This is a genomic window from Myroides marinus (assembly GCF_900109075.1).
Taxonomy (GTDB): domain Bacteria; phylum Bacteroidota; class Bacteroidia; order Flavobacteriales; family Flavobacteriaceae; genus Flavobacterium; species Flavobacterium marinum_A.
Window position 1 is genome coordinate 173,015 of the sequence record NZ_FNYS01000003.1, and the last position, 115,343, is coordinate 288,357.

General features: G+C 32.7%; 99 protein-coding genes and 1 pseudogene (2 of these 100 running past the window's edge). 67 read left to right on the forward strand and 33 right to left on the reverse strand.

Annotation, left to right across the window (positions count from 1 at the left end):
- Positions 1-180, reverse strand: the 5' end (the start) of a protein-coding gene (locus BMX53_RS05260) for a GNAT family N-acetyltransferase (protein WP_038987325.1). 315 nt of this gene lie to the left of the window's left edge; only the first 180 of its 495 coding nucleotides appear in the window; the start codon lies at positions 178-180; its stop codon lies beyond the left edge, outside the window.
- 176 nt (positions 181-356) lie between these two features.
- Here BMX53_RS05260 and aroC point away from each other — a divergent pair, with 176 nt between their 5' ends.
- Entirely contained in the window at positions 357-1,421 is a 1,065-nt protein-coding gene (aroC, locus tag BMX53_RS05265; protein ID WP_038987326.1) for a chorismate synthase, read from the forward strand.
- Positions 1,422-1,428: 7 nt separating this feature from the next.
- Here the strand turns inward: aroC and BMX53_RS05270 are convergent, their stop codons facing one another.
- Genes BMX53_RS05270 through hutI form a run of 4 tightly spaced genes read right to left on the reverse strand, consistent with a single transcriptional unit; the run spans position 1,429 to position 5,774 of the window.
- Positions 1,429-2,778: a sensor histidine kinase gene (locus BMX53_RS05270; RefSeq protein ID WP_038987327.1), complete on the reverse strand. Its 1,350-nt coding sequence runs from the start codon at positions 2,776-2,778 to the stop codon at positions 1,429-1,431.
- A gap of 3 nt (positions 2,779-2,781) precedes the next feature.
- A complete protein-coding gene (locus BMX53_RS05275; RefSeq protein WP_038987328.1) occupies positions 2,782-3,456 on the reverse strand; it encodes a response regulator transcription factor in 675 nt (224 codons plus the stop codon).
- 2 nt (positions 3,457-3,458) lie between these two features.
- On the reverse strand, positions 3,459-4,502 hold the full coding sequence (locus BMX53_RS05280; protein WP_038987329.1) for a formimidoylglutamase: 1,044 nt from the start codon (positions 4,500-4,502) through the stop codon (positions 3,459-3,461).
- 30 nt (positions 4,503-4,532) lie between these two features.
- Positions 4,533-5,774, reverse strand: coding sequence for an imidazolonepropionase (hutI, locus tag BMX53_RS05285; RefSeq protein ID WP_038987330.1), 1,242 nt, complete (start codon positions 5,772-5,774; stop codon positions 4,533-4,535).
- Between the two features lie 79 nt (positions 5,775-5,853).
- Here hutI and corA point away from each other — a divergent pair, with 79 nt between their 5' ends.
- The gene (gene corA, locus BMX53_RS05290; RefSeq protein ID WP_038987331.1) at positions 5,854-6,939 is read left to right on the forward strand and encodes a magnesium/cobalt transporter CorA; all 1,086 of its coding nucleotides are present in this window, start codon (positions 5,854-5,856) and stop codon (positions 6,937-6,939) included.
- Between the two features lie 1,006 nt (positions 6,940-7,945).
- The gene (locus BMX53_RS05295) at positions 7,946-8,980 is read left to right on the forward strand and encodes an LLM class flavin-dependent oxidoreductase (protein WP_074744978.1); all 1,035 of its coding nucleotides are present in this window, start codon (positions 7,946-7,948) and stop codon (positions 8,978-8,980) included.
- A 73-nt stretch (positions 8,981-9,053) separates the two neighbouring features.
- Here BMX53_RS05295 and pdxR read toward each other — a convergent pair whose 3' ends face one another.
- From pdxR to BMX53_RS05310, 3 genes are all read right to left on the reverse strand, one after another.
- Complete coding sequence (gene pdxR, locus BMX53_RS05300) at positions 9,054-10,466, reverse strand: MocR-like pyridoxine biosynthesis transcription factor PdxR (protein ID WP_074744980.1); 1,413 nt, start codon at positions 10,464-10,466, stop codon at positions 9,054-9,056.
- Between the two features lie 75 nt (positions 10,467-10,541).
- Complete coding sequence (locus BMX53_RS05305) at positions 10,542-11,015, reverse strand: hypothetical protein (RefSeq protein ID WP_074744982.1); 474 nt, start codon at positions 11,013-11,015, stop codon at positions 10,542-10,544.
- A 93-nt stretch (positions 11,016-11,108) separates the two neighbouring features.
- On the reverse strand, positions 11,109-11,351 hold the full coding sequence (locus BMX53_RS05310; RefSeq protein ID WP_038987335.1) for a hypothetical protein: 243 nt from the start codon (positions 11,349-11,351) through the stop codon (positions 11,109-11,111).
- Between the two features lie 423 nt (positions 11,352-11,774).
- On the opposite strand from BMX53_RS05310, the gene BMX53_RS05315 reads away from it, so the two are divergent.
- Together BMX53_RS05315 and BMX53_RS05320 are read left to right on the forward strand one after the other, a co-directional pair.
- Entirely contained in the window at positions 11,775-12,509 is a 735-nt protein-coding gene (locus tag BMX53_RS05315) for an OmpA family protein (protein ID WP_038987336.1), read from the forward strand.
- Positions 12,510-12,657: 148 nt separating this feature from the next.
- Positions 12,658-13,341, forward strand: coding sequence for a phosphoribosylaminoimidazolesuccinocarboxamide synthase (locus BMX53_RS05320; protein WP_038987337.1), 684 nt, complete (start codon positions 12,658-12,660; stop codon positions 13,339-13,341).
- Positions 13,342-13,400: 59 nt separating this feature from the next.
- Here BMX53_RS05320 and BMX53_RS05325 read toward each other — a convergent pair whose 3' ends face one another.
- The 6 genes from BMX53_RS05325 to BMX53_RS05350 all read right to left on the reverse strand — a co-directional run bounded on the left by BMX53_RS05325 (position 13,401) and on the right by BMX53_RS05350 (position 18,121).
- The gene (locus BMX53_RS05325; protein WP_038987338.1) at positions 13,401-13,640 is read right to left on the reverse strand and encodes a Sec-independent protein translocase subunit TatA/TatB; all 240 of its coding nucleotides are present in this window, start codon (positions 13,638-13,640) and stop codon (positions 13,401-13,403) included.
- 104 nt (positions 13,641-13,744) lie between these two features.
- Positions 13,745-14,815: an alanine racemase gene (locus tag BMX53_RS05330; protein ID WP_038987339.1), complete on the reverse strand. Its 1,071-nt coding sequence runs from the start codon at positions 14,813-14,815 to the stop codon at positions 13,745-13,747.
- 3 nt (positions 14,816-14,818) lie between these two features.
- A complete protein-coding gene (locus BMX53_RS05335; RefSeq protein WP_038987340.1) occupies positions 14,819-15,265 on the reverse strand; it encodes a GNAT family N-acetyltransferase in 447 nt (148 codons plus the stop codon).
- Between the two features lie 345 nt (positions 15,266-15,610).
- On the reverse strand, positions 15,611-16,726 hold the full coding sequence (locus tag BMX53_RS05340; protein WP_038987341.1) for a GNAT family N-acetyltransferase: 1,116 nt from the start codon (positions 16,724-16,726) through the stop codon (positions 15,611-15,613).
- Positions 16,727-16,814: 88 nt separating this feature from the next.
- Entirely contained in the window at positions 16,815-17,483 is a 669-nt protein-coding gene (locus BMX53_RS05345) for a spermidine synthase (RefSeq protein WP_074744984.1), read from the reverse strand.
- Between the two features lie 125 nt (positions 17,484-17,608).
- A complete protein-coding gene (locus tag BMX53_RS05350) occupies positions 17,609-18,121 on the reverse strand; it encodes a helix-turn-helix domain-containing protein (RefSeq protein ID WP_074744986.1) in 513 nt (170 codons plus the stop codon).
- A gap of 268 nt (positions 18,122-18,389) precedes the next feature.
- Here BMX53_RS05350 and BMX53_RS05355 point away from each other — a divergent pair, with 268 nt between their 5' ends.
- From BMX53_RS05355 to BMX53_RS05410, 12 genes are all read left to right on the forward strand, one after another.
- Positions 18,390-19,577: a M14 family metallopeptidase gene (locus BMX53_RS05355; RefSeq protein WP_244154472.1), complete on the forward strand. Its 1,188-nt coding sequence runs from the start codon at positions 18,390-18,392 to the stop codon at positions 19,575-19,577.
- A gap of 88 nt (positions 19,578-19,665) precedes the next feature.
- Positions 19,666-20,145 carry an Lrp/AsnC family transcriptional regulator gene (locus BMX53_RS05360; RefSeq protein WP_006258948.1) on the forward strand — a complete coding sequence of 160 codons (480 nt, stop codon included), beginning with the start codon at positions 19,666-19,668 and terminating at the stop codon, positions 20,143-20,145.
- Between the two features lie 458 nt (positions 20,146-20,603).
- Positions 20,604-21,608 carry a metal-dependent hydrolase gene (locus BMX53_RS05365; protein ID WP_074744990.1) on the forward strand — a complete coding sequence of 335 codons (1,005 nt, stop codon included), beginning with the start codon at positions 20,604-20,606 and terminating at the stop codon, positions 21,606-21,608.
- A 52-nt stretch (positions 21,609-21,660) separates the two neighbouring features.
- Positions 21,661-22,620 (forward strand): hypothetical protein, encoded by a 960-nt coding sequence (locus BMX53_RS05370; RefSeq protein ID WP_074744992.1) that lies wholly within the window; start codon positions 21,661-21,663, stop codon positions 22,618-22,620.
- Positions 22,621-22,791: 171 nt separating this feature from the next.
- Positions 22,792-24,081 (forward strand): kynureninase, encoded by a 1,290-nt coding sequence (gene kynU, locus BMX53_RS05375; RefSeq protein WP_074744994.1) that lies wholly within the window; start codon positions 22,792-22,794, stop codon positions 24,079-24,081.
- Positions 24,082-24,214: 133 nt separating this feature from the next.
- Positions 24,215-24,778, forward strand: a complete 564-nt coding sequence (locus tag BMX53_RS05380) for an LURP-one-related family protein (protein ID WP_038987347.1) — start codon at positions 24,215-24,217, stop codon at positions 24,776-24,778.
- 107 nt (positions 24,779-24,885) lie between these two features.
- Positions 24,886-25,533 carry a DUF4240 domain-containing protein gene (locus BMX53_RS05385; RefSeq protein ID WP_038987348.1) on the forward strand — a complete coding sequence of 216 codons (648 nt, stop codon included), beginning with the start codon at positions 24,886-24,888 and terminating at the stop codon, positions 25,531-25,533.
- Between the two features lie 100 nt (positions 25,534-25,633).
- Positions 25,634-26,311 (forward strand): hypothetical protein, encoded by a 678-nt coding sequence (locus BMX53_RS05390; RefSeq protein WP_052243584.1) that lies wholly within the window; start codon positions 25,634-25,636, stop codon positions 26,309-26,311.
- Positions 26,312-26,366: 55 nt separating this feature from the next.
- Positions 26,367-26,999, forward strand: coding sequence for a hypothetical protein (locus BMX53_RS05395; protein WP_038987349.1), 633 nt, complete (start codon positions 26,367-26,369; stop codon positions 26,997-26,999).
- 1 nt (position 27,000) lies between these two features.
- Positions 27,001-27,615 (forward strand): SMI1/KNR4 family protein, encoded by a 615-nt coding sequence (locus tag BMX53_RS05400; protein WP_038987360.1) that lies wholly within the window; start codon positions 27,001-27,003, stop codon positions 27,613-27,615.
- 16 nt (positions 27,616-27,631) lie between these two features.
- Positions 27,632-28,144, forward strand: a complete 513-nt coding sequence (locus tag BMX53_RS05405) for a hypothetical protein (protein ID WP_038987350.1) — start codon at positions 27,632-27,634, stop codon at positions 28,142-28,144.
- Positions 28,145-28,214: 70 nt separating this feature from the next.
- On the forward strand, positions 28,215-28,484 hold the full coding sequence (locus tag BMX53_RS05410) for a SemiSWEET family transporter (protein ID WP_038987351.1): 270 nt from the start codon (positions 28,215-28,217) through the stop codon (positions 28,482-28,484).
- A gap of 39 nt (positions 28,485-28,523) precedes the next feature.
- Here the strand turns inward: BMX53_RS05410 and BMX53_RS05415 are convergent, their stop codons facing one another.
- Positions 28,524-29,753 (reverse strand): MFS transporter, encoded by a 1,230-nt coding sequence (locus BMX53_RS05415; RefSeq protein WP_038987679.1) that lies wholly within the window; start codon positions 29,751-29,753, stop codon positions 28,524-28,526.
- Positions 29,754-30,187: 434 nt separating this feature from the next.
- Here BMX53_RS05415 and BMX53_RS05420 point away from each other — a divergent pair, with 434 nt between their 5' ends.
- Positions 30,188-30,943 (forward strand): hypothetical protein, encoded by a 756-nt coding sequence (locus tag BMX53_RS05420; protein ID WP_038987678.1) that lies wholly within the window; start codon positions 30,188-30,190, stop codon positions 30,941-30,943.
- A gap of 287 nt (positions 30,944-31,230) precedes the next feature.
- Here the strand turns inward: BMX53_RS05420 and BMX53_RS05425 are convergent, their stop codons facing one another.
- Positions 31,231-32,001 (reverse strand): glutamine amidotransferase-related protein, encoded by a 771-nt coding sequence (locus tag BMX53_RS05425; protein ID WP_240485516.1) that lies wholly within the window; start codon positions 31,999-32,001, stop codon positions 31,231-31,233.
- A 279-nt stretch (positions 32,002-32,280) separates the two neighbouring features.
- Between BMX53_RS05425 and BMX53_RS05430 the strand changes: the two genes are divergently transcribed.
- Positions 32,281-34,254: an OmpA family protein gene (locus tag BMX53_RS05430; RefSeq protein WP_038987676.1), complete on the forward strand. Its 1,974-nt coding sequence runs from the start codon at positions 32,281-32,283 to the stop codon at positions 34,252-34,254.
- A gap of 436 nt (positions 34,255-34,690) precedes the next feature.
- On the opposite strand, the gene BMX53_RS05435 is transcribed toward BMX53_RS05430, so the two are convergent.
- Entirely contained in the window at positions 34,691-35,680 is a 990-nt protein-coding gene (locus BMX53_RS05435) for a diaminopimelate dehydrogenase (RefSeq protein WP_038987675.1), read from the reverse strand.
- A 508-nt stretch (positions 35,681-36,188) separates the two neighbouring features.
- Between BMX53_RS05435 and BMX53_RS05440 the strand changes: the two genes are divergently transcribed.
- From BMX53_RS05440 to sucD, 13 genes are all read left to right on the forward strand, one after another.
- Complete coding sequence (locus BMX53_RS05440) at positions 36,189-37,112, forward strand: DUF6985 domain-containing protein (protein WP_038987674.1); 924 nt, start codon at positions 36,189-36,191, stop codon at positions 37,110-37,112.
- A 192-nt stretch (positions 37,113-37,304) separates the two neighbouring features.
- Positions 37,305-38,795, forward strand: coding sequence for a PhoX family protein (locus BMX53_RS05445; RefSeq protein WP_038987673.1), 1,491 nt, complete (start codon positions 37,305-37,307; stop codon positions 38,793-38,795).
- Between the two features lie 71 nt (positions 38,796-38,866).
- On the forward strand, positions 38,867-40,666 hold the full coding sequence (locus tag BMX53_RS05450; protein ID WP_074744996.1) for a cytochrome-c peroxidase: 1,800 nt from the start codon (positions 38,867-38,869) through the stop codon (positions 40,664-40,666).
- A 98-nt stretch (positions 40,667-40,764) separates the two neighbouring features.
- On the forward strand, positions 40,765-41,865 hold the full coding sequence (locus BMX53_RS05455; protein ID WP_038987681.1) for a DUF695 domain-containing protein: 1,101 nt from the start codon (positions 40,765-40,767) through the stop codon (positions 41,863-41,865).
- Positions 41,866-42,136: 271 nt separating this feature from the next.
- On the forward strand, positions 42,137-42,904 hold the full coding sequence (gene yaaA, locus BMX53_RS05460; protein ID WP_074744998.1) for a peroxide stress protein YaaA: 768 nt from the start codon (positions 42,137-42,139) through the stop codon (positions 42,902-42,904).
- 27 nt (positions 42,905-42,931) lie between these two features.
- A complete protein-coding gene (gene hutH / locus BMX53_RS05465) occupies positions 42,932-44,434 on the forward strand; it encodes a histidine ammonia-lyase (protein WP_038987670.1) in 1,503 nt (500 codons plus the stop codon).
- A 112-nt stretch (positions 44,435-44,546) separates the two neighbouring features.
- Positions 44,547-45,785 (forward strand): HD domain-containing protein, encoded by a 1,239-nt coding sequence (locus tag BMX53_RS05470; protein ID WP_074745000.1) that lies wholly within the window; start codon positions 44,547-44,549, stop codon positions 45,783-45,785.
- 30 nt (positions 45,786-45,815) lie between these two features.
- A complete protein-coding gene (gene lpxD / locus BMX53_RS05475; protein ID WP_074745002.1) occupies positions 45,816-46,838 on the forward strand; it encodes a UDP-3-O-(3-hydroxymyristoyl)glucosamine N-acyltransferase in 1,023 nt (340 codons plus the stop codon).
- 29 nt (positions 46,839-46,867) lie between these two features.
- Positions 46,868-48,262: a bifunctional UDP-3-O-[3-hydroxymyristoyl] N-acetylglucosamine deacetylase/3-hydroxyacyl-ACP dehydratase gene (locus BMX53_RS05480; RefSeq protein WP_063175705.1), complete on the forward strand. Its 1,395-nt coding sequence runs from the start codon at positions 46,868-46,870 to the stop codon at positions 48,260-48,262.
- A 4-nt stretch (positions 48,263-48,266) separates the two neighbouring features.
- The gene (lpxA, locus tag BMX53_RS05485; RefSeq protein WP_038987665.1) at positions 48,267-49,052 is read left to right on the forward strand and encodes an acyl-ACP--UDP-N-acetylglucosamine O-acyltransferase; all 786 of its coding nucleotides are present in this window, start codon (positions 48,267-48,269) and stop codon (positions 49,050-49,052) included.
- 22 nt (positions 49,053-49,074) lie between these two features.
- A complete protein-coding gene (efp, locus tag BMX53_RS05490; RefSeq protein WP_038987664.1) occupies positions 49,075-49,641 on the forward strand; it encodes an elongation factor P in 567 nt (188 codons plus the stop codon).
- Positions 49,642-49,662: 21 nt separating this feature from the next.
- Positions 49,663-50,598, forward strand: coding sequence for a UDP-3-O-(3-hydroxymyristoyl)glucosamine N-acyltransferase (locus BMX53_RS05495; RefSeq protein ID WP_038987663.1), 936 nt, complete (start codon positions 49,663-49,665; stop codon positions 50,596-50,598).
- A 163-nt stretch (positions 50,599-50,761) separates the two neighbouring features.
- Positions 50,762-51,634, forward strand: coding sequence for a succinate--CoA ligase subunit alpha (gene sucD / locus BMX53_RS05500; RefSeq protein ID WP_074745004.1), 873 nt, complete (start codon positions 50,762-50,764; stop codon positions 51,632-51,634).
- Positions 51,635-52,129: 495 nt separating this feature from the next.
- Here sucD and BMX53_RS05505 read toward each other — a convergent pair whose 3' ends face one another.
- Entirely contained in the window at positions 52,130-53,221 is a 1,092-nt protein-coding gene (locus tag BMX53_RS05505; protein WP_074745006.1) for a lipase family protein, read from the reverse strand.
- A gap of 118 nt (positions 53,222-53,339) precedes the next feature.
- On the opposite strand from BMX53_RS05505, the gene BMX53_RS05510 reads away from it, so the two are divergent.
- The 5 genes from BMX53_RS05510 (at position 53,340) to bcp (ending at position 63,601) form a co-directional block, all read left to right on the forward strand.
- Positions 53,340-53,981, forward strand: a complete 642-nt coding sequence (locus BMX53_RS05510) for an HdeD family acid-resistance protein (RefSeq protein WP_074745008.1) — start codon at positions 53,340-53,342, stop codon at positions 53,979-53,981.
- A gap of 72 nt (positions 53,982-54,053) precedes the next feature.
- A complete protein-coding gene (locus BMX53_RS05515; RefSeq protein WP_074745010.1) occupies positions 54,054-54,647 on the forward strand; it encodes a hypothetical protein in 594 nt (197 codons plus the stop codon).
- A 210-nt stretch (positions 54,648-54,857) separates the two neighbouring features.
- Positions 54,858-57,044 carry a glutamine synthetase III family protein gene (locus BMX53_RS05520; protein ID WP_038987658.1) on the forward strand — a complete coding sequence of 729 codons (2,187 nt, stop codon included), beginning with the start codon at positions 54,858-54,860 and terminating at the stop codon, positions 57,042-57,044.
- Positions 57,045-57,327: 283 nt separating this feature from the next.
- Positions 57,328-63,051: a DUF4011 domain-containing protein gene (locus tag BMX53_RS05525; protein ID WP_074745012.1), complete on the forward strand. Its 5,724-nt coding sequence runs from the start codon at positions 57,328-57,330 to the stop codon at positions 63,049-63,051.
- Positions 63,052-63,142: 91 nt separating this feature from the next.
- Positions 63,143-63,601 (forward strand): thioredoxin-dependent thiol peroxidase, encoded by a 459-nt coding sequence (gene bcp / locus BMX53_RS05530; RefSeq protein ID WP_038987656.1) that lies wholly within the window; start codon positions 63,143-63,145, stop codon positions 63,599-63,601.
- Between the two features lie 61 nt (positions 63,602-63,662).
- Here the strand turns inward: bcp and bla are convergent, their stop codons facing one another.
- Positions 63,663-64,544 carry a class A beta-lactamase, subclass A2 gene (bla, locus tag BMX53_RS05535; protein ID WP_074745014.1) on the reverse strand — a complete coding sequence of 294 codons (882 nt, stop codon included), beginning with the start codon at positions 64,542-64,544 and terminating at the stop codon, positions 63,663-63,665.
- Between the two features lie 139 nt (positions 64,545-64,683).
- Between bla and BMX53_RS05540 the strand changes: the two genes are divergently transcribed.
- Genes BMX53_RS05540 through BMX53_RS05550 form a run of 3 tightly spaced genes read left to right on the forward strand, consistent with a single transcriptional unit; the run spans position 64,684 to position 67,271 of the window.
- Positions 64,684-65,664 carry a DUF2157 domain-containing protein gene (locus BMX53_RS05540; RefSeq protein ID WP_038987654.1) on the forward strand — a complete coding sequence of 327 codons (981 nt, stop codon included), beginning with the start codon at positions 64,684-64,686 and terminating at the stop codon, positions 65,662-65,664.
- Positions 65,654-66,724, forward strand: coding sequence for a DUF4401 domain-containing protein (locus tag BMX53_RS05545; RefSeq protein WP_038987653.1), 1,071 nt, complete (start codon positions 65,654-65,656; stop codon positions 66,722-66,724). Before BMX53_RS05540 ends, BMX53_RS05545 begins: the two co-directional genes overlap by 11 nt.
- Positions 66,714-67,271 carry a GDYXXLXY domain-containing protein gene (locus BMX53_RS05550; RefSeq protein WP_074745077.1) on the forward strand — a complete coding sequence of 186 codons (558 nt, stop codon included), beginning with the start codon at positions 66,714-66,716 and terminating at the stop codon, positions 67,269-67,271. The genes BMX53_RS05545 and BMX53_RS05550 overlap by 11 nt, the downstream gene beginning before the upstream one ends.
- Before the next feature lie 45 nt (positions 67,272-67,316).
- On the opposite strand, the gene BMX53_RS05555 is transcribed toward BMX53_RS05550, so the two are convergent.
- Positions 67,317-68,084, reverse strand: a complete 768-nt coding sequence (locus BMX53_RS05555) for a class I SAM-dependent methyltransferase (RefSeq protein WP_038987651.1) — start codon at positions 68,082-68,084, stop codon at positions 67,317-67,319.
- 334 nt (positions 68,085-68,418) lie between these two features.
- Between BMX53_RS05555 and BMX53_RS05560 the strand changes: the two genes are divergently transcribed.
- From BMX53_RS05560 to BMX53_RS05575, 4 genes are all read left to right on the forward strand, one after another.
- Entirely contained in the window at positions 68,419-70,017 is a 1,599-nt protein-coding gene (locus BMX53_RS05560) for an ABC-F family ATP-binding cassette domain-containing protein (protein WP_074745016.1), read from the forward strand.
- A 132-nt stretch (positions 70,018-70,149) separates the two neighbouring features.
- Complete coding sequence (gene rocD, locus BMX53_RS05565; RefSeq protein WP_063175694.1) at positions 70,150-71,391, forward strand: ornithine--oxo-acid transaminase; 1,242 nt, start codon at positions 70,150-70,152, stop codon at positions 71,389-71,391.
- 738 nt (positions 71,392-72,129) lie between these two features.
- Positions 72,130-72,900, forward strand: a complete 771-nt coding sequence (locus BMX53_RS05570) for a hypothetical protein (RefSeq protein ID WP_074745018.1) — start codon at positions 72,130-72,132, stop codon at positions 72,898-72,900.
- 12 nt (positions 72,901-72,912) lie between these two features.
- Positions 72,913-73,674, forward strand: coding sequence for a hypothetical protein (locus tag BMX53_RS05575; RefSeq protein WP_074745020.1), 762 nt, complete (start codon positions 72,913-72,915; stop codon positions 73,672-73,674).
- A gap of 29 nt (positions 73,675-73,703) precedes the next feature.
- Here BMX53_RS05575 and BMX53_RS05580 read toward each other — a convergent pair whose 3' ends face one another.
- Positions 73,704-73,991: a hypothetical protein gene (locus BMX53_RS05580; RefSeq protein WP_074745022.1), complete on the reverse strand. Its 288-nt coding sequence runs from the start codon at positions 73,989-73,991 to the stop codon at positions 73,704-73,706.
- A complete protein-coding gene (locus BMX53_RS05585; RefSeq protein ID WP_074745024.1) occupies positions 73,988-75,010 on the reverse strand; it encodes a M28 family metallopeptidase in 1,023 nt (340 codons plus the stop codon). Before BMX53_RS05585 ends, BMX53_RS05580 begins: the two co-directional genes overlap by 4 nt.
- Positions 75,011-75,426: 416 nt before the next feature.
- On the opposite strand from BMX53_RS05585, the gene BMX53_RS05590 reads away from it, so the two are divergent.
- The 3 genes from BMX53_RS05590 to BMX53_RS05600 all read left to right on the forward strand — a co-directional run bounded on the left by BMX53_RS05590 (position 75,427) and on the right by BMX53_RS05600 (position 77,648).
- Positions 75,427-76,236, forward strand: a complete 810-nt coding sequence (locus BMX53_RS05590) for an SDR family oxidoreductase (protein WP_063175689.1) — start codon at positions 75,427-75,429, stop codon at positions 76,234-76,236.
- A gap of 148 nt (positions 76,237-76,384) precedes the next feature.
- The gene (fsa, locus tag BMX53_RS05595) at positions 76,385-77,041 is read left to right on the forward strand and encodes a fructose-6-phosphate aldolase (RefSeq protein ID WP_006261176.1); all 657 of its coding nucleotides are present in this window, start codon (positions 76,385-76,387) and stop codon (positions 77,039-77,041) included.
- 325 nt (positions 77,042-77,366) lie between these two features.
- Positions 77,367-77,648: a hypothetical protein gene (locus BMX53_RS05600; protein WP_244154474.1), complete on the forward strand. Its 282-nt coding sequence runs from the start codon at positions 77,367-77,369 to the stop codon at positions 77,646-77,648.
- A gap of 64 nt (positions 77,649-77,712) precedes the next feature.
- Here BMX53_RS05600 and BMX53_RS05605 read toward each other — a convergent pair whose 3' ends face one another.
- On the reverse strand, positions 77,713-79,905 hold the full coding sequence (locus BMX53_RS05605; RefSeq protein ID WP_074745026.1) for a S9 family peptidase: 2,193 nt from the start codon (positions 79,903-79,905) through the stop codon (positions 77,713-77,715).
- Between the two features lie 159 nt (positions 79,906-80,064).
- Between BMX53_RS05605 and BMX53_RS05610 the strand changes: the two genes are divergently transcribed.
- From BMX53_RS05610 to BMX53_RS05620, 3 genes are all read left to right on the forward strand, one after another.
- Positions 80,065-80,760, forward strand: coding sequence for an SDR family oxidoreductase (locus BMX53_RS05610; protein ID WP_074745028.1), 696 nt, complete (start codon positions 80,065-80,067; stop codon positions 80,758-80,760).
- Between the two features lie 231 nt (positions 80,761-80,991).
- Positions 80,992-81,396 carry a DoxX family protein gene (locus BMX53_RS05615; protein ID WP_038987450.1) on the forward strand — a complete coding sequence of 135 codons (405 nt, stop codon included), beginning with the start codon at positions 80,992-80,994 and terminating at the stop codon, positions 81,394-81,396.
- Between the two features lie 169 nt (positions 81,397-81,565).
- Positions 81,566-81,949 (forward strand): HAD family hydrolase, encoded by a 384-nt coding sequence (locus BMX53_RS05620; RefSeq protein WP_074745079.1) that lies wholly within the window; start codon positions 81,566-81,568, stop codon positions 81,947-81,949.
- A gap of 4 nt (positions 81,950-81,953) precedes the next feature.
- Here BMX53_RS05620 and BMX53_RS05625 read toward each other — a convergent pair whose 3' ends face one another.
- Positions 81,954-82,574 (reverse strand): class I SAM-dependent methyltransferase, encoded by a 621-nt coding sequence (locus BMX53_RS05625; RefSeq protein WP_074745030.1) that lies wholly within the window; start codon positions 82,572-82,574, stop codon positions 81,954-81,956.
- Positions 82,575-82,770: 196 nt separating this feature from the next.
- Between BMX53_RS05625 and BMX53_RS05630 the strand changes: the two genes are divergently transcribed.
- The 3 genes from BMX53_RS05630 (at position 82,771) to BMX53_RS05640 (ending at position 84,686) form a co-directional block, all read left to right on the forward strand.
- Positions 82,771-83,310 (forward strand): YfiT family bacillithiol transferase, encoded by a 540-nt coding sequence (locus tag BMX53_RS05630; RefSeq protein ID WP_074745032.1) that lies wholly within the window; start codon positions 82,771-82,773, stop codon positions 83,308-83,310.
- Positions 83,303-83,899 (forward strand): GNAT family N-acetyltransferase, encoded by a 597-nt coding sequence (locus tag BMX53_RS05635; protein WP_074745034.1) that lies wholly within the window; start codon positions 83,303-83,305, stop codon positions 83,897-83,899. The genes BMX53_RS05630 and BMX53_RS05635 overlap by 8 nt, the downstream gene beginning before the upstream one ends.
- 187 nt (positions 83,900-84,086) lie before the next feature.
- Positions 84,087-84,686, forward strand: a complete 600-nt coding sequence (locus BMX53_RS05640) for a Crp/Fnr family transcriptional regulator (RefSeq protein WP_074745036.1) — start codon at positions 84,087-84,089, stop codon at positions 84,684-84,686.
- 43 nt (positions 84,687-84,729) lie between these two features.
- Here the strand turns inward: BMX53_RS05640 and BMX53_RS05645 are convergent, their stop codons facing one another.
- The 3 genes from BMX53_RS05645 to BMX53_RS05655 form a co-directional block, all read right to left on the reverse strand.
- On the reverse strand, positions 84,730-85,080 hold the full coding sequence (locus BMX53_RS05645) for a DUF2200 domain-containing protein (protein ID WP_074745038.1): 351 nt from the start codon (positions 85,078-85,080) through the stop codon (positions 84,730-84,732).
- A 22-nt stretch (positions 85,081-85,102) separates the two neighbouring features.
- Positions 85,103-85,471, reverse strand: coding sequence for a hypothetical protein (locus tag BMX53_RS05650; RefSeq protein ID WP_074745040.1), 369 nt, complete (start codon positions 85,469-85,471; stop codon positions 85,103-85,105).
- Between the two features lie 109 nt (positions 85,472-85,580).
- On the reverse strand, positions 85,581-86,747 hold the full coding sequence (locus BMX53_RS05655) for an MFS transporter (protein WP_074745042.1): 1,167 nt from the start codon (positions 86,745-86,747) through the stop codon (positions 85,581-85,583).
- A gap of 97 nt (positions 86,748-86,844) precedes the next feature.
- On the opposite strand from BMX53_RS05655, the gene BMX53_RS05660 reads away from it, so the two are divergent.
- Positions 86,845-87,723, forward strand: a complete 879-nt coding sequence (locus tag BMX53_RS05660; protein WP_074745044.1) for an AraC family transcriptional regulator — start codon at positions 86,845-86,847, stop codon at positions 87,721-87,723.
- Positions 87,724-87,813: 90 nt separating this feature from the next.
- Here the strand turns inward: BMX53_RS05660 and BMX53_RS05665 are convergent, their stop codons facing one another.
- From BMX53_RS05665 to BMX53_RS05675, 3 genes are read right to left on the reverse strand one after another with little or no spacing between them, the layout of a single operon-like run.
- A complete protein-coding gene (locus BMX53_RS05665) occupies positions 87,814-90,900 on the reverse strand; it encodes an efflux RND transporter permease subunit (RefSeq protein WP_074745046.1) in 3,087 nt (1,028 codons plus the stop codon).
- A 19-nt stretch (positions 90,901-90,919) separates the two neighbouring features.
- Entirely contained in the window at positions 90,920-92,020 is a 1,101-nt protein-coding gene (locus tag BMX53_RS05670) for an efflux RND transporter periplasmic adaptor subunit (RefSeq protein ID WP_074745048.1), read from the reverse strand.
- Positions 92,021-92,039: 19 nt separating this feature from the next.
- The gene (locus BMX53_RS05675; protein ID WP_074745050.1) at positions 92,040-93,320 is read right to left on the reverse strand and encodes a TolC family protein; all 1,281 of its coding nucleotides are present in this window, start codon (positions 93,318-93,320) and stop codon (positions 92,040-92,042) included.
- A 771-nt stretch (positions 93,321-94,091) separates the two neighbouring features.
- Here BMX53_RS05675 and BMX53_RS05680 point away from each other — a divergent pair.
- The 3 genes from BMX53_RS05680 (at position 94,092) to BMX53_RS05690 (ending at position 96,355) form a co-directional block, all read left to right on the forward strand.
- Complete coding sequence (locus tag BMX53_RS05680; protein ID WP_038987430.1) at positions 94,092-94,730, forward strand: LexA family transcriptional regulator; 639 nt, start codon at positions 94,092-94,094, stop codon at positions 94,728-94,730.
- Positions 94,731-94,877: 147 nt separating this feature from the next.
- Positions 94,878-95,540 (forward strand): uracil-DNA glycosylase, encoded by a 663-nt coding sequence (gene ung, locus BMX53_RS05685; protein ID WP_063175678.1) that lies wholly within the window; start codon positions 94,878-94,880, stop codon positions 95,538-95,540.
- A 224-nt stretch (positions 95,541-95,764) separates the two neighbouring features.
- Positions 95,765-96,355 (forward strand): hypothetical protein, encoded by a 591-nt coding sequence (locus BMX53_RS05690; RefSeq protein WP_063175677.1) that lies wholly within the window; start codon positions 95,765-95,767, stop codon positions 96,353-96,355.
- Between the two features lie 191 nt (positions 96,356-96,546).
- Here BMX53_RS05690 and BMX53_RS05695 read toward each other — a convergent pair whose 3' ends face one another.
- From BMX53_RS05695 to BMX53_RS05705, 3 genes are all read right to left on the reverse strand, one after another.
- Positions 96,547-97,719, reverse strand: a complete 1,173-nt coding sequence (locus BMX53_RS05695) for a proline dehydrogenase family protein (protein WP_038987425.1) — start codon at positions 97,717-97,719, stop codon at positions 96,547-96,549.
- Positions 97,720-97,974: 255 nt separating this feature from the next.
- Positions 97,975-99,006, reverse strand: coding sequence for a LuxR C-terminal-related transcriptional regulator (locus BMX53_RS05700; protein WP_063175676.1), 1,032 nt, complete (start codon positions 99,004-99,006; stop codon positions 97,975-97,977).
- Between the two features lie 462 nt (positions 99,007-99,468).
- Positions 99,469-101,253: a hypothetical protein gene (locus tag BMX53_RS05705; RefSeq protein ID WP_063175675.1), complete on the reverse strand. Its 1,785-nt coding sequence runs from the start codon at positions 101,251-101,253 to the stop codon at positions 99,469-99,471.
- A 1,115-nt stretch (positions 101,254-102,368) separates the two neighbouring features.
- Here BMX53_RS05705 and BMX53_RS05710 point away from each other — a divergent pair.
- From BMX53_RS05710 to BMX53_RS05755, 10 genes and pseudogenes are all read left to right on the forward strand, one after another.
- Complete coding sequence (locus tag BMX53_RS05710) at positions 102,369-103,604, forward strand: flavin monoamine oxidase family protein (protein WP_074745052.1); 1,236 nt, start codon at positions 102,369-102,371, stop codon at positions 103,602-103,604.
- A 34-nt stretch (positions 103,605-103,638) separates the two neighbouring features.
- On the forward strand, positions 103,639-104,535 hold the full coding sequence (locus BMX53_RS05715) for an arginase family protein (protein ID WP_074745054.1): 897 nt from the start codon (positions 103,639-103,641) through the stop codon (positions 104,533-104,535).
- Between the two features lie 180 nt (positions 104,536-104,715).
- Positions 104,716-105,783, forward strand: coding sequence for a 3-dehydroquinate synthase (aroB, locus tag BMX53_RS05720; protein ID WP_074745056.1), 1,068 nt, complete (start codon positions 104,716-104,718; stop codon positions 105,781-105,783).
- Between the two features lie 369 nt (positions 105,784-106,152).
- Positions 106,153-107,550: a type III PLP-dependent enzyme domain-containing protein gene (locus BMX53_RS05725; protein WP_038985176.1), complete on the forward strand. Its 1,398-nt coding sequence runs from the start codon at positions 106,153-106,155 to the stop codon at positions 107,548-107,550.
- A 37-nt stretch (positions 107,551-107,587) separates the two neighbouring features.
- Positions 107,588-108,562, forward strand: coding sequence for a deoxyhypusine synthase family protein (locus BMX53_RS05730; protein WP_038985177.1), 975 nt, complete (start codon positions 107,588-107,590; stop codon positions 108,560-108,562).
- 94 nt (positions 108,563-108,656) lie between these two features.
- Positions 108,657-108,950: pseudogene (locus BMX53_RS05735) on the forward strand (hypothetical protein); the annotation flags it as partial.
- A 371-nt stretch (positions 108,951-109,321) separates the two neighbouring features.
- Complete coding sequence (ychF, locus tag BMX53_RS05740; RefSeq protein WP_074745058.1) at positions 109,322-110,416, forward strand: redox-regulated ATPase YchF; 1,095 nt, start codon at positions 109,322-109,324, stop codon at positions 110,414-110,416.
- 217 nt (positions 110,417-110,633) lie between these two features.
- Positions 110,634-111,554: a YihY/virulence factor BrkB family protein gene (locus BMX53_RS05745; protein ID WP_038985182.1), complete on the forward strand. Its 921-nt coding sequence runs from the start codon at positions 110,634-110,636 to the stop codon at positions 111,552-111,554.
- Positions 111,555-111,629: 75 nt separating this feature from the next.
- The gene (locus BMX53_RS05750; RefSeq protein WP_038985184.1) at positions 111,630-113,483 is read left to right on the forward strand and encodes a DNA topoisomerase IV subunit B; all 1,854 of its coding nucleotides are present in this window, start codon (positions 111,630-111,632) and stop codon (positions 113,481-113,483) included.
- A gap of 2 nt (positions 113,484-113,485) precedes the next feature.
- Positions 113,486-115,343: the 5' portion of a DNA gyrase/topoisomerase IV subunit A gene (locus tag BMX53_RS05755; RefSeq protein WP_074745060.1), read on the forward strand. Its footprint extends 788 nt past the window's final position; 1,858 of the gene's 2,646 nt are visible here — the first part of the coding sequence; its start codon is at positions 113,486-113,488; the stop codon falls past the right edge of the window.

Here is a 115,343-nt window from a genome sequence, read left to right on the forward strand (position 1 = left end):
CTCAGTATCGATTGCCTTAAAGAACATAGAGTTCTCAGTCTTTAGAAAGTCGACAATTTGTTCTTCTTGTAAAGGATGTGTGAATGCGTCTCCTCCAAACTGAAATAATTCATCAGCTGAGAAGTTCCAGTTAATCATTACTGGAGTGTCATTGGTTGTAAAAGTTTCTAGTTTTATCATGTAATTATTTTAATAAAACAAAGATAGAGATAAAGTAAATAAAGAATAGACGTGGAATGTAAATAACAACATAATTAGGGATAAATGCAGTAAATATCGCTTTTAAGGCAAAAAATAACTTAATTAACAACAAGGATAATTTAGAAAAGTGGTAAACTTGTATAAAATACAATAATATGGCAGGTAATACTTATGGCAATAGATTTAGAGTAACTACATTCGGAGAATCACACGGTGTAGCGATAGGAGGTATTATAGATGGATGTCCAGCAGGTATAACGTTAGATTTAGAAGCTATCCAGCAAGAATTAGACAGACGTAAACCAGGACAATCAAAAATAGTAACTCAACGTAAAGAAGCTGATGAAGTAAAGTTTCTTTCAGGAATATTTGAAGGTAAAACTACAGGTACTCCAATTGGTTTTATGATAGAGAATACTAATTCGAAATCTAAGGATTACGACCATATTAAAGATATTTATCGCCCTAGCCATGCAGATTATGTATATGATGAGAAGTATGGTCATAGAGACCATAGAGGAGGAGGACGTAGTTCTGCTCGTGAGACTGCCAGTAGAGTAGTGGCAGGTGCGATCGCTAAACAAGTATTAAAGAATATCAAGATAACAGCTTATGTAGCCTCTGTAGGTGATATCGCTGTAGAAAAACCTTACCAAGAACTAGATTTTAAACATATAGAAGAGAATCCAGTTCGCTGTGCTGACCCAATTAAAGCAGCTCAAATGGAGGAACTGATTAAAGAGGTAAAGAAAGATGGAGACTCTATAGGAGGAACTATTATCTGTGTGATACAGAATGTGCCTGTAGGATTAGGAGAACCTGTATTTGATCGCCTAGATGCTGATTTAGCTAAGGCTATGTTGGGGATTAATGCTGTAAAAGGTGTTGAGTTTGGAAGAGGATTTGAAGGAACAAAGATGAGAGGAAGCCAACACAATGATCCTATACTACCAGATGGTACTACAACAACTAATAATGCAGGTGGTATCGTAGGTGGTATCAGTAATGGAATGGATATCTACTTTAAAGTGGCCTTTAAACCAACAGCTACATTAATGAAAGATCAACAATCTATTAATACTTCACATGAAGTAGTAACTGTACAAGGTAAAGGAAGACATGATGCTTGTGTATTACCACGTGCTGTGCCTATAGTAGAGGCGATGACAGCAGTTACTATTCTTGATTTTTATATAGAACAATTTGGTTCTAAGTTTTAAGTATTGCTTAGAACGTTAATGTAATAACTGTCCCTTGCTGTAAATCAGATGCGATATCAAAACCAATGTGATGTTGTTCAAAGATGATTGTAGCAAGGGATAGTCCTATACCACTTCCTTTAATTGTACCTACATTCTTACCGCGGTAAAAAGTCTGCTTAATAAAGGCTAATTCATCTTCTGCAATACCTTTTCCTTGATCTTTTACAATTACTTGTAAGTGATTATTTACCACACTTAGTTTTATGCTAATAGGATTGTTATTAGAGTACTTTATAGCATTTTCTATAATATTATATAGTGCTAGGTGAATTAAGGTCTCATTACCTTTATATTCAAGTTTAGAAAAATCTTCAACTTCAATATCAATGTGAATCATTGTTTTAAACTCGATTAGTTTCTCTTGTAAAGCTTCATAAATATCCCATATTAATTCATCTATACGAATTAAACCTCTATCGCATTCTGTGTGTTTTAGACCAGAGAGCAAAAGTAGATTGCTCAAGATATTTTCGATTTTATAGATGTTCTCTAAAGCATCATGTGCTACTTGTTGATATTCTGCTGGAGTTCTTTCTTTCTGTGCAAATACTTCTAGATTACCACTAATTGCAGTTAGTGGAGTCTTGAATTCATGAGACACATAATTGATAAAGTTTTTTTGTATTAAAAAAGTCTCTGATAGCCTAGTTAAAAGGTTGTTATACGTGGAGATAAGTTCTTCCAGTTCATCATTTGATTTAGGTACTTCTATACCGTGTTCTAGATTGGAATAGTTTACTTCATTTACTTGTTTAACTATGTTTTTGATAGGTTTATAAGCAATGTTAGAGATGTATCGACTTAAGAAGTAGATAGCTGCCAATCCACCTATTAGTACTAGAGATAAAATGAATACAAGGTTCTGCATTTGACCTATAAAGTCTGTAGTTGATTCTCTAGTGAAGACTACGAAATCACCTTGGTTATCGGGATAGTAAATACCGTAATAGAAGTAGTTTTTATTTTTAAAATGATGAGATTTCTCTGTACGTACAATGTTTAATTCCTCTAGGGTAAGGATAGGATCGTCTAGAAGAGAACCATATGATAATTCATTCGCTTCATCAAATACAGCTACGTTTTTAGACTGTATAGCAGCTCTAAACTCTTCTTTTATTACAGAGTGTTCACTTTGTGAGAGTTCATCCTGTTCTAAGTAATAGATAGCAGAGAGTAGGGTAGTGTTTTTAAGCGCGCGATATATTGAATCTTGAGTCTTAGAAAAATAGGCTAAGAAGATTAATAAAGAGGCAGCTAAAAAGACAATACCAAAGGCAATAGTACTATATGTAGTAAGACGAGTTCTTAGATTCATAATTTATTCTTGAAGCATATATCCAGTCCCTTTAATGGTATGAATTATTTTGCCTTCAGATTCATCTATCTTATTTCTTAGATAAGAAATGTAGACATCTACTACATTAGTATTAGTGTCAAACTGAATACCCCATACGCGTTCTAATATCTGCATACGAGAGACTACCTTATCTTTATTCTCAAGTAAAAACAGAAGTAGCTTATACTCACGAGGAGATAGATCTATTTGTTTGTTATTTTGGGTAACTAAGTGCTTTTCGGGATCTATCTTTAGATTTCTACAGATATAAAAGTGTTCTTTTTTCTCGTAGTTAAACTTAGTTCTTCTTGTTAAAGCATTTATCCTAGACAATAGTTCGCTGAAGTGAAACGGCTTAGTTAGATAATCATCTGCACCGCTATCCAGTGCAGATATTTTATCTGTAGTTTCGCTTAGAGCACTTAACATTAATATAGGGGTGTAGTTCTTCTTAAAACGGATCATTTTAGTCAACTGAATACCATCTATTCCTGGAAGCATAACATCCATAAGAATAAGATCCCAGTCAGCTCCTAAGATTAAATCTCTGGCTTGTTCACCAGAAGCTGCAAGTTCTACTTGCATACCATTTTCTTCTAAACCTTTGACGATGAAATCACTGATTCGTGTATCGTCTTCCACAAGTAGTATATTCAAGGCTAAATTCGTTCTGTATTAGATTTGATAAAATCAGTTACCAAATATGCTATTAGTTTACCTACTAAATGATTATTTTGTTCATAATCTAGAGATGGCGCTCCTTCACATAAGTGAATATAACCAACATTTCTAGACTTAGCAAAATAATGGATAAATTGTCTTAGTCTCTCAGCAGAGAAACCTGTAGGTGTGATAGCACTACTAGCTACCATAGGTACTGCATCTAGATCTATTTCAATTCCGTATGTGTTGTTGTCTATATGTTTTTGAGCAGTTAATAGTTCAGTATCAAAAGACTTTTCTTTTCTAATTCTGATCTGCTCATATGTATTGTATTTAACTCTATCCGCATGGAGTTTTATATCATTAAACACTGTTTTAGAAGTATAATTCTCATGTAAACCAAAGATGAAGTAATTCTTTAAAAACCCTTCTTCAAAAGCATAAGAGAAACCATTACCACTATGACGTCCTTCTAAAGGTCTAAAATCTGTATGCGCATCAAAGTTAACTACATTGATAGGTTTACCTTTTGCTAATGCAGTTCCTTTAATATTACCGTAAGAGTTATTGTGGCCACCACCGATTACAATTGGAATCTTTCCTGCTTTTACAATATTAGCAATAGTATGAGACACTTCTTTATCTATAAGAGAAACTAGTTCGAAAAGTCTTTTTCTATCTTCTCTATTGTTTGGATCTAATTTATTAGCTTCTTCTTGTTCCTCAGCGAAGTCAAGATGTCCGATTAAAGTTACCCAACTTCCTTTGCAGAAGCGATTGTGTTGAATATTTAAAAAGCTATTTAAAAAAGATTGCCAAGCAGTAGAAGTTCCAGAACGACCTAGATTAGCTTTTACACCAATATCTTCAGGCAACCCAATCACAGCATAACGAGCATCCAGAGCTGCAAGTTCATTGTGCCAACTATCAGGGGATTCTAATGTGTGTATTCTCTCACCAAACTTAATTTCACCACTTCTGAATTTAGTTAATGAAGCCAAGTCGCTTTTTTTGAATAATTTTAGCCTTTGTTTATTCATAATTAGTAAGTTGTCGAGCTGTTATATCTATTATTTTTGTATTTGTCCATTAAGGATTACCTGATCTATATGGTTAGTACCAAATGCATAAGGTAACTCATAGAACGAATGTAATGGTTTTGTAATAATTAAACTTGCTTTTTTACCTTTTGTTATACTTCCATATTCTTTTTCTACTCCCATAGCATAGGCTCCATTAATAGTTGCAGCATTAATAGCTTCCTCTGGTGTCATCTTCATCTTAATACATGCAGTTGCTACTACGAAGTTCATATTTCCAGATGGAGTTGTACCAGGATTAGAATCAGAAGCTAAAGCTAATGGCAGTCCAGCCTCTATCATTTTACGAGCAGGTGTATAAGGAATAGAGATAAAGAAAGAACAAGTAGGAAGCGCTACAGGCATTGTCTTACTTCCTTTTAATATCTCGATATCTTCATCAGTCACTATTTCTAGGTGATCTACTGATAACGCACCATTCTTAACGCAAGTTTCTATACCTCCGATAGCCGTGAACTGATTTACGTGTACTTTAGCAATAAGCCCGTATTGTTGGCCTGCTTTCATAATACGTTCCGTTTCTTCACAAGAGAAATATCCCGTCTCTAAGAATGCATCGACATACTCTGCTAGATTTTCTTTAGCGATAGCAGGTATCATCTCATTTACAATTAAATCTATATATCCTTCGTGATTATCTTTAAACTCAGTAGGGAAAGCGTGTGCACCTAAGAATGTTGACTTAATAGCGATAGGGTAAGTATCTTTAAGTTTTTTAATCACTCTTAGCATTTTAAGTTCTGCTTCTAGTGTTAGGCCGTATCCTGACTTGATTTCTACTGCACCAGTACCTTGACTGATTACTTCTTCTAATCTTTTACGCGATTGTTCATATAAGTCCTCTTCTGATGTTTCTTGAAGTTTTTTAGCAGAATTAAGGATACCACCGCCTCTGTTAAAAATCTCTTCATAACTAAGCCCGTTGATTCTATCTACGAACTCTAGTTCTCTGTTACCAGCATATACTAGGTGTGTATGGCTATCTACCCAAGTCGGTAACACAGTTTTTCCAGTAGCGTCAATGATTTGATCTACAGTACTATCTGTAGGACAATTATCCATAGTACCATAATCTGCTATAAGGTCATTCTCTATAAGTATATATGCATTGTCTAGTTTAGGAAGTACTTTCATCTCATTACCAGCTACCATTGAGATAGCGATCTCTCTTACTTGAAGTATTTCTTTAATATTTTTAATCAGCAGTTTCATAGTTGTTATCGTTGTTTTTTTAGTTTTAAATATCGATTAAAAGTCTAAAAACTTTTATCTTTAAGCAAATTTACAAAATGTGAGACGAGTTAAATATAAGAAAACTAGAAAACTTCAGCCCAATTCTCTTGAATATTCAGGTTCTTTTCCTGAAGTTCCTATATCTATGCAGTTATTTATATACGATGAGGGAACTTTTGAAGAATATAATGATTTAAGTCTGAAAGAGATAGAGCAAATTATGTTGACAGCGTCTCCCTCTGCTGTAAAATGGTTTAATCTACACGGATTACACGATATAGCTTTACTTAAGGAAGTAGGAAACTTCTTTAAAATAGAAGCATATATCATGGCGGAGATACTTAACTTCTCTAGGAGGACTAGGGTAGAAGAACTTGACAATACTTTATTCTTTAGTGTTAAAGCTATCTTACCTTATCAAGATGATGAGGCTACATTAGATATAGAACAAATCAGTTTCATACTACAAGATAATGTTCTGTTATCTTTTCAAGAGAAAAGAGGAGCATTTTTTAATTTAATAAGAGAGCGTATCCGCACTAAAACGGGACAAATCAGAAAGAAAGATGCTGGGTATTTGTTATATGGCTTATTAGATTCATTGATGGAAAGTTATTTTGTTGCTTTAGATTTAATCGAGGATAATGTAGAGCATGTACTTATAGAGGCAAGAACCAAGTATCACAAAGATATATTAGTACGAATAGAAGAGTATACACAACAATTGCAAGAAGTAAAACGAGCGATTATTCCGCTTAGAGAGGTACTCTATAACTTAAAGTCTCAACATGATAAAAAGAACACTGACTGTGTTATTAGTAAAGCAAGTATAGCCTTCTTTGATAGATTACAGTACAAGAGTTATGAAATGTTAGATCAGATAGATTACAACTTAAACAAACTAGATAGTGCTACTAATTATTTCTTTTCATCTCAGAGTAATAGGATGAATGAAATTATGAAAGTATTGACTATAGTATCTGTTATCTTTATTCCCCTAACTTTTATAGTAGGGGTATACGGAATGAACTTTGAGAACATGCCAGAGCTAAAGACAGAGAATGGATATTTTTATACAATAGGAGTGATGATAACTCTGGTTATTGTGATGATCAGTTACTTTAAATGGCGTAAGTGGTTTTAATCTTGTTTAGAAATAATTGAGTTAGAATGTAACTACTACAATAAAATGGACTGAACAGCTAAAAAAGATATAGTTATTTTAATAGTGTTTTGTTTATTACTTCCACTTAGTTCCATTTTTCACCCTTATTATCTCAATACTTCTACTTTTTTCCATTTTATTCCATTCTGAATGGTGGGGTATTTTTTTGATAATCAGCATTTTGTTGTTTTTTTTTGTAAATACGTTTGTTCGGAAAGCCTGCGGAAGAGTTCAGTATTTCTTCGGAAAGAGGGCTTGTTTTTCGAAGAACTCCCAAAGACTGCCCAATGAAGTTCCGAACAAAACTTATTTTAGCAAAAAGTTTCCTGTTTAATGAACTACCTTATTCAAGGAAAATTTATAATTCTTACAGTTTTCGAAAGCTTGTGATGAAAATATAATAAATAAAAAAAAGCTCTATCAACAACAATAGAGCTTTAATAATAGGAAACAACATTATAACTTAAATAGAACAAAGTTCTATGATAGTTCTTTTTTAAATAATTCCTTTTTTCTGAATAGAAAAAGAAATGTATGCATTCACAATTTACAATATATTATTGAAAATCAATTATTAATTTGTTCAAATTGTGAACATTAGTTTTAATCAGGATTATTATGTTTTCTAATTAACTCCCTAAAACTTACTATACAAAAGTATAAAAAAGGCTTTGTATAAAATCCTAAACAGACGCTAAAACTTGGTAAAATAGTGCTTTTTGCGAAATACAATTGAGGATTGTTAATCTGTATGGTTTATGATTTCAAATTATATTAAAAAACGAGAGGTTTTCTAATTAAATAATAAATATTCTAACTGATAAAAGCATCTTTATGTCTCTTTCTTTAACGAAAAAGAGGAGAATGTAGATTTTATTAGAGAATATTTAATATTTAGAAGAAAAACGAGTAGTAAAGTAGTTAATCTAGATTAAGTAGATTCTGTTTTTATTGATGTAATTTTATACTAATAAAAAGCAACATTATGGAAATAGGAATAAGTATGTTTGGAGATCTAAGATTTGACAAACAAAACAATAGTTATCAATTAGCAGGACAACGTATAAATGAGATTATAGAAGAAGTTAAGTTGATGGATGAAGTAGGGCTAGATGTTTTCGGAATTGGAGAGCATCACCGCGCGGACTATGCTGTATCTGCTCCAGATATTATTTTAGCAGGGGCCGCTACTGTAACCAAAAATATTAAACTTACTAGCGCAGTAACAGTATTGAGCTCAGATGACCCAGTGAGAGTATATGAGGCTTTCTCTACTGTGAATGCAATGTCTAACGGAAGAGCTGAAATTACAGTAGGACGAGGTAGTTTTATAGAATCATTCCCTCTGTTTGGATATGATTTGAATGACTATAATGAGTTATTTACAGAAAAACTGAACCTACTTTTAAATATCAATTGGGCAGATGGACCACTGACATGGACAGGAAAACACAGACCTTCATTAAAAGATCAAGAAGTCTTTCCTAAAAGTGAGATCCCAATGGATGTTTGGATTGCAGCAGGTGGTACACCAGAGTCTGTATTAAGAGCTGCTAAATTAGGTTTGCCTTTAGTATTCGCTATTATAGGAGGTATGCCAGAACAATATAAACCATTTTTTGAATACTATAAACAGGAATATATCAAAGCAGGTCATGATATTAATAAGATGCAGATAGCAACTCACTCTCACGGCTTAGTAGGTGCTGATGGAAATGCTCTAGCCAGAGAATACTTCGCTACTTATAAAGATCAGATGGATAGAATAGGTGCTTCTAGAGGATGGCAACCCTATACGTATGAGCAGTATGAAGGAGGTAGAAGTAGAGATGGTGCTCTGTTTATCGGAGATGCTAACCAAGTAGTAGATAAGATATTATATCACCAAGAGATGTTCGGTCTGACGAGATGGTTAATGCACAGTGATTTAGGAGCTCCTGATCATTTGACCCAAATGAAATCAATCGAACTATTAGGAACTAAAATTGCTCCTGAAGTGAAAAAAGCGTTGGCAAAATAATTGCTAAGAATCCAATATATCAATAAACCCCTCTTATAGCGCTTAATATGGCGACTATAAGAGGGGTGTTTTGTTATAAGTATTTTTTCAGAATGAGTATAGCTTCTTCTATCTGCTGTTCTGTCAGAGAACCAAAGCTAAAACGTATCCCTTGTAAATCGGGAAGGTATGAAAATCGCTCTGGTCCCATAAATTTAATCTTTTCCTTATCTAATTTAGATTTTAGTATTTGCCATTCGATTTGTTTTAAAGGAATTAACCAAATAGCCAAACCTCCATCTGCTATAGTGTAATCAACTTGTCCTTTTAGGTGTGTATTTAATAGATCGGCTGTTAAGTCTCTTTTATTTTTATAAAAACTATGTGCTTTTTTGAGATGTTTTCTGATAGTACCATCCTCCATAAGTTGTAATACAGCTTGCTCCATAATATTATCTCCCTGTACATCAATGATATTTCGTAGTTCACCAATCTTAGTAATTAGATTACTATCTGTAGCAATATATCCTATACGCAGTGAGGGAGCCACTACTTTACTTAACGTTCCAATATAGGCGTAGTGATTAATATTCGGTAAGCTACTGATAGGCATAATGGGTCTATGACCATAGTGAAATTCATAGTCATAGTCATCTTCAATAATGGTGAAGTTATATTGATTAGATAATTCTATCAGTTTATATCTTCTCTGTAGGCTTAATGTAGCAGTAGTAGGGTACTGATGGTGAGGTGTGACATAGATTGCCTTAATATTTTTATGTGTTTTTAGGTAATCTTCTACTTGATCAATATCAATACCATTACTATCAACGTTAGCATATAGAAGATTTGCTCCAGCGTGTTCGAAGGTATTCCAGGCTTTTTTATACCCTGGATGTTCCACTATGACATAGTCATTTGGTTTTAAAAGTACTTGAGCTATCAGATACATCGCCATCTGACTACCTCTAGTGATACATATCTCATCAGCTGAAACCTGCATTCCTCTTAAATGATTAAGCATCTTACTGATATGCTCTCTAAAGTCGAGTAAACCAAGAGAAGAGGAGTACCCCATCATTTGCCATTTACCTTTTCGCTTAAATATTTGACGATAAGCTCTAGCTAGCTCCTCTACAGGAGCTATAGAAGTGTCAGGATTTCCATCATCTACTTTTATAGTATAATTTATAATAGTGCTCTGTTCTGATGCTATTGGCTTGTTTTTAGATTGACTTACCTCATTTTTAGAAAGTTTAGATACAAATGTCCCACTACGAGAGCGTGACTCAATCCAGCCCTCACTAAGTAGTACATCATAAGCTTCTATAACTGTATTTCTATTTACCCCTATTATTTCAGCTAGCTTGCGGCTGCCAGGTAAGGCTTCTTCTTCTCTTAGTTGCCCAAGCTTAATTGCCTCTATGATAGCATCAGCTATCTGTAGATAAATAGCTTTTTTATCAGAATTATTTAATTGGATTTGGAGGGGCCAAGGTCTTAACATTGTGGACTAGTATTTTTGATAATAGTATGCTTAATTACTAGTCCAAATATACAAGTAAAAAGAATAAAAAGATTGTTATTTCTTAGTATTGATTTTGGCACAATTTAATTGTCGATCTATACAATTAACTCCATCATTTTTAGGATAACATAGTGTAGAGTTACTAGGAGTCACACAGTGATTATTACTGATAATTAAGAACTCTACATTAATTCTAGGGATATATACTAGATGTGCTAAGGAAACAATATTGTAAGAAGGAGTTTTAAAGAGGAAGTAATACTCGTGATTATACTCGGTTATTTCTATTATATCTTTAGAAAGAGAGGAAATCATAAGGTGAGGAGCAAAGAACTTTATTATATCTTGCTTTAATTCTTTCTCTTTGATGAGTAACTGATAAGATTTGTTGTTACTAGTATCATAGTTGATTCTTATTATATTTCTTTCATTAAGTGTCCTTTTTTTATAAGCTAAGTTTGTATCTACTTTAGTCTGAGCAGAGAGAGTTAGAGAAGTTAGAAGCAGAAGAAAGAGAAATGCTCTCATAGTCAAGTTTATTGATATGATAAATGAGCACAAATTCTATTCCATAAATGAGATGAAAAGTTAGTAAGGTAAAAAAGTAATCTTATGTAAGTCTTAAAATTGAATCATATAGTACTTAATTTTTCTCTTTCTAAAAAAGAAGGAGTACTTATACTTAAACACGGGTATGATTATAAATCCTTTTTGCTTTAATTTTTTGGCTAATGAGACAGGAAGATTACTTATTATACAAGAGTTTTTCCCTTTTATGGCACAATCTTTTAGCTTGTTTATAATTATTTTGTATTGATCATTAAGCGCATTTTCTGCTATATTATTTAATTCTGCTGCAGTCATGATTTTCTTAATTACATAGATGTTGTTGATACAAAATTAAATAAATGAGAAAAAAATCAGCTGTTTGTGTTTTATTTTTAAATGATACTTAAATAGTTAACATGATTTAATGATTGATTATTATGTTAGAAGTATAACTACTAAAACGCTCCCTTTTAGTTCGTTGAAAGTAATGAACATATCTCTATAAATTAACAATGGAAGGAAAAATAAATAGTTAATATGATTTATTGTTTGTTTTTATTCATTTGAATATCTAGTTGTGTTGTTATAATCTTATATATAACATTGATATGTTGTATTAATTGTAAAAGATTAATTCAAGATTTAAATAAAAACCTAAGAGTGTTAAAAATTATAAAATAATGTCTATTTTTGTAATAGTGTAACTAACAATATTGTTTTGTGTTTACAATAAAGGATATGAAGAAATTACAATTTATTGCTTTAGGAGCAGCCTTATTAAGTTTTGTGTCTGTATCAGCTCAAAAGATAGAGGGAAGAGTTTTTGATAAGAAAACCAATAACCCTATTACAGAAGGTGAAGTGACATTCTATAATAATAGTGGAGAGAGAATAGCTACAGTATATACAACAAGTGAAGGGACTTATTCTTTTGAGCCTAAAAATGTTAAAGAGGTACATAAAGTATCAACTGCTGCTAAAAACTATAGTAAAGCTGAAGTCCTAATCAATCAGATGGAGAAAGGAGTTATTGCTAATTTTGGATTAACATCTAGTACTGGAGAACCGACTAAAGCGTATGCTAATGTAACTGAAAATATAAGTGCTTCAGGAACTTATACAGGTAAATATGACAATAGTACATTACCTTCTTTTTACTATGATTTTAATAGTTCTTACTTAAATCAAGATAATAAGAATACAGTAGACGAAATCGTGTCTTATATGTATAATAATCGAGATGCTAAGGTAAGAGTTCATGTTTACTTTGATACTAGAGGGAATGCTAAGTATGACGAATGGTTATCTGAGCGTAGAGCTGATAGAGTTATCAACTATCTTGTTATGAAAGGAATAAATCCATCTAGATTAATGAAATGGGTTGAAACTGTAAATTCTAATATTCCTCCTAAAGGACCTAATCCTAAAGGTGGTGGATGGGAAAGTAGAAGATGTGATTTCGATATAATTTAATAGTTATTATAAATTAGTGAAGCTCTGAAACAGTAATGTTTCGGAGCTTTTTTATTACGATAAGATGGAGTAAATAAATTGTTTATAAATAATGAAGAGTTGGGACATTTGTCTTATTTTTGAGCTTTAATAACAACACTAACAAAAAATGACACTAAAGTATCAAGGGAAGACTAAAGATGTATATAGTCTACCAAACAATCAGGTTCTTTTAAAATTTAAAGATGATGTAACAGGAGAGAATGGAGTATTTGATCCAGGAGCTAACACAGTTGGATTAACAATTGATGGAGCTGGTAAAAGTGGATTAAAGATGACCAAACACTTCTTCGAAGTATTAGCTGCTAAAAATGTAGTAACTCACTATGTTTCTGCTGATATTGAGGATGTATCAATGATAGTAAAAGAAGCAACTCCGTTCGGAAAAGGACTAGAAGTAATCTGTAGATATAGAGCAGTGGGTAGTTTCTTTAGAAGATATGGTGCTTACTGTACTGAAGGACAACCTCTAGATAGCTTTGTAGAAGTTACGATTAAAGATGATGAAAGAGCTGATCCAACAATCTCTGATGATGCATTAGAAATGTTAGGTATCTTATCTAAAGAGGAGTATGCTGTCCTGAAAGAACGTACAAAACAAATTTGTCAAATCATTAAAGATGAATTAGCTACTAAGAATTTAGAGTTATACGATATTAAGTTAGAGTTTGGTAGAGATAAGGCTACGAATGAAATTATCTTAATAGATGAAATTTCTGGAGGGAATATGAGAGTGTATAAAGAAGGTGTTTATATCGCTCCTCTGGATTTAGAGAAAGATTTCTTGAAATAATAGATATAAATAAAAAAGGGATATTACTAAGTAATATCCCTTTTATTTTGCTTAAATCCCTATTTTACAGACTCGTTTTCTGTGTCTATAGTGCTTTTAGACTCTGTAACTGCTTCTTTAGCCATTGCAGAGTTTGTATTAGTTTCTCTAGTAGCTTGTTTGAATTCTTTAATTCCTGTTCCAAGTCCTTTCATTAATTCTGGAATTTTTTTACCTCCAAAAAGTAATAAAGCTATTGCAACAACAACTATTAATTCTGAAGGAGCTACTCCTCCTAAAGGGATGATTGTTGAAATCATATTGCAAAGTTATTTTGATTGAGAGAAACAAATGTAATTAAGAGATTTATTACATAAATATTTTTTAACATGATTTTAATTGTGATTTATTCAATCAAAAGCTCTTATGTTACAACTTTGGTAATATAATTCGAGTTCATAATTCTTAATATTCCCATATAATTCATGTGAAATGAAATAGTATCTCCAACTTTCAGACTGTTAGGGTTGTCCTGTAAGTCTATCACCATCATATCTGAGCTAGAACCTACAAATGTAATAGCGGTATTAATAGGGGTGATGTGAGCCTCTTCAATATCTAATAAGCCTAAATCTATAATAGCTCTATAGTTAACGCTATTTTCCCACGCAGGGTCTAGTTCTACTTTCTCACCTGTCATTTTTAGACCTATTTCTCCATCTGGCATCATTGGCTTTTCATGAAGTTCGATGATTTCAGCATGTAAGGTAAAGACATTTTGTTTGAAGTCTTCATACTCTGTATTATCATAAGCATTGGTTCCCATAAATAAGGTTTCACCAATTCGGAAGTGATTGATATCGGCTGGTAATGTTTTATTTAGAACAAGTGGAATAGTTACTGATGCTCCACCTGATAAATAAGGTATCTTACGATTAAACTTAAGCTCTAGAAGTTCTTTATATAGGCTTAACTGGATAAGCTTATCCTGATTAGGTAGAACACCATACATACAGGTTAGATTAGTTCCTAAACCAATAACTTCAATATTTGGCAGTGTAAATACCTGTTTGTAAAAGTCAATTAGCTCTTCTCTTAACACTCCTTCTCTAAGTTCTCCAAGCTCTACCATAATGACTATCTTATGTGTTTTATTCTGCTTAGTCGCTTCTTCTGATAGAAGTTTTATAGTTTCTAATTCTGTATTGAAACTAATATCTGCATATTCTATTATCTCATCAATACTTCCATTAGGAGCAGGTTTGATGTAAATAGTTTCAATAGACTGGTTTAGTTTCTTTATCATTTTTAGATTAGAAACTCTAGAATCGCATATTTGTTTAGGATTAAGCGCTAATACTTCCTTTAAGAATGTCTCATTACCACACAGTAGTTTCCCTACAACAGCCCAGTCAATTCCTTTATGCTTAAATAGTGTATCAAGATTGTTGAAGTTGTGTTTTAATTTTTCGGTATCTAATGTTATAAAAGCCATCTATTACTCTCTAGTTAATCTCATTTCGATATATTTCTTCTCAAATCCTTTTCTTTCATAAAGGTTTTGAGCAGGATTATCTCTGTCAACGTGTAAGGCAATAGACCCTTTAGCTTCTGTTTTTACTCTATCTAGTAATTGCCCCCCTAAACCTTGTCCTCGTACACTAGCATCAATAGCTAGATATACTAGGATGTGTTCTGGAATAAAACCATCCATAAGTGTATCTAATAATACAGCGATACCAACAATATTATCATTAGAATCTGTTGCATATAGTATAAAACCACCAGGTTTGTCATTTTTAGCTAGGGCATAGTGAATTGCTTTTAAAATGTCTTCTTTCTTATCTCCATATTGTTCTAAATGTTGATATAGGAAATTACAGTATTGCTCAATCTGAGTATCAGCAGGCGTATTAAATTTGTTTATTTTATGGATTGTAAGCATAAAAATAATGGATTTGATGCTTATTTAGGCTTAAAACAAAAGATGTAGACAAAAAAGAAAGGGTAGTAAATTAACCCTTGATTTGAAAGTAGAAAAATAAAAACATTAGTTGTTTTTATTGAATATCTCTTCTAATAAAATAGCTAAATAAGCTTGATTAAATAAATTCGATTTCTGTAAAATTAATAAAACAATGCCGTTTTGGCAAATATTAATGTGTTTTATTGTAAAAAGTATACTGTTTTAGACCTGTTTTTCTTCTTGATTTGAAGCTGTATTAAAAGGATGAACTTAAGTAAATTGTATAAAAAAAGCTAGTAGGTAACTCTACTAGCCTTTAATGAATTAGATATCTAATCTATATGTTTTTCTTTCTTTGTGTATCTCTGGATTTAATTGTTTCCAAAGTTGTTGAATTTTATTGTTCTCAACTAATAGTGGGTTTGTTTCAACAAAAGTAATATTGTGTTTTTGAAAACATTTAAATATCTCTTCAAATATGACAGCTGTCACTCCTTTATTTCTATATTCAGGATCTACACCAATTAGATAAAACTCTGCGTGATTGTTTTTCTTTATCGCTTGCAGTAGGTGCCAAAATCCAAAAGGGAATAGTTTACCATTCGCTTTTTGGAAGGCTCTAGAAAAAGAAGGCATCGTTATGGCAAATGCTATCATCTTATTGTTTTCGTCCATGATACAAGAAATATAATCTGGATGAATAAACTGAAGGTATTTCTTTTTATAGTGTTCTACTTGGAATGGTTCAATAGGTACAAAGCTTTGTAAGTCAGCGTATGTTTTGTTTAACAATGCAAACATTTCATCTACATAAGGCATTAGCTCTTTTATAGAATTAAATTCAAGGACCTTAACTTTATATCTGTCTCTTACTAGTTTTGACATTTTATTGATCTTCTCTTTGTCAAATAGAGTAAGATCAAGCTTGTATTCTAGCCATTCAGCCTCAGGTTTGAAACCTAATTGCTCCATATGTTTAGGATAGTATTCATAATTGTATAATCCTATCATTGTAGCGATGTAATCAAAACCTTTAGTAAGCATTCCTGCTTTATCCATATTAGAAAATCCCATAGGACCTTCTATATATTCCATCTTTTGACTTTTTCCAAACTCAATAACGGTGTCTATTAAAGCTTTAGTTACTTCAATATCATCAATCATCTCAAGCCATCCAAAGCGTACTTTTGGTTTGTGAAGGTCTTTTACTTCTGTCCAGTTAATACAACAAGCAACACGTCCTACAATTTCATTATTTTTATATGCTAAGTAGAAGTGTACGTCTACAGTTTTAAAAATATCGTTATTCTTATCAAAACTTTTGACTTCTTCTTTTATCATAGAAGGAACCCAATACTTATTGTCTTTATATAGTTTAAAAGGGAACTTGACAAACTCTTTTATTTCATTAGCTGTCTTCGCTTCTCTAATCTCAATCATTTTCTTATTTGTTTTATTAACCTCAGTTGATACAAAGATACTTATTTGTGATATTGACCCACTATGTTTATCTGAATAATCAGTTTAGTTACTGTAGTTTTTTTATGGTAAGTAACTCATTGTATTTTTGTTGTTTTGGGTAAGCTCTTATAGAGTAATTCTCTTTCGGGAATAGGGTAGAGTAATTCTCATTTCTAACCTCATCCTCTTTGTTTAAGACAATTGTGTTGAATAATATAAAACCATTGATATTAAGAATCTGCTGAAGTTTCTCAACAAAATAACTTTCAAAAAGAAAGGCTGGCATTCTTGCATCTTGAAAGATGTCTATAATGATAAGATCATAAGAATTCGTAGATCGAAGTACAAATTCAAATGCGTCAATATTGTGTATGGTATGATTGTCGTGATATTGCTTTAAATTAAAATACTTGTTGCCTATAAACAATATAGCTTCGTCTAGTTCAACACTGTCTATATTGTTTTGATATTTTATTTCATCTCGCAATGTTTTTAGTACTCCACCTGCACCTAGACCTAAAATAAGAACATTGTTCATCTTTTTGATTTTTTCAAAACCTATAAAAGCCAAACCATTCTTTAATACTTTCTCTAGATTACCATAAGAGTAATTGGTGTGTTTGGTATCTACTACTAAATTTCCATCTACCCATGTTACCTCTAGTCGCTGACTTACTTTTGAAGGAACTCTCTTTTCTATAATAGGTGTAAAATAACTAAGGATTCTTTTTATCATTTTCTAGTTAATCTTTATGCTCAAAGATAAATTAAATATTACTTATAATTAATGGAAGGCGTTTAATAACGATGATAAAAAAACGACTTTTCTATTATTAAATCTAGCTAGTTCAAATGTTAAAATTAACGAGGTTTGAACTGACTAAAAGTTCCATCTTTATAAAAAATAACCACCTGTTCTATGTCTCCTTTGTTTGATCCAAAAGCAAAATTAGGGAAGGGATCTTCCTGTTCTTTTTCTTCTTTTTTCTCTTTAATTACAGTGTTTATTTCTTGTTCAAAGTGCTCAATTTCTTTAGTAGCTATTTTAGGTTTTTCGACTACTTCATCGTTCGAAAAAAGATCGTTTGAATAGGTTGATGAGATAGGAGGAGAAGCAGGAGTTTGAATAATTTTTGTGATAGTAGTAGTGTTGTCTTTGTCCAAATAATTACCTGTTCCTTTTAATAACCACTCTAAACTTAGCTCTGGAAAAGCGTCATTTATTTTAAGGATAAAGTCTAAACTAGGCTTGTTTCGACCTGACAGTAGGTGAGATAAACTAGACCTTTGTACCCCAATTTTGTCAGCAAAAGAAGAGGCCGTATGGTCAAAGTTATTAAGTAAAAATTCAAGTCTGTTTACAAAGTTATCCATAGTGATTTGTTTATAAAAGTAAATAGTTCTAGTGTTTACAAATGTAATACATATGATAATATTACAAATGTATACATAATTATTATTGTAAACAATAGTAAATCTTTACTTTATGTAGATGAATTTAATTGATTGAAAATAAGTAATTTAAATATAGTTGTTTATGATTGTAAACTTGTAAAGTAATAGTGTGAGTAACTTTGTAACATATTGGTTACAACTGTAACAACAATAAAATCCAATTCCGTTTACAGATGTAAAAAATAGAATGTTTACATTTGTAATATTAAAAATTAAAAGTAAGATGGACTATACTTCTTTAGTAAAAAACTACACAAATAAATATGTAGCTGACAGATATGTGACAGTTGAAAATGTAGAACCTTTTTTAATGGACTTGAACCAAAACTTTAAGATAGAAGAAAAGGGGATGTCTGTAGAAGGACGGTCTATCAAAACGATTAGTTGGGGTGTTGGCTCTACTCGTATATTTATGTGGTCACAGATGCACGGAAATGAATCAACAACTACAAAAGCAGCTTTAGATTTTTTATTAATGTTGAATGACTGCAAAGAAGATTTCGTAGCTCAATGGTATCAAAAATTCACCCTATTAATAGTACCAATTTTGAACCCTGATGGAGCACATTATTATACACGTGTAAATGCTAATCAAGTTGATTTAAATAGAGACTCAATTGACCTTAGTCAACCAGAAAGTAAATTGTTAAGAAAACTCTTTGAGGAGTTCAAACCTCACTATGCATTTAACCTTCATGATCAACGTACTATTTTTGGTGTTGGAGATACTGGTAAGCCTGCTACAATATCTTTTTTAGCTCCTTCTTATAATGAAGCTCGTGAGATTAACGATAACCGTTTAGAGGCTATTAAATTGATTGTATCAATGAATGATGATTTACAAGGTGTGATACCTGGACAAGTAGGTCGATTTGATGATGGCTTTAATATTAATTGTATTGGAGACTACTTTCAGTCTCAAAATGTACCCACTATATTGTTCGAAGCAGGGCATTACCCTAATGATTATTCAAGAGAAGTAACTCGTAAGGTCGTTTTTAGAAGTCTTATTGTAGTGGTTTCTGCTATTTTTGAAAAGAATTATGATAATAATCTTGTTGATTCCTATTTAAGTATTCCAGAAAATGAGAAAAACTTCAATGACCTTAATATAGAATACGTTAAATGGAAGAAAACTGGAGATGAATATATTGTGAAAATTCAATTTTTAGAGCAATTAAAAGGGGAATATGTTAAATTTTATCCTATAATTGTTGATATTATTAAAAAAGAAACTAAATTTGTGCATCACACTATAAGTAAGAGTCTTTTCTTTAAGGAAACTTTGAATAGTATAGATGAGGCAATTAATAAGGAATTAACCGAATGTGTCGAATATGATGGCTTAGAGGTTAATAATTTATTAAAAAAATAATAAAATTTATTTTTTTTTCAGAAAATCCAAATTTTATTTAGTATTATTGTACAGAATTATAGATTATAATAAGATAAATAATTGATTTATGAGTAAATTTCGTTTAGATGAAATCGATCACCAAATCCTAGATATGTTGATTGACAATACGAGAGTTCCTTTTACAGATATAGCAAAAAAACTATTAATCTCTGCAGGTACTGTTCACGTTCGTGTTAAGAAGATGGAAGATGCTGGAATTATCCAAGGTTCTTCATTAACTTTAGACTACGAAAAATTAGGATATGCATTTATCGCATACATTGGAATTTTCTTACACAATACTTCTCAGACTAAATTCGTTTTAGAGCGTATTAATGAGATTCCATTCGTAACTGTTGCTCACGTTACAACAGGTAAGTTTAATGTATTCTGTAAGATTAGAGCTAAAAATACACGTCATGCTAAAGAGGTAATCTACATGATCGATGATATTGAAGGAGTTTACAGAACAGAATCAATGATTTCTTTAGAAGAAAGTATCAACGATAAAAAACGTTTAATGCACACTATCTTTAAAGAATTATAAGATAAGTTGCTATTAATATAGAGAAGGGAAGCCAATTTGACTTCCCTTTTTTTATACACTTTAGTTGGTATATGTATTAGTTTTGTTCATATAAACGATCTATTCCTAGTTATCTGATGGTAAATATCTAAAAATAGATGATTCTCTGTCTTGTTTATATAACTACATGACTTGTTTTAATTGAAAGCTTTAATTCTTCACTTATCCATTCTTCTTCTTTTCCTTATTTAGCTTTTGTTGGACTATTTATGGACAATATGGTGAGTTTAGTAGACTAGAGATGCTATTTGCCCAACAATAGACCTCGTAATGATTAAGCACTGTCCTACAGATCAAATTAAGAGCTAATTCTGTAAGATAGGTTAGAAGCAAAATTGATAGAAAGCCTTATTTACCAAGGAATGAAATAAGAAATTAGTCCTTCTTTTCTTTTTATTTGTATTTTTGAAAGAAAAAACATGGATTCATTAACACAAATTATACTAGGAGCTGCTGTTGGTAACGCTATAGCTGGTCGTAAGATTGGCAATAAAGCGATACTTTACGGAGCTATTGCAGGTACTATACCTGACTTAGATATTTTGTCTGTTTATTTTACTGACCCTATCACTGCTGTTGAAGTACATCGTGGTTTTACACATTCTATTCTCTTTGCTTTATTTGGAGGTGCTATCTTAGGGTATCTAATGTACTTGATTGAAAGGAAAAATAAAGTAACCATAGAAGAAGGTTTCTGGTTGTTCTTTTGGGGGTTCTTTACCCATGCTCTTTTAGATATGTTTACCACTTGGGGAACACGTTTACTATGGCCTTTTGATTATTCTTTTGCTTTTAAGTCTATATTCGTCATAGACCCTTTATATACTTTACCCTTTGCTTACTTCTTAATTCGCTCTATGCGAGAAAAGATAGATATGAATAAGAGGATGTATTATAATCGTATGGGGTTTTATGTGAGTTCTAGTTATCTGTTTATAACATTAGCGCTAAAGGCATTTGCTTTTTATAGCTTTACAGATGCTTTGTCTAAACAAGGAATTAAGTATACAGAAATGTCTGTAAAACCAACAGTGATGAATACTATCTTATGGAATGCTATTGTAGAGACAGAGGATTCGTTCCTAATAGGTGAATATTCGTTCTTTGACCATTCACCGATTACTTTTCAAGAGTTTCCTAAAAATAAAGTATTGATTAAGTCACTAGAGAATCATCCTCTAATTGTTAGGTTAGTTGATATAAGTGAAGGATACTATACCTTCTCTGAGAAGAAAGAAGAAATTTACTTTAATGATTTGCGATTTGGATTATTAAAGAATGAGGGAGAAGAGGTGCAGTTTGCGTTTAGTTATCGTTTTTACTTGGATAACAAAGGAGAACTACAGGCAGAAGAGGTTAAAAAAGACCGTAAAGATGGCGTTAAATTACTTAAAAAGCTTTGGGTTAGACTTCAAGGAATTTAATTAATGTATTTCATCCCATTTTAACTATTATAATACTAACTTATCTTTACTAATGTCTGTATATCAAAAGCATCTTCTTACTATTGTCTTAGAACAACTCCCAGAAGGAGTTAAACTTGTTGACTTTTTATCAGAGTTAGTGCATTTAAGCAAAGAAGCTTGCTATAGACGAATAAGATGTGAAGTAGAGTTTACCTTATCAGAAGTTGTACTAATAGCTAAGGCATTGAATATTAATTTGACTTCTCTTGTGATTAGAGAAGGAGGGGAGAAAGTAACTTGTAATCTTAGAGTAGTTGAAGAAGATACTCTAGTAAATAGTTATATAAAGAAGTTAGAGGCTGATTTAAATGTATTAGAGGGCTTTGATTCTAAATCTCAGCACTCAATACATTTTGTATGTAAAAATCTACCAGAGCTATTCTATTTTAGTTATGAAGGGTTGATTAAGCTTCGCCTATTAAAAATGCAATTAAATCAAGGAGGAGTTAAACCTCAACAGACTTTTAATCAGATTGTATTGACTTCTTCTCTTAAGAAGGTACATGACCAATATTGGAAAGCATTGACAGACTTTAAATTAATTGTTTATTTAGGGCCTGATTTGTTAATGGGTATCTTACGTGATATTGAGTTTTTTACTAAGATTAATCTTTTGACTTCAGAAAACAGACTTCTATTACTTGAAGAGTTAAAAGCAATCTTAGATTTAATAAGTGAAATAGGAAACACGGGTATGTTTAGAAATAAGGAGATCGATCTTTATATTTCGCATATTATTATTGAGCTTTCTCAGACTTACTTAAAATCAGAAGGATTAGAAACAACAATACTAGAATTAGAATTTCCCAATAGTTTATTGTCTTTCGATGCCTCTTTTAATGCTGCACAGTCACACCAATTAAGTGTAGTTAAACGAACGTCTACATTAATTTCTCAATCAGCAGAGGTCGAAAAAATAGCTTATCTAAATAGACAAAGAACAATCTTAAACGATATAAAGAGCAATTAGTTGCTCTTTTTTTATGTTGTATTCCTAAAGTATCTTGTCAATGCTTTATGTTCTTGTTTTTCGCTAAAAGACAAAATAGGATAGTTTGTTTTCGATTTTAGACACAAAAATGCCTTAGTTTATGGTTGATATAGTTGTTACTTGCAGGTCAACAGAATAGAGATTATAGATATGGCTAATAGAAATTTTACACTAGGAATAGAACAAGCGAGAACTTTAGATCAACAAGATGTATTAAGTAAATTTAAAGACAGGTTTTATCCGTTATCAGGTAATAAAATCTATATGGACGGCAATTCGCTAGGATTAGCCTCTAAAGATGCAGAGCAAGCCTTGTTAAAGGTGATGGAAGTGTGGAAGAATGAAGGAATCCTAATTTGGAATGCAGATAATGGGCATTATTTTAATTATGGTAAAAACCTTGGAGCACGAGTAGGTAAATTGCTTAACGCAGAAGCTAATGAAGTAATGATCACGGCGAATACTACATTAAATATCCATCAAGCAATAGCAACTTTTTGGAAACCTACAAAAGAGAGATATAAGATATTAGTAGATGATCTTAATTTTCCAACGGACAGATATGCTATAGATAGTCAGATTGCTCTTAAAGGTATGTGTATTGACGAGGTAATTAAGATTGTACCTAGTCAAGATGGTGTCTTTATAGATGAGCAGGCTGTGATAGAAGCAATGACTGAAGAGGTAGCAGTTATTCTGTTGCCATCAGTATTATATAGAAGTTCTCAATTATTAGACATGGAGCGCCTGACTAAAGAAGCACATAAGAGAGGTATTTATATCGGTTTTGATCTATGTCATTCAATAGGAGCTGTAGCTCATGATTTTAAGACTGTTCAACCAGATTTTGCTATTTGGTGTAATTATAAATACCTATCAGCAGGACCAGGTTCTACAGCAGGTATTTATATTAATCAAAAGCACTTTGACAAACAAGTAGGCTTAGCAGGTTGGTTTGGCAATAAAGATGAGACGCAGTTTCAGTTAAAACATCAGTTTGACCAAGCATTAGATATTACAGCTTATCAGACCGGTACACCTAATATATTTTCGATGGCACCATTAGAAGGGGTGATGAATATATATGAAGAAGCAGGAATGGTTAATGTAAGGGCTAAATCCTTAAACTTAACAGCTTATATGATGTATCTAATAGAAGAGCGTCTTGGAGCCTATGGGTATTCGTATAATAATGAGACTGAAGATAGTAAAAGAGGAGGTCATGTGGCTCTAGTGCACGATGAAGCATACCGTATTTGTCTAACTTTAAAGCAACATAATTTTATACCTGATTACAGAGAACCAAATGTAATCCGTTTGGCTCCTATAGCCTTATATAATTCATACGAAGAGGTTTATAAGTTAATAGATACCCTAGAATTGATTGGTAAAAATAAAGAGTGGAATAACTTTAGTAATGAAAGAGCGATAGTTATTTAAATAATACTCATACAGCACCATAGGTCTTTTATTAAAACTAGACTTTAAAATTGATTAAAAAAGGCTTTTAAACATAGGTGTTAAAAGCCTTTTTATATTTAGTTTTACTGCTGTATAAAATCCAGAATAAAGCATGATTATAGACATTAATCAACACAAAATATCAATAGGTAGTAAATATGATATTTATGTAGATAGAGAGAAGAAATACTTTGGAGATCAGAAGATCTTTAGATTGTTCGCTGAGATTCATCTGTCTTCAGAAGAGACTAAACAACAGGTGTTTATGGTGAAGAAAAAGTTCTTTTTTATCTACCCAACTTATGTATTGACTGATGCTAGAGGGCGAGAGGCTAAATTAGAAATGAAGTCATATTGGAAAACACATTATCAGTGTACGTATAATCAAAAAGTATATGATATTTATCCTCATAGAGGACGCAAGTGTTCTGTGTTTGAAAACGGAAAGCAAGTAGCTTGGTGGGATAAAGCAAGTGTATCTTGGTTTAATGGAGATAATTATCAAATCACTGCTAATGATGATGCAGATCAGCAATTCTTGATTGCTTGTTGTTTAGCTTATGATAACTATACTTATAAATCACAAGATAAAGGACTGTTTAATTATGATATAGGTAATTTAATTTTTCAAAACAGAAGTTTTGATAAAACTTGGACACCTAAGCAATCTATATAGAAAAATACACAGTATATTATTTACTAATTTATGAGTAAGGACTAGGGGTATCTAGAATATATTACCTACATTTATTGTGTAAAACAAGAACCTTAAAATACGGAGATATGAGTATTATTAAAGCAACACAACAAGAACAAGATAATTTCTTTTGGAAGATTATTGATGAGTCTAATGAAGTAAAAGATTTTGATTGGGAAGAGTACGATCAAGATGAACATATTGATCAGATGATCGACATGTTAAGTAAGACAGATAAAGAGCATTTAATCGTATTTGAAAAGGTTATGCAGCAACAGTTGCATAAGTTATATACAGCTGAAATAGCAGAGCTATATATTATTCTTAATAATGATTTCGATGTTGAAGAAGATGTGATTGACTTTGATGACACGATATCTGATGATGCTTTTATCTATTTTAGATGTTGGTTATTATTAAAAGGAAAAGACTTTGTAGCAGAAATATCTAAAGACATTCAGGCTTTTGTCAATGGAGAGTATAGCTTTGACATAGGAGATTGTGATGGTGAGGAGCTTCTGTATGTTGCAGATTTAGCTAATGAAGAGATGAATGGTGTAGAAGAGTCAGAAGAGATTAGAGATGCTATTTATGAATCATTCCCAGAGGTAGTTAACTATGATGATGCAGATGTGAAGATGAATAGAGAAGTAAAAGGAGGAACAGAACTACAAAAACTGTATCCAGATTTAGTAGAAGAGATTTGTGATGTCCGTTCAGACATCGAAGAATAAATAATGAGAAAAGTTTAAGGTTTTAAATCTTAAACTTTTTTTTTTGACTAAAGCACAAGTATCAGTACCTTGAGCTATTATTTTTTTAAAAGAAAGGTATATGAAACAACCATATAAACTAGTGTTGAGAACAGTTGTTCTATTTGCATCTATTCTTGCTGTAACTAGTGTTAGTGCTCAGCGTATAGAGAAGGATTATAAGAATAATCTAACCTATTATCACTACGGATATAATGCTAAGTTAGAGAAGAGCTTTTTCGGAGGGCTTGTATTCTCAGATAATAGAGGGAATAAAGTAGAATATTCTAAAGAGTATATAGAAAAAGAATATCCAGAACTTATAGACAATGAAGAAGGTCAAAGAATGTTTCTAATGGATCATATCAGTAGGTATAAATATACTTCAGGGTACGAAGCAGGATATAAGATAGATTTTTCAGGTAAAGTTATTATAGAAGACAACAGAGGGAATAAAATAGAATACAGTACAGACTTCTTTGGCAATAAAGTATTCGAGGATAAAAGCAGAGGAATCAAACGTACTATAGGAAAGGATATATTAGGAACCTATAACTATAAATCGGGAAGAGAATCAGCCTCTCTAAAGAAGAATATCTTTGATCGATGGGAGTATCAAGATAGTGAGAAGAACAAAGTAGAAATGAGTATTAATACTTGGGCTAAATATCTAGCAGAGTATAGAAGTGAAGAAGCTGTTTTTCTATATTTAATCAATCAATATCTGAGTAAAGGACAGGAGTGGAGTTGGTATTTTTAATGATTTCATTACTTTAAGTAATACATTAATACAGGTAATTAAAAAGGCATTAAACATGAGGATTATATGTTTTGTATTTATCGTTTTTTGTACCATTAAGCTACAAGCGCAGAAGATAGAGGTGGATAAAGATGGGAATCTATCTTGTGTTTACTTTGCAAGTTCAGCTTCATTAAAAAAAGGCTTTGCTAATAGCTTAGTTTATAAGGATAGAAACTGGAACGAAATAGAGTTTACAAAGGATTACTTAAACCTAGAATACAAAGGAATAAGAGATGATGAGAGTTTGAGGATTAAGTTTTTTAGTGAGCTTATAGAGCGTTTTAAGCCTATTGCTAGGTATCAGGCTACTTATGAGGTAAAGGGATTCGATAGAGTTCATATCAAAAGTAAGGACAACAATGTCGATTTTGAATACAAAACCAATATTCATGGATATAAGGTTTATAAAGATCTAAATACGGGTTTTGAAGCAACGATTAAGAAGAATATTTTTGATAATTATGAGTATAGAGCTAATGGCGATACTGCTACTTTAAAAAAGAAGTTTAACGATAGCAGGGAATACAGTGATAACAAGAAAAATAATATTGTTATATCAAGTAAAAGGTGGAATCAATGGATAGCAAAATACCATACGGATGAAGGAGTGTTATTTTACTTAGTAAGTATATATTTAAATGAATAAGATGGCAGAAGAAATATTTATAAATAAAAAAGAAGATATCATTATTCCTTTTGATTATATCGGTGATGAGCTTTGGCAGAGTAATACAGAGCGCATTATAACGGCTTTAGATGAATTGTGGAGCAATGATAAAGCTAATCCAATCCCAATAGAAGAAATAGAAGCTTTAGAACTAAGATTAGGAGCAAGTTTACCTGATACACTAAAGCTATTTTATCAGACTTTTGGTATAGCTGATATAGGGGAAGAGTTACAGCAGTTCAGCGATATTGATTATATAATCAAAATATGGGAACCTCACCCAGAGTATGGGCCAGACTTTACAGCAGAAGATATGGCTGTATTGCCTTCTCTTATTACTTTTAGTGAGTATTTAGGCAATGGCAATATGTTTTGTTTTCATAAGGATACTAAAGAGATTTATTACTTTGATCACGATAGCCAGCCTTATATCACTAAGCTTTTCAATTCTTTTGATGATTACCTAAAGGGATGTTTAGTCTTTGCACAGGCAGATCTGTTTGGAGATGTAGAGCAAGATCTAGTGGAACAGTGGGCAGAAGAGGTAGTCTGTGACCTAGTTGGAGAGGATATCGTAAGAAAATGGATGTATTAATTAATTAGAGTAAATAATGAATTGGAATGATTTTCAAAACAAGTATCAGTTTGAAGAAGTAGTATATACGCTAACTAAACAATCTATAGAGATTGTAAGTAAGTCAGCTATAAAAGAAGAACGCTTTTGTTCTTTCGCATTTAATTGTAGCGCTTATAATGGCTATGTTTTATTGAGTTTAGATACAGATGAGCTCAATAGAGCTAGGAAGTTTTATCCACCAGATTGGACATACGAGGTAGTTGATGATTACATTGAGGAGCTGCGAGAGCTATGGGGACGTGAATATGAGCCAATAGAAGATGAATATTTCAGTATTGTTGAGAATTTGGATGATCAAGTATTGTTTGAGAATTTTACAAATGGTTTTTTAACTAGTTTGCGAAAGGTAATGGCAAGATTAGAACGAGATAAAGTACTTTCGACTTATTTAAAGACGACAACAGATGTCTGGACACTAGTAACAGAGATAGATGCAGACGAAGAGGAGGAAGAGCGCCTATTAGAAGTAGAACGCCAAAATATTTAGACTGATAATCAGGTTTTTATTGTAAAGTTTCTTGTGTTTTTATATATTGTAGGTATACAAGATAGATACTATGAAAGAAAAGAACCAAGAGACTAAATTTATCAGAGTGTTAGGTATTGTGGCTACAGTAATGTCTATTGCAATGTATGTGTCTTATATACCTCAGATCATAGGTAATCTAAACGGAAATAAAAGTGATTATATACAGCCTTTAGTAGCATCTATAAATTGTTCTCTTTGGGTCGTATATGGGGTAAAGAAGAAAGGCTGGCCTATAGCATCAGCCAATGCACCAGGTGTGTTATTTGGATTGTTTGCCTGTATTACAGCATTGATATAAAGTAAAAGGGAGAGTATACCACATACTCTCCCTTTTACTTTATAGATATCTCTTTTTGACTAGTTTATTTACCCTACTCATTAAGATAATACTTATGATAGATACTACTACTAATACATATGCTACAATATCGTAGTTAATCAACGGGCTGTTCTCATGTTCTTGATAGACAATTAACCCAGCGATAGCAGCAGCTACACCACCAGATATTTGTTGTAAAGAAGATGTTATACTCATATAAGCACCTCTGTCTGCAGTTTCGGGTACAGCACTATTAAGAGCAGATGAAGGTACCATACGACTCATAATACCTATCATCATACAAATATTTGTAAGGATAACTAACCAAAATGGTATATGGAAGAAGTTAGTGTATACTACACATACTATCATCAACCAAATAGTAGCTATAGTAAATAGCTTGAACTTGTTTATTCTATCACTTAAGCGTCCTATGAAGGGCATCAGAGTAAGAGATGTTACTCCTGATATCATAAATAGTATTGGTAATTGATCAGGGTGTACACCTAAGTTGTTTACAGCAAAGATAGTTCCGAATGGCATCATCATAAATCCTCCTACAGATAACATAGTGATAGACATAAATCCAATTCTATACTCTTTGTTCTTAAGTGTATTCCATAGATGAGCCATAGCCTTCTTCTGTGGCTGTAGACTTAAATGTTCTCTTACAGGTTTTAAATAAAGAGCAATGCAAATAGCAATAACAATAGACATGGCAACAATCATAAAGAAAGGAGCTTCCCAAAACCATTTATTGGCAATGTATAGCCCAATAGGAATACCTAGTACTTGGCTAGCTCCGAATCCCATTTGCACAAAGCTCATCACACGCCCTCGCTGTTGTAGAGTAAAGATATCAGTGATAATAGCCATAGAGATAGATCCGATAACTCCTCCAAATAATCCTGTGAAGATACGCGCTAACACCAATGTTATATATGAATTGGCCAATCCACAGAATAGCGTTCCAATAATAAAGCCGATATAAAAAAACAGCAATAATTTTTTGCGGTCATATTTATCTGCAAAGCCTGCAGTAAGTAGTCCAGATGCTCCTGCACTAAACGCATAGGCTGATACGGCTATACCGAAATCCTGTGCAGTCATAGACAAGCTTTTTAATAGTAAGTCTCCTAGAGGAGCCATGACCATAAAGTCTAGTACCACTGTGAACTGTGTTATAGCTAAAATGAAGATTACAAACTTTTCATAGCTTGTAAAAACTTGATTGTTTACTTTACTCATATTGTTGTTTATACTTGTTGGGCTAATCTATGTATTATAATCCTAAATACCGCATAAGCCTTGTACTAGAAGCTAATTCTACACAACCACTCTTTTACCTACCTTACAACTATACTTCATAGTATGTTGTCTCTTCGGTTTAGAGATAATAAGTGTAATTAACTCGTGTTTATAGGGCTATTGCTTAATCTAGTATAATTAGAATAATTTTAATTAAGAGTGTATTTAAAATTATTTGATTACTTAGAGTCCTTGTGAATGCTAAGATTTTAGGGTTGAGAGCTTTAATACAGAATTAAATTAGCAAGCGACAAATATAAGTGATTATTCTTTTTTATATATTTGATTTGTGAAAAGACTGTGTTATTTATAAAGATTTAAAACAATATTGAAATACATAGCTTTTGAGAATAAAAAAATAGCTAAAAGAAAGAATGAATATTACCCATTACAAAAAGAGATATAATGAACTCTCTAAACAATTTAGAGAAATTTATAATAATCACGATATCTCAATAGACTTGTTTGATCTATTATACGAGTTACAAGCAGAAGATCAGACAGTAGAGAATAAAACTTTACAATGCCACATATATGCTCTGTTAGAGTATTGGCAGACTGCTTATAAACTATTATTAGAAGTATCGGATTCTAATGATTCTAAAGTTAAATCTAAACTGTTTGTTTTTTCAGAGAAGGCAAAGACGTATAAAGATACTTTTGGATTAAAAGATGTTCGTAAAACAAGAGAAAAGAAAGAAGTACCTATCTTGAGTTTAGATGACTTTATAGAACAAGAAGAAGGGAGTAACCAGTATAATTTAAACACTAAAAGAATAGTGGTGTTTAATCAATATTGTCCTACAGATAGGTTTAAAGTAAGTACATCAAGTGATCTTTCAGATATGGATAAGTTAGAGTTGATAGAGTACTTACATTGGCTTACTGATCTGAGAAGCCCACTTATAGAATTTTATAATAGTGATAAGAATGGTTATTTACCATTTATAGAAGGAAAGGCTGATGATCATTGGTATGATACACTAGAAATATATAGTACTAATATTAGATATTTTAAATCGGGACATATAGAGACTACTATATCTATGGGAGATCAACTTATCACAGATCATATTATAGATTTGGTGATAGATAATAAAGTTTGCGTCGAAATGAACTTTGACGGATAGTAAAAAAGCCCTGAGTTACTCAGGGCTTTTTTGGCGAATAGTGTGAAATTAAATCTAGATTATACTTAAACCCAGATTCCGTATTAGCCAAATACTACGAGCTAATTCTACTTTATATCTCTTTCACTTCTTCTAAAACCATACTATAGTATGCTTTTTTCATAAGTTTAGAGCTATTTTGTATAATTCACTCTCGTTAATTTGTCTATCGCAGAATCTGGGTTTAATTCGATATTGTAATATCCTTTCCTTATAAGTTTTGGGATATCTATCATATTTAATTCTTATCAGTTAGTCTCTTGTATTGTTTTTTGGTAGTCTTCTAGTAATTTATCTAAGAATGTGAATATAGCTTGATTCATTATTGTGTAGTCAAAACTTCTGATTACTTCAGGAGATTGTACAAAGGCCTTATCAATATTACATGCAATACTTTCAGAGTCATTAGCAATTAGTAAGTCTATAACCTCAGGAGTGAATTCTAGATGGCATTGTAAGCCATATACTAGATTTGAATACTCTATTATTTGTCTAGGGCATCCTGCACTAGTAGCTATGATTACGGCATCTGGTGTAAGTCCAGGCATATCATTATGCCAGTGTCCTACAGGTAGTATTTCGCCAAAGTGTTTAAACTTAGGATGTGTCTTTCCTTCTTCAGTAAGTGTTATAGGCCATACACCGATTTCTTTTTCAGGACTATGACTAAATGCACAACATAAAGCTTCTCCTATAAGTTGTGCACCTAAGCAGATACCTACTACGGCTTTATTAGCTTTGATACATTTTAAGATTAGTTCCTTCTCTTTTTGTGCATCGAAGTACGGACATTCATCTGTGGTGGTGATAGGATCTTGTGGTCCACCTAAAACTAGTAAGAGGTCTATGTGTTCTGCTGAGGTAGGTAATACATTGTATTCATATAATTTGGTCATACTAGTACTGTGATTATTTTCTATAGCCCAATTTACTAGAGCTCCAGGAGCCTCAAATTCTTCGTGTATTACAAAATGTATATGCATAGTTGTTTTATTTAGTGGCAAAAGTAATCTGCTCATAAAAGGTAGTTGTAGTCCAGATTTATCAAAATTTCCTAGTCCAAATCCCTTATATATAAAGGAAGATTGTTTTGTATTCTGTTAGTTTTACTAAACTGTGTTAAATACTTATAGTAATACTTGTTTTATTGTTTTAAAAACGTTTATAAATGATTAAATAGTTATAAAATAAGGTTTAAATAATATTATTGTGGCTAGCTGTCTTGTTTTGTTGTGTTTTTGATAATAGTTGATGTAGTTTTGTATGAGGTGATTAACCCCACATTCACAGTGTAACGTATGAGAAAACAATTACTAAAAGCAAGTTTGTTAAGTATCTTTTTACTAGCAGTTAGTACTAATGTGCAAGCACAGCGTAGTGCTGAGAAAAAAGCTGATAAAGAGTATAGTAAGTTAGCATATATAGATGCTATTAAGATATATGAAAAGATGGCCAAAAAAGGCTATGTCAATGCTGACATTCTTATGAAGTTATCAGATTCATATTATTTCAATGGTAAACTATTAGAGGCTAATAAGTGGTATAATGAACTGTTTAACGGTCAGTATGACGATAAGAATTCAGTAACTATACCTTCTGAGTATTATTATAGATATGCACAAACTCTTAAAGCAGCTGAGCAATACGATGAGTCTAAGAGAGTAATGGAACAATTTGTTGCATTAGAGAAAGGAGATTCTAGATCAAAGCTTTATTTAGTTAATAAAGATTATCTAAATAATATAAAAGACCATGCTTCTCGTTATACACTGACAAATACTACTATTAATACACCTTATTCTGATTATGGTGCAGCTGTAGTAGGAGACCAATTGATTTTTACTTCTGCTAGGCCTTCTGATAAGTTATCTAGTAAGAAATTACACGAGTGGACTAATGAGAGTTTTACTACTTTATATAGCAGTACTATTTTAGCAGATGGTAAGATGGGTGAGCCTGTAGTGTATGCACCAGAGTTGAGCTCAAAAGTAAATGATGCTACAGCAGTTTTCACTAAGGATGGAAAGACTATGTTCTTTACACGTAACAACTCTAATCAAAAAGGGAAACGCAAGAACAATAAAAAGAATTCTTCTTTATTAAAAATATACAGCGCAACCAAGCAGTCTAATGGCACTTGGGGAGACATTAGAGAATTACCTATTAACTCAGACAACTTTAATACAGCCCATCCTGCGTTAACGCCAGATAACGAATGGTTATATTTCTCGTCAGATAGAGAAGATGTAGATGGACAAGGGCAATCTGATATTTATAGAGTAGCTCTATATCCTAATCATGTATATGGAGGAATCGAGAATATAGGTAAACAAGTTAATACAGCAGGTAGAGAGACATTTCCTTTTATCTCTTCAGATAACTATTTGTTCTTTGCTTCAGATGGGCATCCAGGTTTAGGAGGGTTAGATATCTTCTCAGCGAAGATCGATAAGAATGGAAAGATAGGAGAGGTAGTGAATGTAGGAGCTCCTATTAATAGCCCTTTTGATGACTTTTCTATCTATATAAGTAGAGAGTCTAATTCAGGTTATGTGAGTTCTAATAGACCTGATGGATTAGGAGGGGATGATATTTACTCTTTTATCAAAAAAGCTTGTCTAGACTATATAAAAGGAACTGTATATGATATCAAGACTAATAAGGGTATTCCTAATGCTACTGTAGTTATCTCTGATGGACTATATGAGAAATCTAAAACAATCAAGACAGATGAACACGGTAATTATAGTTCAGAGTCTTTAGACTGTAGTGATAAATACCGTATTAAGGCAGAAGCTACTGATTATAGTACAGTAGAGCTAGTCTTTGCTTCTCCTGATGTAACTGGTGATAAAGTGGTTAATTTAGGATTAGATAAAGCTTCACAATCAGTAGGTATAAATGATGATTTATTTAAGAAACTTAAATTACAACCAATATACTTTGACTTTGACAAGTCGTTTATCCGTCGAGATGCTTCGATTGAACTAATCAAAGTTGTTGAGGTAATGAAGGAATATCCTACAATGAAGATAGATGTACGTTCACATACAGATAGTAGAGGTAATGATATGTATAACTTAGCATTATCTGATAGACGTGTGAAAGCAACTATCCAATGGATGATTTCTCAAGGAATAGACCCTAGTAGATTAACTGGTAGAGGATATGGAGAAACACAATTACAAAACAATTGTTCAAATGGAGTGCCGTGTAGTGAAGCTGCACACCAAATGAATAGAAGAAGTGAATTTATTGTGACAGAGTTATAACAAAAAAGCGGCTATTGCCGCTTTTTTAGTTAACAGTTGTTGCCTACGGCATCATGTAAACTACGTTACGCAATAGTCTCTTGACTTTGCGTTCATCATAATCAATATCCACAAACCTTGTCCTTCTGACGATAGGAAGAATCGCACTCGAAACTCCACATTGTATATTGTATGAATTAGGATTTAAAGATTAAGGGATTGATAAGATGATTGTGTTATATATTACCTTCAGGCAGCAACACAAATAGGGCGTCAAAGTAGAGATGGATTATTATCCAGGTAACATAAACAATATTAGATCTATTAGCATAAAATAGTAGGGGGCGAATTACTATTCGCTCCCTACAACATATACTATATTCTGTGTGGGAATATTTTGGAAAGAAGAATAAGGTATTTCTCAAAAGAGTTGTCATCCCTCATTCTTCATTGAAAATTATAAAAGGTTTTTTCTCAGTTCTTCAGCTGATTTAGGAGATAATGCTCCTAGAGGAATATCATAAGCTGTGATAGCGCCGATTTGTCCTTGTTGAGCTAGTTTATACACTGCACGAGAGAAAGCAACTAATACACTAGATGTAAACTCAGGGTTACTCTCTAAAGTAAGTCCAAACTCTATATTCTGTTTTGTATCTGTGCCCGTTATACCAGATCTAAATACTTTACCACCATGAGGCATAGCAGAGTGATTTGCTTTTAATTCCTCTTCAGAGATAAAGTGAACAGTAGTGTTGTATTCTGCGAAGTAGTTAGGCATTGTTTTGATCGCATGCTCTATCGTTGCTGTGTTAGCACCATCTTCAGCTACTACATAACAAATGCGTTCGTGTTTCTCAGCTGTAGTTAATACAGGGTTTTCACCTTGGCGTACTCTTTCTAATGCACTTTCAATAGGAATAGTGTATTGTACACCACCTTTTACACCAGAGATACGTCTAATCGCGTCAGAGTGTCCTTGACTAAGTCCTTTTCCCCAGAACGTATAAGTCTCTCCTTGAGGTAAGATACTTTCTCCTAACAATCTCAACATAGAGAATAGTCCTGGATCCCAACCTGTAGAGATTAAGCTTAGTTTATGATGGTCTTTAGCAGCTTTATTTACAGTCTCAAAGAATTCAGGAATTTTAGCATGTGTATCAAAGCTATCTACCGTATTAAACCATTGAGCGATATAAGGTACTTGTTCAGGTAAGTCTGTAGAAGACCCACCGCATATAATCATTACATCGATGATGTCTTTATAATCTGTGATTTGATCTATATGAACAGTCTTTGCTGAGGTATTAATATCTTGAGGATTTCGTCTCGTAAAGATAGCCACAAGCTCCATGTCAGCATTCTGACGGATAGCTAATTCTACCCCTTTACCTAAGTTTCCGTAACCTACGATACCTATTTTGATAGGATTGTGATTAGAAGTAATCATATTGTATTATTGTTTTAAAAAGTGTGTATAATCCCTATGAAGGGAGGTTAGTTTATAAGCGGGCTAATTTAGGTAAAATATAAAGAAGCTGAATTTAATTAAGAATTTAAAATGAGAAATTGTTGGCAGTTTACAATAATGAATTATTTTTTTGCATTCAGTAGTAGTAGGAAATTGCCATTTGATTTTTCCTCAAGAATACCATTTTCTTCGGGAGTTTATCGGGCTGTCTTTTGGAGTTCTTCGCAAAACAGGCTTTCAGTCCGAAGAAATACTGAACTCTTCCGAAAGGCTTCCGAAGGAATGAGTATTTGTTTAGCTACTGAATTATAGTGTGTTATGTTTTTTAAAATGGAAAAAAGTGGAAGTATTTGGAAGATAATGGATAAAAGGAGAAGTATTTGGAAAAAAGTGGAACAAGATAAATACGTGTAGTCTATCCAAATAACAAAATAACAAACTACAAAAAACATTTCCCTATTTTTGTCTTACAACAAAAGAAGAAAACATGACAGATGCACAGCATATCATAGATAAGATAGATAATTATTTAGATAAATTCAGTTTAAAGACTAGTACAGCTACTACAGAGGAGTTGATTGCTTTTATAGAAGAGCAGTGGAAGCAGGCAGATGAGGTAAAGTACACAATTTATCAAAGCTATATTATTATAGGACGTATGGTGAATGAGTATATTAAGCAAGGGAGTTTTGGGCAGATGATGTTTTGGCTTGAAGAAGGAGATAAACATACAAGAGCTAACGATAACCCAGAGTATATTAGAAATTATTATAAAGGAGAATGTTGCTTGAGTTGTGGGAATGAGGAAAAAGCATTGTATTATCTTAATCTGTGTTATGCAGTAGAGCCTGACTATATCTTCAGTAGAGCTCCTTTTTGTTACAAATTCTTTAATCAACACTTAGAACATCCTAGAGAATTGGTTGAGCCAGAGTATGATGATGAGATAGAAGTAGAGGGAGAATTAGAGTTACCTCTGTGGGCTTCCTTCTTTCAAATTAAAGATACAATTCGCTGTGAGGTGATGCTAGACTATATGGAAGAGGAAGTGACTGAAGAAGAGGCGGAAGATCTTTTGCAGAAGACTATGAAATACATTGAAGAGAAACAGGAGGTTATCTTAGATAGACTACTAGATCAATTATTGCTAAAGTATAAAGAGTGGCAACCTCGTTATGGTTATGAAGGTGCAGATAAAGAGGCTTTTATGCCTGATGTAGAAAATAAGGAGCAATTTGGGAGATTGATTACTCCATTAGTTATTTATATTATAATAGAGTCTCTTGATGATAAACCACATATAGGCTATTTGTTTGATTGTTCGTGGGATAGTGAGCATGCATTGGGCTTTATGACTTATGATAATAAAGTAAAGGATATAGGAGGAGCAGATACTGCGTTTTGTATATAAAAATGGAAATGGAGAAAATTCAAATAGAGTTTTCTCTTTTTTTATATAAATAGTTCTATACCTTACACTGTGGTAACAGTAATTTTAAATTGATTGATAAAGTAAGGTTTTTATTAAAGATTTGGTAATTTGTAAGTAATGATAACCTAAAATACGAAAGGTAAGTTTGTATTAGCAAAAAAATATAAACTAATGAAAATTAACTACAAATTACCTGTATGGGTTTTGGGTTTAATCATGACTTCTTCTATAGTAAGTTGTAATGATGATAACACTTCTAACAATGGGTCTGAAGGCAACAATGGCGACAAAATTGAGCTGAAAAACCATTCAAAAACACCTGCATTTGTATATGCAATGCCAGGTTTTGAAAAATTAGAAATATTCTCACTGATTTCAAGTGAGGATAAACTTAGTGAATCACCAGATTTTGTTTTTGGAGGACAACCTGATGGAGCAGGATTTATGAAAAATCCAAAAGGAGAAGGCTTCCTGATGATTACTAATCATGAAATCATGCAGTCTGTATCTCGAGTTTATTTAGACAAGACTTTTAAACCTGTAAAAGGAGAGTATATTGTTGATGGTATTGGAGGTATTACTAGACTTTGTTCTGCTACTCTGGCTAAACCTGAGGTTCATGGATTTGGGCCTGTGTTTTTAACCGCAGGAGAATCAGGTGAAGAAAGTATGGTACATGCTGTGGATCCTATGGGATCAACTGATTTAAAATCGAATACTGATCGTGTATTACCAGCATTGGGTAAAGCGAGTATGGAAAATGCTGTTCCTCTACCTTCTGATGTATCTAATGGAAAGACTATTATTTTAATTGGAGAAGATCAAGGTTATGGATCGAGCCACCAGAGTGCTGGACAATTAATTATGTATGTTGGAAATAAAGGAGATTTAAATGGAGGAAAGTTATATGCGTTAAAGAGAAAATCTGGCGGATATACTGAAATGGATATGGAGAAAGGAAAAGAATATGAGGTTGAGTTTGTAGAAATTCCTGGAGCAAAAGATCTAACTGGAGCACAGATCAATCAAAAGAATATGGATTTAGGTGCGATTAGATTTTCTAGAGTAGAGGACGTTGATTATAGAAAAGGAGCTGGTAAAGGTAATGAAGTTTACTTCACAGCAACTGGACAAGCTAGTGGTGGTAATCCTGTAAAAGGATATACGATGTGGGGGAGAGTTTATAAGTTAGTATTAGATAAGAGTGGTATGATGACGGGTAAATTATCTGTAGCTGCTGAAGGAGATAGTAATCCAGGTAAAAACTTGATTAATCCAGATAACTTATGTGTGACTGAGAACTATGTGTACATCCAAGAGGATGGAGATTCGTATTACGCAGATGCTAAGCATGACTCGTATATCTGGCAATATAAAATAGCTGATGGTACTTATAAGCCATGGTTGAATATGAAACATAATCGCGATAATGCTGAATGGCAAAAGAACTATAACCAGTCTGGTAACCTTCAGAAGTTTGGTTCATGGGAATTTGGTGCTATGGAAGATATTTCTGACTTAGTAGGTGTGCCGGGAACATTCTCTGTAAATATTCACTCACATACATGGCAGAAAGATGAGTTTGCAAATGCTGATAAAGCAGGAGTAAACAAGAATAAAGAGGGAGGTCAAGTAGTGATCATCCGCAACGTTGAAAGATAGATTTAGAATATAGTGTTTTGTAACCTCTGGTGGTATAGTTAATATACTGCTGGAGGTCTTTTTTTAGATATATGAAGATTATTAAGTATATAGGAATTTTAGTGTTAAGTATAACTGTTTTGAGTTGTAATGATAAGGCTAAACAATATGAAGATATAAAGTATAATGACTACTTACTATCTAAAGTAGATAGTTTAGAGTCTAAAATTGATGATTTAATTAAGAATGTAGAAGTAGGTAGAGATAGCATAACAATAAGAAATGCTTTTATAAAAAGTAGATTAGCTTACAAAGAGATAGAATGGGCAGTGTCTTATTTTTTACCACATACGAGTAAGGCTATTAATGGCCCAGCATTAGACCAATTAGACTTAGATGAGAATAAGTTTATTCCAGCTGAGGGATTTCAGGTTGTAGAGGAATATCTATATCCTACTTTTGCCTCTTCTCAAGAGAAAGACTTGCTCTTGGATTCTAAGAGATTGAAGAACTTTGCTCATACTATGCGCAAGAATTTTGAAGTAATTACTATTTCAGATGCTTTGGTATTAGAAGCATTAAAAATGGAAGTATTCCAAATAACAGCTTTAGGGATTACAGGGTTTGATACTCCTGCTAGTAAACTTCAATTTGTAGAAGCCACAGCTAGTCTTCAAGGTGTAAAGAATGTACTAACACTATCTAAAAAATGGGGAGATAAAGAGAGTGTTCAACAACTGACTGTATTACTAGATAAGGCAATCGAGATTTGTAAACAGAATCCTAGTAAAACTACATTTGATTATCTAGAGTTTATAACTACCTATTTAGATCCTGTGTCTAAAGGAATTGTGGAATTACAAAAAGAACTAGGTATTCCATTTAATGATGGTAATCAGGTGGTAAAAGGTAGTATGGCTTCTTTATTTGATGAGAACGCAGTTAATCTGAATGCGTTTTTACCAGATTCTACTTACTATTTAACTCCTGCTAAAGTAGCATTAGGAAAAGAGTTGTTTTTTGATAATAAATTATCAAAAGATGGGGCTAGAAGCTGTGCTGACTGTCATCATAGTGATAAGGCGTATAGCGATGGTCTTAAAACAGCACTAGATTTAAAAGGAAAACCATTGCAACGCAATACTCCATCCTTAAACTATGCGGCTTATTATCACGGACAATTTTGGGATATGCGTAGTGTAACATTAGAGAGTCAATCATCTGATGTAATCACTAATAAGGATGAGATGCATGGTGATCTAAAAGAGATAGTAGAGCATTTAAATAAGACAAATCATTATAAAAAGAAATTTGAAACAGTATATAAGAGTGATAAAGATATAGAAGTATGGCAATTAGAAAATGCTTTGGCTTCTTTCATTCGTTCGTTATCTGTGTTTAACTCTCGTTTTGATCAGTATATGAGGGGGGATAAAATGGCTATGAATGAGCAAGAGAAGAGAGGTTTTAACTTATTCGTTGGAAAAGCTCAGTGTGCTACTTGTCATTTTATGCCGTTGTTTAATGGGACTGTACCTCCATATTTTACTAATTCAGAACAAGAGGTACTAGGTGTGCCAGCAGATAAGGGAGGGAAAATGCTAGATGCTGATTTGGGAAGATTTGTTTATAATACTGATTTAGCGCAATTAAAGCATTCATTTAAAACGCCAACTGTTAGAAATATTGGCGAGAGTGGGCCTTATATGCACAATGGAGTCTATGAAACCTTAGAAGAAGTAATGGATTTTTATAATAAAGGAGGGGGATTAGGCCTAGGATTAAAAGTAGATAGTCAAACATTACCAGAAGATAAACTGGAGTTAACAACACAAGAGATTGGTGATATTGTCGCTTTTATGAAAGCATTAAGTGATCAATCTAAAAAATAGAAGAAAGCTCATAATACATAATTTGTGTTATGAGTTTTTTCTTGTTTATATATAGATTAAAAAATGTACTTTTAACTTTAAATATAAGAAAGTACAATATGGGTTTTTTTGATAAAATATTTGGAAAGAATGTGAAAGAGTCGAATTTAGTAGAGTTAGAAGCACAGTATGGTGTGTTTTGGGACTGGTTTAAAAGTAACGAAGCTGAATTTAAGAAAACAATAGAAACACACGATCGTGTAGTTGAGGATTTTATTGATATTGTTGGTCCTAAACTTAAAGAAATCAACAAGGATTTTAATATGCTTACAGGAATGGGAAAAGATGGAGTAGGTGAATTGATTATTACTCCAGATGGACGTGTAAGAGCTTTACCATTTATAGAAGACTTTATTTCATCTGCACCTTCTATTGAGGGGTGGCGATTTATTAGCTGTAAGCCTAGTACTAAAGGAATAGGTCTTAATATGGGCGACTTTGTATTAAATGAAGATACGATTTCGTTTATTCCTATTCATACTGAAGGTTATCCTGATTATATACATTTGCGCTTTATTATTAAAGAGTGTACACCAGAAAATGAGGAAGAATTAGGTAATGCATTGTTTATATTTTTAGATAACTATTTAGGGGAAATGGAAACTATGACAATGATAGATTATTTAGAAGTTAAAGGAGAAGAAAGTATTGATGGAGAGTTGGTTCCTATGTCTAAGTTAAGTGATTATTTAAGATATAGAGAAGCGGAATTCGTTGAGAAATATGATGGAGTAAAGCACAATAGTGATAATGATAGTTATTCGATATTAGAAGGGAACAATAATAATGCTCCATTGATAGCAGTTGTCAATACTTCGTTCTTAAACTGGGAGCAAAAGATGTCTTACCCTTGGGTGGTAAAAATGTCTATTCAATATCAAGGTAATGAAAATGGTATGCCGTCCAAAAGTGATGTTGCTGTGATGGATGAAATAGAAGACTTAGTTGTAGAATCTGCAGGTGTTAATAGTGTAGCTAGAGAGACAGGTTCTAATGAACGAACTTTGTTTTTCGCTACGCGTGATTATAAGAATGCTTCTAGGGAGGTGCAGAAGACCATCAGTCTGTTTACAGATAAATTTGATATAGATTATACTATTTATAGAGATAAATACTGGATGGGATTAGAAGTATATACAAATGCAATCAATAATAATTAATGGCTAAGTAGTCATAGTCTTTTTAGAAAGTAAGTTAATTTTTTAAACTTTTAGTTTTTAAATATATATAAGCACATAGATTACTATGTGCTTTTTTTATATCTATTTAGAAATGAGAATAAATGAAAATATAAAGAAATAAATTGACAGAATTATTGTTATAATGAATAGATAAAATGTGTTAAAACAAGTAGAATTCATAAAAAGACAAGATTTGGAAATATGAAAATCTAAATAGTTATTCTATATTTGGGATGCTAAAAAAATAACTATGAAAATTTTAATATCACCTGCTAAGAGTTTAGATTACACAACAGCGGTGCCTGTAGATAAAACAACAAAACCTTCTTTTGTGAAAGAGTCAAAAGTAGTGAATGAGGTATTACAGTCTAAAACACCAATGGATTTAGAAGATTTGATGAAAATATCTAATAATCTAGCAGAATTAAACTGGAAGAGAAACCAAGAGAGAAGCTATGTGAAAAAAGTTGGAAAAGAGAAAGACTTTAGACAAGCTGTATTTGCTTTTAATGGCGATGTTTATACGGGTTTAGATGCGTATAGTTTAACTCCAGAGAAAATCGAAGTACTACAAGATAAGTTGAGAATATTATCAGGACTTTATGGTCTTTTAAAACCTTTAGATGAAATAGAGCCTTATCGCTTAGAGATGGGGACTAAGATGAGAGTGGGGGAGAATGCTAATTTATATGAATTCTGGAAACCAATATTAGCTGATGCGTTAAACAAGGAAATGAAACAAGATGAATTGTTGATTAACCTTGCGAGTAATGAATACTTTAGCGCAATAGATAAAAAAGTACTCAAAGGAACTTTAGTTACACCTGATTTTAAAGAGTTAAGAGATGGTAAGCTAAAAACAATAAGTTTTTATGCAAAAAAAGCTAGGGGACTAATGGTTCGCTATATCATAGATAATAACGTTACTGATATAGATGGATTAAAGAAGTTTAATGTAGATGGGTATGCGTGGAGTGAGGCAGATTCTAAAGGGAATAATCTAGTATTTACAAGATAAAATTATATATACCACCAAAATAAAAATATGGAAACAGTACATTATATTTCTTCTGATGTGTTTACGATTGAGAAATTACAAGAAATCATAACACAAGGAAAAAAGATACAACTATCTGAAGAGGCGAGAGCTAATATTGTTAATTGTCGCATGTATTTAGATGAAAAAATGGCTAAACAAGAAGATCCTATATATGGGATTAATACTGGTTTTGGTTCGTTGTGTAATGTGAAAATTGACAATGATAATTTATCTCAATTGCAAGAGAATTTAATGATGTCTCATGCATGTGGAACGGGAGAGATTGTTCCTGAAGAGATAGTGAAAATCATGTTGTTGTTAAAAGTAAAATCGTTAAGTTATGGTAACTCTGGTGTTCAACTAGAAACTGTAGAGCGCTTAATGGATTTCTTTAATAACGATATCTTGCCAGTAGTTTATAATCAAGGTTCTTTAGGGGCATCAGGAGATTTATCTCCACTAGCTCATTTAACGTTACCTCTTATTGGAGAAGGCGAAGTGTTCTGTGATGGATTTAGACAGCCAGCACGTAAAGTATTAGAGCGCAACGGATGGGAGCCGATAAAACTTAAGTCTAAAGAAGGATTAGCATTGCTAAACGGAACTCAGTTTATGAGTGCTTATGGATGCTATATACTATTAAAAGCAAAAAAACTATCTTATTTAGCTGATGTTATTGGAGCTATTTCTCTAGAAGGATTTGATGGTAGAATAGAGCCGTTTAATGAGTTGATTCACTATGTAAGACCTCATAAGGGACAGATTGAAACTGCACAATTCTTTAATGAGATTTTAGAGGATTCAGAGTTGATTAATCGCCCTAAAGAACATGTACAAGATCCTTACTCTTTTAGATGTATTCCACAAGTACATGGAGCGTCAAAAGATGCTATTGATTATGTGAATAGAGTGTTTAAAACAGAGATTAACTCTGTGACAGATAATCCTAATATTTTCTACAAAGAAGATATTATCGTGTCAGGGGGTAACTTCCATGGACAGCCTTTAGCATTAGCTTTAGATTTCTTAGGAATAGCGTTAGCTGAACTAGGAAGTATCTCTGAGCGTCGTACTTATCAGTTAATCTCAGGATTAAGAGGATTGCCTCATTTTTTAGTATCTAATCCTGGATTAAACTCTGGATTCATGATTCCACAATATACTGCTGCAAGTATAGTGAGTCAAAATAAACAATTAGCTACTCCTGCAAGTGTTGATAGTATTGTATCTAGTAATGGACAAGAAGATCACGTAAGTATGGGAGCTAATGGAGCAACTAAAGCTCTGAGAATAGTAGATAATTTAGAGCGTATCTTAGCGATAGAATTAATGAATGCGACTCAGGCATTAGAATTTAGACGTCCTGCTAAGTCAAGTGAATTTATTGAGTCTTTTGTGAAAATCTATAGAGAAGAAGTATCTTTTGTAGATGTTGATAGAATTCTTCATTACGATATTGAAAAATCAATTGCATTCTTAAATTCGTTTCAAATTGAACTAGAAGCATAAGAATTGTAAATTTTGTATAATAATTAGGACTAACCGCATCTTTATATTAAAAAAAGGTGCGGTTTTTTTAATATATGCTTATATTTGTAAGTGTTTATAAAAATGACTTTAATTGGCTTATATTAATAAACTTAAAATCTTAAATGACCCTATCTATGGGTTTGTCACAATACCAAATTCATTGGTATATGATTTGATTGAGCATCCTTACTTTCAGCGATTGAGAAGAATTTCTCAAATGGGAGTTTCTTATCTAGTTTATCCTGGAGCTCATCACACTCGTTTTCACCATGCTTTAGGCTGTATGCACTTGATGCAAAAAGCGGTACAAGTTTTGAGGTTTAAAAGTGTTTCTATATCTGAAGAAGAAGAAAATGCTCTATATGTAGCTATTCTTTTACACGATATTGGACATGGACCATTCTCTCATGCTATGGAAGAAAGTATTGTAGAAGGTGTACATCACGAGGAGATTTCAATTCTTTTTATGAATAGATTGAATAAAGAGTTTAATGGGAAATTAGACTTAGCAATTAAGATATTTAAAGGAGAGTATCACCGTAAGTTTATGTTGCAATTGATTTCTGGTCAGTTGGATATGGATAGAATGGATTACCTTAAACGTGATAGTTTTTATAGTGGTGTTGCTGAGGGGAATATTAATTCAGAGAGACTTATTCAAATGTTGAATGTAGTTAATGATGAATTAGTAGTTGAGAAAAAAGGGATTTATTCTGTAGAGATGTTCTTGATAGCACGTCGATTAATGTATTGGCAAGCATACTTACACAAGACTAGTGTATGTGCAGAGTTAATATTAGTTCGTGTCTTAAAAAGAGCAAAAGAACTAACGCATAAAGGAGTAGAGTTATGGTGTAGTGAATCTTTACAGTTCTTTTTGAAAAATCAGATTGACGAAGAGGATTTTGATAATATAGGGTTAGAAAAATTTGCTTTACTTGATGACTCTGATATATTAGGAGCTTTAAAATCATGGCAATTCCATAATGACTTTATTTTGTCAGAATTGAGTAAGATGATAATTAATAGAGAGCTATTACGTATAGAATTTGTCTCAGATAAAGAAGAAACTAAATTAAAGTTAAATAATATGCTTGAAAAGGTTTCTAAGAAATATTCGCTTTCAGCAGAGGCTAGTAAGTACTTTGTGTTTAAAGGGAAAATGGAGAATCAAGCGTATAGTAAAGATAAAGAGCCTATTATGATACTTAAAAAAGATGGAACAACAAAAGATGTACTGTCTGTGTCAGATGAGCTAAACTTAAAATCATTGACGAAAGTGATAACAAAGTATTTCGTTTGTTATCCAAAAAACGTTTTTGAAAGTTAAATTTCAATTATATTTTATATTTTTGCCGTAATGAAAATAGCAGCGGAACAAATAGCATCAGTTTTAGGAGGAGAAATTGTGGGTAATCCTGCAGTGGAAGTTAGTACATTGGCTAAAATAGAGGAGGGGACTGAAGGGTCTATTTCTTTTTTAGCTAATCCTAAATATGCTCATCATATATATACTACTAAAGCATCAGTAGTAATCGTAAACAAAACATTCGAACCAGAGCATCCTGTTTCTGCTACCTTAATTAAGGTAGACGAGGCATATAAGGCATTCTCTAAATTACTAGAGTACTATAATCAGGTTAAACTTATGAAGTCTGGTATAGAACAACCTTCAGTAATTTCGGAAGGTGTAGAATATGGAGAAGATCTTTATCTTGGAAGCTTTTGTTATATTGGTAAAAATGTAAAAATTGGTAATAACGTTAAGATATATCCAAATACTTTTATAGGTGACAATGCTCAAATTGGCGATAATACTGTGTTGTTCGCTGGAGTACGTATTTATTCTGAAACTGTAATTGGACAAAACTGTACACTACATGCTGGTGTAATAGTTGGATCTGATGGTTTTGGTTTTGCACCTAATGAAGATGGAACATTTAATAAAGTACCTCAAATCGGGAATGTTATTATAGAGGATAACGTAGAGATAGGAGCTGCTTCTACTATAGATAGAGCTACATTAGGTTCTACTATTATCCGAAAAGGAGTTAAATTAGATAATCAAATTCAGATTGCTCACAATGTAGAAATTGGTGAGAACACTGTTATCGCCTCTCAAACTGGAGTTGCTGGATCTACTAAGATAGGTAAGAACTGTATGATAGGTGGACAAGTTGGGATAGTAGGACATATCATAATAGGTGATAATGTACGTATCCAAGCTCAGTCAGGAGTAACTAAAAACTTAGAAAATGGGGCAGCTGTACAGGGAAGTCCTGCATTGCCACATAGTGACTTCTTGAAATCATATAGCTACTTTAAGAACTTCTCAAAGATAGTGAGTGATATAGATTCAATTAAAAAGAAAATAAACGAATAGCCTTTCGAAATACTTAAAGAAATTTAATTATGGTTAAACAAAAAACCATCCAAAGCGAAGTAACACTTAATGGTGTAGGTTTACATACAGGTCAGATGGTAACAATGACTTTAAAACCAGCTCCAGTTAATAATGGATTTACTTTTGTACGTGTGGATTTAGAGGGACATCCAATTATCGAAGCGGATGCTAATTATGTTGTGAATACACAACGTGGTACAAACCTTGAGAAAAAAGGAGTTAAAATACAAACAACAGAGCACGTATTAGCTGCTTTCGTTGGATGTGATTTAGACAACGTAATTATAGAATTAAATGCTTCTGAACCACCTATTATGGATGGGTCTTCTAAGTATTTTGTTGAAGCTGTAGAAAAAGCAGGTATCGTAGAACAAGATGCAGAGCGTGAGGAATACATCGTTAAAGAGGTAATTTCTTTTGTAGATGAACAAACAGGAAGCGAAATTATAGTAATGCCTTCAGATAGTTACCAAGTGACTGCAATGGTTGACTTTGGTACTAAAGTATTAGGTACTCAAAATGCTACTTTAAAATCTATGTCTGATTTTAAAGCAGAAATCTCAGAAGCTCGTACTTTTAGTTTCCTACATGAGTTAGAAGCATTATTAGCTAATGGTCTAATCAAAGGAGGAGATTTAAACAATGCTATTGTATATGTAGATAAAGAAATATCTCCAGAAACAATGGGACATCTTAAAAAAGCGTTTGGTAAAGATGAGATTACAGTTAAACCAAATGGAGTTTTAGATAACTTAACTCTACATTATCCCAATGAGGCTGCTCGTCATAAATTACTTGATGTAATCGGTGACTTAGCTTTAATAGGGACAAGAATTAGAGGTAAAGTGATTGCTAATAAACCTGGACACTCAGTGAATACTAATTTTGCTAAGAAATTGTCTAAGATTATTCGCAATGAGAAACGCAATCAAGTTCCTTCTTATGATTTACATGCAGAGCCATTAATGGACGTTAATAAGATTATGTCATTATTGCCTCACAGACCTCCATTCTTATTAGTTGATAAGATTTTAGAAATGTCTGATAAGCACGTAGTAGGTCTTAAGAATGTGACAATGAATGAGCCTTTCTTTGTTGGACACTTCCCAGGAGCACCTGTAATGCCAGGAGTTTTAATTTGTGAAGCTATGGCTCAATCAGGAGGTATCTTAATCTTAAGTACTGTACCAGATCCTGAGAACTATTTAACTTTCTTCATGAAAATGGATAATGTTAAGTTTAAAAATAAAGTACACCCTGGAGATACATTAGTATTTAAATTGGAGTTAATCACTCCTATTAGAAGAGGGATATGTCATATGCAAGGATATGCGTATGCAAACGGAAAATTAGTAGCTGAAGCTGAATTAATGGCTCAGATTTCAAAAATAACAAATAACTAAGAATATGAATCAGCCTTTAGCATATGTACATCCTGGAGCTAAGATAGCTAGAAATGTTGTTATTGAACCGTTTACAACTATACATAATAATGTTGAAATCGGGGAGGGAACATGGATAGGATCTAATGTTACGATTATGGAAGGAGCTCGCATCGGTAAAAATTGTAAGATTTTCCCAGGAGCGGTTATTTCAGCAGAGCCACAAGATTTAAAATTCGAAGGAGAGATTACAACAGTTGAGATAGGTGATAATACAACTATCAGAGAATGTGTAACAATCAATAGAGGAACAAAAGATAGATACAAAACAGTTATCGGTGAGAATTGTTTAATTCAAGCTTATAGCCACATTGCTCACGACTGTATAGTTGGGAACAATTGTATTTTCTCTAACTCAAGTACTTTAGCAGGACACGTTACTATAGGAGACTATGTAGTGTTAGCTGGATTAGTAGCGGTACACCAGTTCTGTACTATTGGATCGCATTCTTTTGTGACGGGAGGTACTTTAGTTCGTAAAGATGTGCCACCTTATATCAAAGCAGCACGTGAACCTATTTCTTATGCAGGTATTAACTCTGTAGGATTAAGAAGAAGAGGTTACGAACCAGAGAAAATTAGAGAGATTCAAGAAATATACCGTATTCTTTATCAAAAGAATTATAATACTAGTCAAGCACTAGAAATTATAGAGGCGGATATGGAAGCAACTCCAGAAAGAGATGAAGTTTTAATGTTTATCCGTAATTCTTCTAGAGGAATTATGAGAGGATATTCAGGAATATATTAGTAATACTAAATTAAATTAAAGAATGGCAACAACAGCTGATATTAGAAATGGTTTATGTATCCAATACAACAATGATATTTATAAAATTGTTGAGTTTTTACACGTTAAACCAGGAAAAGGGCCTGCATTTGTTAGAACAAAAATGAGAAGCGTTACTAATGGAAGAGTATTAGAAAATACTTTTTCAGCTGGTCACAAAATAGAAACAGTAAGAGTAGAGACACATAAGTTCCAATATTTATACCCAGAGGGAGATCAATTCCACTTCATGAATGTTGAGACATATGAGCAAATCACTCTTTTAAAAGATGTATTAGATGCTCCTGAATTATTAAAAGAAGGTGAGACTGTAATGGTACAAATTAATTCAGATACTGAATTACCATTAGCAGTAGATATGCCAGCTTCTGTAATTTTAGAAGTAACTTATGCTGAGCCAGGAGTAAAAGGAAATACAGCAACTAATGCTACTAAACCTGCTACTGTAGAAACTGGAGCAACTATCAATGTACCTTTATTCATCAACGAAGGTGATAAAATTAAGATTGATACATCAAATAGCGCTTATATGGAGCGTATTAAGGAGTAATCACTTTTATAACGAAGTAAGATGCGTTTTGCAAAAGTTCAAGATTTACAAACTATAGCTGAGATTATCGGTTGTGAATATGTGGGGGATTCAAACTTTCCAGTTTATGGAATGAATGAGATTCACGTTGTTCAAGAAGGTGAAATTGTGTTTGTAGATCACCCAAAATATTATGATAAAGCATTAAACTCTAATGCAACGATTATATTGATTAATAAGGATGTAGAATGCCCAGCGGGTAAAGCATTGTTGATATCAGATGATCCGTTTAGAGATTTTAATAAATTATCTAAGTTCTTTAATCCATTTAAACCAGCAACAGAAGTTCGCGCTAAAGATGCTGTAATTGGAGAAGGAACAATCATACAACCTAATGTGTTTATTGGACATAATGTTGTTATTGGTAAGAACTGTGTAATCCATCCTAATGTGGTTCTTTATGATGGTACTGTAATCGGGGATAACGTAGTTATTCACGCTGGTGCTATCTTAGGTGCTGATGCGTTCTATTATAAAAAGAGACCTGAAGGGTTTGATCCATTAGTATCTTGTGGTAGAGTAGTTATCGAAGATAACGTTGGTATCGGTGCTTTATGTACTATAGATAGAGGGGTAACAGGAGATACTACTATAAAAGAAGGAGCAAAAATTGACAATCAAGTTCACATTGGACATGATACTGTTATTGGTGTTCGTTGTTTAATAGCAGCACAATGTGGTATTGCAGGTTGTGTTGTTATTGAAGATGAAGTAACTCTTTGGGGACAAGTAGGTACTACTAGTGGTATTACTATTGGAACTAAAGCAGTTGTTTTAGCTCAATCAGGAGTTTCTAAGTCATTAGCTGGTGGTAAAGTTTATTTTGGATATCCTGCAGAGGAATCTAGAGATAAATTAAAGCAATTAGCTAGTATTAAGAGGATTCCAGAGCTTATAGAAAAGACTAAGAATATATAATAGATAGCTAATAAACTGTCATTAATATAGAAAGCTAAGTCTTAAAATGAAAAATGTTATTAATTAATCAATTAAACTTGGTTATAAGGGAGTAAAAAGTTTTAATAGTAATTAGAATTGTTTATTTTTGTGTAAGTAAGTTTAAATAAATAAAAACAAGATCATGAGTGTTTTAGTAAATAAAGATTCAAAAATAATCGTTCAGGGATTTACTGGAAGTGAAGGAACATTCCACGCTTCACAAATGATTGAGTACGGAACAAACGTAGTAGGTGGTGTAACTCCAGGTAAAGGAGGATCAATGCACTTAGATCGTCCAGTATTCAACACAGTATCAGAAGCAGTAGAGAAAGCAGGTGCAGATACATCTATTATCTTCGTACCACCAGCATTCGCAGCTGATGCAGTTATGGAAGCAGCTGATGCAGGTATCAAAGTAATTATCTGTATTACAGAAGGTATTCCAGTAGCTGATATGATCAAAGCTTATGATTACATTCAAGGTAGAGACTGTAGATTAGTAGGTCCTAACTGTCCAGGTGTTATTACTCCAGGTGAAGCTAAAGTTGGTATTATGCCAGGTTTCGTTTTCAAAAAAGGAACTGTTGGAATCGTTTCTAAATCAGGAACTTTAACTTATGAAGCTGCTGACCAAGTTGTAAAACAAGGTTTAGGTATTACTACAGCTATCGGTATCGGTGGTGACCCAATTATCGGAACTACTACTAAAGAAGCTATTCAATTATTAATGGCTGATCCAGAAACTGAAGCTATCATCATGATTGGTGAAATCGGTGGACAATTAGAAGCTGATGCTGCTCGTTGGATTAAAGAAAACGGTAACAAAAAACCTGTTATTGGATTTATCGCTGGAGAAACTGCTCCAAAAGGTAGAACAATGGGACATGCTGGTGCTATCGTAGGTGGAGCTGATGATACAGCTGCTGCTAAAAAACGTATCATGGCTGAGTGTGGAATCCACGTTGTAGATTCTCCTGCTGAGATTGGTAAAAAAGTAAAAGAAGTTTTAGGATAATAATTCTAGAATACTGAAATAAGAAAAGCCTATACATTATTGTATAGGCTTTTTTAATTATTATAGTTTTCCTAAATTTTAATATTCGACTCTTAGTTAAGAATATTTTTAAATATTGAAAATTCAGAGCATTAATATATCGTCTCTTTTATAGTCAATTTGATTTATTTCTATTATTTCGCCTTTTATTTATTGGAAATGTTTAAGAAGTACTTCTTAAGTTATAGTTAAAACATGATAATAATGCAATGATATTTGTCACTTTGATTTGCTATTTGTTTTAGTATTAACTTTAAAAGTAATAAAATGATTAAAATAGCTTAAATATTTGTCTTAATAGAAAACTTCTGTATATTGTAATCGAGTTACTGAAAGGATAATTAGGTTAGAGCCTATTATCAGTAATCCCTAAATTAGAACCCTAACCAAACTATAACTATAACAATTGAAAGATTGTTTTATTTCAAAAAAGAGACTCTGTTAAGAGTCTCTTTTTTATTTATTTGTCGTCTCTAATAGATATAAGTAAGCAGGTGGAAGGTGATGTGTCATAATATTATCCGTTTTATGAAACTTTTCTTGATAATTATCGTTTAATATTCCATCTAATATTACAGGATTGCTACATCTACTGTAATTACTGTTTTGACTATACTTAGGTTCTTCTAATTCTGGTAGTTGTTTGTGTATAAAATTAAATACAAAAGATCCAAGGTATTTATTATACCTCTTTACACTTTTTTGAGGAGGATTTTTTAAAGAGTTAAAAATGTTCTTTGCAAATACTCTCTTAGGCCAAGGAACTTTATTTAGAGCTTTTTTGACTTCACCTTCGGATAAGGGACTTATTTCATTAAAATCCTTAAAGGTCTGTGAAGTAGGAGGTAACTCTGGTACCCAATCTTGAGTATTTATAACTGAATAACTCCATGCTCCAGCAAGTTTTTCATACTGATAACTGAAGTATAAGTTACCTGGTTTAGGAGGTGCTATTGCATAAGTTTTAATTACTAAATCTTTTGGAAGTTTTCCTAGTAGTTGTTGGTTTAACAGATTGGCTGTGATAAGATATGCTATAGCTGCTCCTTGACTATGACCAGAAACAATAAATTCCTTTTGGTTAAGTTTTACTAAGCTATCAATTTTTGGTTGTATATCTTGCATAAGATATAAGGATGCGATAGTCCAGCCTGCATGTACTGTAGCTCTTTTATCAGCAGATAAGTTATAAGTTACTTTTGTATTATTGTCAAGTTTTATTTCTCCTGATGATGGAATCATAGCAGCATAATAGTTCGCTAACCAACTCACACCTTTGTTTACAGAACCTCTAATAGCAATTTCATAGACATTATTTTGCTTATCATGATAAAGCCCCCATTGATTTGTTAGCCCCATTTCTGGAGATCTATAAATATTAGTATACCCAGTTAATTTGTAAAGTGAGTCATTTGGGTATGTTTTTTGTATATCTGTAGCTATTTGTAAGCTATTGTATATTTCTTTAGTATTTACCATTGGTTTTAGATTTTGTCCAAAACTACTGGTAGAAGAAAGAAGTAAGAGTATGAAAATTCGTTTAAACATTGGAATTAAGTAATTATGATAAACTTCTAATTGATTGTCTTAATCAAAGTTAATGTTTTAAATTTTTTTATTCAGCTTTAAAATTTATAAATTAGAGATAAACTTTAAAAAGATAGATATGGCTAATTCATTTGTAAAGACAGTTAAGAACAAGGTTAAACATTGGTATATACCAGTAATATTAGGTGTATTATTTATAGTCGGTGGAGTATATATGTTCAATACTCCTATTACAGCATACGCTTCACTTACATTAATATTCAGTTATATGTTTTTAATAGCTGGTATTTCAGAGATTATTTTTGCATTCTCAAATCACGATCAACTTGACGGTTGGGGATGGATCTTATTTTCGGGGATTATCGATGTAGTATTGGGAACAATCTTAATTGGTACACCTACCTTATCTGCTGTTGTTCTTCCTATATATGTAGGATTTGGATTAATGTTCAGATCTATTAGAGGTATGGGGACTGCATTTGATTTAAAGAATTATGGTGTTAGATCATGGACAGGGCTTTTTGTTTTCGCATTATTAGGTTTGATGTTTTCATTCTGTATGTTGTGGAATCTTGAATTTGGAGCATTTACGATTGTGTATTGGACAGCGTTCTCTTTTATTCTATTAGGGTTATATAGTGTACTTTTTGGTTTTTTCTTAAGACGTATTAAAAAGTATTCAGGTAAAGTAGATCAAGAGCTATTAGATCGTTATGAACAAATTAAAGAGGAGGTTAGAAAGAAACTACATGATGAGTAACTTAATATTTTTATAAAATTACAATCTGTAGCAAAATATTTTATACTTTGCACCAACTAATAAAAATAGATTATGAAAAAAATTGCAATGTTATTCGCTTTTGTAGCTACTACACTTTTAGCAGCAGGATGTGAGGGACCTTCTGGTCCACAAGGGCCTCCAGGACCAAATATTTTTCCACACGTACAAGAGGTGAAGTTATCTTTTGATCAAAATTTGGAAAATAAATTTCAGAGTCAATCAGTGAAACATCCTGTAGAATTATATAAAGGAGATGTCGTATTGGTTTATGTAATGGACTCTCAAGATAGTAATGGTAATCCTGTTTGGAGCCCATTGCCTCGACGTTTTTTTGTTGATGTAGTAGAAGGAAGTAACAAGGTTAGAAAAGAATTAGAATATAGTTATGTATTTTCTCCTTCAAATGTATTAATTGAAGCATTAGCAGATGCTCCTTTAAAACATTTTAATGGAAGTGGAAAAGAAGGCGATTTAGGATATTTAAAGAATATGTACTTTAGATTAGTTTATATTCCAGGTCAAGATCCACAAAGACAATCTAATAATGTAAGTAAATCTGTAGAAGCAGGTAATACAACATTATCATACGAAGAGGCTGTACGTAAGTATAACTTAGAAGGTGTAAAAGTAGTTAAGAACTACTAGTTAATAATGATAGTATATAAAAGAGGGGTAGAAACATTGTTTCTACCCTTTTTTTATTCATATAGCTCAATAAAAATAGGGGGTATGTATTTTAATAATACTATTTTTAAAAATAATAATAAAAAAATAAGGGGGTGTGTATTGTTTTTAGCCTCTTTTATGTAAATTTGCACTTACAAACAGGGGGTGTCCCTTCAAAAACTATTAATTATGTCAACATTTCGTTTTCGAGCAATTGAAAAAGCAGCATCTAGAGAAGCTGTAAAGGTAGAAGAACTGGGTAGAAAATCATTGATCTTTGGTGATCACGTATTTAATGACAAGTCGATGCGACAATTTTTAACTCCTGAAGCTTACCAGGCAGTTAAGAATGCACAACTAGGAATTAAAATAGACCGTAGATTAGCTGAGTACATTGCTTTGGGAATGAAAGAGTGGGCTTTGTCAAAAGGGGTAAGTCACTACACACACTGGTTTCAACCTTTAACTGGAACAACAGCTGAGAAACACGATGCGTTCTTTGAAACTTCATTTGATGGAGATCCTGTAGAGAAATTTAATGGTAGTCAATTAGTACAACAAGAGTCTGATGCATCAAGCTTCCCTAATGGAGGAATCAGAAATACATTCGAGGCTAGAGGATATACAGCTTGGGATCCAACATCACCTGCATTTATCTTTGGTTCTACTTTATGTATTCCAACTGTATTTATTTCTTATACAGGAGAAGCATTAGATAACAAGACACCTTTATTAAAAGCATTAAATGCAATAGATGATGCTGCGACTGAAGTAGCTAAATTCTTTGATAAAAACGTAAAAAAAGTAACTACTACATTAGGATGGGAACAAGAGTATTTCTTAGTAGACAGTGCTTTAGCTGCATCTAGACCTGATATTTTAACTACTGGTAGAACATTATTAGGACACACTGCTGCTAAAGGGCAACAACTTGATGATCACTATTTTGGTTCTATTCCAACTAGAGTATTGAACTATATGCGTGATTTAGAAAACCACTGTATATTATTAGGTATTCCAGTTAAAACTAGACATAACGAAGTAGCTCCTAACCAATTTGAGTTAGCGCCTATCTTCGAAGAGGCTAACTTAGCAGTAGATCACAACTCATTATTAATGGATGTGATGAAGAAAGTAGCTGAGAAACATCACTTTAAGGTGTTATTCCATGAAAAACCATTCAAAGGAGTTAATGGATCTGGAAAACACAATAACTGGTCATTAGCTACTGATACAGGGGTTAACTTATTAAGCCCAAGTAAGACTCCTAAGAGCAACTTACAGTTCTTAACATTCTTTATCAATACAATCAAGGCTGTTAATGACAATGAAGAATTACTAAGATCAGCTATTGCGTCTGCAAGTAATGATCACCGTCTAGGAGCGAATGAAGCACCACCAGCAATTATGTCTGTATTTATTGGACAACAATTGACTAAAGTGCTTAATGAACTTAAAGAAGTTACAGATGGTAAGTTATCTCCAGAAGAGAAAACAGACCTTAAGTTAAATGTAGTTGGTAAAATTCCAGATGTATTACTTGATAATACAGATAGAAATAGAACTTCACCATTCGCCTTTACAGGTAATAAATGGGAGTTTAGAGCAGTAGGATCTACAGCTAACTGTGCTGGTCCAATGACTGTATTAAACACTATCGTAGCTAAACAATTAAAAGATTTCAAAATTGAAGTAGATACTTTAGTAGAGAAAGACGGATTGAAGAGAGATGAGGCGATCTTTAATGTATTAAGAGAGTATATTAAAGACAGTGAAAGAATTCTTTTTGAAGGAGATGGATACGGTGATGAATGGGAGAAAGAAGCTGAAAAAAGAGGATTAAGTAATAATAAAACAACTCCTTCTGCTTTGAGAATTAAGAAAGATCCTAAGGTTATTTCTGTATTCGAAGAGATGGGAGTAATGACTAGTGTGGAGATGCACGCTAGATATGAAATAGAATTAGAAGAGTATGTAAAACGTATTCAGATAGAAGGACGTGTATTAGGGGATATCGCTAGAAATCACGTAATACCTACGGCTATTAGATACCAAAACTTAGTAATTGACAATGTAAAAGGACTAAAAGAAATCTTCGGAACAGAGGACTTTGGAACTATCGCGGCAGAACAATTACAAATGATTAAAAAGATTTCTCATCATATCGAGCAGATTAATGCTAAAGTTACGGAGATGACTAACGAGCGTAAGAAAGCTAATCTTATTGAAGATGTAGAACAGCAGGCTCACGCATACTGTGATACTGTAAAACCATATTTTGATATTATCCGTTACCACAGTGATAAGTTAGAAATTATGGTTGATAACGAACTTTGGACTTTAACTAAATACAGAGAGTTGTTATTTACAAACTAGGATTTAAGTGATAAATTGCATAAAAGATGACTTTAGCGTATAGCTAGGTCATCTTTTTTTATTTATAGATACTTCAATAGGTTTTTATACTTATAATTAATTGTTTAATAGTGTTTTAGGTTGTTGTTTCTTAATTGTGTTTTATTGGAGTATATTTTATTAAATTTGTTAAGTATTATATAAAATTATACTACTTTAGAATATTTTTAAAAATATAGATATTACAGTAGTTATATCCATATAGGTAAATACATCCTACATTGATATATCATAATTGGACACTATGGAACAAAACACACCAATAAAACTCTCTGTGCAGAAGTATAGTTATTTTAATTATACTTTTTGTATTCAAAAATATCATTTCATACAGCGTATCCTAATTGAAAATCAACAAGAAAGCTATGAAGGAGTAAAAGTAGTTATCACTTCACAACTTGGTTTTTTTGAAGATAATATTATCAATATTGAACGATTAGATACAGATACAGCATATACCATAACTAAGTTTGACTTTAAATATAATCTACATTTCATTCGCAATGTTGTAGAGAAGGACATTGATACTGTTCAGATCGCATTGATGGTAGATGATGAAGTATTAGTCGATACTTTTTTCCAGATAGAAGTATTACCTATTGATTACTTCGGAGGATTAGAATTATTTCCACAACTATTAGCTTCTTATATTCTTCCAAACCACGATGTAATATATCCTATAAAGTCTAATGCTATTCGCATATTAGAAAAGAATAAATTAGTACCATCTTTTGAAGGGTATCAGTCAGGAAGTCGTGAGCGTGTACTACAGATGATATCCGCAATTTATCGCTCGATACAGAGTATGGACTTAGTTTATAGTGCATTACCGCCTAGTTATGAACGTACAGGACAACGTATCAGATTATTAGATCAAGTCATAGAGACGAAGTTTGGTAACTGTATGGACATTACATTGTTATTTGCAGCTTGTTTAGAAGCCATTGATTTACATCCTATTCTTATCTTAACTAGAGGGCACATATTTGTAGGTGTGTGGCTTGTAGAAGATAGATTTGATTCTATGGTTAACTATGACCAGACCGCTGTAACTAAGCGTGCGGCTGTTAATATCAATGAACTAATTGTTATTGAATCAACGATGGTATGTAAAGGAGCAACGTCAACGCTAAAAGAAGCAATGGCTTCTGCGGAAGCTCAGTTAATACAAGCATCAGATTTTATATTATCTATAGATGTTAAGACAGCACGTATTAATAATGTACTTCCATTACCTGTTTATAGAAAATCTACAGGAGAGTTTGTTGAAAATCAGGAATTTGATGTTAATAAGAGAAAAGATAAAATAGACAAACGATTTGATCAGGCTAATGCTTTTAATGATTTAGAATTAGGAGATGGATTAGTCCTTTCTAAACAAAGGATTTGGGAACGTAAGTTACTAGACCTTTCGTTGAGAAATAATTTACTAAATACTCGATTTACCAAGAGTATTTTACAATTAATTGATGTTAATGTCAATGAATTAGAAGACTCCTTGGCAGATGGAAAGACTTATACAATTCAAGGTAGTAGCCAACAAGAGATTCTAAATCGATATAATTTATATTTTCCTCCATTACATTCCTCTGAAGAGCTATATGAAATAGTTAACTCTGAATTTAAGCACAATAGGTTATATAGTTATTACAATGAGTACGATTTAGAAAATATATTAGTTAACCTACATAGAAACTCTAGATTAGCAGAAGAGGAGAATGGTAAGAGTACATTGTATTTAGGTATAGGCTTGCTAAAATGGTTTGAACCTAAGTCAGATACAACAGTTAGATATGCTCCTATATTATTAGTTCCTGTTGAGTTAAATAGGCGTTCTATTAATTCTAAGTTTGCTTTGAGAAGTAGAGGAGAAGAAACAATGATTAATATTACATTATTAGAATACCTTCGTCAAGAGTTTAAACTAGATATGACAGCTTTAGAAGATCTACCTATGGACGATTCTGGAGTTGATGTACCTAAAGTACTTGCTTTAGTTAGAAAAACAATTTTAGATTTAAAAGGTTGGGATGTATTAGACCAGGTTATTTTAGGAACCTTCTCTTTTAACAAGCTGATCTTATGGCAAGATATTTCGAAGTATGCAGATAAATTACAGAAGAGTACTATTGTCAATAGTTTATTAAATGGTAATTTATCTGAATCTTTAGATACTTTAAATAGTAATGATGAAGAGTTAGAGCAGTTGTCAGCGGCAGAATTAACTCTTCCTATTTCAACAGATAATTCTCAATTAGAAGCAGTTAGAAATGCACATGCTAATAGAAGTTTTGTACTACATGGGCCTCCTGGAACAGGGAAATCTCAAACAATCACAAATATCATTGCTGATGCATTAGCTAATGGTAAGAAAGTACTATTCGTAGCAGCTAAAAAAGCAGCATTAGATGTGGTGCACAGTCGTTTGGAAAAGATAGGTTTAGGCCCATTTTGTCTTGAACTACATTCTAATAAAACTCGTAAATCAGATGTTTTAGCTCAGTTTGAAGCTACCTTAGAAGTACCCAGATATAAAGGCAATTATGATTTTAAAGAAGCTTCAAATCGAATAGATGAACGCAAAGCGGAATTGAGAAAGTATATAACTCAACTTCATCAGCGTTTTAATATAGGGTGGTCACTTTATGACACGATTGCATATTTAGAACTTAATCAAGTTTCTTTAGATAATGACTTGTTAGTTAATATCAACTTAGAAGATATTACTCAATCCACCTATTTAAAGTGGACAGATTGGTTGATACAGATAGCTTCTCTATGTCAACGTATGGAAAGCCCTATGACTCATCCACTAAGAGTTTTAACTATTAAAGAACATAAATATGACATACAAACTACTGTAAAAGAAGTACTATCTGATTATAAGTATACAGCTAGGGAGTTTGAACAAATTAGTGCAGAGTATAATTTTAGACAGCTTACAGATAAACGTATTGACGCCAATAGTCTACAGACTTTGTTTGAGCTATTAGGTAATAGTAATTTATCTTATGAGTTGATAGACTTATATTTTGATGCTAATCAGTTTTCATTATTGCATAAATGGATTGAATTACAACAAAAACGTTGTCGTATAGAAGATGCAATTAATCAGAATTTTAATAAGAAAATAGTCGAAATAGATTTATCAGTTCAAGAACAAGAATGGAATAAAGCAAAGCATCTTTGGTTTTTACCGAAGTGGTTTAAACAGAGAAAAGTCAAGTCATTCTTAAACGGGTATTCTAAAGTTAAGGTTAAGTCTGAACATGAGGTTAATCAATTGTTTATCCAAATAGAAGATTTTAAAGCAGCTAAACAAAGTTGTGAGAATTCAAATTACAAGGATATTAATCGATTATCACATATTTATTATTCCAATGATAGACTAGATTTTGAAGCGATTTATACAGAGATTGAGAACCTAAGTAGTATTTCTAAACTAGCACAACAAAGTGGTTTTTATGGAATAGATAAGTGGTTATTAGGATTCTATAAAAACACCAATGTAAGAAGAGGTATTTCTGAAGTAACTACTTTCTTAAAAACATTTATCGTGAAGTATCACGATGTTCAATCGTTCTCTACTTCAGTGCCTTCTAGCGAAGAAGTTGATGGAATATTGGCTAACCTAGACAAACTTAATGATTGGATTAACTATAATGTTTATAAAGATGAAGGAAGTAAACTAGGGTTATCGTGGTACATTGATTTATTAGAACAAGGTAAAATAGGAAAGAACAATCTAGATACATATCTAGAACGAATTTTACATATTAATCTGTTTATTAAAACGGTTAGTAGCTCGTTTGCTCTTAGTGGATTCGATGCTAAGATCTATGAGACTTTAATTAAGCAGTATCAAGATATTCACTCTGAGTATACAGAGTTAAACAAGAGTCAGTTAGTATTAAAGTTAAGTAATCGTATTCCGAGAAGCTTCTTTGAGTTTATTCAAAGTTCAGAATTAGGAATGCTTAAACGCGCTATACGCAGTAGAGGAAGAGGGTTAAGCTTAAGAAAGCTGTTTGATCAGATGCCGAATCTTATTTCACGTCTAAAACCGTGTATGTTGATGAGTCCTATCTCAGTAGCTCAGTATTTTGACGTAAGTACAGAACACTTTGATTTAGTAATATTCGATGAAGCTTCTCAGTTACCTACAGCAGAGGCAATTAGTGCATTGGCAAGAGCAAAGCAAGCGATTATCGTAGGAGATCCAAAACAGATGCCACCTACTAGTTTCTTTACATCAAATAAAGTAGACGAAGATAATTTAGAATTAGAAGACCTTGAGAGTATATTAGATGACTGTCTAGCATTATCTATTCCATCTAAGTATCTATTGAGACACTACAGAAGTAAGCATGAGAGTTTGATATCATTTAGTAATGCTAATTTCTATGACAACAAGTTATTGACTTTCCCTTCTAAAGATGATCTAGATAAGAAGGTAACTTTTGAATTTATAGAAGGAGGAGTTTATGAGAAAGGCAAATCGCGTACTAATAAGAAAGAAGCTACAGCTGTAATAGAATATATTAAACAACATTATAGTCAGATTAAGCCTAAATCATTAGGTGTTGTTACTTTCAGTCAGACACAGCAGACTTTAATAGAAGATATGTTAGCAGAGATGTTATTAAAGAATCCTGCTATAGAGGAGACAATGTTAGGTGCGGCAGAGTCTCTGTTTATTAAAAACTTAGAGAATGTTCAGGGAGATGAACGCGATATTATCCTGTTCTCTATTGGTTATGGACCAGATGAAGAAGGAAAAGTATCGATGAACTTCGGTCCACTAAATAGAGATGGAGGCTGGAGACGTCTGAATGTTGCAGTTACTAGAGCACGTTATGAGATGAAGATTTTTTCATCTATTAAAGGAGAACATATTGATCTTAGACGTACAAACTCTGAAGGAGTTAAAGGACTAAAGAATTTCCTAGACTTTGCGGATAAAGGCTATGTAAATGTTACTGAAGGAGATATGGTCAAACAGAATGATAAGTTAATTCAAGCAATAGCTACTTACTTAAAAGACAATGGGTTTGATGTTAGAACTAATATAGGCACTTCTAGTTATCGCCTTGATATAGGAGTTGTTGATAAAAACAATCCAAATGAATATGTATTGGGGATTTTAGTAGATGGATTTAATTATTTCAATGCCAAAACAACAAATGATAGGGAACTTTTAATTCCAGGAGTTCTAAAAGGGTTAGGATGGAATATTTATAGAATTTGGACCATAGATTGGTTTAAGAACAAAGAGTTTATTCTTAAAGATTTACAAGCTAAAATGGATACTATTTACAATCAAGTTGAAGTAGAACAGGAAGAAGCCTCTCCTATGAATTTTATAAGTAAGCACTTAGTAGAAGTAACGGATAAAGTAGCAGTGTCAAAACAAAGACCTTATGAAGCACTAAATCTTAATGCAATAGCAGATGGTAATTCAGAGACTATTTATTTAAGTAATAATAGAAATATAGTTCAAAATCAACTATATCAATTTATTCAGACAGAGGGACCTATTAGCCAAACTTATTTGTTTAAAAAGATGATGAATATTTGGAATATTTCTCGTACAGGAACGAAGTTACAAGCTTATTTAGTTGAGTTAGTAAATGAAATACCTAATTGTATTGCTGTTAATTCTTATCAGGAGTTCTATTGGAATGATGACCTTTATAAAAGAGGATTATCATATTATAGAGAAAATGCATCAGAGAAAAGAAATATAGAAGATATCTGTCCTGAAGAAATTGAATTAGCTATAATTGAGTTATTAGAGAGTAACTTTAGTGTGCCACATGAAGATTTAACTAAAGCAATTGGTAAAGTATTTGATTTTAGCAAGCTAGGTAGCCAGATGGATCAAGTGATTCAACACGTAATTCAGAAGATGTTAGTTGAAGATAAGGTTATTAATCAGTTTGGTAAGATAATATTAAAAGATAACTAAAGTATACTGTATCATAGATAGACTTTATCGATAGGGCTTGATAGTTCTTATAAATTCTACTATTTTTACTTTGAATTAAAAAAGGAAGAAGATGAAGACATTAGAAGTAGGGCAAAAAGCTCCAGAATTTAAAGCATTAGATCAAGCTGGTAATACACATCAGCTTAGTGATTATAAAGGAAAGAAATTAGTAGTATTCTTTTATCCTAAAGCGAGTACACCAGGATGTACATGGGAAGCATGTAACTTACGTGATAACTATGCTGAACTAAAAGCTAAGGGATTTGAATTACTTGGCGTTAGTGCTGACTCAGCTGCTAGACAACAAAAGTTTATTGAGAAGAATAACTTACCTTTCCCGTTATTGGCTGATGAAGAGAAAGAAGTGTTAAACGCTTTTGGAGTATGGGGACCTAAGAAATTTATGGGACGTACTTATGATGGTATTCACAGAATGACATTTGTTATTGATGAACAGGGAGTTATTAGTGATGTAATCAGTAAAGTAAAAACAAAAGATCACGCAGCTCAGATATTAGAGAAGGCGTAAGAATAATATTTAAAAAAACCGCAATCTATGTAGATTGCGGTTTTTTATATTTAGCTAAAGCTTATTTTTTATTAAAGTAGTCATAAGCTAACTTCGCTATTTCTGCTATAATTGAAGCATTAGTTTTATCACTTTCTTTTGAGTTCATAATAAAAACAGCGATTGAGAATTGTTTACCATTAGGTAAGTAGACAATAGCAAGGTCATTATCTGCTGCTCTCAGACCTTCTTTATTTCTAAAGGACATTCCTGTTTTATGGACAACCACAGTATTTTTAGGAAGTAGAGCTTTTACTTTATCTTGTCCTGATTTTGTATCAATCATAGCTTGTCTTAAGAAGTTATTATAATCTGGAGATAATAACTCTTCTTTGCGGAACATTTCTAATATTCTAGTAGCCTCAAGTGGAGTAATCCAATTTTGGTATTGATTATTAAAATCTAAACTCATTGTTTCTTCACTTGATACAATTTCAAAATTTTGAATACCTAAAGATCTAAAATAAAGGTCAGTCATCTTAGGGCCAATAAAACTTCTAAAGAATAAATTAGATATATTGTTATCACTATGAGAAGCAGTGTATTGTATTAATTCCCTTAGAGACATATTAAACTCGCCTTTAGGACTTTTATCTCTTAGTGGGCTATATGTTCCTTCTTTTAAATCCTCTTTTTTAATATATATTTCAGTATCTAATGAGATATTGTGTTTATCCATATAATCAAGAATATTTAGTGCTTGAAAGAATTTGTAAACACTCATTGTAGGATATTTATGGTCATTATTGACAGTTAACGTATCCTTTGCGTCATAAATGATTGCAACACCGACAGTAGCATTCTTATTACTTATTACACCTTTAATTTTGTTGTTTAATTCTTGATGTTGGCTAAAACTAATAGTTGATATTAGAGAGAATAGTGTTAGGAAAAATGGTTTCATTATCTGTTTTGTTTATAAAAAAGCAAAAATAATAACATAGTAAAGATAAGAAAGTAGGTGTGAATAAATTATAATTGAACTTTAAGCAAGTTCTTATATTAAGATATTTTTTACTACGTTTGAATAATATAAAAAAGCTATGAAAGAAAAGATTGACAAGGGAGATTTATATCTTCTTAAAGAGCATAGTACACTTTCTGATATACAACTAGGAGAACTCTTAGAGCAGAAGAGCTATGCCGACTACTCAGACTGGAATAAGTTTATAAAGTACTTCACACTAGTTTTAGGAGCAGGGTTTTTAATATCAGGTATCATATTCTTCTTTGCTTATAATTGGGCAGATCTAAATAAGTATGCCAAGTTTGGACTTATATTTAGTTTACTAGTTTTATCAGTAGGAGGATCTGTATATACTAAAACGAGTGCTATAGTTAAGCAAGTTTGCTTACTTGGTGCTAGTGTATTAGTAGGAGTACTTTTTGCTGTATATGGTCAAGTATATCAGACAGGAGCTAATGCTTATGATCTTTTCTTGATGTGGGTACTAGCGATAACGCCATGGACTGTATTAAATAAGTTTACACCCCATTGGTTAGTCTATGCAGTATTAGCAAATACAACATTAGCTCTATATTTTATGCAAGTTAAGAATGAAGATATGATGTATTACAGCATATTATTTATGCTAGTATTAAACATCGCACTTTATTTTGTCCCTGTTTTATTGGGTAAAGTACTTCAGTTCAAACTAGATAAGTACTATATGGGAATAGTAACTCTAGTTTGTTCTGCGATTGCTGCCTCAGGAGTGATGGTATTTATCTTTGTTGATTATGATCATTATTCTAGAGCAGATTTAAGTGGTTTGAATATGCTTGTCATAGGTGCAAGTCTATGGTTAATTGCGAGTTGTTTATGGAGTTTAAAGACGAAGAACCTCCTGTTATTTAGCTATTTTCTAATTGCTGTTTTCTCAATAATCTTTGCTGCCTTGATTAAGATCGCAGATGTGAATGAAGGTTCTTTACTATTATTTGCTATTTACAGCATTGGTGGGACTTTCGGAGTTGTGAAACTAATTATGAACCAGAAAAAACTGTGGAACAATGAGCAATAATTTATTTAAAGATCTTGTCTCATCTGTAGAACAGGCAGGAGTAGAAGTTAATCATGAAGCACTTCAGGTAGCTAAAGATAAACTAGCAATGAAATCTATCATTATTAGAGTTATCTCCATACTAGGTAGTTTACTAGGGTTAGGTTTATTCATTGGATTTATAGCCTTAGCCGCTTCAGATATATTTCAGGAGGCTATTGCCTTTATACTTATGGGAGTCCTATTTTTAGGAGGAGCATTTGCATTAAATAGAAGTAATGATGGAGCTATTACAGTTAGTATTGCTGTATCGCTTTATATAATAGGGTATGCTTTTTTAAGCTATGGTTTATCTAATGATGGGCATTTGATGGGATATTCTATGTTCGTTATAGCCCTGATTACCCTGTTTTTATATAATAATCACATTATTTCTTTTTTGAGTAGTTTATCTATTCTAGTAGCTATTCATTTTATTATGTTTGATTTAGATATTCAGACATTCTACTACATCTATCTAGCAATAGTACTAGCGGCAACCACCTATTTGTTTTGGCAAGAACAACGATTGAGAACAATGGATAATCTTATCGGTCATAGGTATTTACCAATCTTCGCAGCTCTATTTACTTACACATTAGTAACGGGGATCATTAGCTCTACCCAACAATTTGGTTATTATTACTTTAGTGAGTTTAGAGGAGTACGTCTTTTCTTTATCACAGTATTAGTAGCAGCTTTGTTGTTCACAGTACACCTTGTTTTAGATAAAATGAAGGTTTCTAAACTTCCTATTCAGATCGCTACATATCTATTAGTTATTATCTTTAATGTTTTAGTGGCGTACTATTATCCAGCCTTTGGTATAGCTTGTTTGTTTATACTATGGGGCTTTATGAGACAGTTTAAAGCAGGCTTTGCAGTAGGTATAGCAACCCTTGTTTGGGCAATGGGAATGTTCTATTATGATTTAGGGGTTAGTTTATTGGCTAAGTCTATTTCATTAATGATTGTAGGAGCAATGTTTTTAGCTATTTATTATTTAATTCAAAAGAAAGGAGAGAAGCATGATAACATCTAAAAAGAATCTCGTAATTATAGCAGTCTTAGTACTTATAGGTGTGTTCTTTATTAGAGCAGTCTCTCAAAAAGAGAATACAATAGAACAAGGACAATTAGTACTGTTAGAATTAGCTCCAGTGGATCCTAGATCGTTAATGCAAGGAGACTATATGACGTTAAACTATGCTATTTCGGCACCTACTTCAACAGTGTTTAGTGATAGTTTATCTACAGATTTTACGTCAAATATAGAAAGAGAGTTTGAAGATGCAGTAGAAAAAAGCAAGCTTCACAAAAGGGGGTATGTCTTGTTATCTCTTGACAAAAATAATGTTGGGCATTTGGTAAAAATGCAAAATGAAATGGGAGAGAAGGCAGCTAATCAAATCTATATTAAATATTTTAACTATGAAGGCTGGAGGTTTAATATAGGAGCAGAGAGCTTCTTCTTTCAAGAAGGCGAAGCTGAAAAATACGAAGCTGCTAAATATGGTGCCCTACGTGTAGATGACAAAGGGAATAGCGTATTAGTAGGGATGTATGACGAAAAGCTTAAGCCTATTTAGAATGAGGAATGGTATCAGTTAACGGCTAACCGTTAACTGATAATACTAAAAACTCGCTTCAAAAGTCACTGTATGTGTTTCTTCATTAGGAGTATCCAGATAGTTATAATTACTGCTAATTGTAATCTCTGTAAAACCAACGGCCTGAAGTGCTAATTCGAACTCTTTGACACCCCAAAAGCGAAGAGCGAATAGATCTATCTCCGAGTTGATTAATCCTTTCTCGTTATCCCAATGTTCATATCTAAGCTGAGACATTGTTGTTTGAGTTATGTAATTTGTCTCTACACGAGACTCTGTCAGCGTTAGCATGCCATTAGGTACATTCCACTGTCTAGCTAACATAGGTGGTTCAGCAAGAGAAGACAGAAGAGATAAATCTATGATTAGTCGTCCATTTTCTTTTAGAGCTAATTTAAAGCGTTTTAAGACCTCGATAGCCTCATTGATGTCTGTGATTAGCTGAAATGAGCCAGCAGGGATAATAATAGCTTCATAAGGCGCTGTATAAGTGAATGTATTAAACATCTCTTGTCTAAACTTTCCGTTTAATCCTCTTTTTTGACATTCTTGCTCGCAGTAAGCTAGCATTTCTGCAGAAGCGTCGAATCCCTCAATATTTAAACCGCTTTCTAGTAAAGGAATTAGTATTCTACCATTTCCAGAAGCAGGCTCTAGTATAGTGCCTTGTATGTTTTTCAGTCTTTCTCTGTAATATTCAACATCGCCAAATGACCTTCCAATAGGCTTATCGATGTGATATACCCAAGAAGCTAATGATGCATATCTATTGATTAAAGTAGTGTTTTTCATATTCTTGATTAAGTTGTTGTAAACATAGAACAAAAAAGAGTGTTGTGAAAATTAGAGATATTAATTTGTTTAAAATCAAAAGTAGATATACATTTGCACTAGTATTAACGAATAATAGTCTAAATGTACACAGCTAAGTAAAGATTGGTTTTATATAACCAATAGATAATGGGACAGTCTTAAAGTCCTACAGAGTGGTTATCATCTTTATTCATTAGACAACTATCTTTTGTTGTCATAATACTTAGCATCGTGTAAATACATATTTTTTGACCGTGAGGAGTGGTGTACGGGCCACGTATGGAATATTCACATCAATTAATCAGACTAGACTATGAGCATAGTTATATCAAATCTATCTTATTATCACGCAGATAAAACACCTTTATTTACCAATATTAGTTTCTCTATTAATGCAGGAGAAAAGACTAGTATAATAGGCCAAAACGGAACAGGTAAGACTACTTTATTAAAGCTTATTGCTAAAGAGTTAGAACTGTCTTTACCTGCTATTCATACTACAGGAGCCTTGTTTTACCTACCGCAAAACAAGCAATTAGTACAGACACATACCATCTATGAAGCAGTAGGTGTTGCTAATCAAGTTAAAGCATTACGCGCTATTTTAGAAGGTTCAGTAGAGGAGTCAAATTATGAGATTCTAAATGATCAATGGGACATAGAAGAGCAGGTAAGTAAAGTATTAAGTTATTGGGGGCTAGAGAACATAGCTGTAGAGACGACTATGGAGTGTCTTAGTGGAGGCCAACAAACGAAAGTACTTTTCGCAAAGATGATGTTGAGTCAAGCAGATATTTTATTGTTAGACGAACCTACTAACCATTTAGATACAGAGACCAAAGACTTGTTCTATAAATTTGTAAAGGAGTTTAAGGGAACTGTAGTTATTGTTAGCCACGATAGAGCATTATTAGAATTGATGCCTATAACTTTTGAACTTACACCTAGTGGAGTGTTTAAGTACGGAGGAAACTATAGTTTTTATAAAGAACAAAAAGAACTTCGTCTACAAGGACTGCAGAGTAAATTAGATCATCTTTCTAAAGAGATAAAAGATTCTAAAAAGGCTGACGTCAAAAGAGTAGAACAAATTAATAAAGAGAAAGCACAGAATAAAAAGGCTGAAAAGAAAGCTGGTTTGCCAAAGATTGTGATTAACACAATGCGCAATAAATCAGAAAATAGTACAGCTAAACTATTAGATGTACATCAACAGAAAAAAGAGGGGTTACAATCTGAGCTTACGGATCTAAGAACACAGCTAGACCGAGATAAATTATTTGACATACGCTTTCCTCAATCTGCATTGCACAAAGGCAAAATACTTTGGGAGGCTAAAGAACTAAATTATAGCTATACACCAGCATTTGCTCCAGTGTTTAAAACGCATTTAGACTTTAAAATACTCAGCGGAGATCGTCTGTTATTAAAAGGGAAAAATGGTTCAGGTAAATCAACTTTGTTTAAGCTATTACAAGGTATTTATACACCTACCAATGGCACACTTTATAAAGGAGGAGCTAAGGTCATTTATCTCGATCAGTTTTATTCATTATTGAATGGTGATTTAACACCTGTAGAGCAACTGGAGTTAGCCAATGAAGCAAAATACACTATTGCAGAACTGAGAAACTTATTGTTTCAACATGGTATAGGAGTAGAGTTATGGACTAATAAAATCAATACATTTAGTGGAGGTGAAAAGCTAAAACTTGTACTGTGTTATCTAACTATCTTACAATCAGAAATAGATGTGTTAATGCTAGATGAGCCAACTAATAATTTGGATATTATCAGCATAGAAAGCTTAACTAAAGCTTTGAATGAATTTAATGGAACACTAATAGTGGTAAGCCACGATGATAGTTTTATTAAAGACTTAGGTATAGAAGATGTAGTGCAGTTGAATTAATCTTATTTTCTCAATGATTACTACTATTTGTTGGCAATAGTCCAATATTACTGTTTTCAGTAGTCATTAATTTTAGATTTCACTAAATAATATTTAAATTGCGTGAACAAAAACAATACAAAAACAATAATAATGTCGAACAAAATAACTTCAGCGCAAGCTATCGAGCTAGAGAATAAATACGGAGCACACAACTACCACCCACTACCAGTAGTATTATCTAAAGGAGAAGGGGTTTATGTATGGGACGTAGAAGGAAAGAAATACTATGATTTCTTATCTGCTTATTCTGCAGTTAACCAAGGACACTGTCACCCAGCTATTGTTAAGGCTATTGCTGACCAAGCAGGTACATTAGCACTTACATCAAGAGCTTTCTATAATGACAAATTAGGTTTATACGAAGAGAAAATCACTAAACTTTTTGGTTTTGATAAAGTTCTTCCAATGAACTCTGGTGCAGAGGCTGTAGAGACAGCTTTAAAGTTATGTAGAAAATGGGCTTATGAAGTAAAAGGTATCGCGGAGAACCAAGCAAAAATCATCGTATGTGAGAATAACTTCCACGGAAGAACAACTACGATTATTTCTTTCTCTAACGATCCAGATGCTCGTAAAAACTACGGACCTTACACAGACGGATTTATCCGTGTAGCATATAATGATGTAGATGCTTTAAAAGCAGCTATGGAAGCAAACAAAGGAACTATTGCTGGTTTCTTAGTTGAGCCTATCCAAGGTGAAGCTGGTGTTTATGTACCAGACGCAGGATACTTAACTGCTGCTAAAGCATTATGTGAGGAGCACAACGCTTTATTCATCGCTGATGAAGTACAAACAGGTATCGCTCGTACAGGTAAAATGTTAGCTATCGACCACGAAAATATCAAAGCTGATATCATCGTATTAGGTAAAGCATTATCAGGAGGAGCATATCCTATCTCTGCTGTGTTAGCAAATGATGAGATTATGAATGTAATCAAACCAGGACAACACGGATCTACTTTTGGTGGTAACCCTACAGCTGCAGCAGTAGCTATGGCAGCATTAGACGTAGTATTAGATGAGAAATTAGCAGATAACGCTGAGAAATTAGGACAGTTATTCAGAGCTGAATTAAACAAATATATCGCGAACAGTAATATTTGTACTTTAGTACGTGGAAAAGGATTGTTAAACGCAATCATTATCAATGATACAGAAGAAAGCGATACAGCTTGGAACATCTGTTTAAAACTTAGAGATAACGGATTATTAGCAAAACCAACACACGGTAACATTATCCGTTTCGCTCCACCATTAGTAATGAACGAAGAACAGTTACTTGACTGTGTTCGCATCATCACTGAAACATTAAAAGAATTCGAAAGATAGAATATCAAAAGCGGCCTAGGCCGCTTTTTTTAATGGATAATTTTAAATGAGGAATGAATAATGTAATGGTTAACAGGTTTTTCCTACAGCAATTATCTGATCGTAATCTATATCCTCGTGCTTTGTCATTCCGATGAAAGAGGAATCATTCTAGTAATTCCTCTGTGTAAATACATCGACGTTAGGAGGAATCTTATTTGTAGCTTACAATTAAAGATAATTAGTGCTATATGCTTACTCCCTAAAAAAATAGATATATCAACGAAAAAAACACTATTTTTTTCTTTTGTATTAGCTTAATATGCTATATAACAGATAATTTTATTTTTTATTTCAACAGTTTTTTTAAAAAACATAGTCAATAAATGGCTATAATGACACTTCCTTTTAAAAAATAATATGTTTTTTTGTTTACTTAAAATATATAATATATTGTTTTTTAGTTGTTTATGTTTTTTGTCGATTAATGTTATTGTTCTCAATCCCTTTAATAACAAGTACTACGCGCACTTTCATCGACAGTTCAACGACAATAAGCCGTATTTAGATGGTAGGAGAAGGTGTTTGTCGATGAATGGTCATCTTATTGACCTTGCATTCTCCTATGATATAAGAAAGGTAGCTATATATGAATCTATTTATAATTCTTTTTTGAGAAGTAAAATTGTTTAGCACTCAAACAATAACTTTTGTTAACTAAAATCTCCTATATTTACCCTAAACGCCAAAAAAAACATTATGAAAGGATTTTTATTATTACTTATAGGATTGTGTAGTGTGATTAGTAGTTATGCTGATTGTGCTGTGCATGGATTAGATGTTTTTCCGAAGCAAAAGAATATTAAGCAAAATAGTTTATTTATTCTGGAAGGGTATGCGTGGAGTCAGGAGATTATTTTAAAGTTAAATACGATATATCCTATTTATCTAGAGAGTAGAAATGAGAAGATTAAGCTACAGGTGTTGGAAGTTTGTACAGGAGAGTTTAAATTAACTCAAGCAATTTTAAAACCAGAAACTTATTTAAAAGTAGGATTGGAATATACAATGCGTATAGATGGAGATATACCTTTTGATAAAGAGTTAATGAGATATAACCGAGAAAGAGGAGAATATGAACCAGTTACGTATACTGTACTTGCAGAAAAGGATTTGATTGCTCCTGTATTAGAAGGTCAGGTTAAAGAAGTAAAAAAGAGCTTTGAAATGTATGGCTGTGGGCCTTCAGTAAATATAATATTTTCAAATCCAGCTAAGGATGACTCTGAACTACTTGTAAAGACTACTGTGAAAAGTTTAAAAACAGGTAAGAAAAGTACTTATTATCTACAGTCAGATAGTGATGAAATAAATGTTGGACATGGGATGTGTAGTGGTGCATTTCAATTTAAGGAAGGAAATAATTATGAAGTAGAGTTTGTCTTTATGGATAGTGCTGGCAATATTTCAGATACCAAGGTGGATAAAATTAGGTTTACTAAGCCTAAAATGGAATTGACTTATTTTTAATAGTATTTACAAATGAAAGGATTTTTATTATTTATTATCGGATTGTTTAGTGTGATGAGTAGTTATGCTAAGTGTGGAAATAATGGTTTGTATGTTTTTCCTAAGGAAAAGAATATTAAACAGAATAGTATATTCATTTTAGAAGGCTATGCAGATAGTCAGGGAGTAATAACTAAACTAAATAAGGAGTATCCTATCTATTTACAGAGTGGAGATAAGAAAGTACAGTTAGAAGTAGTAGAGACACATAAAGGGCAGTTTGAACTGACGCAAGCAATTTTAAAACCAGAAACAGAGTTAGAAGCAGGATTAGAATATACATTATATATTGGAGGTGATGAACACATTCAAAATGTGTTAACTAGATATAATAGTTCGCCTATTACCTATAAAGTACTTTCTGAAAAAGATCTAACATCTCCAGAGGTGGTAGGTCAACCCAAAGTATTAAGAAAAGAGTATATTATTGCTGGTTGTGGACCTGAGAGTTTTGTTGAATTTAGCAATCCAGCTAAGGATGACTCTGAACTACTAGTAAAGACAACAGTAAAGAGTCTAAATACAGGTAAAAAGACTACTTATTACTTGCAACCTACTAAGGATAAGATAGAGGTGGGATTTGGGATGTGCAGTGGAGCCTTTAGATTCAACGATGGAGATAATTATGAAGTAGAATTTTTCTTTATGGATAGTGCTGGTAATATTGCCGATACTAAAGTGGATAAAATTAGGTTTACTAAACCTAAAGTGAAACATTTTGGCCCCCCGTATTAAGATAAAAAGTCTGCTCATAAGCAGACTTTTTATTTTAATACGAATATCAAAAAGAAGTTGATAGCTAAACATTTTAGGGATAAAAACGTAAAGGACTGTATGCTAAAATTTCTATTAATCATCGTAGCTATAACTAGTACAGGTAGGATAAATAAGGCATACAACATAGGGTAGTAGGCTTCTTCGAACACCCATTTGAATGCCTCTGAAGTGTTTGTCTCTACTACATAAAGCCCTCTCATTATCCAAAGTACTAAATTGGTAGTACACAATAGAAATAGTACAATGTCTATTGTCTTTATCCAAATCATTTTCATAGTTTGTTTATTTGAGGTCTTTGGTCTGCATTAAGTATCGTCCAAGCTGTAGCGAAGGCTAACTGCGTGCGTTTTTTCAGTAAATCAAACTCTATCTTATCATAGGTATCTGTTGGCATATGATAGTCTGCGTGTGTACCGTTAAAGTAGAACATAGCAGGAATATTCTTTTTGGCAAAACTATAGTGATCAGATCTGTAGTAAATTTGCTCTGGATGGTCTAAGGCATCGTATGTATAGTCAAGATCAAGGTTAACTGAAGCAGCATTTGCTTGTTCTGACATTTGATGTAAGTCTTTACTCAATCTATCTGCTCCAACAATGTAAATATAGTCTCCCTCCTTAGTGTATTTGTCACTCTTTCTACCAATCATATCAATATTGATATTAGCAACGATATCTTTAAGTGGGATAATAGGGTTCTTCACATAGTATTCAGATCCAAATAACCCAAACTCTTCACCTGTAACGTGCAAGAATAGCACAGAACGCTTAGGTCTAATGCCTTGCTGCTCTAGTGATTTGAATACTCTTGCAATTTCCATGACAGCTACTGTACCAGACCCGTTGTCATCTGCTCCGTAGTAAATCTGATCTAGTAATATTCCCATATGGTCATAATGAGCAGAGATAACTAAGACTTCCTCTGGTTTTTCACTTCCTTCTATAAAAGCCATTACATTCTCACTGTCTTTTAGACGCATCATTGCTTTTCGCATGAAGGCTGCTGGGACAGGCTGTAGATAACTATCAGCTTGTTTAGGGTGTGCGATATGACGTTGTTTATAGAAGTTGACTAGGTACTCTGTTGCTTTCTTTTGTCCAGGTTCTCCTGTTCTTCTTCCTTCAAATTCATCAGAAGTAAGTACTTTAAGATTTACAGCCATCGAGTCAGCAGATATTTGTTTCCAATAATCAGCTTGTGTTGGAGTGGTATTACTTGAGTTGATTGTTGTTTTACAGCTTGTTATAGAAAAGCTTAATGCAAGTAGGCTTAAGGCTATTTTATAGTTATTCATTAGTGAGTATAAATGTGTTTGGGGTAAAGATAATGAAGAAAGGGGAATGAACAATGAGGAATGAGAAATGGGCAATGAGGAATGTTGTCGCAGATTTGTAATTCATGACGACATACGAACGCATATAAGGTACATACGCAATACCTTGCGTGTCACACAAAATGCAAAACATAGCACGGATTATAAATCCGCACCAACAAGCGAAACAACGAAACAGCAAATACTCAAAGTCAGGAGACTTTGCGTAGCGTAAGGAACGGATTACAAATCCGCTCCAACAAAATCACAAAACAACAAAATCACGAAATAGCAAAAAGACAAAAAAGTAAAACCATATGCCGAAGGCAAACATTCTTCATTCCTCATTCCTCATTCTACGTTGAATTATTTATCTTTGTTTAAATCAAAAGTTGACAATGAGTAAAATCGTTTTTATTACAGGAGGTTCTTCTGGTATAGGTAGAAGTGTAGGGGAGTATCTTACACAGCATGGATGTAAAGTATATGGTACAAGTAGAAATCCTGAGCGAGTGACAGATTCAAAGATTCCGTTAGTGAAGTTAGATGTTCGCGATGTAGAGAGTATCAAAGCTGCTATTAAGGAAGTTATAGATATAGAGGGAAGAATAGATGTATTGATTAATAATGCGGGTGTAGGTATTACAGGACCTATTGAAGAGATACCAGCTGAGCATATCCTTAACAATTTTCAGACAAATGTATTTGGGCCGATTGAGGTAATGAAGGCGGTATTGCCATTTATGAGAGAAAGACGTTCTGGATTGATTATCAATGTGACTTCTATTGCTGGATATATGGGATTGCCTTTTAGAGGGATTTACTCTTCATCAAAAGGGGCATTGGAGTTGATTACTGAAGCATTGCGTATGGAGCTAAAGCCATTTAATGTAGAGGTGACTAATGTAGCTCCGGGTGACTTTGCTACTAATATTGCTGCAGGTCGTTATCACGCTCCTGTATTAGAAGGTTCTGCTTATAAAGAGGTTTATCAGATGTCTTTAGATATGATGGATGAACACGTAGATAGCGGTGGAGATCCTATAGAAATGGCTAAGGCTATTCACAAAGTTATCAATACGCCTAAACCTAAAGTTCGCTATAAAGTAGGGGAGCCTCTTCAGAAGTTTTCGCTTATTTTAAAGAAGATCTTACCTGGTAAGATGTATGAGAAGATGCTGATGAATCACTATAAAATCAAAGGATAGACAAAGAAATTCTATTACTATTTGGCACTCAGTCAATAGAGGATAATACAGAGACTATTGCGATAAAAAACTCTCTAATATTCGCTATATTGAGGAATATAAATCGTACTTTTGGCTTACAACATAACATAATATAAGATATATCATTATGAAGTTTTTTATTGACACAGCTAATTTGGATCAAATTAGAGAGGCTGAAGCGCTTGGGGTATTAGATGGTGTAACAACTAACCCTTCTTTAATGGCTAAAGAGGGAATCACAGGAGCAGAAAACATTTTAAATCACTACAAAGCTATTTGTGAAATAGTAGAAGGTGATGTAAGTGCAGAAGTTATTTCTGTAGATTACGAAGGAATGATTAAGGAAGGGGAGCAATTAGCTGCTTTAAATCCTCAAATCGTAGTTAAATTACCAATGACTAAAGAAGGAGTAAAAGCATGTAAATACTTTTCTTCTAAAGGGATCAAAACTAATGTAACATTAGTATTCTCTGCTGGACAAGCTTTATTAGCTGCTAAAGCAGGTGCTACTTATGTATCTCCATTTATTGGAAGATTAGACGATATCTCTACTGATGGATTGATCTTAATCGAGGATATCCGTCTTATCTATGATAACTACGGATTTGAAACTCAAATCTTAGCTGCGTCTGTACGTCATACTATGCACATCGTTAACTGTGCTAAGTTAGGTGCTGATGTTATGACTGGGCCTTTAAGTGCTATTACAGGACTTTTAAAGCACCCTCTTACTGATAATGGATTAGCTCAGTTCTTAGCTGACTACGCTAAAGGAAATAAATAAGAAGGTCAAATTTCTTATACACATATTACAAACTACAAACTGATAAAAAAGGCTACCGAAAGGTGGCCTTTTTTGATGGTGTTATTCTTTTACTTTTTTGTCTTGACACCAAAAAGTAACAAAAAAGGTCAAGGCTCTAACTCCTCAGCGGTCAATTAAGATATAAATTCTTAGAACTAAACAAACTCGCTAATCGCTCAAACACTGTTTAGTTCTTTAGAATTAGTATCTATTGACACTCGCTTATACGTTGAGGCCATAACATCGTTTCACAAGGGTATTTTGGTTGTATAGATAAACTATTTATTAAGATATTTACTTTATTATGGAACATAGTTTTAAAGATTTAAAAGAGAGAATTAGGATTAAAAATAATCTGATATCTTCTATAGGAGTGGTGGTAGCGAGTGGAAAAGATGGAGAATACTATGTAGCTATATCTCCTTCATTTCTAGTAAGTGGTTATGGAGAAACTGAGGGAGCAGCATTAGAAGACTTTAGGTATAATATGAATGTATTTGTAGAAGATTTAAATAAGGTATCTCTTAAAGAAAAGGTTGAATATCTACAGTCTTTAGGGTTTGATAACCCAGATGTAATTAACTAAATAATCATATTGATAATAAATACAAAAGCCGAGAACTAATCAGTCTCGGCTTTGTTATTAAATACTACTTAGTAGTTGGTTTTTCTAGGTAATCGAAGAAGTACTGTGCAATCTTGTCATTTAAGTGTACTCTATCTATCCCTTGTACGTTGTGCTCGTGGCTAGGGTATAGGAAGTAGTCTACTTGTTTTTTCGCTTTGATAGCCGCTTCTATAAACTCCATAGAGTGTTGCTGTACTACTACGGGATCTTGTGCTCCGTGGATGATTAATAGTTTGTTATTAATCTTATCTGCTTTGTTTAACAAGCTTGTCTTCTCGTAACCAGCTGGGTTTTCACTTGGCATGTCCATATAGCGCTCACCATACATAATCTCGTACATTTTCCAGTCCATTACAGGACCACCTGCAACACCTACTTTAAATACTTCAGGATGAGTAACTGATAGAGTAGTAGTCATAAAACCACCAAAGCTCCATCCGTAAACACCAATCTTATCTTGGTTTACATAAGGTAGAGATTTTAAGTAATCAACTCCTTTCATTTGGTCCGCCATCTCAGCTTGTCCTAACTGTCTGTGAATTACTTGTTCGAATGCACGACCTCTGTTAAAACTTCCTCTACTGTCTACTGTAAATACAATATAACCGTTCTGAGCCATATAGTTGAAGAATAGGTTAGCTCCACCTAACCAAGTGTTCGTTACTAACTGTGCGTGAGGTCCACCGTATACATATACCATTACTGGGTACTTCTTAGTAGCATCAAAGTTAGTAGGGTAGATAATACGAGCGTTAAGTGGTGTCTTACCATCTGCCGCTGTAATTGTCGTAATCTTCGTTTCAGGCATTGTTACAACACCTTCATAAGGATTCTTAGAAACTAAGATTTCTTTTTCTTTCTTAGATTCTGCATTGACAATAGATACTTTATTAGGAGTCTCTAGGTTGTTAAACTGATCTAAGAAAAGTGTTTTGTTCTTATTTAGTACAACACTATGTGTTCCTGATAAGGTAGTGATTTGCTCTGTCTTTCCTTTTTTAAGGTTAGTTTTAAACAGTTGTCTATCTAAACCTTGGTTTGTAACTCCGATGTAATATAAGTTCTTAGCATCATCATCAAAACCTAAGAAATCAGTCACAATAACATTCTCATGACCTAACTTTTTGATTAGTTTACCATTTGTGTCATATAAAGATAGTTGTCTATATCCATCAGCTTCTGTGAAGTATAGGAACTGATCTGTAGTACCAGGTACAAATACTAGGCTGTTATTAGGCTCTGTATATGTCTTAGAACTCTCTTCAAAAAGCGTTTTCTCAAATGCACCCGTAGCTACATTGTATTGGTTTACTTTTAAGTGATTTTGCTCTCTATTAAGTACTCCTACATATACATAGTTACCTGAAGGATCCCAAGTAACCATTGTTAAGAATTGGTCTGCTTCTCCAGTTTGTAATGTAACTTTTTTACCAGTATATACATCGTATACCACTAATGATACTTGCTCATTAGCCATACCAGCCATAGGGTATTTGATGTTTTTAACTTCAGCTACACGCTCACTCCACTGAATAATAGGGTAAGAGGTAACCATGCTTTGGTCTTTTCTATAGTAAAGTAATTGGTCTTGTTTTGGGCTCCACCACATTCCTTTATTGATACCAAACTCGTTTCTATGTGTATCACTACTACCATTGATAATATCTAGAGCAGGATCATTTGTAATTTGAACATCACCTCCTTTATTAGTAGAGATTACAATGTTGTTATCTTTAAGCCAAGCGATATGATCTCCATTGCGAGAGATGATTTGCTGTGCACCTTGAGCATCAAATTTGAATGAATTAACTACTTTCTTATCTGCTAGATTAACTTTGAAGTAATACTTTAACTTATTAGTAGATTCATTTACGTAAAACTCTACCTCATTGTCGTTTAACCAAGTTAAGTTAGTAGGTATTATTCTTAGTTTAAATGTACTTCCTTTAGCAGAAGTATTGATAATCTCTTCTAATTGTTTAACTGTTAGAGCAGTTTGAGATTCCCATTTATTAGCTTGACTTTTGATTAAAAGACTATCTCTGTTCTTAGTTACGAAACTTAAAGTATTGTCGTTTTTCCAAGAAGGCTGAAGAATTCTCTCTGTAGCAAATTGTCCACCAAGACCCATAGTAGCCTCAGTCATATTGAAGTTGCGCTGTGCAAACATCATATTACCTGCTATCAAAAAGAATAATAATGATTTGTTCTTCATAATTGTTATAGTTGTTTTTACGGTCGCTAATTTAAATCCAAATACGTCATTAGCCAAATGATGTTTGAAAATTCTGCCAATAAGCCTTTCTGACAATAGAAGAATAGTTCTTTTTTTATATCTTTAAATCTCAAAAATATATAACCAAAAGAAGAGTATATGCAAAAAGTAGTTTATATAACAGGAGGTACTAAAGGTATCGGTAAAGGAGTAGCTAAAGCGCTATTAGACAACGGGTATAAAGTAGCTGTGTCAGGGCGTAATATTGAGGCTGTGAAAGAAGCTATTCAGGACTTAGGACATGGTGATAATATCTTAGCTATTCAGTCAGATGTACGTAATTATAGTGATGAAGAGTCTGCAGTAGCACAGATAGTAGAGAAGTTCGGTCGTTTAGACATCGTTATCGCTAATGCAGGTGTAGGTATATTCTCTTCTGTAGAGGATATGAGTTTAGAAGATTGGAATACAATGATAGACACTAATCTTACAGGAGTATTTCATACACTAAAGGCTTCTGTTAAGCAGTTAAAACAGAATAAAGGGTACTATATCAGTATCGCTAGTTTGGCGGGGATTAACTTCTTCGCTAACGGTAGCGGATATAACGCTAGTAAGTTTGGTGTTGTTGGTTTTACACAAGCTGCAATGCTAGATCTTAGAAATGCAGATGTAAAGGTAACTACAATCCTTCCAGGCTCTGTATCTACTAACTTTAATAATCACGAACCTTCTGATGCTGATCACTGGAAGATACAGCCTGAGGATATGGGACAGATGGTAGTGGATATATTAGCAATGAATCCTCGTGTATTACCAAGTAAAATAGAGGTGAGACCAACTAAGGTTAATTAGGTTTACAGTTGACTGTTAACGGTTTTTGCCTACGGCATTAATAGACTAGGATTGTGGATTTATAGGATGCGATCCTTCCTGTCGTCAGGATGATAAACGTACTTTGAATAAGTTTACAGCAAACGGTTTACAGTTCCGTGCAGAGAGCGTAATTAGTAATTACAATTATGCTGTATGCAACCATAAAACCATGAAAAAATAATATCCACGAAAAAACAAAAAAACATAACTATGAATGCAGATTTTGGAAAGTTCCTTTTAAGACTTGGCGTTGGAGGATTAATGATATTTCACGGAATACATAAGTTGATTCACGGTCACGACTTTATTATTAATCAATTGAAAGCACATAATTTACCTGAGTTATTGTGGATTGGTGTGCCAATCGGAGAGATTATAGCTCCAATCTTTTTAATTGTTGGTTTTGCTACGCGTATCTCTGCATCTATTGTAGCGTTTACGATGTTTATGTCTTTATTCTTAGTAAAAGGAATGGGGAGCTTTGGTTTAGATCCAAATACAGGTGGGGTATTAGCAGAGTTGAATTTATTGTATTTATTATCTGCTTTGGCTATTGCTTTTATTGGGCCTGGTACTATTCGCTTTTACAAAGGGAAAAAAGGAATATGGGTGTAGTTTTTAATTAAGAATTTAAAATGAAGAATTAAGAATGTTTTGCCTTTCGGCATTATGCACATTCTATATCAATGTAGGGGCGGATTGCAATCCGCCCTTTTATATTCAATTGCAAATCCCTTTCAACAAACAAAAGAACAAAATCACGAAAAAACAAAAACATAACAAAATGAGAGTATCATTTGACTTTGATGGAACCTTAACAGAGAACATAGTACAAGGGTACGCTAAAGAATTAGTGACTAAAGGAATTGATGTATTTATCGTTACTGGTAGATATAATGAGCTATTGCGTGTGATGAATGGAAGTAAAACTAATGAAGATTTATTTGCTTTAGCGGATGAAATAGGTATTGAGCATAAGCATATCGTGTTTACTAATCGAGCAGATAAAAGCTATACGATAGGTGGAAGTGGGCTTATTTGGCATTTAGACGATGATTTAAACGCTTTAAATGATATTAATAGGTATTCTGACGTTAAAGGAGTTTGGATAGGAGATAGCGATTGGAAAGAACGTTGCAATGAATTACTTACAGAGGTTGGTCTTTAGTTTCTTATTTTTTCTTTAATACTACTAAGCGCTCAGTGAGAGTAATTACTTCATAATTAAAGTATTCAGCAATATATTCAAAAGTCTTAAATGTATAGATAAATACATGTGTTAAGTCTTTTCTGTAATACCAATTCTTAAAGTCAGTTTGATTGTTGTATAGATGTGTTTTGATAATTAAGATTCCTCTTCGTTTAAGAATACTACTTAATTTCTTTATTTCCTCTAATGGATTATAGAAGTGTTCAAATACTTCGCAACTAAAGATATAATCATATTGATAGTGTAGGTATGCTGTATCTGGGTGAAAGTAAGGGTCATATAGGTTTACTTTATACCCTTTCTCTACTAGTTGCTTAGTAATAACAGGTCCTTTACCACAACCATAATCAAGTCCTAGCATATCTGGTGTACAGTTCTCTAATACTGCATTAGTAACAGGAGCAGTAAAGTTCTGATAACCGATATCATTTACATCATTATTATGACATTCATAATGATTTTTCTCCTTTTCGGAATTAAAATAATGTACCTCATCTTTTAGATAAGCCTCACAAGTAGAACAGAAATAATATTCATCATCTATTTTATTAACTAAAGGCGTATGGCAAAGGGTACAGTTCATGTGTGAAAAGTCTTATTTTATTGAGAGACGAAAGTACATGTTTTTCTTTTAATTAAGAAGATTCTTCTAAACTGTATCTTCATCTATAGAGTGTGCCTTTTGAGGAGCAGTTTTTGTCTCTTAGTGTAATCCACTATTTAGATTCTATCATCTAAAGTATCTTTTTTATACTTTCGTTTGCAATAAACACAACAATATGACAGAGAATATAGAATTGCTAAGGTATCCTATTGGTGAGTTTGTAATGCCTAAAGTTATTACAGATAAACAACTTGCTGAGTGGATTAGGACAATAGAGGAGTTTCCAAAACAAATTAAACAAGAGGTCGAAGGACTTTCTGATAAAGATCTTGAGAAGCGATATAGACCTGGAGGCTGGACCATAAGACAAGTCGTGCATCACTGTGCAGATAGTCATATGAATAGTTTGACAAGATTTAAACTAGCATTGACAGAAGAACAGCCTATAATCAAACCTTATGCAGAGCATCTATGGGCAGAGTTAACAGATTCTAAATTACCTATAGAGAGTTCTTTGGCTGTTTTAGAGGGACTGCATTTTAGATGGGCAGTATTGCTCAAAAGTTTATCTAATACAGAACTAGATAGAACATTTATTCATCCTGCTAATCATGAAATAGTTTCTTTAAGAGTGAATATAGGAATCTATGCTTGGCACTGTAACCACCATCTCAATCATATTATCAACGCTAAACAATATAACTATTATGAATAATTCATGGATACCATATCCTTTAGTATTAGAAGGAAATATAGTCAAATTAGTGCCTTTAGAAGAGCATCATTTAGAAGAATTGTATAAGGTAAGTTCGGATAAGGAGTTGTGGAGGTTAGTACCTACAGATTGTTCAGATAGAGATACTTTTTATGCAAATTATAGAAATGTTTTAGCTGCAAGAGATAGGGGGGGACAATATCCATTTGTAATCTTAGATAAAGAGACTAATGCTATTATTGGTTCTACGCGTTTCTTTGAGATGTATGAAGCCGATAAAAAGCTAGAAATAGGTTGGACGTGGATTACACAAGGATATTGGGGGACAGTAGTAAACTTAGAGTGTAAATTACTATTGTTGACGTATTGTTTTGAAACACTAAAGGTTAATAGAGTTCAACTTAAGACTAAGGATGATAATATACGTTCTAGAAATGCTATTGAGAAGATAGGAGGAGTATTTGAAGGTGTTCTTAGAAAAGATAAAATACAGAATGATGGGACTACTCGAAATGCTGCTTATTACAGTATTCTTGATAATGAATGGAAAATTGCGAAGAACAAGATAGAGAGTTTGATTAATAGATAGTTTGACAAAGAACATTATCGTTAAATACATCTTATTTTTAACATAGAATTGACTTATACAAATTAAATATATGATGATAATCATAAAGTATTGATTATTAAAGTATCTGTTGATTTTATTGCATTTATCTCCTTTTAAAACCGCTGGTTTTAAACTATCTTTAATATAAAATAATTTATAGATAGTTATGATCAATAAGGAATTATTAATGAAATATGGAGCAGAACTAGTTTGTTATGAAAAGGATGATTTTGTTTTTGAAGAAGGAATGCCCGCCGAATTCTTTTATCAAATAGTAAGCGGTCAGATTAAATTAAATACCTTCGAAAAAGATGATAAAGAGTTTATTTATAGTATACGAACTAGAAGACAGTCCTTTGGAGAACCTACACTTTTCTTAGGTGTTGATTATCTCTGTAATGCTATTGCTATGGAAAAGTCATTTTTATATGTACTTCCTAGTGAAGCGTTCTTTTTAATGCTGAAAGAGAATCATCATATTTCTCTTAAAGTACATAAGAGCGTTTCTCATAGACTTTATTTTAAAGGAATCATGTTACCTGATATAACAACACAAGATTCAGAAAGACGCGTGATGACTTTACTTAACTATCTGAAAGCAAACTGGGCAAGTGAAGTGAATGAAACTAAATTATTTACTGTGGATTTGACACGACAACAAATTGGAGATATGACTGGACTTAGAGTCGAAACCGTTATTCGTACCATTAAGAAGTTAAAGTCTGATAATAAACTCCGTATTATTAAAGGCAAAATAGTGTTATAAAAACAAATAGGTCGCTGTTCTTAGTGACCTATTTGTTTTATTTTTAAGTTCTTAATATTTTATCCATTGATTTACCCTTAGCGAGTTCATCTATTAGCTTGTCTAGATAACGTATCTTTTGCATTAGTGGGTGTTCTATATCTTCTACACGATATCCACAGATTACTCCTGTTATTTTATGAACATTGGGATTAAGAAGAGGAGCATTATTAAAAAAAGTCTCAAAGTCTGTCTTATCATTTATTAAGTTAGTTAAGGTAGTTTGGTTATAACCTGTTAACCAAAGGATAATTAGGTCAACTTCTTCTTTAGTTCTTCCTTTTTTCTCTGCCTTTGTAATGTAATGAGGATATACACTTGCAAAAGAGGTTTTATATATCTTGTGATTGTTCATAATTAATAAGTCTTAAATACTATTACCATATTTCTATTTCCTCAGTATATGTCTTATCACCATCTATTTCTATAAGAATTCTACTAGGAATAAAGCTATTTTCTTTATACTCAGTGAATGCTCTATATTGTAGTTTTAAACCTTCTCTAAGTTGGCTTTCTATATGATGATCTATAGCTTCTTTTTGTACTACAGCATCCTGAGGAGCATATAAAGTATTGACAGGGGAATCATCTCCACCAAAAGTAAGTCCTATAAGATACAACTTACCTAACTGACCTGCTTGATAATATTGTTCAGCCTCATCATAACTACAGATATCCGCATAATTACAAGGTTTAGAAGTATCTATTAATATTTTACTTTTCTTAAAAAAATTAAATAATCCCATTATTGTTCTAGTTGTTAGTTTGGTTAATAGTTATGTAAATATAACCAAGACAAGAACAAATACAAAGTGTGAATATTATTTATATGTTAAAAGAGAGGGAGTTACCCTTTTATAGCTTTCCTTTTTTAGACAGAACAACAACTCCCATTGCTAAGAAGCTCCATATTAACATTTGAGTTAAAGATCCAGTCCAGCCACCAATATTCCAACTGATTAAACCAAAGAAGGTTCCTATACCAGCACCTACAAAATAGGCGGTCATGTAGACTGTATTTAGACGACTGTGAGCTTCTTCATTTAAGGCATAAATACGAGTAAAATTAGTAATCTGTGTAGCTTGTACACCAATGTCTAACAAGAAAATAGCAATGATTAATACAAGTATAGAATGTGGGAGGATAAGCATAGCGACTAAACTGACTATGATTAGAGAAATAGTAAGGAATAAGTTCTGAAAGATCTTACCTCCATCTGCTAACTTTCCAAAGTATGGTGCTACTAAAGCACCTCCGATGGCAACGATAGCAAACATCCCAATCATAGAAGGCGTATAGTTAAACGGAGCATCACTTAAATGAAAGGTTAATGTAGTCCAGAAAGAACAGAATATACCAAAGGTAAAAGATCCTAGTAAAGCTGCTTGTCTTAATGTTTTGTATTCTTTTACTAGACAAAGCGTTGAATGTAATAACTTAAAGTAATTTCCTTTAAATTTAATAGGAGCATTAGGCAAAAAGAACCACATTAGTACTATACTTAAGGCTATCATAATGGCTGAGAACGCAAATACACTCTGCCATCCCCATAAGTCTGTAAGTGTGCCACTGATAAGCCGAGAGCCTAAGATACCACAAAGAATACCACTGAAAACAATTCCTACACTTTTACCTCTGTTATCTTTGTTTAGTAAAGCAGCCATAGGTAATATGATTTGCGCCGGAGTAGAGCAGACTCCAACTAAGAAACTTAGTGCTAATAAGCTAGACAGATGCTCTGTATTAGTCATCAGTAGTAATATTATCATCTGTATAAATGCAATAGTTATGATTAAGTTTTTCCTATTGACTTTATCTCCTAAAGGCAATAGAAAGAACATTCCTACACCGTAACCAATCTGAGCTAGCATAGCTACTTTACCTACCACAGTTTCAGGTTCATTAAGTGTCTCTGCGATATTCTTAAGAATAGGCTGGCTGTAGTATACATTGGCTACAATGGTTCCTGCAGTAAAGGCCATTACAGGGATTGCGTACTTTTCTTTATTCTTGATTGACATATTGTTTAGTTTGTTAAGCTCGCAAAAATAAGGGAGTTCTAAATTCAATTGTTGTATATAATGCTATATTAATAGTATTATTCGCTATGTTTGTGTTATGAAGTTAATACAGTTTGAACCTTTATTTTTAAGGCATTTTCGCACAGAAGAATGGCCTTTTACTTATCATAACCACAACCATTATGAGCTCATGCTTATTAGCGAAGGAGGCGGTGTACATGATCTTAATAAAGAAGAGTCGAGATACTCAGGAGATACTATATACTTTTTATCTCCAGAGGATAGTCATCACTTTTATATAGAGGAGAAGACAAGATTTAAAGTCATTAAGTTTTTGCCTAGTGCTGTAAAAGAAGGAATGAATATCAGCCTTACTGATTATTGGGATAATTTGTTGAGTAGTTTATCTAGAAGATGGGAAGGGAATAAAAACAATCCTATTGATATAGAGTTGGTTACTAAGATTACTTCTATTGTTGATTTAATGATAATAGAATGGGAAGTGAATGACAAAAAAGTATCAGAACTACATACTAATCTATTGAGAAGTGTATTGTTATTAATGGACAAATACTCTAGGAATACACTTAATCCTGATGTGTATGACGCTACCAAAATAGAGCGAATACAGAATTATATACACCTTAATATTCACCTTCCAGAGAAGTTATCCTTAAAGTCATTAAGTCCTACATTTGGTTTTTCTGAATCAGGGTTTAGAAACTTCTTTCAGACACAAATGGGAATGAGCGTTAGTAGCTACATTAACGCCTTAAAAATAGAACTTATAAAGACTAGAATAAAAAGTAGTGAGTATTCTCTATCAGCTATAGCTATAGAGTTTGGTTTTACAGATTCTAGCCATTTCACAAAGTTCTTTAAGAAGCATACCTCTATTAGCCCTTTAGAGTTTAAGAGAGGGTTGCCTCCTAAAACAGATGTCCCTCAAATATTGCAGAATAATATTGTTCTATAACCAGTAACACAAGGATATTCTTGAATAAAAAAGAGGCTTTATGTTATCAAAACACAAAGCCTCTCCAAAAAAATATATATGAAAAAATCTCTACTTCTTATTTCTGTATGCCCAGTAGAATACCTGAGGTAGGATAGTGAACGAAAGAATCATACACATAATCAATCCTCCTACAATCATAATGGCTAATGGTTTTTGTATTTCTGATCCCATACCATTAGACAATGCTGCAGGTAGTAATCCCATAGATCCCATTAAGGCAATCATCACTACTGGTCTAATACGGCTCTTAACACCTTCTTTGATAGCCTCTTTAAGTGGCATTCGATGTTGTAAATTCTCTTTCATCACTCCAATTAATACAATACCATCAATAGTAGCAACTCCAAAAAGAATAATGAACCCTATACCAGCAGATATTCCAAATATCGTGCCAGTCATCCAAAGAGATAAAAATCCTCCTATAAAAGCAAACGGAATTGTCAGTGCTGCTATGGCTGTATCCTTGGCATTACCGAAGTTGAAGTACAGTAATACTAAAATTAAAATTAATGAAATAGGTACTACTAAAGTTAATTGAGTAGCAGCACGTTCTTTACTTTCAAACTCTCCAGCCCATTCCATTTTATTAACAGCAGGTAATTTTACTTCTTTGTCTACTTTAGCTCTAGCTTCAGCGATAGTACTTCCTAAATCTCTTCCTTCTATACTAAATCCGATACCGATATATCTACTACCACCTTCTCTATAAATAAAGGCAGGTCCAGTGTGATAATCAATAGTAGCTATCTCTTTTAATGGTACTTGTTTCCCATCTAATGAAGGAATTAATATCTCTTCAATCTTCTCAGCAGAATCTCTATATTCCTTATTAAAACGAAGTACTACATCGAACATTCTCTCATTTTCATATAATGTAGTAGCAGCCTGTCCACCGATTGTCATAGCGATTACAGCTTGAGCATCAGCCATTGTTACAGCATACTTAGCCATCTTGTGATCGTGTAGCTTAATTCTAAGTTCTGGTTGACCAATGTTTTTAAATACATTAAGATCAGTAACTCCTTCTACATCTTTAATGCTCTTAGCTACTTGATTTGCATACTTCTCTAATTCGAATAGATCATCTCCGAATATTTTGATTACCAAAGAACTCTTAACTCCAGCTACATATTCTTCTACGTTATCTTGTATAGGTTGACTAAATCCAAAGTTCACACCTGGGTAACTCTCTAGCTTTAATCTAATCTCTTCTAAAAGCTTTTCTTTCGTTATTTTACGTGTCCATTCACTTTCTGGTTTTAACTCTGTATGGAATTCTATATTAAAGAATCCAGTAGGGTCTGTACCATCATTAGGACGTCCTGTCTGAGTTAAAACAAACTTAACTTCGTCAAACTCTCTAAGTTTAGCTTTCATTTCTTTAGCTAATCTTACTGATTCGTCAAGGTTAATACTACTAGGTAATGTTGCTCTAATGTATAAAGCACCTTCATTTAACTTAGGTAAGAACTCCGAACCATAGTAGTGGAATCTTACTCCACAGATTACTAGAAGACCTATAAACATAGAAAGTGTTAGTTTCTTATGCGTAAAACTCCAGTTAAACATCTTATAGATATTGTTCTTAAAGAATCTAGAGATAGCATTCTCACGCTCTTTAATATCTTTAGTCAATAATAGTTTACACATAGCAGGTACATAAGTCAAACTCAGTATAAGTGAACCTAGTAATGCATATCCAAGTGTAAAGGCTAGGGGAGAGAACATTTTACCTTCTACTTTTTGGAAAGAGAAGATAGGCATTAGTGCTACAATTAGAATAAGCAAAGCAAAAAAGATATAACTTGCTACACTAGTGGCACTTTTTTTCATAGTCCCTAGTTTAGACATTCTATTAAACCTTGTCATTCCGACCTGTTCGGCTCGTTTCTCTAGACCGACAAAGACGTGCTCTACGATAACTAGAGTACCTTCTAGTAATAGCCCGAAGTCTAAAGCTCCCATTGAGATAAGGTTAGCTGGTAGCCCTTGTATTTTAAGCATGATAATAGCAAACAAGAAGGCTAAAGGAATAACAGAAGCTACGATGAATGTAGTACGCCAGTTATACAAGAAGATAAATACAATAATAGATACTAATACAACACCTTCTATTAAGTTTTTAGTAACTGTTTTTACGGTTGTATTTACTAAGTGAGTTCTATCTACTACAGTTTCTATTTGCACGTTCTTAGGTAAGATACGCTCATTAAGGTCTGTTATCTTATCTTTTAGGCTTTCGATAACAGCACTAGGGTTTTCTCCACGTAGCATAACTACGATACCTTGTACTACATCTTCATCATCTTGAAAGGCTACTTGTCCTAAACGAGGTTTAGCAGATACAACTACATTAGCTACGTGTTTTACTAGAATAGGAGTACTTCCTTTTACTTCAATTAAGATATTTTCTATATCCTCAGCATTGTCTAATAAACCCACACCACGTACAACATAGGCCTGATCCCCACGTTGAATAACATCACCACCTACGTTGATATTACTTTTTTCTACTGCCTCGTATACATCTAATGGCGATAAACCATAGTTAATAAGCTCTGTAGGGTTAATCTGAATTTCAAATATCTTTTCTTCACCACCGAAGCTCACGACATCTGCCACACCTGGTACAGAAAGTAATTCACGCTCTATAACCCAATCTTGGATAGCTGTAACCTCTTTGATAGGAAGATCACTCTTAATAATATATCTAAATATCTCTCCTGTAGCTCCAGAAGGTGGTTCTATTTCAAAATCTGCACCCTCAGGTAGATTTACATTTCCCATTCTATTAGAAGCGTATTGTTGAGCAAAGAAGTCATCTACTTCATCGTTAAACAATACGGTTACTACAGATAGCCCAAATAGGGAGATAGATCTAACCTCTGCTTTATTAGGAATAGTATTTACTTCTTTTGAGATAGGAAGAGTAATGAATTTCTCAACTTCTTCAGCACTACGACCTGGCCACTGAGTGATAATACGCGCACGCGTATTGGTTACATCAGGAAAAGCCTCGATAGGCGTGTGCATATAACTATATATCCCTCCGAATAACAATAACAATACACCGAAGATTACGATGAATGTATTTTTAAGTGAAAAGGATACTATATTTTTGACGAATTTTTGCATAAATAAAGGCTTTTACGAATTACAATTTATTAGTTAGTTGCTCATAAATAAGTAATTCATTAGTAGTTACTACCATCTCGTTTTCTTTTACACCATCTGCTATATAAGTATAGATGTTATTTTTAGAAACAGGAGTGATCTTTCTAACTTCTTGTTCACAATCATTTTTATAAACTACTACATAGTTTTGATTGTTGTCAAAGATGATAGCTGTATTAGGTATTGCTAGAGATTTACCTTCATTAGTTTCTAATTGAATAATAATATCTGCAGACATACCAGGCTTTAGCTTCATCTCTTTATTTTCCATAGAAATACGCGCCTTTAAGACTCTTTCTTCAGCATCAAACACTTGAGATACTTTAGTTACTTTTCCAGCGAAGTATTCATCTGGATAGGCTAGGGTAGATACTTTAACTTCTTGGTTTGGTTGTACATGACGCATATTTGCGGCATATACATTAGCCATAATCCATACATCAGATAAATCAGCAATAGTAAATAAAGGTTCATCACCTGCGTTTACTGTCATACCTGTACTAACATTTTTAGTTACTACATATCCAGATTGAGGAGCGACTACTTTTACCACACCAGACTCACCACGACTATTGAATATAGCTAGACTACTCTTAGCTGCTGCTACTTTGCTATTTAGTGTTTTTACATCCTCTTGAGCTTCTATTAACTCTTTTTGAGACGCTATACCATCTTTATACATAGACTCCACAGACTCAAGTTCTCTTTTAGCTACTTTTAGTTCAGCTTCAGTAGCTTTAAGTTCACTGTAGATCTCATTAGTATCTGCACTTTTTATTTCGGCTAATAGTTGTCCTTTAGTTACGAAGTCTCCTAGTGAGAAGTAAGTATTAGTAACTACACCATCTACTAAGCTATTAAACGGAACTGTTTTATCTTGGTTATAATCGATATATCCATTAAGAGTAAGACTGCGCTCTATAGGTCTTAGAGTTACCTTTTCCATATTTAGCGTACTTTTCATCGCTTCGGATAGACACTCTTTCTCTATTGTACTTTCTTCATTGTTTTGTGCTCCCTTATTACAGCTTATTAAAGCTAAGTTGAATAGGGCTAGTGTAAGTATAGAATATTTTGTCATTGTCAATTAAGTTTAGTTTTTATAAATCTTTTCCTACAGCGTATTGTAGTTTTTCGAAGTGATCGTTTAGATCTTTTTTAGTTTCTAATAGAATAGTTTTGTTTTCTATATAAGCCTCTACAAAGTCTAAATACTCTATCAAACTCACATTTCTCTTTTGGAAGTTCTTTAAGTAAGCGTCTAGCAATTGATCTAATTGACCTTCATAATCACTATCGATATCTTTATAAAGCGCCTCAGCGTGATGATAGTTTCTAAAAGCTTCTACAATATCATTAGCTATTTCATTAAGCTTAGTTTTCGTATCTAGTTTAGCTAGTTCTATATCTATTTTAGCTTCTTTAATATTTCCTTTATTTCTATCGAATATTGGCAAATCAAAGGAGATCCCAAAACCAACGAAATCACGCATTATATTACCACCTCTATCATAATCTACTCCCAGTGTAATATCTGGTATACGTTGTGCTTTTTCTATTTCAAAACGCTTAACAGATTGCTTTTCTAATGTTTTGCTTTTTATCGCATCAGGACGATCTTCTTGAGCAGTGATAATCCAGTTTTCTAAATTTAGTTCTGAAACCTCTTTATTGGGAGCAGTTAGTAGATCTGTTATCTCTATCTGTGTATTATCACCTATACTGATATAGTTTTTAAAGTCTTTAATAGCTTCCTCTAGTTCTTTGTTGATGTTCACCAACTCTTTTTTAAACTGTAATTCAGCGGCTTTAAGTCTGATGTATTGGGCTTGACTAATATTACCTTGTTGCAATTGATTTTTATAAGCAGAAGTAAGGTTTTGAGTGCTTTCTATCTGTCTTTCATATATTTTGCGTTGCTCTTGAAGTATCTGAATATCCGAAAGATTGTTTCTCAACTCTAATTTTAGCTCTCGGATAATACTTTCAAACTCTTGTCTTTTTTCTTCTATAGTAAGTTTTTGTAACTCTATATTCTTTTTGCGTTTACCACCAGTCTGTATAAGCTGTTCTACTCTGAAGGCATATTGCTGTGCCTCACCCCAGTTACCAATAAGTTTAGGTTGTTCTTCAATATCAGTTGTCTTCCAAAAGTTTATTTCAGATACTTCAAAGGTAGGGTTAGGCCATAAGCGTGCTTGTAATAGCTGAGCTTCAGCTTGAGAGATCTCAAGGTTCTTAGCGATTAGATCTAAGTTCTGTTCTAAGAACATAGCCTCAGCAGCTTCTTTAGATAAAGTCAGTGTCTTTTTATTGCTTTGTTGAGCATAAGTACTCAACGTCAAAGCGCATAAAACAGTTACTAAAGTATTTTTAAACATTGTCTATATATTTTAAGGTCAAAATTATTGTTTAGCTCTTATAGGACACTTTGAGTTTGATTAGATGCAGATTAAAACAACATTAGAATACGATTAGAAACTCTTAATTAGCTGAATTTAAAACATCGCAAATAATCAATCTAATTAACTCAAATAGGCTTAAATGAAGTATTCTCATTTGTCTAAAAGATTAACTATCTGCTTTATCTTTTAATGCCCTACTTAAACTTTTATAAGAGCATTACAAAAAAGAGGCCAAAAACAAAAATCAACTAAAAAATAAGGTATATTTCATGTTTAGAACTTTAGAAAGAAACACAATCTGTGATGTGATGTGTTGTCATATAAACTTAAAATCAGTCTATTAATGTGATTTTATGACAAAATGTAGAGGTCTATTTGTCTAAAATTCTTGGCAAAATAATTGCTAAATGATAAAATGAATACATTTTTGCGAATTTGCAAACGGTATACACTGTAAATTATTTGAATTTTATGATTTATTAGTGTTGTTATTTTGTATTTTGTACTATATAAATAACAATAAGACAATCATTTTTGTAATTCTTTAAATCACTGTAAGAATAGGCTATAAGCTATACACATTGTCTTTAAAGAGGTTTAAAGTAGTACAGAATTTACTAATCAAGATTGATTATCATGCAAATCGTCAGAATTTAAATTATTTGAATTTTATCATTTGTAGCAGATAAAACCTGGTTTAGAGAGAGAATTAAGAAAAAGAAATACAAAAAACTAAAAAAAGAAGCTATGCAAAACGCAACAGGAGTAATCAAAAAGTTGAAAAGAATGATGGGGATTAAAACTGATTTACAACTATCAATCATTCTAGATGTGAAACCAAATACTATTTCTTCTTGGAAAAAAAGAAATAGCTTACAGTACGAAGGATTAATCGCTCTTTGTAAAGAACATAAAATAGACTTGAACGAATTGTTCTTCTCTGATTCAACTGCAGTGTATAACACTAGTTACCACAAGAGAAAAGTAAAAATGATCTCTATAGATCATCACTTTGAGTACTTCTTAGATCCAGAGAAGACATTAGCGACAGCACCTAGTTATGTTTTTCCTACAACTGAAGAAGTGGATACAGCATTCCAAGTATCAGTAGATAATATGTCTCCAACAATTAAAATGACTTCTTATGTAATATCTAAGAGAATTAGTATAGAAGACTTACAATTGTGGCATATCTATTTATTTATATTGAAGGATAAAGGAATTGTACTATATCGTTATAAACGTAAAACTGACGATGGTAAATTATTATTGATAAGTGATAATCCCGCTTTTGAAAATATCGAAGTAAAAGTAGATGATGTTAAGGAAGTATTTTGTGTTAGAGGAGTATTTTTACCTAATATGAAAGTTGCTAACGAAGGATAATCTATACTGTAATAAGTAAGAAAGAGCTAGAGAATTATTCTAGCTCTTTTTTTTTGCTCAGGTTGAGCAAGTTAGTTTATTCTTGGTAATAAAGTCTATATAAATCACAGCTATTATAAGTCTAAATCTTATATTTGAATAAAAAAGATGAAACTAAAAGCAAAAGGTTGGAATGCTCATTTAAAAGAAGAAATGTCTTCTGATTACTTCAAGAATTTAATGGAGAATGTTAATTGTCTATATGAAACAACTATGGTATTCCCTCCCAAAGAAGAAGTATATAACGCATTTGAATTAGTTGATTTTAATGATGTTAGAGTTGTGATATTAGGACAAGATCCTTATCATGGAGCTTTTCAGGCTAATGGTTTATCTTTTAGCGTTAGTAAAGGAGTTAAATTACCTCCTAGCTTACAGAATATTTACAAAGAACTAGAAAGTGATCTAGGCATAAGAAATATTAATGGAGATCTGACTAAATGGGCAGAGCAAGGTGTATTCTTATTAAACGCAACTTTAACAGTAGAGGAGAAGAAAGCTGGTTCTCACCAAAAATTAGGTTGGGAGAAGTTTACAGATGCTGTGATAGAACAATTGAGTAAGCACAGAGAAAATATCGTATTTATACTTTGGGGAAGTTATGCTCAGAAAAAAGGAAAGAATATCGACCGTTCTAAACACTTTGTTATCGAAACTGTACATCCATCGCCACTATCTGTGTATAGAGGTTTTTTTGGGAGCAAACCATTCTCTCAGACAAATGATTACTTAGAATCTAAAGGATTAAAGGTTATTGATTGGAAAGTTTAATTTAATGAGGAATGAACAATGTCTGCGATATTATATTACCTTCTGTATTTCAATGTAAAGACGACGATTACCATGCGTCTACCACAAAGGGATAACACAAAATAGATCGTATTACCCCCGATAACGTATTTCACACAGTTTAAGGATACTGTTTGTAGGGTAGAATTGCAATTCGCCGTTACGTTCAATTAATAAATTAAATCTTATACAAAGAATCGTACAATATGTTTAAAATAAAAGGAAAAGAGTTTGATGTACAATATGCATACTTAGATGCTTATGTGAATACTTCTCTAAAACAATTGGTCTTTGGGTTACAGATAGGTGCAAAAGATATAAATGACTTAATAGGTCGAAGTAAGTTGTTTTTTAATTCTGAAATACTTTTAGGTGTTAATGCTAATGAACTCAATATTTGGGAAGATATAGCAGGAAAAACTATAGAGTGGCAAGAGTATAGCGAAGATGAAGGAAAACCACGTGCCCTTTTTTATGTATTTGAACACACAGAAGTAACTAATACTAAAGTTGAGTTTAAAGCAAAGAAAGAAAAACTCATTGTTAAAATCTCTGCTACAATTGATATTTATGGAAATAACGGCTTTGATGAAAACCTTCCTCTTGAAATAGAAACGGAAGTTGACTTTTTTGGAGTATTGTGTGGAAGATCAACATTTGAAGAATGCCAAGAAAATCTTACCCCATATATAAACTTAGATAGCTTAAAGTATGTCAAAAATAACAATGGGGTTTCTTTAATGGTACCTGTTGATACTGATTTAGAAAGGAACATATTGTTTTTAGGTGATTATTAGTTACAATCTAAGAATGTGTCTGGGGTTATTTAATTGCAATTCACCCATAGCACACATGCTAATAGGATATACCTAATATATCTTACCAAATATCAAATATTTTAATCCTAATTCAGACAAGAGAAAAAATTACAACAAAAAAAACAGGAGCTATATGCTCCTGTTTTTGTATATCTAAAAACTATAATTAATTATAGTTTTCTTCTTTTCATTTCAGTTTCGATAAGATCTAACTCTCTATTTGTTTGACCAGCAACAGAAGTATTCTCTTCAGCTCTTCTGATTAGGTAAGGAATTACATCACGTACAGGTCCGAATGGTAAGTATTTAGCTACATTAAACTTCTCTTTCGCTAAGTTAAAACTAATATTATCACTCATTCCATATAATTGTCCGAAGTATAATCTACGGTCATTGTGAGCTACATTGTGTTTCTCTAAAAGGTCCATAATTAAGTAAGAACTTTTCTCATTATGAGTACCTGCGAATAACCCCATTGTATCTAGGTTATCTAACATAAAAGTAACAGCAGCATCATAGTTTACGTCAGTAGCCGCTTTATCTACACAGATAGGAGATTTATAACCTCTTTCAGTAGCTCTTTCGCGTTCTACTTCCATATATGCACCACGTACTACTTTCATACCTACGTGGAATCCTTCAGCTTTAGCGATTTCGTGTAAATCTTTTAAATACTGTAATCTGTCCCAACGGTACATCTGAGCAGTATTATAGATTAACGCTTTCTCTTTGTTGTACTTGCGCATCATATCTAATACGATCTCATCTGCAGCATCTTGCATCCAGCTGTGTTCAGCATCGATTAATAGAAGTACATCATTGTCATAAGCAAACTTACAAGCTACGTTAAAACGGTAAACAATACGTTCCCATTCTTTTTCTTCCTCAGCTGTAAAAGTTGCATTCTCACCTTTTTTAACAAACATATCAAATCTACCAAAACCTGTAGGTTTAAATACAGCAAATGGGATAGAGTCTGGACGTTGTTTACCATATTCGATAGTCTTTAAAGTCATATTTAAAGCTGCGTCGAACTGTTTTTCAGTCTCTTTACCTTCTACAGAATAATCTAGTACAGATGCTACACCACCTTTAGCATACATATTATCTACTACAGTTAGGCAGTCTTCTTCGCTGATTCCACCACAGAAGTGATCAAATACAGTTGAACGGATTAAACCAGTAACAGGCAAATGAGTTTTGATTGCAAAATTTGCAAGGGAAGATCCTAGTTTTACTAAAGTAGGCTTACTAATCATTTTAAATAAAAAGTGTGCTCTCTTTAACTCTTTATTGTTCTTAAGAGCAAAAGCTACTTCAGTATTATTAAATAAATTTTTCATTATAAAAAGTAAATTCGTTAGGCAAATATAAATACTCTTTTAGTAATATTTTAATAGTTTTAGGGATTTCTACTCGTATTAAAATATTATATATGTTTTAAAAGAATGCTTACTTATCTGTTAGTAAAATTATAGTTATAGAATAGGTATGTGTTTGATTTGTTTAAATTATTGACACATTATAAGTATAGCTAGTGCTGTAAATGCAAAATATTGAAAAAAAGAGCAAAAATATTAAGTCTTACAGCTTATTTTTTAATCCATTTTATCTTTAAACGCATAAATCTGCGCTCTTGAATTAATATTTAGCTTGACATATATTTTACTAATATGATATTTACAAGTGTTTATAGAAATGAATAATTCATCAGCTATTTCTTTGTTTGTCGCTCCTTCCCATAAAAGGCTTAAGACTTCAAGCTCACGCTCTGTAAGACTGTATTTCTCTTTTAATACACCTAAAGGTTCTTCTTTTGAGTCAGAAATATCTAAATCTTCTTCTATAGAGGGTCTGACAGCATTTAAATTTCTTTCGTGTTCTAGTTTTTTGTGATAGTCTTTCACTAGATACATATATTGATATAAGTATTTTTTATAAATAGAGTTTCGCTCATTTATTTTCTTGATTTCTAACATCGTTATACAGCTAGAAAAAATCAGAATAGGTACCCCCATAAGTCTAAGTGTAGGCCATACAATAAATAGTTCGTATAAAGTATCATTAACCGATGGCGCTAGTATAATAGTCGAGGTAGCAATACAAATAATCAAAAAGGAGAGATAGTTTTTATAACTATAGCTATGGTTAAGTATAAAGAATAAATACAACGCTAGAATAGTTAGTATAATCGTAATAGGATGTATAAAGCTACTTCCTGGCTTAGGAATTATGAAAAGACTAGAAATCAGCTCTATAGAAACTAGGGCAAAGAGTACTATGATTCCAGTTTTATAGAACTGTTGTTTGTGCTTAAACCTCAAGAACGGGTAGGGTTGAAGTATTAGTAAAACTAAAGAAGTACCAATGTTCCAAGCTACGAGATAACCAATGGTAGCGTGGTGATCAGGTAAGTAAAAATAAATGATGTCTTTAACTAAGAAATTTAAGAAAATACTTAATTGTAGAAGAAGGTTAAAACCAAGCTTTTTATACTTAAATATTACGTATAAGGTTAATAATATAATAATGGATAAAAAGGAGATACCATAATACAACCCAATAATAATATACTTAGGAGTATCAGTCTCAAAGAACGGAAATTGATTTAATAATGGTGGTGGAATCATATATTATTTAAACTAGCTCAATACCTTTTGTATAGATATTGAATAATAATCTATAATTAGAACAACATAAACTTAAGGTGTTTATATTTTCCTAAACGACAAAAATACTTAAAAATTTAGTCTAGTACCCAATTAAAAGGCTAGGAATAAACGTTAAAAAGAAAGGTTTTTTATACAATACTATATCTATATTGCTGAATAAGAGTAAATTGTTTTTAATCTGTTATATTTAATAATTTCTTTATTTTTTTTAAAATCCTATCATATACCCGAGATAAATCTTAAAAAAGTAGTGCTACTATAGTCTAATGTGTATTTTAAGAGGTGCCTGTGCTGTTTATTAACGAGTTTAGAGCTATCTAAGCTAAGAGAGGAGTGTTTACTTATAAATAGTACAACCAGTGAATTATACATGTCTTTTAAATATTAAAGCCCAATCATTGATTGGGCTTTAATTATCCTTTAGTTTATAAGTTCTAGTTCACTTGCTTTTAATTCATTTAGAATACTCTGTTTTTCATTTGAAAAGTAATTATCGTCTTTACTAAAAAGAGTTTTATAATAAGAAATACCTGCTAGCAAATTTTCTTTTGTTTTAAGTAGCTTTTTACTCTTTACTGCAGATTGTTCTAACGCTATTACCTCTTTTTCCTTCTTATAATGATCTAGATACATTCTTAATTCCTTAATGAAGAAATGTGGTCGTTCTGAAGTTTCTATTACGTTGTCTCTACCGTATATATGATTTACCATACGCTTTAAAGATACTTCTTTAGTAAAGTAAGCAATGTTCGGACCAGGACAAATAGCCACTCCTTGAGCTTCTCCTTTAATAGGAAGGTTTAAATCTAGATAAGAAGCATTCGCAAGACCTATACACAGACAAGCCTTCTCCGTTATCTGACTGTACTTTTGGTTATATTCTTCAGAAGACATAGTCTCTTTCTGACTCATTAGAGTTTCTAACTCTATAGTCTGATACTTGCGAGATGCAGTACACAACCCTTCGTTATCATGACTTTTGTTTAGAGCTAAGTATTTGCGTGGACATGAACTACCAGCTTTATTCTTGCTAATTCTATCTGCTTTTAAGAACTCATTAGTCGTTCCTTTAATACTATTAAAAGGTACACCTAACGGAGAAATATTACTTAGGTAAAGATCTTCCTCTTTTGACTTAGCCAATAGCTCGCGGGTAGTTGTATCTACTGATGTTGCTTCTGGTACGAGTAAGAAAGGAGAACCCCATCCTACAGAATCCACATTATAATAATCTAATAAGAATTGGTGTTCAGCAGCTGTACCAACGCCTCCCTGAGCTGTGATCTTAAGTTCTAATGGAGTAGTAGGAATAGGTCTGTTCTTTTGATCAAGAGCCTTAACTAATAACTCATGCGTAGAGCTGATTAGTTCCTCTTTTCTCTCTTTGAACTCTTCTAATATTACACCCATTAAGTATCCATCTGTCGCAAAAGCATGTCCACCACAATTAAGCCCAGACTCAATGCGATACTCTGATACCCATAATCCTTTTTTGGCTAAGAAATTCCCTTGAATTAGAGCTGATCTAAAGTCGCTCACTTTTAGGATAATTCTCTTCTGAAGATCTCCTGTAGCCGTTGGATAAAAAGCGTCAAACTCTTCAAAATAACTAAACAGTCTAGGATTCATCCCTGCTGATAGTACGACAGAAGACTTAAGTGTACTATTGACAAAGCCTCTTAAGGCAGCGTGAGCATCGTTATACTCTACAGGAAGTGCTACTTTCTTATCAAAGTTCTCTCTATCTACCTTTGTCATGATATTGACATCTATATCACCAGGGATTAGATGGTGCTCTAGTATCTGTTTAAGATTATCAGTAGATAGCTTATCGTCTAAGTGCTTCTGTAAGCTCTGTCTAATTTCAGACACAGATGGCAGCATATCGATATAGTCCTCTATTTCTTTTTTACTCTCTAAAAAACTACTCTTAAGATTGTCAAATTTGTTTTTGACAATGGTATCTAATGTATTCAGATAAGCAGTAATTCTCTTGGCTCTAAAGTCCTCTATCTTTTTAGTAATCTCTTGATATGGAAGCTCAAATTTCTCACAGTAGAACTTGTTCATACGTTCTATCAATTCGTCGTCCATCACAGAGATAGTAGAAGACAATCCATATTGGGCAACACGTATCGGGCTATCGATCGTATATGCTAATCCCATTACGGGAATATGGAATGAATGAAGTGGTTTAAATTTCATTTGGTTTATTATGTTTGATTATAAGCGGGGGAAATTCTCTAAATAATTCCATTAAAAAAGTGATAAATGTCATATAATGTGATTTTTAACCTAGAAATAATATAGATTTATCAAACAATGGGGAGTAGGGACTAAAAAATCTTTATTATATGAATTCAGAATGAAGTAAAAGAAATGATTAGTTATTCATTAACCCCTCTAATTCTTATTCAAACAATAGAAAAAAGAGAAGGTTTTAGTGGTAGGTGAAAAATAATTGATTATTACACTTCTAAAGGAGGGGTTTTTATTAAAATAATTGTTAAATAGGACTATTTACTTCTTGTTAAATTTTTAATAAATAGTTGTTTTCTGGCGATTTTCATATCTCTTGAAACCCAGTGGTGGTTTGGAGTGTAGGAGTTCTCTTCAAGTGTTGTTCGGGAACGGTTCGGAAATTCTTCGCAAAACAGGGGGTGTTTCCGAACACTTCCCGAAGAATGCCTGGACAACACCGCATGAATACTCGGTTTTTGGCCTTTTTAGGATGTTAAAATAACTATTAAAATCTGATTGTATTTTTTAAAAAAGGTAGTGTTTTTAACTTTCGAATAGGTAGAAAGTACTACTTTGAATAGTATAAGAATTGCTTAAGTAAACGAGTTGATTCAAAGCGAATTACAGCACAAGGATAACAGTTTTTAATTAAGAATTTGAAATGAAGAATGAGGAATGTTTGCCTACGGCTTTATATATGGAGAATTATCACCCTGATGCTAGGGGGTATCCTATTAATATAAACGTTATACTGTAGAGGCGATTACTTTAGGACTACCATCGATTAACTACAACGTTTGTTCTGAGATTACATCCGATTAATATAAGCATTGTGAAGTTACAAGTATGATTGAATGAGAATTCTATGGATATAGATTGTGTTATTATATCATAGGGCGAATTGCAATTTGCTTCTATTATGCGTGCTAATAGAATATGCTTTACATATCTCTTATATAATCCTTTTAATCCTAATGAAAACAAATACCCAAGATATACACGAATACCTCTTTGATTTTATTCTTCTATTTAATTGATTATTTTGTATTTTACCATTCTGTATTTAGAGATGTAACTGTATGGAAAAAATTGCAATTATTGGTGCTGGAGTATCAGGTTTGACTATTGGGAAATTACTTTTAGAAAAGGGCTACGATGTTACCATATTTGAGGCAAGAAAACAGATTGGAGGACGTCTTAAAGAGGCTTTTGTTAATGGGTACGCTATTGATTTAGGAGGTCAATGGCTACATCAAATTGATGATAAAAAGAACTCATTGATTGATTTGATCAACACTACAGGTGCGGTCTTTCAATTAGACGAATATGAGGAAGTTATATGTAATGGAAGACATGATTACTACCTAGATGTTCCTGAGATATTTGAACGTTTTCTAAACTATATGAAGACTTTAGAGTTAAAAGAAGATGAGTCTGTTTTTGAATCGCTGAGAAAGTTTACAGATGATCCGTTTATGTATTCTTATATAGAAGCTTTTTTGGCGGATATGGCTGCTGGTAGTAGAAACTATTCAAGTAAGAAGTTTAAAGAGAATTTAGCTACTTTTAAGCCTACTGATTATGCTTTACGCGATAAGACGATGGCTAATACTGTACTTGAATATTATAACAATATTTTACAGAACTATATTAAAGTAAATACTCCTGTGAAAACAATAAGTTATATAAATGATGATGTGAGAATCTCAACTTTAAAAGGAGAGGAATATAGTTTTTCTCAGTGTATCATTAGTGTGCCAATCTCTCAATTAAAAACTGATAAAATAAACTTCGTTCCAGTATTGCCAAGTGAGAAAAGAGAGGCTTTTCATAAAATAGGTTTTGGAAAAGGAGTTAAAGTCTTATTGTTTTTTAGCAATAATATCCTTGATAAAAGTTATTTTAATTTAGAGTATGCTCCATATTATATACAGAAAACATTAAAAGGAAAAGAGCCTATATATGTTATCTATACTTTGTTATTTGGAGATTATGCAGAACGTTATTACCATAATCCAGAAAATATAAAAGAGAACATTTTTAAGGAGCTTAGCGCTCTTTCTAATAGCAATATTAAAGATAGCAATATTAAAGATAGCTTAATAGAGGCTGTTTATCAAGATTGGTCTAGTGAAGAGTATATAGAGGGCACCTATAGCTTTCCTTTGCCTAATGAAGACAATGTAAGGATAATTGCTGCAGAACCTATTGATAATAAGCTTTTCTTTATTGGAGAGGCGATGAATCAAAACTCGGAGTACGGTTTTATACATGGAGCTATGGATACAGCTATTAGTTTAGCTAAGAAATTTTAAGTTATTTAGATAGGTTTTTATAAATAGTTTAAACGTGAGAAAAAATGTTATAATAGAGTGCCCTACTAATCTAGGTTTGGCACAAAGTGATTATGCTATTGAACCAGGAGTAAAGCGTTTACCTAGATGGTTAGAAAGACATGGATTACATACTGCGATAAATCCTTCTGAAGTATATGTGATAGATGCTCCTGAATATACGATGGATTTAGACACGACTACTCAAGTAAGAAATGCGAATGCAATAATTACTTATGCTAAAAGGCAGGCTGATATTATAGAAAAAGAACTTTCAAACAATTCTTTTCTAATTGTACTAGGAGGAGATTGTAGTGTTCTAATCGGAAGTGCTCTAGCTCTTAAGAAAAAAGGGCGTTATGGTTTATTCTTTTTAGATGGTCACACTGATTATATGTTGCCAGGTCATCTTGGTACTCATGGAACTGCAGGAATGGATTTAGCTATCGCCTGCGGAGTTGGTCATCCATATCTTGTTAATATTGATAATCAAGGTCCTTATTTAGAAGAAGAAATGGTGTTCTGTGTTGGCAATAGAGAGTATGGTCTAGAGTATGAAAGACCTATTATAGAATCTAATGTTACCTATTATCCTTTAAATCAATTAAGAGATTATGGACTAGATAATGTTACTTCTGATTTTTTAAATATCGTTGAACAACAGGGGGTAGACGGATTTTTCATTCACTTGGATGTTGATGTATTAAATGATCAAATAATGCCCGCTGTTGATTGTAGACAAGAGGATGGTTTAAGTTATGAAGAGCTTAAACAGATACTTATACCACTGATTAAAACAGAGAAATGTATAGGTGTAGAAATAACAATTCTAGATCCTGACCTAGATTCTACTGGTGTTTATACTAAAGAGTTTATTCAAAATATGACGAATATTATTAGTACAAGAGGTTAAACATACTTCTGTTTTGGTATTGAAGTGCCATTTATTTTCTTTATTGAGGAAGTTTTGTATAGTTAGGTATCACAATAAAAAAGCTTATTACTAACTCAATTATTAATTCGTTAAAAAAAGATTTTAGAATGCGGATTTCAATTTATTATACTTTATTTTGTATTACATAAATGATTTAGAATGGAAAACATAACAACAGAGAATTACGATATCTTATTTGGACAAGAAGCTTATGAACAATTGGGTTCATATTTAAATAGTAATGGCTATAGTAAGCTATTTATCTTGACAGACTCTAATTGTTATGAACATTGTTTACCTTATTTTTTAAGTAACTTACCTACAGATGTTCCTTTTGAAATTATAGAAGTAGAGGCAGGAGAGGAGAATAAAGTCTTAGATACTTGTGCAGGTGTTATACAGACAATGTTAGAGTTAGGTGGAGACCGCAAAAGTATGATCATCACTGTTGGAGGTGGTGTTATCACTGATATGGGAGGCTTTATCGCTTCAATATTTATGCGTGGAATAGACTTTATAAATATACCTACCTCATTACTAGCTATGGTAGATGCTTCTGTAGGAGGAAAAACAGGAGTGGATTTAAATGGTATCAAGAACTGTATTGGAGCTTTTGCAATGCCTAAGATGCTTATTATAGATGTTAACTATTTAGAGACATTAGAAGCACGACAAATTAAGGCTGGATATGCAGAAATGCTAAAACATGGTTTGATTTTTGATGAGAAGTATTATACGTATCTAAAGGATATAGCTAATATTGATTTTAATGATTTGGAGGCTTTGATTTATCATTCTGTAACTATTAAAAACGAAGTAGTTACGCAGGATCCTAAAGAGCATGGTCTTAGAAAGATATTAAACTTTGGGCATACTGTAGGACATGCTGTTGAGAGCTATTACTTAATGAATGAAGAAAAAGAGACTTTATTACACGGTGAGGCAGTAGCGTTAGGAATGGTAGCAGAAGCTTATATAGCTAGAGAATTAGGGCATTTATCAGAAAAAGAATACCTTGATATTAAAGAGACAATTCATGGTATTTATGGGGTAGTAGACATGTCAAAAGAAGACATTGAAAACTCTTTAGAATGGTTGAAGTTTGACAAAAAGAACTATAGCGGTAATATCCGTTGTGTATTATTAGATAAAATAGGCTCTGCTATATATGATATAGAGGTGAGCAAAGAGTTGGTAGTAAAAGGATTAGAAGCTTATTTGAATTAAGGTTCAAAAACAATCACTTTTTAGTTTTTCATTCCAATATTTTGTTACATTTGCGGTCGTGAAAATAGATGTTTTATATATTAGATTCTGTGTGTCTGCAAGGCACAAAGTGAGGCGTTTTGTCGTCAGGCAAAAGGCTAATTATGTATATGGCATTATCAAGTATTCTAAAGAGGCTCTTAATTCGTTTAGATTCAGAGATAAGTTGCCAATAGTATTTGCAAATATTAGAGTTTGAAAATTTAGTTAGCCTTTAGATTTTGCTTTAAATCATTATGATTTAGTATCTTTATACAAAGTGTATAATCTTTAGCAAGATGCAAGTTAATTAAGAAAGAATTTTTTTAACCTTTATTAAAAAGAAAAGACATGAATACAAAATATGTTGACTTAATCAACCAAACTTTTTACTTTCCACAAGAAGAATTCAAATTAAACAAAGATAATTTACAATTTCACAATATAGACTTATTAGGTCTAGTTGAGAAGTATGGTAGCCCTTTAAAATTCACTTATTTACCTAAGATTTCTGAAAACATTAGTAATGTAAAAACGATGTTCAGAAAAGCTATGGAGAAGAATAAATATAAAGCGAACTACTATTACTGCTATTGTACTAAGAGTTCTCATTTCTCATACGTGCTTAATGAAGCTTTTAAAAACGATATTCACGTAGAAACATCTTCAGCTTTTGACGTAAACATCGTTGAAAACTTACTTGAAACAGGAAAAATAAACAAGGATACTTTTGTATTGTGTAATGGGTTTAAACGTGCTCAGTATATTGATAATATAGCTAATCTTATCAATAACAAACACGAGAAAACTATTCCAATTATTGATAACTACGAAGAACTTGATTTACTTCAAGAGCAAATTAATAAGAAGTTTAAAATTGGTATTCGTATCGCTTCTGAAGAATCTCCTAAATTTGAGTTTTATACATCTCGTTTAGGTATTGGATATAAAAGTATCTTACCATTCTACAGAAAACAAATAGCTGAGAATCCTAAAGTAGAGCTTAAAATGCTTCACTTCTTCATCAATACAGGTATTAGAGATACTGCGTATTACTGGAATGAATTAGTAAAATGTTTGAAAGTTTATATCACTTTAAAGAAAGAATGTCCTACATTAGATAGTTTAAATATCGGAGGAGGATTCCCTATTAAAGATTCATTAGCTTTTGAATTTGATTACCAATATATGGTAGATGAAATCATCAACCAAATTAAGATTGTATGTGATGAGGCTGATGTGCCAGTTCCAAATATCTTTACTGAATTCGGATCTTACACAGTAGGAGAGAGTGGAGGAGCTATTTATGAAATCTTATACCAAAAGCAACAAAACGATAGAGAGAAATGGAATATGATTGACTCATCTTTCATTACGACTTTACCAGATTCATGGGCTATTAATAAGCGTTTTATAATGTTGCCTATCAATAGATGGAATGATGCTTATGAGCGTATTCTTTTGGGAGGATTGACTTGTGATAGTGATGACTACTACAATTCAGAGCAAAACTTAAACGCAATTTATTTACCAAAGTATAATAAAGAAAAACCATTGTATATTGGATTCTTTAATACAGGAGCTTATCAAGATCAAATTGGAGGATTTGGTGGTATTCACCACTGTTTAATTCCTCAACCAAAACACATCTTGATAGATAAAGATGAAAATGGTATTATTGCTACAGAATTGTTCTCAGAACAACAAACAGCTGAGCAAGTATTAGAAATCTTAGGATACAACAAATAAGAATTAAAAGAAATATTAATATAAAAGTAAAAATAAAATGAGTAAAGGACCAATTAGTCAGTTTATTGAGCATAACTATAGACACTTTAACGCTGCTGCGTTAGTGGATGCTGCAAAAGGATATGAAGCACACTTAGACGCTGGAGGAAAAATGTTAATCTCTATGGGTGGTGCTATGAGTACTGCTGAGTTAGGAATTTCTTTAGCAGAGATGATTCGTCAAGATAAAGTACAAATCATTTCTTGTACAGGAGCTAACTTAGAAGAGGACGTGATGAACTTGGTTGCTCACTCTCACTACAAAAGAGTTCCAAATTATAGAGATTTGACTCCAGAACAAGAGAGAGAGTTATTAGATAACCACTATAACCGTGTAACTGATACATGTATTCCTGAAGAAGAGGCTTTCCGTCGTCTACAAAAACACTTAGAAGATGTATGGCATGCTGCTGAGGCTGAAGGAAAACGTTATTTCCCACACGAATTCTTATACCAATTAGTTAACTCTGGTGTATTAGAGCAATACTATGAAATCGATCCTAAAGATTCTTGGATTGTTGCTGCGGCTGAGAAAAACATTCCAATCGTATGTCCAGGATGGGAAGATTCTACATGTGGTAATATCTTTACATCTAACGTAATCAAAGGAAAATTAAATGTACACACTGTTAAAACAGGTATTGAGTACATGATTTACTTAACTGAATGGTATAGAGCTAACTCAGGAGGACATGGAGTAGGATTCTTCCAAATCGGAGGAGGTATCTCTGGAGATTTCCCTATCTGTGTTGTTCCAATGATGTACCAAGATTTAGAGTGGGAAGATGTACCTTTCTGGTCATACTTCTGCCAAATCTCTGATTCAACTACATCTTATGGATCATATTCAGGGGCAGTTCCTAACGAAAAAATTACTTGGGGTAAATTAGATATCGATACACCTAAATTCATTGTTGAGTCAGATGCTACGATTTGTGCGCCATTAATTTTTGCATATATTCTTGGTAATTAATTTTTAATTTTTCGCAGTAAATAAATGTGGTATTTTATTTGTAGTTTACAATTTACCTATTACATTTGAAACTGAAATAAAGCAAGAACAAAGAATGAAGAGAGTAATTGTTGATTACGCAAAGTTAACGAACGAAATTTTGACATTATTGGTGGAGAAATTTCCTGACGGGTATGATGACTCAGATATTATTCGTTTTAAAAACGTAAAAAACGAAACTGTTGAGGCAGTGGAGGTGAGAACTGAAGATACTATATACCTGGTAAAAGTAAGTACTAAGTTAGCAGATAGAATTGAAAACTTCGATGATGAAGATGAAGAATTCGTAGATTCATCAGAGGATTCATTAGATGCATTAAAAGACTTGGAAATTGCTGACGATGAAGATTAACAAAATAATCTATATAGAAGAGCCACTCAATTAGAGTGGCTTTTTTATTTTACTCTTGAGTCTTATTGATTAAGTAGTGTAAAGTCATTTATTTTGTTTGTTTTTTACTTTATCTGGTTTAACCCAGATAGTGAAAGAGATATAAACTAGAATTAGTTCGTAGTATTTGGCTAATGCGGAATATGGGTTTAACTATAACAACCTCTTCTTTAAAGCTCAGAGTTATTTAGTCAGATTAATTTGAAATAATAAGTTCATCGCTTAATTAGTAATGTTTTATTTAATGGGAAACTTGTTTTAAGACTATGAACTTCTATTATTTTCAATATATTTGCAAACGATTAAAAATTCACAATATATTTTAAAATATGAAAGCAGGTATAGTAGGATTGCCAAATGTAGGTAAATCAACATTATTCAATTGTTTATCTAATGCAAAGGCACAGAGCGCTAACTTCCCATTTTGTACAATAGAACCGAATATTGGGGTTGTGAATGTACCAGATCCAAGATTGTCTAAACTAGAAGAGTTAGTAGTACCAGAGCGTGTATTACCTGCTACTGTAGAGATTGTAGATATTGCTGGATTAGTAAAAGGAGCAAGTAAAGGAGAAGGTTTAGGAAACCAATTCTTAGGAAATATTAGAGAGTGTAATGCTATTATCCACGTTTTACGTTGTTTTGACAATGATAATATCATTCACGTTGATGGAAATGTAAATCCAATCAGAGATAAAGAAACTATCGATATCGAGTTACAGTTAAAAGATCTTGAGACTGTAGAGAAAAGATTAGAGAAAGTTAAGAAAGCAGCTAAAACTGGAAATAAAGAAGCTCAAGCAGAAGCTGATTTATTAGAAAGAATTAGAGTTACTTTATTAGAGGGTAAATCTGCTCGTGTAGTAGAGGCTAAAAATCAAGATGAAGAAGAGTTATTAGAAGACTTCCAATTAATTACTACTAAACCTGTGTTATATGTGTGTAACGTAGATGAAGGTGCAGCAGTAAATGGAAATGACTATGTAGTAAAAGTAAAAGAGCTAGTAAAAGACGAAAACGCAGAAGTAATCGTATTAGCTGTAGGTACTGAAGCTGATATCATGGAATTAGAAACTTATGAAGAAAGACAAATGTTCTTAGAAGATTTAGGTTTAGAAGAACCAGGAGTATCTAAACTAATCCGTTCTGCATATAAACTATTAAATCTTCAAACTTACTTCACAGCAGGTGTGAAAGAGGTTAGAGCTTGGACTATTAAAGTAGGAGATACTGCACCTCAAGCTGCTGGAGTTATCCACAGTGATTTTGAGAAAGGATTTATCCGTGCAGAAGTTATCGGATATGATGATTATGTAACTTTCGGTTCTGAAGCTAAAGTAAAAGAAGCTGGAAAACTAAGAGTAGAAGGTAAAGAATATATCGTTAAAGATGGTGATGTAATGCATTTCCGTTTCAACGTATAAAGAATTAGAAAAGAGAAGCTTAATGCTTCTTTTTTTTTTGCTAATATTTTTCTCTATAGTTAATTAGGAAATGTTAAAATTTTATTGAATTTTGTATTTGATTTTTGCAAGTACAGAAGTTGTTTACTTCTGTATTAATAATCAATACAATAGCTGTTATATAAAGTTAATATGACACTGTTAAAATAATATTCATTACCCTTATCAAAGATTAACTATGCAGAAAAGTAGGTTACAAAAGTTAATATTATTATTTAAACAATCTGTTTTAGACTTCTTAGATGACAATGCTATGAAGTTTAGCGCAGCGTTGTCTTATTATACCATATTTGCCTTACCTCCTTTGATGCTTTTGATCATTTCTGCTAGTGGATTTCTATTCGAAGAGAAAGAAGTAGCTAATTTCTTTTACGATCAATTAAAAGATATGGTAGGGCCCAATACTACATCGGAAGTACAGCGGGCAATGGAGAATGTACAATTCAATAAGAAAAGTGGGTATATCACAACAGTTATTGGTATAGGTATTTTACTCTTTAGTGCTTCTGGAGTTTTTGCTGAGATACAGAGTTCTATTAATTATATATGGGGAATGGTTGCAAGGCCAGACAAGAGTATCAAGAGATTAGTGAAGAATAGATTGCTTTCTTTCGCAATGATTGGTTCTGTTGGCTTTGTATTACTTGTTAGCTTAATGGTCAATTCTGTTGTTAGTTTATTATATACTTATCTTGGTAATTTCTTTACAGAAGATGCTATTAATTTAGTTAAATTACTGAACAATGTAGTTGTATTCTTAATTATAACGATTCTATTTGTTCTGATATTTAAAACTCTTCCCAATGGTAGGCTTCAGTGGAAAGACGCCTTTGTAGGAGCTGGATTTACAGCCATTTTATTTATGATAGGAAAGTTCGCCATAGGTTGGTATTTAGGTAATACTGCGTCTTCATCTTTATACGGAGCAGCTGGTTCTGTGACAGTTATGTTAATATGGATTTACTATTCAGCTATGATTCTATATTTTGGGGCTGAGTTTACTAAAAATTACGCTAAACTTTATGGAAGAAAGATTACTCCAGGTCCCTATTCTGTTGAGATAGAAAAGAATGTGATTAAATCTTCAGAAGAGGATTAATTCTAAAAAACAGTCATTTTACAATTTTTATTTTAGGCTAATTAGTAGTAAATTAGCGGAAATTCCTACGTTTTTATGCAAGATCAAAGTCAATATACCGAAGATAATATTCGTTCATTAGATTGGAAGGAACACATTCGTATGCGTCCTGGTATGTATATCGGAAAATTAGGTGACGGTTCGTCTCCTGATGATGGTATCTACATTCTAATCAAAGAGGTTATAGATAACAGTATAGATGAATTCGTAATGGGAACAGGTAAAACTATTGAGGTAACTCTCAAAGATAAACTTGTGACTGTACGAGACTATGGTCGTGGTATTCCCTTAGGTAAAGTGATAGATGTAGTATCTAAAATGAATACTGGGGGTAAATACGATTCTAAGGCATTTAAAAAGTCTGTTGGTCTAAATGGTGTTGGTACAAAAGCAGTGAATGCTTTGTCAAACTACTTTAGAGTGGAGTCTGTACGTGATGGGCAACTTAAAGGAGCTGAGTTCTCTGCAGGAGATTTAGTAACTGAAGAGGAGCTAGTAGAAACTACACGAAGAAAGGGGACTAAGGTTTCTTTCGTAGCAGATGAAGCTATCTTTAAGAACTACAAGTATAGAAAAGAGTATATCGAACGTATGCTTAAGAATTACTGTTACCTAAATAAAGGATTGACAGTAATGTTTAATGGGGAGAAGTTCTTCTCTGAAAACGGTCTTAAGGATTTATTACTAGAGAATATTACTGAAGATGATCAAGTCTATCCAATTATTCACTTATCAGGTGATGATATAGAAATAGCATTAACGCATAGTAAAAGTCAATATTCAGAAGAGTATTATTCATTCGTTAATGGGCAAAATACTACTCAAGGTGGTACTCACTTAGCTGCTTTTAGAGAAGCTTTAGTAAGAACTTTAAAAGAGTTTTACAACAAAAACTTTGACGCATCTGATATTAGAAAATCTATAGTAGCTGCAATCGCAGTTAAAGTAGAGGAGCCGGTATTTGAGTCTCAAACAAAGACCAAATTAGGTTCTACAGATATGGGACCAGAGTTACCTACTGTGCGTACATATGTAAATGACTTTGTTAAAACACAGTTAGATAACTACCTACATAAAAACCCTGATATTGCTGAGGCTTTATTAAAGAAAATATTACAAGCTGAAAAAGAACGCAAAGAGTTATCTGGAATTAGAAAGATAGCTAAAGAACGTGCTAAAAAGGCTAGTTTACACAATAGAAAGTTAAGAGATTGTAGAGTACATCTGACAGATATTAAGAATCCTCTTTATCTAGATAGTACTTTGTTTATAACCGAGGGAGACTCTGCTTCTGGTTCTATTACTAAATCAAGAAACGTTAATACACAAGCTGTATTTAGTTTAAGAGGTAAGCCTCTAAACTCTTATGGAATGACAAAGAAAATTGTTTATGAAAATGAAGAGTTTAACTTATTACAGGCTGCGTTAGATATAGAAGAAGACTTCGAAAACTTAAGATATAACAATATCGTAATTGCTACTGATGCCGATGTGGATGGTATGCACATTCGATTATTATTAATTACGTTTTTCTTACAATTTTTCCCTGAGTTAATAAAAGAGGGACACTTGTATATTCTACAAACTCCTTTGTTTAGGGTAAGAAATAAAAAAGAAACGATTTACTGTTATAGTGAAGAAGAACGCGTTAATGCAATCGAAAAACTGAAACCAAAACCAGAAATTACACGATTTAAAGGTTTAGGAGAGATATCTCCAGATGAGTTTCAGTATTTCATTGGAGAAGATATTAGATTAGACCCTGTTATGTTAGATAAGTCGATGTCTATAGATAAAATGCTAGAGTTCTATATGGGTAAAAATACTCCTGATAGACAAGAGTTTATCATTGACAATCTTAAAGTTGAACTTGATGTTGTAGAACAATAATTATGAGCCAAGAAGAAAATTTAGAGCAAGAATTAAACAATACAAATAATGAGCATCAAGTAGAGGATTTCTCAGATGCACAAGAGGAAGTAACAGAAACTATTACCAAGGTAACAGGTATGTATAAGGATTGGTTCCTTGACTATGCTTCTTATGTTATCTTAGAACGTGCTGTACCTGCTATCGAAGATGGTTTTAAACCTGTACAAAGACGTATTATGCACTCTATGAAAGAGTTGGATGATGGACGTTATAACAAGGTAGCTAATATTGTAGGGCATACTATGCAGTATCATCCTCACGGAGATGCAAGTATTGGTGATGCTCTAGTACAGCTAGGTCAAAAAGATTTACTTATCGATATGCAGGGGAACTGGGGTAATATCCTTACAGGGGATGGTGCTGCAGCATCTCGTTATATCGAAGCTCGTCTAAGCAAGTTTGCTTTAGATGTATTGTATTCTCCTAAGATTACTAATTGGCAAGCATCATATGATGGTAGACGTAATGAACCTATTAATCTACCTGTTAAATTTCCATTATTATTAGCTCAAGGAGGGGAAGGTATTGCTGTAGGATTATCTACTAAGATACTTCCACATAACTTTAATGAACTGATAGATGCTTCGATTAAAATATTAAAGGGTAAACCTTTTACTATATATCCAGACTTCCCAACAGAGGGTATTGCTGATGTATCTAATTATAATGATGGTGCTCGTGGTGGACGTGTTCGCGTAAGAGCTAAAATAGCTCCACTAGATAAGAATACTTTAGTGATTACTCAGATTCCTTTTTCTACTACAACTACTAGTTTGATTGATAGTATTTTAAAGGCTAATGAGAAAGGAAAGATTAAGATTAAAAAGATAGAGGATAACACTGCTGCACAAGTAGAAATACTTATTCATCTACCTCCTGGTACTTCTCCTGATAAGACTATTGATGCTTTATATGCATTTACTGCTTGTGAAACATCTATTGCTCCATTGGGATGTGTGATCCAGAATAATAGACCATTATTCACAGGTGTCTCAGAAATGCTTAAAAATTCTACTGAACAAACAGTAGAGTTGTTAAGAAAAGAGCTAGAAATAGAGCTTAATGAATTAGAAGAGAAATGGCACTTCTTGTCTTTAGAACGTATTTTTATTGAGAATCGTATCTATCGTGCTATTGAGGAAGAAGAAACATGGGAAGGTGTTCTTTCTGCTATTGATGAAGGGTTAAAGCCTTTTGTTAAGAATCTTAAAAGAGCTATTACTCAAGATGATATAGCAAGATTAACTGAAATAAGAATTAAACGTATTTCTCGTTTTGACATTGATAAGGCAAATCAGAATATTGAAGCTTTAGAAGTTGAAATAGAAACAGTTAAGTTCAATTTAGAGCATTTAGTAGATTTTGCTATTAAATACTTTACTACACTTAAAGAGAAGTATGGTAAGGGCAGAGAACGTCTTACTGAATTAAGAAATTTTGATACTATTGAGGCAACTAAGGTAGTTCTTAGAAATACTAAGCTTTATGTAAATAGAGAAGAAGGCTTCTTTGGTACTGGACTTCGTAAAGATGAGTATGTATGTGACTGTTCTGATATCGATGACGTGATCGTATTCTTAAGAGATGGTTCTATGATGGTATCTAGAGTTGACGAGAAGAAATTTGTTGGTAAAGATATTATTCATATTGCTGTATGGGATAAAAGTGATAAGCGTACTATTTATAATATCATCTATAGAGATGGTAAATCGGGTTCTTCATTTATAAAACGTTTTAATGTTACAGGAGTTACTCGTGATAAAATGTATCCATTAACACAAGATAAGCCAGGATCTCAGATTCTATATTTCTCTGCAA

Excerpts from the sequence above, each read along its gene's own strand:
- aroC (WP_038987326.1), top strand. The coding sequence starts at position 357 with ATGGCAGGTAATACTTATGGCAATAGATTTAGAGTAACTACATTCGGA.
- BMX53_RS05270 (WP_038987327.1), bottom strand. The coding sequence starts at position 2,778 with ATGAATCTAAGAACTCGTCTTACTACATATAGTACTATTGCCTTTGGT.
- BMX53_RS05280 (WP_038987329.1), bottom strand. The coding sequence starts at position 4,502 with ATGAATAAACAAAGGCTAAAATTATTCAAAAAAAGCGACTTGGCTTCA.
- hutI (WP_038987330.1), bottom strand. The coding sequence starts at position 5,774 with ATGAAACTGCTGATTAAAAATATTAAAGAAATACTTCAAGTAAGAGAG.
- BMX53_RS05295 (WP_074744978.1), top strand. The coding sequence starts at position 7,946 with ATGGAAATAGGAATAAGTATGTTTGGAGATCTAAGATTTGACAAACAA.
- pdxR (WP_074744980.1), bottom strand. The coding sequence starts at position 10,466 with ATGTTAAGACCTTGGCCCCTCCAAATCCAATTAAATAATTCTGATAAA.
- BMX53_RS05305 (WP_074744982.1), bottom strand. The coding sequence starts at position 11,015 with ATGAGAGCATTTCTCTTTCTTCTGCTTCTAACTTCTCTAACTCTCTCT.
- BMX53_RS05310 (WP_038987335.1), bottom strand. The coding sequence starts at position 11,351 with ATGACTGCAGCAGAATTAAATAATATAGCAGAAAATGCGCTTAATGAT.
- BMX53_RS05315 (WP_038987336.1), top strand. The coding sequence starts at position 11,775 with ATGAAGAAATTACAATTTATTGCTTTAGGAGCAGCCTTATTAAGTTTT.
- BMX53_RS05320 (WP_038987337.1), top strand. The coding sequence starts at position 12,658 with ATGACACTAAAGTATCAAGGGAAGACTAAAGATGTATATAGTCTACCA.
- BMX53_RS05325 (WP_038987338.1), bottom strand. The coding sequence starts at position 13,640 with ATGATTTCAACAATCATCCCTTTAGGAGGAGTAGCTCCTTCAGAATTA.
- BMX53_RS05330 (WP_038987339.1), bottom strand. The coding sequence starts at position 14,815 with ATGGCTTTTATAACATTAGATACCGAAAAATTAAAACACAACTTCAAC.
- BMX53_RS05335 (WP_038987340.1), bottom strand. The coding sequence starts at position 15,265 with ATGCTTACAATCCATAAAATAAACAAATTTAATACGCCTGCTGATACT.
- BMX53_RS05340 (WP_038987341.1), bottom strand. The coding sequence starts at position 16,726 with ATGATTGAGATTAGAGAAGCGAAGACAGCTAATGAAATAAAAGAGTTT.
- BMX53_RS05345 (WP_074744984.1), bottom strand. The coding sequence starts at position 17,483 with ATGATAAAAAGAATCCTTAGTTATTTTACACCTATTATAGAAAAGAGA.
- BMX53_RS05350 (WP_074744986.1), bottom strand. The coding sequence starts at position 18,121 with ATGGATAACTTTGTAAACAGACTTGAATTTTTACTTAATAACTTTGAC.
- BMX53_RS05355 (WP_244154472.1), top strand. The coding sequence starts at position 18,390 with ATGTTTACATTTGTAATATTAAAAATTAAAAGTAAGATGGACTATACT.
- BMX53_RS05360 (WP_006258948.1), top strand. The coding sequence starts at position 19,666 with ATGAGTAAATTTCGTTTAGATGAAATCGATCACCAAATCCTAGATATG.
- BMX53_RS05365 (WP_074744990.1), top strand. The coding sequence starts at position 20,604 with ATGGATTCATTAACACAAATTATACTAGGAGCTGCTGTTGGTAACGCT.
- BMX53_RS05370 (WP_074744992.1), top strand. The coding sequence starts at position 21,661 with ATGTCTGTATATCAAAAGCATCTTCTTACTATTGTCTTAGAACAACTC.
- kynU (WP_074744994.1), top strand. The coding sequence starts at position 22,792 with ATGGCTAATAGAAATTTTACACTAGGAATAGAACAAGCGAGAACTTTA.
- BMX53_RS05380 (WP_038987347.1), top strand. The coding sequence starts at position 24,215 with ATGATTATAGACATTAATCAACACAAAATATCAATAGGTAGTAAATAT.
- BMX53_RS05385 (WP_038987348.1), top strand. The coding sequence starts at position 24,886 with ATGAGTATTATTAAAGCAACACAACAAGAACAAGATAATTTCTTTTGG.
- BMX53_RS05390 (WP_052243584.1), top strand. The coding sequence starts at position 25,634 with ATGAAACAACCATATAAACTAGTGTTGAGAACAGTTGTTCTATTTGCA.
- BMX53_RS05395 (WP_038987349.1), top strand. The coding sequence starts at position 26,367 with ATGAGGATTATATGTTTTGTATTTATCGTTTTTTGTACCATTAAGCTA.
- BMX53_RS05400 (WP_038987360.1), top strand. The coding sequence starts at position 27,001 with ATGGCAGAAGAAATATTTATAAATAAAAAAGAAGATATCATTATTCCT.
- BMX53_RS05405 (WP_038987350.1), top strand. The coding sequence starts at position 27,632 with ATGAATTGGAATGATTTTCAAAACAAGTATCAGTTTGAAGAAGTAGTA.
- BMX53_RS05410 (WP_038987351.1), top strand. The coding sequence starts at position 28,215 with ATGAAAGAAAAGAACCAAGAGACTAAATTTATCAGAGTGTTAGGTATT.
- BMX53_RS05415 (WP_038987679.1), bottom strand. The coding sequence starts at position 29,753 with ATGAGTAAAGTAAACAATCAAGTTTTTACAAGCTATGAAAAGTTTGTA.
- BMX53_RS05420 (WP_038987678.1), top strand. The coding sequence starts at position 30,188 with ATGAATATTACCCATTACAAAAAGAGATATAATGAACTCTCTAAACAA.
- BMX53_RS05425 (WP_240485516.1), bottom strand. The coding sequence starts at position 32,001 with ATGAGCAGATTACTTTTGCCACTAAATAAAACAACTATGCATATACAT.
- BMX53_RS05430 (WP_038987676.1), top strand. The coding sequence starts at position 32,281 with ATGAGAAAACAATTACTAAAAGCAAGTTTGTTAAGTATCTTTTTACTA.
- BMX53_RS05435 (WP_038987675.1), bottom strand. The coding sequence starts at position 35,680 with ATGATTACTTCTAATCACAATCCTATCAAAATAGGTATCGTAGGTTAC.
- BMX53_RS05440 (WP_038987674.1), top strand. The coding sequence starts at position 36,189 with ATGACAGATGCACAGCATATCATAGATAAGATAGATAATTATTTAGAT.
- BMX53_RS05445 (WP_038987673.1), top strand. The coding sequence starts at position 37,305 with ATGAAAATTAACTACAAATTACCTGTATGGGTTTTGGGTTTAATCATG.
- BMX53_RS05450 (WP_074744996.1), top strand. The coding sequence starts at position 38,867 with ATGAAGATTATTAAGTATATAGGAATTTTAGTGTTAAGTATAACTGTT.
- BMX53_RS05455 (WP_038987681.1), top strand. The coding sequence starts at position 40,765 with ATGGGTTTTTTTGATAAAATATTTGGAAAGAATGTGAAAGAGTCGAAT.
- yaaA (WP_074744998.1), top strand. The coding sequence starts at position 42,137 with ATGAAAATTTTAATATCACCTGCTAAGAGTTTAGATTACACAACAGCG.
- hutH (WP_038987670.1), top strand. The coding sequence starts at position 42,932 with ATGGAAACAGTACATTATATTTCTTCTGATGTGTTTACGATTGAGAAA.
- lpxD (WP_074745002.1), top strand. The coding sequence starts at position 45,816 with ATGAAAATAGCAGCGGAACAAATAGCATCAGTTTTAGGAGGAGAAATT.
- BMX53_RS05480 (WP_063175705.1), top strand. The coding sequence starts at position 46,868 with ATGGTTAAACAAAAAACCATCCAAAGCGAAGTAACACTTAATGGTGTA.
- lpxA (WP_038987665.1), top strand. The coding sequence starts at position 48,267 with ATGAATCAGCCTTTAGCATATGTACATCCTGGAGCTAAGATAGCTAGA.
- efp (WP_038987664.1), top strand. The coding sequence starts at position 49,075 with ATGGCAACAACAGCTGATATTAGAAATGGTTTATGTATCCAATACAAC.
- BMX53_RS05495 (WP_038987663.1), top strand. The coding sequence starts at position 49,663 with ATGCGTTTTGCAAAAGTTCAAGATTTACAAACTATAGCTGAGATTATC.
- sucD (WP_074745004.1), top strand. The coding sequence starts at position 50,762 with ATGAGTGTTTTAGTAAATAAAGATTCAAAAATAATCGTTCAGGGATTT.
- BMX53_RS05505 (WP_074745006.1), bottom strand. The coding sequence starts at position 53,221 with ATGTTTAAACGAATTTTCATACTCTTACTTCTTTCTTCTACCAGTAGT.
- BMX53_RS05510 (WP_074745008.1), top strand. The coding sequence starts at position 53,340 with ATGGCTAATTCATTTGTAAAGACAGTTAAGAACAAGGTTAAACATTGG.
- BMX53_RS05515 (WP_074745010.1), top strand. The coding sequence starts at position 54,054 with ATGAAAAAAATTGCAATGTTATTCGCTTTTGTAGCTACTACACTTTTA.
- BMX53_RS05520 (WP_038987658.1), top strand. The coding sequence starts at position 54,858 with ATGTCAACATTTCGTTTTCGAGCAATTGAAAAAGCAGCATCTAGAGAA.
- BMX53_RS05525 (WP_074745012.1), top strand. The coding sequence starts at position 57,328 with ATGGAACAAAACACACCAATAAAACTCTCTGTGCAGAAGTATAGTTAT.
- bcp (WP_038987656.1), top strand. The coding sequence starts at position 63,143 with ATGAAGACATTAGAAGTAGGGCAAAAAGCTCCAGAATTTAAAGCATTA.
- bla (WP_074745014.1), bottom strand. The coding sequence starts at position 64,544 with ATGAAACCATTTTTCCTAACACTATTCTCTCTAATATCAACTATTAGT.
- BMX53_RS05540 (WP_038987654.1), top strand. The coding sequence starts at position 64,684 with ATGAAAGAAAAGATTGACAAGGGAGATTTATATCTTCTTAAAGAGCAT.
- BMX53_RS05545 (WP_038987653.1), top strand. The coding sequence starts at position 65,654 with ATGAGCAATAATTTATTTAAAGATCTTGTCTCATCTGTAGAACAGGCA.
- BMX53_RS05555 (WP_038987651.1), bottom strand. The coding sequence starts at position 68,084 with ATGAAAAACACTACTTTAATCAATAGATATGCATCATTAGCTTCTTGG.
- BMX53_RS05560 (WP_074745016.1), top strand. The coding sequence starts at position 68,419 with ATGAGCATAGTTATATCAAATCTATCTTATTATCACGCAGATAAAACA.
- rocD (WP_063175694.1), top strand. The coding sequence starts at position 70,150 with ATGTCGAACAAAATAACTTCAGCGCAAGCTATCGAGCTAGAGAATAAA.
- BMX53_RS05570 (WP_074745018.1), top strand. The coding sequence starts at position 72,130 with ATGAAAGGATTTTTATTATTACTTATAGGATTGTGTAGTGTGATTAGT.
- BMX53_RS05575 (WP_074745020.1), top strand. The coding sequence starts at position 72,913 with ATGAAAGGATTTTTATTATTTATTATCGGATTGTTTAGTGTGATGAGT.
- BMX53_RS05580 (WP_074745022.1), bottom strand. The coding sequence starts at position 73,991 with ATGAAAATGATTTGGATAAAGACAATAGACATTGTACTATTTCTATTG.
- BMX53_RS05585 (WP_074745024.1), bottom strand. The coding sequence starts at position 75,010 with ATGAATAACTATAAAATAGCCTTAAGCCTACTTGCATTAAGCTTTTCT.
- BMX53_RS05590 (WP_063175689.1), top strand. The coding sequence starts at position 75,427 with ATGAGTAAAATCGTTTTTATTACAGGAGGTTCTTCTGGTATAGGTAGA.
- fsa (WP_006261176.1), top strand. The coding sequence starts at position 76,385 with ATGAAGTTTTTTATTGACACAGCTAATTTGGATCAAATTAGAGAGGCT.
- BMX53_RS05600 (WP_244154474.1), top strand. The coding sequence starts at position 77,367 with ATGGAACATAGTTTTAAAGATTTAAAAGAGAGAATTAGGATTAAAAAT.
- BMX53_RS05605 (WP_074745026.1), bottom strand. The coding sequence starts at position 79,905 with ATGAAGAACAAATCATTATTATTCTTTTTGATAGCAGGTAATATGATG.
- BMX53_RS05610 (WP_074745028.1), top strand. The coding sequence starts at position 80,065 with ATGCAAAAAGTAGTTTATATAACAGGAGGTACTAAAGGTATCGGTAAA.
- BMX53_RS05615 (WP_038987450.1), top strand. The coding sequence starts at position 80,992 with ATGAATGCAGATTTTGGAAAGTTCCTTTTAAGACTTGGCGTTGGAGGA.
- BMX53_RS05620 (WP_074745079.1), top strand. The coding sequence starts at position 81,566 with ATGAGAGTATCATTTGACTTTGATGGAACCTTAACAGAGAACATAGTA.
- BMX53_RS05625 (WP_074745030.1), bottom strand. The coding sequence starts at position 82,574 with ATGAACTGTACCCTTTGCCATACGCCTTTAGTTAATAAAATAGATGAT.
- BMX53_RS05630 (WP_074745032.1), top strand. The coding sequence starts at position 82,771 with ATGACAGAGAATATAGAATTGCTAAGGTATCCTATTGGTGAGTTTGTA.
- BMX53_RS05635 (WP_074745034.1), top strand. The coding sequence starts at position 83,303 with ATGAATAATTCATGGATACCATATCCTTTAGTATTAGAAGGAAATATA.
- BMX53_RS05640 (WP_074745036.1), top strand. The coding sequence starts at position 84,087 with ATGATCAATAAGGAATTATTAATGAAATATGGAGCAGAACTAGTTTGT.
- BMX53_RS05645 (WP_074745038.1), bottom strand. The coding sequence starts at position 85,080 with ATGAACAATCACAAGATATATAAAACCTCTTTTGCAAGTGTATATCCT.
- BMX53_RS05650 (WP_074745040.1), bottom strand. The coding sequence starts at position 85,471 with ATGGGATTATTTAATTTTTTTAAGAAAAGTAAAATATTAATAGATACT.
- BMX53_RS05655 (WP_074745042.1), bottom strand. The coding sequence starts at position 86,747 with ATGTCAATCAAGAATAAAGAAAAGTACGCAATCCCTGTAATGGCCTTT.
- BMX53_RS05660 (WP_074745044.1), top strand. The coding sequence starts at position 86,845 with ATGAAGTTAATACAGTTTGAACCTTTATTTTTAAGGCATTTTCGCACA.
- BMX53_RS05665 (WP_074745046.1), bottom strand. The coding sequence starts at position 90,900 with ATGCAAAAATTCGTCAAAAATATAGTATCCTTTTCACTTAAAAATACA.
- BMX53_RS05670 (WP_074745048.1), bottom strand. The coding sequence starts at position 92,020 with ATGACAAAATATTCTATACTTACACTAGCCCTATTCAACTTAGCTTTA.
- BMX53_RS05675 (WP_074745050.1), bottom strand. The coding sequence starts at position 93,320 with ATGTTTAAAAATACTTTAGTAACTGTTTTATGCGCTTTGACGTTGAGT.
- BMX53_RS05680 (WP_038987430.1), top strand. The coding sequence starts at position 94,092 with ATGCAAAACGCAACAGGAGTAATCAAAAAGTTGAAAAGAATGATGGGG.
- ung (WP_063175678.1), top strand. The coding sequence starts at position 94,878 with ATGAAACTAAAAGCAAAAGGTTGGAATGCTCATTTAAAAGAAGAAATG.
- BMX53_RS05690 (WP_063175677.1), top strand. The coding sequence starts at position 95,765 with ATGTTTAAAATAAAAGGAAAAGAGTTTGATGTACAATATGCATACTTA.
- BMX53_RS05695 (WP_038987425.1), bottom strand. The coding sequence starts at position 97,719 with ATGAAAAATTTATTTAATAATACTGAAGTAGCTTTTGCTCTTAAGAAC.
- BMX53_RS05700 (WP_063175676.1), bottom strand. The coding sequence starts at position 99,006 with ATGATTCCACCACCATTATTAAATCAATTTCCGTTCTTTGAGACTGAT.
- BMX53_RS05705 (WP_063175675.1), bottom strand. The coding sequence starts at position 101,253 with ATGAAATTTAAACCACTTCATTCATTCCATATTCCCGTAATGGGATTA.
- BMX53_RS05710 (WP_074745052.1), top strand. The coding sequence starts at position 102,369 with ATGGAAAAAATTGCAATTATTGGTGCTGGAGTATCAGGTTTGACTATT.
- aroB (WP_074745056.1), top strand. The coding sequence starts at position 104,716 with ATGGAAAACATAACAACAGAGAATTACGATATCTTATTTGGACAAGAA.
- BMX53_RS05725 (WP_038985176.1), top strand. The coding sequence starts at position 106,153 with ATGAATACAAAATATGTTGACTTAATCAACCAAACTTTTTACTTTCCA.
- BMX53_RS05730 (WP_038985177.1), top strand. The coding sequence starts at position 107,588 with ATGAGTAAAGGACCAATTAGTCAGTTTATTGAGCATAACTATAGACAC.
- ychF (WP_074745058.1), top strand. The coding sequence starts at position 109,322 with ATGAAAGCAGGTATAGTAGGATTGCCAAATGTAGGTAAATCAACATTA.
- BMX53_RS05745 (WP_038985182.1), top strand. The coding sequence starts at position 110,634 with ATGCAGAAAAGTAGGTTACAAAAGTTAATATTATTATTTAAACAATCT.
- BMX53_RS05750 (WP_038985184.1), top strand. The coding sequence starts at position 111,630 with ATGCAAGATCAAAGTCAATATACCGAAGATAATATTCGTTCATTAGAT.